The sequence below is a fragment of the Paenibacillus lentus genome, assembly GCF_042714055.1.
Taxonomy (GTDB): domain Bacteria; phylum Bacillota; class Bacilli; order Paenibacillales; family Paenibacillaceae; genus Fontibacillus; species Fontibacillus lentus_A.
Window position 1 is genome coordinate 170,908 of sequence record NZ_JBHGVC010000007.1, and the last position, 110,911, is coordinate 281,818.

90 protein-coding genes are annotated in these 110,911 nt (G+C 47.5%); 65 read left to right on the top strand and 25 right to left on the bottom strand.

From position 1 onward, the window contains the following. Nucleotides 1-98: 98 nt before the first annotated feature. From ACE3MQ_RS17495 to ACE3MQ_RS17515, 5 genes are all read left to right on the top strand, one after another. Nucleotides 99-866, top strand: coding sequence for a YwaF family protein (locus tag ACE3MQ_RS17495; protein ID WP_379394926.1), 768 nt, complete (start codon nt 99-101; stop codon nt 864-866). A 191-nt stretch (nt 867-1,057) separates the two neighbouring features. After that, nucleotides 1,058-1,606, top strand: coding sequence for a mismatch-specific DNA-glycosylase (locus tag ACE3MQ_RS17500; RefSeq protein WP_379394928.1), 549 nt, complete (start codon nt 1,058-1,060; stop codon nt 1,604-1,606). Between the two features lie 299 nt (nt 1,607-1,905). Further along, nucleotides 1,906-2,682, top strand: coding sequence for an amino acid ABC transporter substrate-binding protein (locus tag ACE3MQ_RS17505; protein WP_379394930.1), 777 nt, complete (start codon nt 1,906-1,908; stop codon nt 2,680-2,682). A 118-nt stretch (nt 2,683-2,800) separates the two neighbouring features. Continuing rightward, on the top strand, nt 2,801-3,460 hold the full coding sequence (locus ACE3MQ_RS17510; RefSeq protein ID WP_379394932.1) for an amino acid ABC transporter permease: 660 nt from the start codon (nt 2,801-2,803) through the stop codon (nt 3,458-3,460). Between the two features lie 15 nt (nt 3,461-3,475). Continuing rightward, nucleotides 3,476-4,222, top strand: a complete 747-nt coding sequence (locus tag ACE3MQ_RS17515; protein ID WP_379394934.1) for an amino acid ABC transporter ATP-binding protein — start codon at nt 3,476-3,478, stop codon at nt 4,220-4,222. A 531-nt stretch (nt 4,223-4,753) separates the two neighbouring features. On the opposite strand, the gene ACE3MQ_RS17520 is transcribed toward ACE3MQ_RS17515, so the two are convergent. Both ACE3MQ_RS17520 and ACE3MQ_RS17525 read right to left on the bottom strand, forming a co-directional pair. Beyond that, nucleotides 4,754-6,385 (bottom strand): response regulator transcription factor, encoded by a 1,632-nt coding sequence (locus ACE3MQ_RS17520; protein WP_379394936.1) that lies wholly within the window; start codon nt 6,383-6,385, stop codon nt 4,754-4,756. A gap of 6 nt (nt 6,386-6,391) precedes the next feature. Then, nucleotides 6,392-8,194, bottom strand: a complete 1,803-nt coding sequence (locus ACE3MQ_RS17525) for a sensor histidine kinase (RefSeq protein WP_379394938.1) — start codon at nt 8,192-8,194, stop codon at nt 6,392-6,394. Between the two features lie 122 nt (nt 8,195-8,316). Here ACE3MQ_RS17525 and ACE3MQ_RS17530 point away from each other — a divergent pair, with 122 nt between their 5' ends. The 6 genes from ACE3MQ_RS17530 (at nt 8,317) to ACE3MQ_RS17555 (ending at nt 17,154) form a co-directional block, all read left to right on the top strand. Then, a complete protein-coding gene (locus ACE3MQ_RS17530) occupies nt 8,317-9,198 on the top strand; it encodes a carbohydrate ABC transporter permease (RefSeq protein WP_379394940.1) in 882 nt (293 codons plus the stop codon). Then, nucleotides 9,198-10,028 carry a carbohydrate ABC transporter permease gene (locus tag ACE3MQ_RS17535; protein ID WP_379394942.1) on the top strand — a complete coding sequence of 277 codons (831 nt, stop codon included), beginning with the start codon at nt 9,198-9,200 and terminating at the stop codon, nt 10,026-10,028. The genes ACE3MQ_RS17530 and ACE3MQ_RS17535 overlap by 1 nt, the downstream gene beginning before the upstream one ends. A gap of 58 nt (nt 10,029-10,086) precedes the next feature. After that, entirely contained in the window at nt 10,087-11,394 is a 1,308-nt protein-coding gene (locus tag ACE3MQ_RS17540) for an ABC transporter substrate-binding protein (protein WP_379394944.1), read from the top strand. A 147-nt stretch (nt 11,395-11,541) separates the two neighbouring features. Further along, a complete protein-coding gene (locus tag ACE3MQ_RS17545; protein ID WP_379394946.1) occupies nt 11,542-13,539 on the top strand; it encodes a beta-galactosidase in 1,998 nt (665 codons plus the stop codon). 117 nt (nt 13,540-13,656) lie between these two features. Continuing rightward, entirely contained in the window at nt 13,657-15,006 is a 1,350-nt protein-coding gene (locus ACE3MQ_RS17550; protein WP_379394949.1) for a GH1 family beta-glucosidase, read from the top strand. A 207-nt stretch (nt 15,007-15,213) separates the two neighbouring features. Further along, nucleotides 15,214-17,154 (top strand): DUF2207 domain-containing protein, encoded by a 1,941-nt coding sequence (locus tag ACE3MQ_RS17555; protein ID WP_379394951.1) that lies wholly within the window; start codon nt 15,214-15,216, stop codon nt 17,152-17,154. Between the two features lie 70 nt (nt 17,155-17,224). Here ACE3MQ_RS17555 and ACE3MQ_RS17560 read toward each other — a convergent pair whose 3' ends face one another. The 3 genes from ACE3MQ_RS17560 to ACE3MQ_RS17570 form a co-directional block, all read right to left on the bottom strand. Continuing rightward, nucleotides 17,225-17,950, bottom strand: a complete 726-nt coding sequence (locus ACE3MQ_RS17560; protein ID WP_379394953.1) for an HAD family hydrolase — start codon at nt 17,948-17,950, stop codon at nt 17,225-17,227. A gap of 76 nt (nt 17,951-18,026) precedes the next feature. Then, nucleotides 18,027-18,839 carry a TPM domain-containing protein gene (locus ACE3MQ_RS17565; RefSeq protein ID WP_379394955.1) on the bottom strand — a complete coding sequence of 271 codons (813 nt, stop codon included), beginning with the start codon at nt 18,837-18,839 and terminating at the stop codon, nt 18,027-18,029. After that, the gene (locus ACE3MQ_RS17570) at nt 18,836-19,495 is read right to left on the bottom strand and encodes a LemA family protein (protein WP_379394957.1); all 660 of its coding nucleotides are present in this window, start codon (nt 19,493-19,495) and stop codon (nt 18,836-18,838) included. Before ACE3MQ_RS17570 ends, ACE3MQ_RS17565 begins: the two co-directional genes overlap by 4 nt. A 336-nt stretch (nt 19,496-19,831) precedes the next feature. Between ACE3MQ_RS17570 and ACE3MQ_RS17575 the strand changes: the two genes are divergently transcribed. After that, entirely contained in the window at nt 19,832-20,005 is a 174-nt protein-coding gene (locus ACE3MQ_RS17575) for a hypothetical protein (RefSeq protein ID WP_379394959.1), read from the top strand. Nucleotides 20,006-20,107: 102 nt separating this feature from the next. Here the strand turns inward: ACE3MQ_RS17575 and ACE3MQ_RS17580 are convergent, their stop codons facing one another. The 3 genes from ACE3MQ_RS17580 to ACE3MQ_RS17590 all read right to left on the bottom strand — a co-directional run bounded on the left by ACE3MQ_RS17580 (nt 20,108) and on the right by ACE3MQ_RS17590 (nt 22,056). Next, nucleotides 20,108-20,578 carry a threonine/serine exporter family protein gene (locus ACE3MQ_RS17580; RefSeq protein ID WP_379394961.1) on the bottom strand — a complete coding sequence of 157 codons (471 nt, stop codon included), beginning with the start codon at nt 20,576-20,578 and terminating at the stop codon, nt 20,108-20,110. 25 nt (nt 20,579-20,603) lie between these two features. After that, nucleotides 20,604-21,362, bottom strand: a complete 759-nt coding sequence (locus ACE3MQ_RS17585) for a threonine/serine exporter family protein (protein WP_379395118.1) — start codon at nt 21,360-21,362, stop codon at nt 20,604-20,606. A 355-nt stretch (nt 21,363-21,717) separates the two neighbouring features. After that, a complete protein-coding gene (locus ACE3MQ_RS17590) occupies nt 21,718-22,056 on the bottom strand; it encodes a L,D-transpeptidase (RefSeq protein ID WP_379394963.1) in 339 nt (112 codons plus the stop codon). 242 nt (nt 22,057-22,298) lie between these two features. Between ACE3MQ_RS17590 and ACE3MQ_RS17595 the strand changes: the two genes are divergently transcribed. From ACE3MQ_RS17595 to ACE3MQ_RS17610, 4 genes are all read left to right on the top strand, one after another. Beyond that, nucleotides 22,299-23,375, top strand: coding sequence for a diguanylate cyclase (locus ACE3MQ_RS17595; protein WP_379394965.1), 1,077 nt, complete (start codon nt 22,299-22,301; stop codon nt 23,373-23,375). A gap of 97 nt (nt 23,376-23,472) precedes the next feature. Further along, nucleotides 23,473-24,825 carry a spore germination protein gene (locus ACE3MQ_RS17600; protein WP_379394967.1) on the top strand — a complete coding sequence of 451 codons (1,353 nt, stop codon included), beginning with the start codon at nt 23,473-23,475 and terminating at the stop codon, nt 24,823-24,825. Further along, entirely contained in the window at nt 24,818-25,915 is a 1,098-nt protein-coding gene (locus ACE3MQ_RS17605) for a hypothetical protein (protein ID WP_379394969.1), read from the top strand. Before ACE3MQ_RS17600 ends, ACE3MQ_RS17605 begins: the two co-directional genes overlap by 8 nt. Then, nucleotides 25,912-27,066 carry a Ger(x)C family spore germination protein gene (locus ACE3MQ_RS17610; protein ID WP_379394971.1) on the top strand — a complete coding sequence of 385 codons (1,155 nt, stop codon included), beginning with the start codon at nt 25,912-25,914 and terminating at the stop codon, nt 27,064-27,066. Before ACE3MQ_RS17605 ends, ACE3MQ_RS17610 begins: the two co-directional genes overlap by 4 nt. A gap of 75 nt (nt 27,067-27,141) precedes the next feature. Here ACE3MQ_RS17610 and ACE3MQ_RS17615 read toward each other — a convergent pair whose 3' ends face one another. Next, a complete protein-coding gene (locus ACE3MQ_RS17615; protein ID WP_379394973.1) occupies nt 27,142-27,474 on the bottom strand; it encodes a hypothetical protein in 333 nt (110 codons plus the stop codon). A gap of 271 nt (nt 27,475-27,745) precedes the next feature. On the opposite strand from ACE3MQ_RS17615, the gene ACE3MQ_RS17620 reads away from it, so the two are divergent. Further along, a complete protein-coding gene (locus ACE3MQ_RS17620) occupies nt 27,746-32,386 on the top strand; it encodes a carbohydrate binding domain-containing protein (RefSeq protein WP_379394975.1) in 4,641 nt (1,546 codons plus the stop codon). A 78-nt stretch (nt 32,387-32,464) separates the two neighbouring features. Here ACE3MQ_RS17620 and ACE3MQ_RS17625 read toward each other — a convergent pair whose 3' ends face one another. Next, the gene (locus tag ACE3MQ_RS17625; protein WP_379394977.1) at nt 32,465-32,641 is read right to left on the bottom strand and encodes a hypothetical protein; all 177 of its coding nucleotides are present in this window, start codon (nt 32,639-32,641) and stop codon (nt 32,465-32,467) included. Nucleotides 32,642-32,839: 198 nt separating this feature from the next. Between ACE3MQ_RS17625 and ACE3MQ_RS17630 the strand changes: the two genes are divergently transcribed. From ACE3MQ_RS17630 to nagE, 8 genes are all read left to right on the top strand, one after another. Next, entirely contained in the window at nt 32,840-33,844 is a 1,005-nt protein-coding gene (locus tag ACE3MQ_RS17630; RefSeq protein ID WP_379394979.1) for a LacI family DNA-binding transcriptional regulator, read from the top strand. A gap of 123 nt (nt 33,845-33,967) precedes the next feature. Then, on the top strand, nt 33,968-37,195 hold the full coding sequence (locus tag ACE3MQ_RS17635) for a cellobiose phosphorylase (protein WP_379394981.1): 3,228 nt from the start codon (nt 33,968-33,970) through the stop codon (nt 37,193-37,195). A 523-nt stretch (nt 37,196-37,718) separates the two neighbouring features. Next, on the top strand, nt 37,719-38,435 hold the full coding sequence (locus ACE3MQ_RS17640) for a glycosyltransferase family 2 protein (protein WP_379394982.1): 717 nt from the start codon (nt 37,719-37,721) through the stop codon (nt 38,433-38,435). 15 nt (nt 38,436-38,450) lie between these two features. Next, entirely contained in the window at nt 38,451-39,407 is a 957-nt protein-coding gene (locus tag ACE3MQ_RS17645; protein WP_379394983.1) for a DUF1848 domain-containing protein, read from the top strand. Further along, on the top strand, nt 39,404-40,684 hold the full coding sequence (locus ACE3MQ_RS17650; RefSeq protein ID WP_379394985.1) for an MFS transporter: 1,281 nt from the start codon (nt 39,404-39,406) through the stop codon (nt 40,682-40,684). Before ACE3MQ_RS17645 ends, ACE3MQ_RS17650 begins: the two co-directional genes overlap by 4 nt. A gap of 198 nt (nt 40,685-40,882) precedes the next feature. Continuing rightward, nucleotides 40,883-41,773, top strand: a complete 891-nt coding sequence (locus ACE3MQ_RS17655; protein ID WP_379394987.1) for a PRD domain-containing protein — start codon at nt 40,883-40,885, stop codon at nt 41,771-41,773. Next, nucleotides 41,774-42,271, top strand: coding sequence for a PTS sugar transporter subunit IIA (locus ACE3MQ_RS17660; protein ID WP_379394989.1), 498 nt, complete (start codon nt 41,774-41,776; stop codon nt 42,269-42,271). Between the two features lie 358 nt (nt 42,272-42,629). Next, a complete protein-coding gene (gene nagE / locus ACE3MQ_RS17665) occupies nt 42,630-44,102 on the top strand; it encodes an N-acetylglucosamine-specific PTS transporter subunit IIBC (RefSeq protein WP_379394991.1) in 1,473 nt (490 codons plus the stop codon). 149 nt (nt 44,103-44,251) lie between these two features. Here nagE and nagA read toward each other — a convergent pair whose 3' ends face one another. Next, nucleotides 44,252-45,403 carry an N-acetylglucosamine-6-phosphate deacetylase gene (nagA, locus tag ACE3MQ_RS17670; protein ID WP_379394993.1) on the bottom strand — a complete coding sequence of 384 codons (1,152 nt, stop codon included), beginning with the start codon at nt 45,401-45,403 and terminating at the stop codon, nt 44,252-44,254. 285 nt (nt 45,404-45,688) lie between these two features. Between nagA and ACE3MQ_RS17675 the strand changes: the two genes are divergently transcribed. Beyond that, nucleotides 45,689-46,345, top strand: coding sequence for a YitT family protein (locus ACE3MQ_RS17675; RefSeq protein WP_379394995.1), 657 nt, complete (start codon nt 45,689-45,691; stop codon nt 46,343-46,345). A gap of 107 nt (nt 46,346-46,452) precedes the next feature. On the opposite strand, the gene ACE3MQ_RS17680 is transcribed toward ACE3MQ_RS17675, so the two are convergent. Further along, nucleotides 46,453-47,151, bottom strand: a complete 699-nt coding sequence (locus ACE3MQ_RS17680) for a 2-phosphosulfolactate phosphatase (RefSeq protein ID WP_379394997.1) — start codon at nt 47,149-47,151, stop codon at nt 46,453-46,455. Between the two features lie 187 nt (nt 47,152-47,338). Between ACE3MQ_RS17680 and ACE3MQ_RS17685 the strand changes: the two genes are divergently transcribed. Together ACE3MQ_RS17685 and comA are read left to right on the top strand one after the other, a co-directional pair. Continuing rightward, complete coding sequence (locus tag ACE3MQ_RS17685) at nt 47,339-48,634, top strand: MFS transporter (protein WP_379394999.1); 1,296 nt, start codon at nt 47,339-47,341, stop codon at nt 48,632-48,634. 110 nt (nt 48,635-48,744) lie between these two features. Further along, nucleotides 48,745-49,614, top strand: a complete 870-nt coding sequence (comA, locus tag ACE3MQ_RS17690; RefSeq protein ID WP_379395001.1) for a phosphosulfolactate synthase — start codon at nt 48,745-48,747, stop codon at nt 49,612-49,614. Nucleotides 49,615-49,730: 116 nt separating this feature from the next. On the opposite strand, the gene ACE3MQ_RS17695 is transcribed toward comA, so the two are convergent. After that, nucleotides 49,731-50,330, bottom strand: coding sequence for a class I SAM-dependent methyltransferase (locus ACE3MQ_RS17695; protein ID WP_379395003.1), 600 nt, complete (start codon nt 50,328-50,330; stop codon nt 49,731-49,733). Between the two features lie 104 nt (nt 50,331-50,434). Then, on the bottom strand, nt 50,435-51,838 hold the full coding sequence (cls, locus tag ACE3MQ_RS17700) for a cardiolipin synthase (RefSeq protein WP_379395005.1): 1,404 nt from the start codon (nt 51,836-51,838) through the stop codon (nt 50,435-50,437). Nucleotides 51,839-51,981: 143 nt separating this feature from the next. On the opposite strand from cls, the gene ACE3MQ_RS17705 reads away from it, so the two are divergent. From ACE3MQ_RS17705 to ACE3MQ_RS17715, 3 genes are all read left to right on the top strand, one after another. Continuing rightward, on the top strand, nt 51,982-55,392 hold the full coding sequence (locus ACE3MQ_RS17705; RefSeq protein ID WP_379395120.1) for a BadF/BadG/BcrA/BcrD ATPase family protein: 3,411 nt from the start codon (nt 51,982-51,984) through the stop codon (nt 55,390-55,392). Nucleotides 55,393-55,425: 33 nt separating this feature from the next. Then, a complete protein-coding gene (locus ACE3MQ_RS17710; protein ID WP_379395007.1) occupies nt 55,426-57,069 on the top strand; it encodes a 2-hydroxyglutaryl-CoA dehydratase in 1,644 nt (547 codons plus the stop codon). Between the two features lie 545 nt (nt 57,070-57,614). Then, complete coding sequence (locus tag ACE3MQ_RS17715; protein WP_379395010.1) at nt 57,615-59,516, top strand: ATP-binding protein; 1,902 nt, start codon at nt 57,615-57,617, stop codon at nt 59,514-59,516. A gap of 38 nt (nt 59,517-59,554) precedes the next feature. Here the strand turns inward: ACE3MQ_RS17715 and ACE3MQ_RS17720 are convergent, their stop codons facing one another. From ACE3MQ_RS17720 to ytaF, 6 genes are all read right to left on the bottom strand, one after another. Continuing rightward, complete coding sequence (locus tag ACE3MQ_RS17720; RefSeq protein WP_379395012.1) at nt 59,555-59,803, bottom strand: NHLP leader peptide family RiPP precursor; 249 nt, start codon at nt 59,801-59,803, stop codon at nt 59,555-59,557. Between the two features lie 70 nt (nt 59,804-59,873). Beyond that, entirely contained in the window at nt 59,874-60,824 is a 951-nt protein-coding gene (locus ACE3MQ_RS17725; protein ID WP_379395014.1) for a hypothetical protein, read from the bottom strand. 210 nt (nt 60,825-61,034) lie between these two features. Then, nucleotides 61,035-61,334, bottom strand: coding sequence for a spore coat protein (locus tag ACE3MQ_RS17730; protein WP_379395016.1), 300 nt, complete (start codon nt 61,332-61,334; stop codon nt 61,035-61,037). Nucleotides 61,335-61,351: 17 nt separating this feature from the next. Further along, the gene (locus ACE3MQ_RS17735) at nt 61,352-61,543 is read right to left on the bottom strand and encodes a hypothetical protein (protein ID WP_379395018.1); all 192 of its coding nucleotides are present in this window, start codon (nt 61,541-61,543) and stop codon (nt 61,352-61,354) included. A gap of 49 nt (nt 61,544-61,592) precedes the next feature. After that, the gene (locus tag ACE3MQ_RS17740) at nt 61,593-62,363 is read right to left on the bottom strand and encodes a class I SAM-dependent methyltransferase (RefSeq protein WP_379395020.1); all 771 of its coding nucleotides are present in this window, start codon (nt 62,361-62,363) and stop codon (nt 61,593-61,595) included. Between the two features lie 138 nt (nt 62,364-62,501). Beyond that, nucleotides 62,502-63,113, bottom strand: a complete 612-nt coding sequence (gene ytaF, locus ACE3MQ_RS17745) for a sporulation membrane protein YtaF (RefSeq protein WP_379395024.1) — start codon at nt 63,111-63,113, stop codon at nt 62,502-62,504. A gap of 156 nt (nt 63,114-63,269) precedes the next feature. Between ytaF and tatA the strand changes: the two genes are divergently transcribed. The 7 genes from tatA to ACE3MQ_RS17780 all read left to right on the top strand — a co-directional run bounded on the left by tatA (nt 63,270) and on the right by ACE3MQ_RS17780 (nt 74,069). Continuing rightward, the gene (gene tatA, locus ACE3MQ_RS17750; RefSeq protein WP_379395026.1) at nt 63,270-63,476 is read left to right on the top strand and encodes a twin-arginine translocase TatA/TatE family subunit; all 207 of its coding nucleotides are present in this window, start codon (nt 63,270-63,272) and stop codon (nt 63,474-63,476) included. A gap of 644 nt (nt 63,477-64,120) precedes the next feature. After that, on the top strand, nt 64,121-65,878 hold the full coding sequence (locus ACE3MQ_RS17755) for an ABC transporter ATP-binding protein (RefSeq protein ID WP_379395028.1): 1,758 nt from the start codon (nt 64,121-64,123) through the stop codon (nt 65,876-65,878). A gap of 15 nt (nt 65,879-65,893) precedes the next feature. Beyond that, complete coding sequence (gene lanKC / locus ACE3MQ_RS17760; RefSeq protein WP_379395030.1) at nt 65,894-68,506, top strand: class III lanthionine synthetase LanKC; 2,613 nt, start codon at nt 65,894-65,896, stop codon at nt 68,504-68,506. A 34-nt stretch (nt 68,507-68,540) separates the two neighbouring features. Beyond that, nucleotides 68,541-68,669, top strand: coding sequence for a class III lanthipeptide (locus ACE3MQ_RS17765; protein WP_379395032.1), 129 nt, complete (start codon nt 68,541-68,543; stop codon nt 68,667-68,669). A 399-nt stretch (nt 68,670-69,068) separates the two neighbouring features. Further along, on the top strand, nt 69,069-70,787 hold the full coding sequence (locus tag ACE3MQ_RS17770; RefSeq protein ID WP_379395034.1) for an ABC transporter ATP-binding protein: 1,719 nt from the start codon (nt 69,069-69,071) through the stop codon (nt 70,785-70,787). 1,005 nt (nt 70,788-71,792) lie between these two features. Next, nucleotides 71,793-72,362: a VanZ family protein gene (locus tag ACE3MQ_RS17775; protein WP_379395036.1), complete on the top strand. Its 570-nt coding sequence runs from the start codon at nt 71,793-71,795 to the stop codon at nt 72,360-72,362. Between the two features lie 729 nt (nt 72,363-73,091). Continuing rightward, nucleotides 73,092-74,069 (top strand): VanZ family protein, encoded by a 978-nt coding sequence (locus ACE3MQ_RS17780; protein ID WP_379395038.1) that lies wholly within the window; start codon nt 73,092-73,094, stop codon nt 74,067-74,069. Between the two features lie 326 nt (nt 74,070-74,395). On the opposite strand, the gene norA is transcribed toward ACE3MQ_RS17780, so the two are convergent. Next, nucleotides 74,396-75,580, bottom strand: coding sequence for a multidrug efflux MFS transporter NorA (gene norA, locus ACE3MQ_RS17785; protein WP_379395040.1), 1,185 nt, complete (start codon nt 75,578-75,580; stop codon nt 74,396-74,398). A 181-nt stretch (nt 75,581-75,761) separates the two neighbouring features. Then, complete coding sequence (locus ACE3MQ_RS17790; RefSeq protein WP_379395042.1) at nt 75,762-77,768, bottom strand: beta-galactosidase; 2,007 nt, start codon at nt 77,766-77,768, stop codon at nt 75,762-75,764. A gap of 265 nt (nt 77,769-78,033) precedes the next feature. Here ACE3MQ_RS17790 and ACE3MQ_RS17795 point away from each other — a divergent pair, with 265 nt between their 5' ends. From ACE3MQ_RS17795 to ACE3MQ_RS17850, 12 genes are all read left to right on the top strand, one after another. Then, complete coding sequence (locus ACE3MQ_RS17795) at nt 78,034-78,966, top strand: ABC transporter permease (RefSeq protein ID WP_379395122.1); 933 nt, start codon at nt 78,034-78,036, stop codon at nt 78,964-78,966. 29 nt (nt 78,967-78,995) lie between these two features. Then, a complete protein-coding gene (locus ACE3MQ_RS17800) occupies nt 78,996-79,877 on the top strand; it encodes a carbohydrate ABC transporter permease (protein WP_379395044.1) in 882 nt (293 codons plus the stop codon). 90 nt (nt 79,878-79,967) lie between these two features. Further along, entirely contained in the window at nt 79,968-81,569 is a 1,602-nt protein-coding gene (locus ACE3MQ_RS17805; protein WP_379395046.1) for a hypothetical protein, read from the top strand. Between the two features lie 200 nt (nt 81,570-81,769). Beyond that, complete coding sequence (locus tag ACE3MQ_RS17810) at nt 81,770-84,115, top strand: helix-turn-helix domain-containing protein (protein WP_379395048.1); 2,346 nt, start codon at nt 81,770-81,772, stop codon at nt 84,113-84,115. Nucleotides 84,116-84,365: 250 nt separating this feature from the next. Further along, a complete protein-coding gene (locus ACE3MQ_RS17815; RefSeq protein WP_379395050.1) occupies nt 84,366-87,062 on the top strand; it encodes an exo-rhamnogalacturonan lyase family protein in 2,697 nt (898 codons plus the stop codon). A gap of 13 nt (nt 87,063-87,075) precedes the next feature. Beyond that, nucleotides 87,076-87,774 carry a DUF1961 family protein gene (locus ACE3MQ_RS17820; RefSeq protein ID WP_379395052.1) on the top strand — a complete coding sequence of 233 codons (699 nt, stop codon included), beginning with the start codon at nt 87,076-87,078 and terminating at the stop codon, nt 87,772-87,774. A gap of 25 nt (nt 87,775-87,799) precedes the next feature. Beyond that, nucleotides 87,800-88,603, top strand: a complete 804-nt coding sequence (locus tag ACE3MQ_RS17825; RefSeq protein ID WP_379395124.1) for a polysaccharide deacetylase family protein — start codon at nt 87,800-87,802, stop codon at nt 88,601-88,603. Between the two features lie 245 nt (nt 88,604-88,848). Further along, nucleotides 88,849-90,063: a hypothetical protein gene (locus ACE3MQ_RS17830; RefSeq protein WP_379395126.1), complete on the top strand. Its 1,215-nt coding sequence runs from the start codon at nt 88,849-88,851 to the stop codon at nt 90,061-90,063. After that, nucleotides 90,038-92,278 (top strand): glycoside hydrolase family 88/105 protein, encoded by a 2,241-nt coding sequence (locus ACE3MQ_RS17835; RefSeq protein WP_379395054.1) that lies wholly within the window; start codon nt 90,038-90,040, stop codon nt 92,276-92,278. The genes ACE3MQ_RS17830 and ACE3MQ_RS17835 overlap by 26 nt, the downstream gene beginning before the upstream one ends. A gap of 90 nt (nt 92,279-92,368) precedes the next feature. After that, on the top strand, nt 92,369-92,758 hold the full coding sequence (locus ACE3MQ_RS17840; protein WP_379395056.1) for a DivIVA domain-containing protein: 390 nt from the start codon (nt 92,369-92,371) through the stop codon (nt 92,756-92,758). Nucleotides 92,759-92,992: 234 nt separating this feature from the next. Beyond that, nucleotides 92,993-93,457, top strand: coding sequence for a Dps family protein (locus ACE3MQ_RS17845; RefSeq protein WP_379395058.1), 465 nt, complete (start codon nt 92,993-92,995; stop codon nt 93,455-93,457). A gap of 117 nt (nt 93,458-93,574) precedes the next feature. Then, a complete protein-coding gene (locus ACE3MQ_RS17850; protein WP_379395060.1) occupies nt 93,575-93,925 on the top strand; it encodes a DUF488 domain-containing protein in 351 nt (116 codons plus the stop codon). 51 nt (nt 93,926-93,976) lie between these two features. Here the strand turns inward: ACE3MQ_RS17850 and ACE3MQ_RS17855 are convergent, their stop codons facing one another. Continuing rightward, nucleotides 93,977-94,312, bottom strand: coding sequence for an iron-sulfur cluster biosynthesis family protein (locus tag ACE3MQ_RS17855; RefSeq protein WP_379395062.1), 336 nt, complete (start codon nt 94,310-94,312; stop codon nt 93,977-93,979). A gap of 163 nt (nt 94,313-94,475) precedes the next feature. Between ACE3MQ_RS17855 and ACE3MQ_RS17860 the strand changes: the two genes are divergently transcribed. From ACE3MQ_RS17860 to ACE3MQ_RS17870, 3 genes are all read left to right on the top strand, one after another. Beyond that, nucleotides 94,476-95,006 carry a nitroreductase family protein gene (locus ACE3MQ_RS17860; RefSeq protein ID WP_379395064.1) on the top strand — a complete coding sequence of 177 codons (531 nt, stop codon included), beginning with the start codon at nt 94,476-94,478 and terminating at the stop codon, nt 95,004-95,006. 160 nt (nt 95,007-95,166) lie between these two features. Next, entirely contained in the window at nt 95,167-95,631 is a 465-nt protein-coding gene (locus ACE3MQ_RS17865) for a V4R domain-containing protein (RefSeq protein ID WP_379395066.1), read from the top strand. A 42-nt stretch (nt 95,632-95,673) separates the two neighbouring features. After that, the gene (locus ACE3MQ_RS17870; RefSeq protein WP_379395068.1) at nt 95,674-96,015 is read left to right on the top strand and encodes a cupin domain-containing protein; all 342 of its coding nucleotides are present in this window, start codon (nt 95,674-95,676) and stop codon (nt 96,013-96,015) included. Between the two features lie 73 nt (nt 96,016-96,088). Here ACE3MQ_RS17870 and modB read toward each other — a convergent pair whose 3' ends face one another. Both modB and modA read right to left on the bottom strand, forming a co-directional pair. Continuing rightward, entirely contained in the window at nt 96,089-96,769 is a 681-nt protein-coding gene (gene modB, locus ACE3MQ_RS17875) for a molybdate ABC transporter permease subunit (RefSeq protein ID WP_379395070.1), read from the bottom strand. Then, nucleotides 96,766-97,569, bottom strand: coding sequence for a molybdate ABC transporter substrate-binding protein (gene modA, locus ACE3MQ_RS17880; protein WP_379395072.1), 804 nt, complete (start codon nt 97,567-97,569; stop codon nt 96,766-96,768). The genes modB and modA overlap by 4 nt, the downstream gene beginning before the upstream one ends. Before the next feature lie 531 nt (nt 97,570-98,100). Between modA and ACE3MQ_RS17885 the strand changes: the two genes are divergently transcribed. The 12 genes from ACE3MQ_RS17885 to ACE3MQ_RS17940 all read left to right on the top strand — a co-directional run bounded on the left by ACE3MQ_RS17885 (nt 98,101) and on the right by ACE3MQ_RS17940 (nt 110,864). After that, on the top strand, nt 98,101-101,775 hold the full coding sequence (locus tag ACE3MQ_RS17885; RefSeq protein ID WP_379395074.1) for a nitrate reductase subunit alpha: 3,675 nt from the start codon (nt 98,101-98,103) through the stop codon (nt 101,773-101,775). Continuing rightward, nucleotides 101,765-103,297 (top strand): nitrate reductase subunit beta, encoded by a 1,533-nt coding sequence (gene narH, locus ACE3MQ_RS17890; RefSeq protein WP_379395076.1) that lies wholly within the window; start codon nt 101,765-101,767, stop codon nt 103,295-103,297. Before ACE3MQ_RS17885 ends, narH begins: the two co-directional genes overlap by 11 nt. Further along, nucleotides 103,290-103,853, top strand: a complete 564-nt coding sequence (gene narJ, locus ACE3MQ_RS17895; protein WP_379395078.1) for a nitrate reductase molybdenum cofactor assembly chaperone — start codon at nt 103,290-103,292, stop codon at nt 103,851-103,853. Before narH ends, narJ begins: the two co-directional genes overlap by 8 nt. Continuing rightward, nucleotides 103,850-104,542: a respiratory nitrate reductase subunit gamma gene (gene narI / locus ACE3MQ_RS17900; protein WP_379395080.1), complete on the top strand. Its 693-nt coding sequence runs from the start codon at nt 103,850-103,852 to the stop codon at nt 104,540-104,542. Before narJ ends, narI begins: the two co-directional genes overlap by 4 nt. 51 nt (nt 104,543-104,593) lie before the next feature. Then, nucleotides 104,594-105,064 (top strand): GAF domain-containing protein, encoded by a 471-nt coding sequence (locus tag ACE3MQ_RS17905; RefSeq protein ID WP_379395082.1) that lies wholly within the window; start codon nt 104,594-104,596, stop codon nt 105,062-105,064. A 45-nt stretch (nt 105,065-105,109) separates the two neighbouring features. Continuing rightward, entirely contained in the window at nt 105,110-106,141 is a 1,032-nt protein-coding gene (locus ACE3MQ_RS17910; protein WP_379395128.1) for a sensor histidine kinase, read from the top strand. Further along, nucleotides 106,138-106,785 carry a response regulator transcription factor gene (locus ACE3MQ_RS17915; protein WP_379395084.1) on the top strand — a complete coding sequence of 216 codons (648 nt, stop codon included), beginning with the start codon at nt 106,138-106,140 and terminating at the stop codon, nt 106,783-106,785. Before ACE3MQ_RS17910 ends, ACE3MQ_RS17915 begins: the two co-directional genes overlap by 4 nt. A gap of 144 nt (nt 106,786-106,929) precedes the next feature. Further along, complete coding sequence (locus ACE3MQ_RS17920; protein WP_379395086.1) at nt 106,930-108,414, top strand: nitrate/nitrite transporter; 1,485 nt, start codon at nt 106,930-106,932, stop codon at nt 108,412-108,414. A 22-nt stretch (nt 108,415-108,436) separates the two neighbouring features. Continuing rightward, a complete protein-coding gene (moaA, locus tag ACE3MQ_RS17925) occupies nt 108,437-109,453 on the top strand; it encodes a GTP 3',8-cyclase MoaA (protein WP_379395088.1) in 1,017 nt (338 codons plus the stop codon). 32 nt (nt 109,454-109,485) lie between these two features. Then, entirely contained in the window at nt 109,486-110,211 is a 726-nt protein-coding gene (locus ACE3MQ_RS17930; RefSeq protein ID WP_379395090.1) for a YwiC-like family protein, read from the top strand. Nucleotides 110,212-110,295: 84 nt separating this feature from the next. Beyond that, nucleotides 110,296-110,445 carry a hypothetical protein gene (locus ACE3MQ_RS17935; protein ID WP_379395092.1) on the top strand — a complete coding sequence of 50 codons (150 nt, stop codon included), beginning with the start codon at nt 110,296-110,298 and terminating at the stop codon, nt 110,443-110,445. A gap of 80 nt (nt 110,446-110,525) precedes the next feature. Then, the gene (locus ACE3MQ_RS17940; RefSeq protein ID WP_379395094.1) at nt 110,526-110,864 is read left to right on the top strand and encodes a KGG domain-containing protein; all 339 of its coding nucleotides are present in this window, start codon (nt 110,526-110,528) and stop codon (nt 110,862-110,864) included. Nucleotides 110,865-110,911 lie beyond the last annotated feature (47 nt).

Below are 110,911 nucleotides of genomic sequence, written 5' to 3' on the forward strand. Positions count from 1 at the left end.
CCGTCAAGCAAACAAGCGCTTGACCTGTTCTATTGTTACAGTCCATATTATAAACATCAACAAAGATCGCCGGAAATGAGAAGGAAAGGAAAAGGCTGATGAACATGTCTAGTTTTTTTCGGGTAGAGGATGCCCCTGATTTTGGACTGTATTCCGCATCGCATCTTGTAGGGATGGGGCTGTTCCTGCTGCTAATTGCAGCGCTATTTGTGGGGAGAAGGCATATTCGTTCCAGCGTGCTAGTCACGAAGGTGATTCGCTATGGGTTGCTTGGCGTGCTGTTGTTATCTGAAATTGCTCTAAATTCTTGGTATGTGCTTGAGGGACAATGGGATATCACGGATACTCTGCCGCTGGAGCTGTGCAGTGTATCGTTGCTGCTGTCCATTATAATGCTGGTGACGAAAAACCGGCTGTTGTACCAGGTTTTATTTTTTGCCGGGATCGGCGGGGCGCTGCAGGCATGGCTGACGCCTAGTCTGGATTTTGGGTATCCGCATTTTCGTTTTTTTCACTTTTTCATCGCTCATGGAGCAATCATTCTCGCTTCGCTCTATATGACCTGGATCGAACGCTATAGGCCGACATGGAGATCCATTGCGTGGGCCATGCTGTTTCTGAATGTACTGGCCTTAGCTGTCGGCGCGCTGAATTATGCGATTGGCGCTAATTACATGTTCCTTCGGAATAAGCCGAGTACACCCTCCATATTGGATATGTTTGGACCGTATCCATATTATTTGTTGGCGGAGGAGATTATCGCGCTCACGATGTTTATAATTATGTATGCGTTGTTCTTCTGGATTCCTGATTTGAGGAGAGGAGCGGCCAGACAGCCGGACAACAAGAAGGAGCTTACTAGATAGACGTAGCTGTGAAATATGTTGCTATAAACAGCGGCAGCGGCTAAGGGGCCCGTGTACTTGAGCATACATGAGAGTGAAGCTTCTACGGGAACTTGATTTAATGAAAGAGCTAGACTGCATATCAAAATGTAAGAAACAGCTCATATTAGAATGTGTGTAAAAATTTCTATATCAAAGGAGGAAGCCAGGATATGCGCGAAGCAGATGAATCTATGGAGTTGACGGAGATTGCGGATCATTTGGACTATGGACTAAGCATCGTGTTCATCGGCTTTAATCCAAGCATTCGTTCCGGGCAGGTCGGTCATCATTACGCCAATCCCCGCAACAATTTTTGGCGCATATTACATAGCTCCGGCCTAACGCCAAGATTGTACCATGCCTCAGAAGACGCGGAGTTGCTGAAGCTGGGATATGGCTTTACGAATATCGTTGCTCGACCGACGAGGGGCGCAGAGGATATTACCCGGGAAGAGTATGCGGAGGGCCGTGAAATTTTGCGGGCGAAGCTGGAAAAATATCGTCCGAAGGTGGCATGCTTTGTCGGTAAAGGCGTCTATACGGAATATAGCCGCAAAGCGCGAGCAGATTGGGGATTTCAGGAGAATCCTGTCGTGGAAGGGATTCATGAATTCGTAGCCCCTTCGTCCAGCGGTCTGGTGCGAATGCCGATGTCTGAGATCGTGGAAATTTATACGAAGTTAAATGAGTTTATAACGGAAGTGTCTGCTTTAGAATAAGGGCCAATAAGGGCCTTTTTTAAGTTTTCAACGGAGCTGAAACCATTCTATAATCGCAAGAATCGCAAGAACAAACTACCGTTAAAATGTGGTCTGTCTATATAGAAAGTCCGTCAATAGATGTTTTAAGAAAGCTTATCCTGCTAGGCCAAAAAACGAATAAAACCACTTATTGGCAGCTCGATTCAATCTATCATCTCTCTCGACTCTTTCAAGGTGATATGCTATGATATAACCTTGATAACGTATTAACGAACTAAAGCGATTGAGTTATATGGACGAGACGGGGGAGAACCAATATGAAGAGAAATAGACTAGTTGTACTAGGGTTAATTGTAGCAGTAATGATGGCTGCGTTAGTAGGATGCTCTGGTGGAGCAAAGGATGACGGCAAGCTGGTCATCGGAGTTGACGATAAATTCGCGCCGATGGGATTCCGGGATGAGAAGAATGAACTGGTTGGCTTCGATATTGATTTTGCGAAGGCCGTTGGCGAAGAAATGGGCATGGAAGTGACCTTCCAGCCGATTGACTGGAAAGCGAAGGAATCCGAGCTGAACAGTGGACGAATCGATCTCATTTGGAACGGATATACGATTACGGAAGAACGTAAGGGCAAAGTCCTGTTTACGAAGCCTTACTTAGAAAATAGTCAGATCATCATTACACTGGCTGATTCTGATATATATTCTATAAAGGATCTGGCCGGAAAAGATGTGGGTCTGCAATCCTTGTCTTCGGCGGCGGACGCGCTTGACGCTAATCCGATCAAGTCCGAAGTGAAGAACGTCACCGAGTTCGCGGATAACGTGCTGGCACTTACTGATTTGAAGACGAAGCGCCTGGATGCGGTCATTATTGACGAGGTCGTGGCCAGATACTATATGTCCAAGGATGAAGGAACATTTAGACTGGTTGAGGAAACCCTTGCTCCTGAGGAGTATGGAATTGGCGTCAAAAAGGGCAACGAGGCATTGCTGGAGAAGCTGCAAAAAGCAATAGACACACTGAACGCGAGCGGAAAAGCCGCTGAAATTTCAGTGAAATGGTTTGGCGAAGACAAAATTTTGAAGTAAACAGTTGATGGTTATAAATCAATTTAAATCAATTTTATAGATATGAATTAAGAAAAAGTCATCATACGATAACCGGATCGCTTATTATCCGGTTTTTGTTTTTGGGGAGACGAAATATATGAGTATAAGTTACCTATGGGACATCACTATACCGATGCTGCAGGGCGCCAGAACGACGCTTCTACTGTTTCTGCTTGTCATCATTATATCGATTCCGCTGGGCTTCCTCGTTACGTTAATGGTGAACAGCCGTGTGAAGCCGGTTAGCTGGCTGGCTAACGGTTATGTGTACGTGATGCGTGGAACGCCGCTGCTGCTGCAGCTGCTGTTCTTCTGCTTCGGTCTGCCGATGCTGCCCTTCATTGGAGAATATCTTGTATTGGACAGATTTGCAGCCGCCAGCCTCGCATTTATTCTGAATTATGCCGCCTATTTCGCAGAGATTTTTCGCGGAGGCCTGCTGGCTGTCGATAAAGGCCAGTATGAAGCTGCGAAGGTTCTGGGATTGAACCGCTGGCAGACATTAACGCGGATTATTATGCCGCAAATGTTCCGAGTTGCGCTGCCCGCGGTATCCAATGAATCAATTACGCTTGTCAAAGATACGGCCTTGCTATATGCGGTATCCGTTCCCGAATTGCTCCACTTTGCTTATACGGCTGTAAATCGTGATTTTACCATTGTCCCGTTCGTCGTGGCAGGAGTAAATTACCTGCTGATGATTTTAGTACTAACCGTGCTGTTCAAGGCGCTTGAACGAAAGTTCAAATTCGAATAAAAGGACTGTCTAGCTATGGCAATCATTGAAGTTAACGATCTGAAAAAAATGTTTGGCCAGCTTGAGGTGTTAAAGAGCATCTCCTTCAGCGTGAATCCGAGCGAAGTAGTAGCTGTGATCGGCCCTTCTGGTTCGGGGAAATCGACGATGCTTCGCAGTCTCGTCCATTTAGAAGAGGCTAACGGCGGCAACGTCAAAGTTGGGGATAAGTATCTCGTTAAAGACGGCGTTTACTCTGGTCACCAGCAGATCAAGACGATTACCTCCCGCATGGGGATGGTGTTCCAGCATTTCAACCTGTTTCCGCATTTGACGGTCAAAGGCAATCTGGAGCTGTCACCGAAGCTGGTTAAGGGAATACCCTCCGCCGATGTGTCCAGGATGAGCCTAGAGCTGCTCGATAAAGTAGGCTTGTCTGACAAGGCGAACGTGTATCCTTCCAGTTTATCTGGAGGACAGAAGCAGCGGGTAGCCATTGCTCGCGCTCTGATGATGAACCCGGAAATTCTGCTGTTTGACGAACCGACCTCGGCCCTCGATCCCGAGCTGACGGGGGAAGTGCTGCAGGTCATGAAGCGCTTGGCCGAGGAGCAGATGACGATGATCGTGGTGACGCATGAGATGGGCTTTGCCCGGGAAGTCGCCGATCGCGTCCTATTCATGGCAGATGGCGAAATCATCGAGTCCGGCACGCCGGAGCAAATCTTCGGGAATCCGCGGCATGAGCGGACGCGTGCGTTCCTGACCCGGGTACTGGCTTAATTAATAGACAAATGCTTTCCATATCATATTACAGGGCTATTCCTAAGTCATGGTTGCATGACCCGGGAACAGCCCTGTTTATATGCGTACAGCAAAGCCTATAATCATTTTGACTCATACTGGTAAAGGCACTTCATATTAATATCCTCACTAAGATGCAAATACTGAGATGCGTACACTAAATGGAGTTCATGTATCTAAAACTGCTCTAAACGAATGTTTCAAATAAATAGATGGATTTTATGCACCTAAAATCAAGAATCCAGGTCATGATTGGGAATTTCCCTTCTACTAACGACATGAAATCCATTTAAATCTACTTTCTTCTATTTGTCGCAGAAACTAACTACTATAAATCCATCTATATAAGTTGTTCCTGATCACTGTTGCTCTTAGATTTTTTGGATGATAAATTTTCCCCAATGTTTCATTACTTCCCCCAAAAATTGATGTAAAAAAATATAAGCAAATCCTAGAAGAAGCGGGTTTACTGTAGGGTTCTGGATTCATTATTGAACGTACTGGCTCACCTTAGACTTCAAGCTTGCTCCGATAGGCCTTTGGAGACAAGCCTTCTTGTTTCTTGAACACTTTGCTGAAGTATTTGACGTCGCGAAAGCCGACCATCTCAGCAATTTGTGCAATTTTCAAATGAGGATTCTGCATAAGCTGCTTGGCTTTGTCGATCCGGTAAGTAGCAAGATAATCGGAGAAATTAATGCCGAATTCCTGCTTGAACTTACGAGAAATATATTCCCGGCTGACGAAAAAAGCGCTGGCGATGTCAAGCAAGGACAAGTCGTCCATATAGTTCTGCTCAACATATTTGATAATATCGTTAATCGTCCGTTTGTCTCTCGCTTGCCGTTCGTTAATTACCCGGGCCAGCTCGCTCATGAAGCCGTAAGACCAATCCCGCCAGGCGAATAGCGTAAAGGCATAGCTGTTCACAAAAGGAGGCTGATTCTGCCGATCACTTTGCTCCAGTGCAGCCTCTGCATTCCCGGCGGTATCGCCAAGCGTCTCTCGCAGCAGTTGAGTGCGAAAGAGCATGACGGCGGATGTCCAGTGATGAAGCTGCTCCGGCGTCACGATACCAGCCCTTCCGAGCTCGCCGACCCATTTTTCCGCAGCCGCGGATATTTGCACATCGCTGCCGCTGAGGACAGCCATCTTCCATTCCTCTCTCGCGGAGCTGAAGGCCAACTGGCTATGTCTTTCAGCGATATCCTCGCTCTCCGCTCCAAGCAGATGTGCATAGCTGTCGCTTCGCAGCAGATTGCGGCGCGACAGCGCCAACTTGGCTTCGGCATATTGGGCAGGAAGACTGTGCGGGAGCTGGCCGGCAGAGCCGATTCCAAAATGCATTCTTCGCTGCAGGGTATGGAATAGTCCCTCGTTGATGCGGAAGATCAGCTCTTGAACATCAAAGGAGGGGTTCCAGATCAGTATGACGATTTCCCACGGAGCTCCCCAATATTTAAAGGCGATGCCGGAGTGATTGCTGGCTAGAAATTCATTGCAAATATTGATGATGGCAAAATGCATCAGTTCGCTATCATGGCCAAATCGCTTCAGCAGCAATGCATCGCTGGCATCCAGCTGAAGCAGCAATAGCTGCACGGTATCGGCCTGCATCGGAACAACGCCTTCATTACGCAGCCTGCGTATGGAGGCTTCAGCAGCGTTCTCATCATCGATGAGGGAGGAGAACAGCTTCTCCCCGTAGATCGGTTTGAACTCATTCAACTGGATATTTTGCCGCTGTATGTCGATCCGTTCCCGTTCCTCTTCGCGTGATTGGACGACTGCTTTATGAACCGCAGAATTGATAGCATCCGCATCAATCGGCTTAAGGATATAGTCGATCCCTCCATGGCGAACGGTGTTGCGGACGAAATCAAAATCGTTATGCCCGCTGACCACGATGAATTTAACGGTATCTGCAAACTCGCTGATCCATTCCATCAGCTCCATGCCGTGTCCCGATGCCATCATCATATCCATGATGACAAGCCCAGGCTTGGACTGGCGTATAAGCTCCATCGCTTCATTGCCGCTTCCCGCCTCCAGGATCTCATCAATGCCATGGGCGTCCCAATCGACGAGAAGACGGACAGCCTTACGGACTCGGGCTTCATCGTCTACAATAAGTGCTCTCATTTCTATTCACGCTCCGCTTCTGTCTTGATCAGGAATGATTAGGGTAATTCGTACCCCAACCGGATCCAAATTGCTGATGGTTAGGGCAGCGTTATCTCGGCTGACAAGCTGCAGCCGCGCTAGAACATTAGCAAGACCGATCGAAGGCCGACTTTCCTCATCCCCGTCATCCAGCGGATGGTTGATCCTGACGCTGGATAAATCGCTCAGCTCCTGCTGCAGCTGTTTCAGTCTAATTTCAGGGATCTGTACCCCATTGTTCTGTACGACGATCTCCACCTGACCCTCCCGCAGCCTCTTAGCGAATAGCATTAGTTCGCCATCCGAAGCTGAACGATCCAATCCGTGTTTAAAATAGTTTTCGACGATCGGCTGCAAAATCATTTTGGGCATGGGCAGGTCAAGCAGTGAATCATCCACATCATAATGAAACTGGAAACGATTTTCAAATCGTTCCTTCTGCAGCTCGATATATGCTTTCACGTGTTCTAGCTCGTCCCGCAAGGTGACGTTCTTATCCTCATAATGCATGCTGTAGTGCATCATTTTCGCCAAAGCCGACAGCAGCGCATAGATTCGCGGCATCTTCAGCTCCAGCGCCAGTGTGCCTATAATTTGCAGCGTATTGTTCAGAAAGTGAGGATTAATTTGTGCCTGCATGGCTCGCAATTGATTCGTCTTATTGGCCAGCTCCAGCTTGTATTCGCGCAAAATCAGATTATTGATCGTATCCATCATACTGCGGAAGCGCAGCATGACCGCGCCGATCTCATCATTGCTTGCCGGCTGGATATCGACATTCAAATTGCCGGATTGGATTTGATTCATATATTTGCCGAGCTGCTTGATCGGGGCGGTGATCCGCACCGAAATGAGGATCGTTGCAGCGGCAATGACGATTAACGAAACAGCGAGCAAGAGCAGGTTAATCCCGGCGGCATGATTCGCTTCACGGACTAAGTAAGACATGGGGATTTGTTTGACGATCGTCCAGTTCAGTCCTTTCCCCGCCATCCGGTTATAGATGAACAAACTGCCGTCCTGCTCGAAATTTCCGCTCGTTTGACCCGAGGCGGAGATCACCTCCGAATACCAGCTCCCCTGCAGCGGCTCGCCGAGCATGCTTTGCTCATCGGTATATATTAAATCCCCGTTTTCATCCACGATGAAGATCTTCTCACGTTCTTTGTTATACAGCTGGTCGACGATGTCGGTCAATGCCGTCAAGCTGACATCGATCGATAAATACCCGATGACCTCGCTTGAGGGTACGTTCTCGATTCTCCGATGGAGCGTAAATACCGGCCGCGAAGGATAGCGCGGCTGCAAAGCTTTGAGTCCGTAAGTATGGCTCATGTGGCTTTTTTGCACCCATACCGTAGGACGGTCTTCGGTCAGCACATCGGCGTAAACGTCGGTGTTGTAATTGCGCTGCGGGGTGTTGAGCGTCACCAGCGTTGCTTTGCGATTGCCGTTCTCATATAGATACACCTGGAAAATATCCGGTACAGAGGTCGCAATATTGGATAAAACGGCGTAAACGCGGGAGTCGCTCTGCACATCCTCGTATCCGGCCTTCAGTTGATTGGAGATCGAGAATACATTGGAGGAACTGCGGTTCAAATCCTCCACCAAATTGACGATATGCCTTCCGCCTTGGTACAGCAGTTTGGTATCCTCTTCAGCGACCCTCGTTCTGAGCGAATGGGCCGTATAGGAATAAGTAACGAACATCGTGGTCACGATCGGTATGACGGTAGCCAGGAGTAGAAAAATGATTAGTTTAGCGCGTATGCTATTCCACTTCAATATTTTATCCCCCGATCAATAAATTGCACCTGAGAGTTCAACTCTGTCGGTGTTTATCGTAGCCAATTCAAGTCATAATGACAATACACTAGTTATTCGGTATAAAGAAAGGGGGCTGCGCCATGAGTAAGAGAAGATTGTCGGGATGGGGGCTGCAGTTGTTTTTTGTAGGACCGGTTCTGCTGTTCTTCACAGTCATCATGGTTATTCCATTCTTCCTCGGCATGTATTATTCGCTGACGGACTGGAACGGCGTGGCGGGCACAGTCAATTGGGTAGGCTTGGCCAATTTCAAAACGATATTTACGAATGATCCCGATTTCTGGTCATCGTTCTGGTTTACGACAAGATTCACACTGGTCGGTATAGTTTTGACCAATGTTGTCGGATTTTTCCTCGCTTATTTTTTGACAAAAGCGTTGAAGCTGCGCAATATTTTGCGGACGATATTTTTCATGCCTAACGTCATCGGCGGCTTGCTGCTCGGATTTATTTGGCAGTTTATTTTTATCAAAGGCTTTAGCACAATGTATGATGTTACGGGCTGGTCGTTCTTCGGCCTTCCGTGGCTGGGAGATTCCGTTACCGGCTTTTGGGGCATTACGATTGTGTTCGTTTGGCAAACCGCGGGTTACCTCATGGTCGTCTATATTTCCTCGCTGACGAATGTGCCGACCGAGATTATGGAGGCGGCGGAAATCGATGGCGCGAATCGCTGGCAGATGCTGCGCAGCATCATTGTTCCGCTCATCATGCCTGCCGTTACGATTTGTTTATTCCTGGCGATTTCCTGGGCATTTAAAATGTTCGACCTTAACCTCTCGCTTACGAAAGGCGGACCATTTAAATCTACGGAGTCGGTCGCCATGAACGTTTATGCGGAAGCCTTCCAGAATAACCGGTACGGTCTGGGTACGGCGAAGGCCATGCTGTTCTTCGTCATCGTCGCGATCATTACGATCGTCCAAGTGGCGCTGACGAAGAAGAAGGAGGTCGAGGCATAATGCAGAAAAGATATTCCGGTCGCCTGTTCGCAACGGAAATCATTATGGTTATCGTTGCCCTGCTCTTTTTGTCGCCGTTCTATTTCCTGCTCGTCAACTCCGTCAAGACATTCGGCGAGATTATGTCGAACTCGGCCAGCTGGCCGACGGCGTTCCAATGGAGCAACTTTACGAAAGCATGGGAGCTGACGAGGTTTCCCCAAGCGTTTACGAATTCATTGGTCATTACCGTGATCAGCGTAATCATTCTAGCCTTGTTAAGCGCCATGGGCGCTTACCGCATGGTTCGGGCCAACACCTTGTTCAATCGCGTGCTCTTCTTCTTGTTCATCGCTGCGATGGTTATCCCGTTCCAATCGATCATGATTCCGCTTATGAGAATCGTGAATGAATTGGGCGTCAATAATAGCAAGCTGGGTCTGATCATCACATATCTTGGGCTTGGAGCCCCAATGTCGCTATTCCTGTTCCATGGTTTCGTCAAATCGATTCCGCTGGAAATCGAGGAGGCTGCGACGGTAGACGGCTGTACCTCCATCGGCGTATTTTTCCGGATGGTGCTGCCAATGCTGCGGCCAATGATTATGACGGTCGTCGTCCTGAACTGCTTGTGGATCTGGAACGACTATCTCCTTCCGTCGCTTATCCTGCAGCGTCCGCACATGCGGACCATCCCGCTGGCTACCTTCTCCTTCTTTGGGGAATATACCAAGCAATGGGATATCGCGCTGCCAGCGCTCGTGCTGGGGATTACGCCGATTATCGCTTTCTTCTTAATGCTCCAGCGCTACATCGTTGAGGGAATAGCAGCGGGATCCGTCAAAGGCTAGATGACGGGTTCTCTGTTCCAAATATTTATTAAGCATAGATCAAAGGGGGAACATGGCAATGAAGATGAAAAAATACGTTGTCCTACTATCCGCGCTTATGATTTTGTCCGTCATTCTGTCGGCTTGCGGCGGAAGCAGCAGCAATCCTGCTAACAATGGCAATGGCGGTGCCAGCAGTGAAGGCAGCGGCAAGCAGGAGCAAAAGACGGTTACCATTTTCCAATTCAAAACGGAAATCGTAGAAGGACTCAATGAGCTGAAGGTAGAATTTGAAAAAGAATACCCGAACATCAAGCTGGACATCCAGACGGTTGGCGGCGGCGCTGACTATGATGCAGCCCTGAAGACGAAATTCGCTTCCGGCGACGCTCCGGACATTTTCTCCAACAACGGTTACTCGAAACTGGATATGTGGCAGGACAAGGTTGAGGATTTGTCCGACCAGCCATGGGTACAGGATCTGGTTCCGCTGGCAGCCGAGCCGATTACGAAGGATGGCAAAGTTTACGGCATGCCGCTGGCTCTCGAAGGCTTTGGATTTATCTATAACAAGGATTTGTTCCAACAAGTAGGGATTACCGTTCCGCCAAGAACGTATACCGAGCTTGAGGATGCAGCCAAGAAATTGAAAGCGGCGGGCATTACACCGTTTGCCAATGCTTATCAGGAATGGTGGCTCGTTGGCAGCCAGGGCATCAGCGTGGCCTTCGCGAACCAGGACGATATCGACGGCTTCATCAATGGACTTAACGAAGGCACAGCTTCTATCGTAGGCAATGAGAAGTTCGAGAACTGGGCGCGCCTGATGCAGCTTACGGTGGACTACGGCAACAAGAACCCGCTGACTACGGACTATAATACACAAGTCACCATGTTCGCCAACGGCGAAGCCGCGATGATGCAAGAAGGCAACTGGGCGCAAACGATGATCGACGGAATTACGCCGAACATGAACATTGGCGTTCTGCCGATGCCGGTGAGCGATAACGCGGAGCAAACGGGCAAAGTAACGATCGGGGTGCCTGTGAACCTGGTGGTCAACAAGGATTCTGATGCCAAAGAAGAAGCAAAAATTTTCTTGAACTGGCTCGTGACCTCTGACATCGGCAAAGAATATATCGTGAAGAAGTTTAAATTTATCCCGACGATGAAGAGTATCCAGTCGACGCCAGAGGATATGGGCGCGATCGCGGCAGATCTGTGGAACTATATCGAAGAAGATAAAATCATTCTGCATCAGGCCGGCAAATATCCGGATGGCGTAGCCCAAGAGTTCGGCAGCGTAATCCAGCAATTCATCGCCGGGAAAAGCGATGTAAATGCTTGGGCGGAGAACATGCAAGCGGCTTGGGATAAATTGAAATAACTAAGGTAGCCTGAGAATCAGGCCGGACTAGAGGAAAGTGAAATAGGCTGCTTCTGAGACTTATCGAAAGGATGAGCGAAGGAGCAGCCTTTTCGCTTAGGCCCCGATCAGATTAGGGTTAAATGAGGTTGAAAAGGAGTCATTGCCATGAACAAGTATGCGAATCAGGTACAAGTCGGCGTCGTTTATTACCCGGAGCATTGGGATCCATCCCTATGGGAAGAGGATGTTCAACTGATGAAGGTTACGGGCGTGCGGGTCGTCCGGCTGGCGGAGTTTGCCTGGAGCCGGATGGAGAGCAGCTCGGGAGGATATCATTTCGAGTGGCTTGATCAGGCGATCGACCTGTTCCATAAATATGATATTCGCGTCGTCCTTTGTACGCCGACCAATACACCGCCACGCTGGCTGACCGAGCTGAGGCCCGATGTTCTGCCGAGAAATGCGGATGGCAGTATTACTTATCCGGGCGTGCGGGGCCACCGCTGTTACAATAGCAAATCGCTGCGGGTCTACGGCTCGCGGATCATCGAAGAGATGACGCAGCGTTATGGCCGTCATCCGGCGGTTATCGGCTGGCAGACGGATAACGAGTACTGGATGATCGATTGCCACTGCGAGATGTGCAGCGAGAAGTTCCGGGAATGGGTCAAGCAGAAATACGTGACGCTCGAAGCCGTTAATCGCGAGTGGGGTACGGTCGTTTGGAGCGGAGAATATAGCGAATGGTCGCAGATCGGCGTGCCATACGGCGGCTCGAAACATCAAAACCCGTCCTACCTGCTTGATTTTGCCCGATTTCAGTGGGACTCTATCGCGGAATTCCAACGCAGCCAGATTGACATTATTCGCAGGAATTGTCCGAATCACTTTATTACACACAATTTCCACACGTATCCGCAGAGACTGAATTTGTACCAGACAGGAGCCGACTTGGATTTCGCCTCCTTCGATTATTATCCGAATACCGCGCCGGACAAGCAATCGACCGGACCGTACAGCGGAGCGCTGTCCCTCGATGTCACCCGCGGGATCAAGCGGCGGAATTTCTGGATTATGGAGCAGCTTAGCGGTTCACCAGGCTGCTGGTTTCCGACATGGCGAGCGCCGTACCCGGGATTTATCCGCGCCTTCTCATGGCAAGCCATTGCCAAAGGAGCTGACACGGTCGTGCATTTCAGGTGGCGTACGGCGACGGTGGGGGCTGAGCAGTTCTGGCATGGCCTGATAGATCCGAGCAATGTTCCCGGCCGCAGATTCTCCGAATTTGCCGAGCTTTGCGGAGAGGTCAACGCCTTGTCGGGCAAGCTGCAGGGTACTGCGCCAAAGCATGAAGCAGCGATACTGCTGTCTCATGAGCAGCTTGAAGCGCTTCGCATTCAGCCTCAGGTAGAGGGCATGGACTACTATGAAAATGTGAAGGATTACCACCGCGCACTGACGAAGCTGGGGATCGGCTGCGATGTTATCGAATGGACGCAGCCTTTGGACGGCTATAAAATCGTCGTTGCTCCAAGCTTCTATCTGCTGAGCGAGGAGGCAGCCGCCTCGCTGGAGCGTTTTGCCGCCGCGGGGGGAACGGTGATCATTACAAGCCGCTCGGGTGTGAAGCATATGAACAATCAGGCGGTTATGCTGTCGCTGCCGGGATTGCTTGCGAAATGCACGGGAATCAGAGTGGAGGAATATGATCCAATCGGAGCGGACAAGCATCGTGTTGTTGATGGTGCAGGACGCACATTTGCAGGCTCGCAGTGGTGCGATATTATAAGTCTCCAAGGCGCGGAAGCGCTAGCTTGGTATGACGAGGATTTCTATAGCGGCGTACCGGCAGTGACGGTAAATCCATTCGGGGAGGGGAAAGTATACTACCTTGGCACTCATCTGGATGAAGCTTATTTGCAGAATTTATTCGTAAAGGAGGCCAAGGCGCATGGAATGCTGATGTTCCCGGATTTGCCGGAGGGCGTACAAATCGTGGTGCGCAGCGGGGAATCCTCGGCATATCTGTTCGTGCTCAATCTGAGCCGACAATTCAACCAAGTGACATTGCCCGGTTCCTACCACAGCGTGCTATATGGCAAGAAGCGAGAGCGAACGCTGAATTTAGCGCCTTACGGTGTGGATATTCTGGAAATGTCTTAATAGAATCATACTCGAATCTTGAATAACTCACTATATGAAGATAAGAGCTTTATACAAAATAAGAACAGCATGGATCGTACCCGATCAAATCTATTATTTTGGCAGGAGGAATTCAAAGTGACCATTATACAATTTCCGGAAAACTTCGTCTGGGGCGTGTCGACCTCAGCTTATCAAATCGAAGGCTCCTTGGATAAGGATGGACGCGGCCCGAGCATTTGGGACGTAATGGCGGCAACGCCCGGCAAAATCTTTCAAGGCGACGACGCAAGCATTGCCTGCGACAGTTATAATCGTTACGAAGAAGATATCGAGCTGATGAAAGAGCTTGGCGTTAAAGCCTACCGCTTCTCGGTATCCTGGCCGCGAATTTACCCGCAGGGCTTTGGCGAGGTCAATCGCCAAGGAATCGAGCATTATAAACGCATGGTGAATAAGCTGCTTGAGAATGGGATTGAGCCCTTCTGCACGTTGTACCATTGGGAGCTGCCGCAGGCGCTGCAGGAAAAGGGCGGCTGGGAGAACAGAGAGACGATCGATGCCTTTGTCATGTTTGCCGAAACGATGTTCCGCGAATTTGATGGCTTGATCAAGCATTGGATGACGTTCAATGAGCCGTGGTGTACCGCGATTAACGGCCATTTGCTGGGCAGACATGCACCGGGGATCATGAGCTGGCAGTCAGCCATTCAAGTAGGGCACCACTTGCTGGTAGCGCATGGCAAGACGGTAGCGAAGTTCCGCGAGCTCGGGACAGCGGGCGAGATTGGCTATGCGCCGGATATTTATTGGTATGAGCCGTTCTCCCGCAAACAGGAGGATATCGATGCGGCTTATCGGGCATTTTCCATTTACACCTGGTTTGTGACCCCAGTATTTACAGGCAAATACCCGGAGGAAATGGCCGCCTGGATCAAGACGAAGGGTGCCGAGCCCGTCATTGAGCCGGGGGACATGGAGATCATTTCGCAGAAGATCGATTTCCTAGGCTTGAACTTCTACGGCGGTAATATTGTACGCCATAAGGAAGGCAACAACTATCTGGATCTGGAGCATGTCGACCTCGGCTACGACAAATCGGATAAGGGCTGGTTTATTTTCCCGGAAGGCCTATATTTGACCTTAAGCTGGCTGACCGAGCAGTTCGGGCCAATTCCGATTTATATTACCGAGAACGGCGCCTGCTACAATGACGAAGTGGTAGATGGAAAAGTAAACGATGTGCGCCGCATCAAATTTCTAGAGAGCCATGTTGCCGAACTGGGCAGAGCGATCGAGTCCGGCGTGAATTTGAAAGGTTATCTCACCTGGTCGCTGATGGACAACTTTGAATGGGCGTTCGGATACTCCTGCCGCTTCGGCTTAATCTATGTGGATTACAGAACTCAGGTGCGCACACCGAAAGAGAGCTATTACTGGTATCAGAAGCTGATTCGCAAAAACTGGATGGAACTGGAAAGTCGTTGATTTGAACCGACCCGACCACCTTTACGCGGAACAGTAGTACGGACTCGAAACTGAGGACGATTTGAAATTATACGCAAATTTTCATAGATTGCTGAAGCAAGCCCGCCCTTAGCATAAGGACGGGCTTGCTGCATTTTCATCGCTTTAGTTTCTTTTAATTTAAATTCGTTTATAATAGTTTGAAGATTTTACGACTGAGGTGACAGGATGAGGAGATGGTTGTGGATCCCATTTGCCCTAATAATTGTTATGCTGGCGGGCTGCGGGGGAAACAAGAAGTTTACGATGGAGCAGGTGGATGTGTCGGCGAGAATCATGCCGGATGGCGATCTTTTTGTACAGGAGTTATTCACCTATCGCTTTGAAGGAAGCTGGAAAGGAATGACGCGGTATGTCGATCCAAAGGGGCATGAGGGGATTCAGTTTTTTGAAGCGTATATTCCGCCGGATGGAAAGCGTTTTGAAGACTTTACATACGACAATTTGCAGCGTCTCGCTGTTGATTTTAATAAAGAGAATGATACTTACTATATACATATGCCATCCTCGGATGAGACGAAGCGAGTCTATTACCGCTACCGGATCAAGGGGGCTGCCGTCCGCTATGCGGACACGGGCGAATTGGCGTGGAGCTTTTTTAAAAATAATAATGATGATATCCATCATGTAACGATAGACTTACAGCTACAAGAGCCTTATGACGAGAATAAAATCCATTATTTTCTCCATGACCGTTCCGGCGGCCAGGTTGCGGCAAAGACCGGAGGAGACGGGGGAGCTTACATCCATTATTACAATAAGCTGCTCGATCAGGATGGTACGGCGCGCTTAAGATTGTTGTTTCCGGCGAATTGGTTAAGTGAAACAACTGCACGTTCGGAGTCGCTACCATTGGAACAGGCTTTGGCCGAGGAGCGGGAACGGGAGCAGCGGCTCCTTAAGCGGCTGGATCATTTATCGATTGCCGATTCCGTGCTGAAGATACTGTCCTATGGAGCCTTGCTGCTCCTACTGCTTCAAATATTGCCGTTTAAAAGAATCGCAGGGTGGTTGCTCCGCAGTAGCCTGCCGTACGAGAAGCTGGATCAGATTGATCCGCTGCTTGCGGTATATATTTACCGTAAGGGGCGGCTTAAGAAGCGGGATATTTTTGCAGGGGTGTTCTCTATGCGGCATAAAGGGCTCGTGACGATGGAAGAGAAGACGGCACCCAAACGGTTCTTGACCGATAGCAAGGCTCCGGACATTATGCCGGAGTTCTTGTTTACGGGAAGGCGTTCCTCACTGAGCGAAGCGGAGAATTTTTTCCTGAATAAGTTCTTTTACGGCAAGAAGCTGGAGACGGATCGATTTGCAGGGCCTACGCGAAAGGAGAAGAAGGATACTTACGACCAGGGACGTTATCGTCGTCTTTTCGAACGAATTCATACCGATTTCAAACAATGGCGCGAATGGCTTGACCGTACGGAGGAATATAATGAGTACGTGTACCCTAACCGTTTTCGCCGGATTTTAAGGCCTGCTCTGATTATCATGCATTTCATCATTATACTTACGCTCTTCTACGCTGATGTCTCATCGACAGCGGAAATGGGCTGGGGCTTTCTGATTCTTGGAACGGCAGCCGGATTTGCCCTTGCCTTTCCTAAGCGAAGATGGCTTACGGGACTATATTATCTTGCCTGCTTTGGAGCTGCCGGTTTTCTTTATGACAGCTCTGCTGCAGTTACCTATGCTTTGCTAGTCGTGGTGACTTTTCTGCTTGCTATTATTCTTCGGCCTTATACGTTGACATTAAAAGGATGGAAGTATCATGCAGCGCTTCGTTATTGGCGCAGAAGGCTTAAGCGGGGAAAAGCTTATTCCCGCTCTGGATGTTATGATCCTGAGTCAAGCCTCAGGCTGGCCGAGTTTGCTCTCGTGCTGGATGCAGGCCCGCAGCTTCTGAAGGCGATGAAACGCCGGTCGGATGACGAGGCCTTGCAGTCCATTGTTTCGCGCATAAGCCAATCGGCTATTGAGGGGCTTGTCTATTCCCAGAGGTCGATCTCCTACATGCCTCCGGATCCCTCTTCCGGCAGCGGTGGCGGCTTCTCCGGCGGAGGCGGAGGCGGAGGAGGGGACGGCGGAGGAACCGGAGCATTCTAGCTGCGTGCTGCAGCATAAAGAACCTGACATGCAAGTTGTCAGGTTCTTTATTTTTGGAATGATAATAACATTACATTCTTTGCAGGAGCACCTTCGCAATTTCTGGATATGCGTTCACTAGGTGATGCGGCTGGTGATCCGATTCCGGCTCGACGCTGCGGTGATTGAACCACAGCACCTTCCAGCCCGCATCAAGTGCGCCGACGACATCGTTGCGCCAAGAGTCGCCGATATAGCAGCAGTTCTCGGGAGCCAGTCCGAGCTGGTCGGTCACGTGCCGAAACAGGCGTTCATCCGGCTTGGTAAACCCGACGGCTCCTGAGATATAAATTAATTCTTCCGGAATGAGCCTGGTTAGAGACAGGGCCTGAATTTTGTTCAGTTGGTGGTCGGGCGGCCCGTTCGTAATTACGCCGATTACGAAGCTTCTGGCTTTAAGCTCCGTGATCAGCTCCTTCACGCCGTCGAACAACTCAATGGCATATTGCAAGCTGAGATACTCATCCTGTATGGCCTGTGCTTGCTCCGGCGTAAGCTGCAGGTTAAATTCGGCCAATGCCAGCTGGAAGCGGCGTCTCCGCATTTGATGGAGTTCTTCGCCGTGAGTCGGCGTGCCCCCAAGTTCGGCGGACAGAGCGTCGCTGTAGTAACGCATCCGGTGATAGGCCTGTTCATAGGGAAATTCTTCTTTCGTCGCCAGTATATTTGTCAGTGCGGCGCGAAAAGGAATGAGATGATCGTACAGCGTGTCGTCGAGATCGAAGAACACGGCTCGTTGCTGCGATGAAGATGTCATGAACACAGTTCTCTCCCTTGTGGTTGATAGTTCGTATTACTCCCTATTATACCGCCTACCGGATGAGAACTGGGGACTAAAATCTGCGGCTCGCTCCGCCGCCGCCGGATGAACCTCCACCCCCGCCGCGAAAGCCGCCTCCACCCCCACCGCCGCGGAAGCCGCCTCCGCCCCGGCCGAGAATGGACAGGAGGAGCAGGGTGAACGTTCCACGAAAAAATACGATGTCGATGATGAGGAAAGCCCCGATGATGATGACCCAGAGTAAGGACATGCCGCCGCCTTCTCCCGAAGCGGCGGAGCTCGGCAGGGTTACTTCCTGAGGGCTCAACTCTCCCTCTACGCCATATTCCTTCGCAACCTCGTTGTACAGGACTTTGTATGTTTCGACAATGCCTTGTCCAGGCTCCTGATTAACGATGTAAGGTATGGTGACCTGGTCGAGAATCCGTCCTGTCTTGCCGTCGGGCAGCGCACCTTCCAAGCCGTAGCCGACCTCGATGCGAACCTGGCGGTTCCCGGGCTGGTTGTCGCCTAAGGAGACTAACAGCAGTACGCCGTTATTCAGCTTGGCATCGCCCAGCCGGTAAGTCCGCAGAGCTTGAAGCGCATATTCCTCGATGGGCTCATCCCCCAAGGAGGGCACGGTTAACACGGCAATCTGGGCTTTCGTGCGATCTTCAAGCGCTCGGCCGAGTGAAAGGATATATTGCGACTGCTCCGCAGACAGAATATGCTCGAAATCCTGAACATAGATATCCCCTTGGGGATCGGGGATCTTCGGTGCAGCCGCGGCGCCCGGCCCAAAGCTCGTGAATACAAGCAGGCTCAGAGCGAGGAGCCGGAGCAATCCCCGAATCGATTGTTTTCGGCTGATTGTAGGGCTCATGCCCATTCACCTTCCGGCGTTAGACGAGTAGGCTGAAGACGGGAACTTGGCCGCATCGGAATCCACGAAGTATCATCGGTTCCGAAATCAACCTCCGGATTCGTCCTTGACTCCGCTGTAGTCTCAAAGTATTGCTTTTCATTGAAACCCATCATCCGCGCGATAAACACCCCGGGGAAACGCCGAATCAGCTTGTTGTACTCTGCGACCGCATTGTTGTAGTCGCTGCGGGCGACTGCGATGCGGTTCTCCGTTCCGGCCAGCTCATCCATGAGCTGTGTGAACTGGGCATCTGCCTTCAGCGTAGGGTAGTTTTCCACGATCACCAGCAAACGGCTGAGCGCGCCCTGGAGCTGCTGGTCAGCCGCAGCGAGCTCATCGGGTGTACGTGCTCCGCCCAGCGCTGCCCGTGCATCGGAAACTTCTTTAATCACTTCTTTTTCATGCTTGGCATATCCCTTGACCGTGTTGACCAGATTTGGAATGAGATCGTATCTCCGCTGCAATTGTACGTCAATTTTGCTCCACTCCTGGTTTACCGTTTCCTCGGAGGTCATGAACTTATTGTAATTTCCTGCGAATAATGCAATGCCGATAATGATTACCGCGGCAACGATTACGATCGGAACCAGGCAGCCTTTCCCTTTTAAATTCATCTGTTGTTCCTCCTGTTCATGTAAATAGCATGTGTGACTTTTCGTTGTTATTTATCTTTATACCCTTTGCTTTATTTCTAAAAACTAAACAAAATTTTGCACTTGATCCAAGCTGGTTAGCTCTCATTTAATACGCTGTTTACATGAAATGGGAGGAATATGGACGATATGTGAGCATTTGTGCGGATATTTACGAGTACTAGGTGCAGAGAGCGTGAGTATTAAGGTGACACCGTCTCAGCTATGAGGATGCAGTCATGCTGCGTTTTCACTAAGAGCCGCAACACTTTATAATTAGAGATGTTTTTCAAATAATACTGAGGAGTTGACTTGAACTTGGCTTATGATGAAGTGTTGGAGCGCCGTAATGAGCTATTGAGAAGACAGGTAGGTGAGATGCTCGTCAAGGAGAACCAATATGGATTGAAAGATCAAGAGAGTCATTTCCTCCGACGGATGATTAAAGAGCTGCATCAGACGGAATTTGAGTTAAGCGGCAAATCATTGTAGATATCGACCACAACATGATCATGGGGAAGTTATGACGACAATAGAGGATATGCACTCGCTGCATATCCTCTATTGTTTTGGAATTTTGTGATGGTATTCGAGTCACTTTCTGGAATTTGCGGGGCGGCGCAGCGTTAGCTTGATAATCATCTGGTTAATTACTTCGGACAATACGAGTCCGATGGCTATGGAGCCTGAGATTAAGAATGCCTTAGCCGCCAGCTGGACGGCGAGGTTATATTCGCTCTCTACAAATTGCCGCATGGCATCATAGGCAAGTCCCCCCGGAACGAGGGGAATGATTCCCGAGACGCTGAACAGAATGACTGGTTTTTTGTATAATCTGGCGAGCAATTGGCTGGCGACCCCCACGATAAATGTAGCCATAACCGTGGCGAAGACAGCGTCAAGCTGCGGGGCGAGCAGGACATAGGCGACCCAGCCGAGCATTCCGGCCAGCCCGCATTGCAGTAGCATCCTTCTGGGGGCATTAAACAGAATGCCGAAGGCAGCAGAAGCAATGAAGCTGGTGATAAGATGCAGGGTAAGCGATATAAGGGACGGTGATATCATCTTGTGGATTCAACCTTCTTTCCAGCTAGAAAAATGTGACGACTACGGCAATGCCCGCGCCGATGGCAAAGGCGGTCAGGAAAGCTTCCGCTCCCCGCGATAAGCCTGAGACCAAATGTCCTGCCATCAAATCCCTTACGGCGTTCGTAATCAGTAATCCGGGAACGAGCGGCATGACGGAACCGATAATAATCTTATCCAGCTCTTGTCCGATTCCTAGTGCAACGAATATTACAGCCAAGAGTCCGATCACGAACGAGGCGGAGAACTCCGCAAAAAATTTAACCTTAATCAATCGGTGCAGCGCGAGAAACATGGCGAATCCCGCCCCGCCGCATAAAATGCCGGGCAGGATGTCAGACATGCCTCCCTTAAACATATAAGTAAAGCAGCCGCTGGCAATCGCGGCAATGACAATTTGCAGCAGTAACGGGTATTCGTGTCCGGCTCGATCAATGTCCAGCAGCCGGGCATGTGCATTGGAAGGCGTAATATCCCTGTTTCCCAGCTTACGTGATACATCGTTCACAGCGGCTACCTTCTGTAAGTCGGTCGTCCGTTCGACGATGCGAATCAGCTTGGCCGACTGTGCTCCGCTGGATTGGAACATGATTCCGGTAGGGGTAACATAACTATGGGAGCTTTCAAGACCCATGGCTACAGCCATGCGGGTCATTGTATCCTCGACGCGATAGGTTTCGGCTCCGCTTTGCAGCATGATTTTTCCCGCCAGGAGACAAAGCTCGGCAGGTTCGATAAAATTCTGCTCGGCCGGATATTCGATTGCATGATCGACTGCATTTACGGCGGCAGGCTCCGTTGTATGTTCGATCCGATGATCGATCGCATTTCCGGTTGCATGATCTCGGTCTTCTGTTATTTCCTGGCCGATAATTTCGTGATGTGCATCGCTCGCGGAGCCCGTTCGCCTCCTATCCTCAGGCAAGGAATTCCTGCCTGCTGTCCTCTGTTCTGCACTCCCATCATCGTTTGTCATCAACAGTTCACCCCTGGCTTATACTGCGTTCATTATATCATGATTACCAATATAAGGCGGTGATTCGTCTTACTGCTTCCGAAGAAAAGAACCCAGAAATGACTTAGACGCCCATGGTTATACATCCTGCCATGCACAGCTATTATGCGCGAATCGTTACTCGGGTTCCTACGGGCACAAGCGACGAAAGGGTCAAAACGTCCGCGTTATACATACGTATGCAGCCATGGGACACTTCGTGGCCGATTGACGAAGGATCGTTCGTGCCGTGGATGCCATAGTGGGGTTTGGACAACCCCATCCAGAACGCTCCGAACGGGCCGCCCGGGTTCGCCTGCTTGTTGATGATGGCATATTCCCCGGTTGGGGTCTGAGTGACCATCTTACCAATACCAACGGGGAAAGCTCTCACGACGGTATCTCCATCCAGCAAATACAATTGCCGATCCGACAAATCTACGATAATTCGGTAATTGGGCATAGGGAACTCCTCCTGACTCAGTGATATGTTCAAAAGCAACAGCTCTTAACATAGGATATATATATTCCTGCGGAGGCCCAAACGTCCGACAATCCGTTAATATTCTATGCATACTACGCTTGTCCGGAAAATTTCAATTTTTAACGAACTTTAATAATTCATCCCTTGTTTATATGTTATGCTTACATCTGCGGTATCTCATCCTTTCGACCGATAATTACGTATGCAGCGAGGGACTTTCGATGTTTGAGAGCTTGGTCAATAATTTCACGACTCTAACTACTTTTTTGTTCTTTGGAAATATGTTTCGAACCAAACATTTGCTGAATAGCGGCTTGAAGGATAGAAGCAGGCGCATTGTACTGGGATTTGCTTTAGGCTTTTTTGGCGTTGTGCATATGTATTTCACTTTTCCAATTACGCACCATGTATTTGCGGATTTCCGCCAGCTTCCGATATTAATATCGGTATATCTCGGCGGGTTTACCTCGGGGTGGATCGCGACGCTGATCATCTCGATTTACCGTGTATTTTTTCTGCATGGAGTTAGTCCTATTTCCATCTTCGGAGGAGGTTTAAATGCGATATTTACACTGGTCATAGCCCTCCTCTTTATTCGTCCCCGCAAGCTCTCTTTCAAAAGGTGGCTCACCGCGCTAGCCTTATCTATTTTGACCTCTAACGTCGGCTTTTACCTTACGCTGGAGGGGAATGCACGTAGTGAAGCGATCCCCATGTTCAGTATCGTATTCGCCCTTGGCGGGATTTTTACTTATTCGATGCTGCAATATTTGCAGAAGTCGGGGGACTCCCTTCGCACGTTGAGGGAGGCAGCCCGCCGCGATTTTCTAACGGGATTGTATAATGCCAGGGCGTTTGAAGTGCTGCTGCAGCAAAAAATAGAGTCCTTCCACCGTTACCATGTTCCATTTACCCTGCTTATGGTCGATATCGACCACTTTAAAAAAGTGAACGATACTTACGGGCACGCAGCAGGCGATGCGGTATTATCCCAGCTTGCCAGCATTTTACGGGACACATTTCGCCCCGGAGATGAGATAGCCCGTAAAGGCGGCGAGGAATTTGTCATTATCCTAGATCATTGTGATAGAGATAAAATCGTTAATATCGCGGAGCGTTTGCGGAGCAATGTGGAGAATCAAACGTTTGTGCTGCCTCAAGGAATAGAAATTCATATTACCATTTCCGCAGGCAGTGCGACATACCCTGATATCGATGAAGAGCAGCTGCTCGATAAGGCGGATCAGGCATTATATAAGGCGAAGGAATCGGGAAGGAACCAGGTCTGGCGGGCTTAATGCGCTAGGCTTTTTTTATTGGATCCAGGTCAATGCATGATTTAACCGTTCCATTGGCAAAATAACCGGACTGAGTACAGGTGAAAGGATATTTAATATGCCAACGAAACGTGCCGAACAACGGGTAGACGAATGGTTGTCCGAGCAATTGTCCGGTCTAATGGACTTAGAGGAACGATCCTTGGGGGAATCCCAGGACATAAAAATTATATTTTTGAAAAGCTTAAGCAACGCGGATACGGTAAATCGTTTCATCGTCTTACCCAGCTATGAAATGGATTTGCTAGCGTATAAAAAATACATATCTGAATTTCCAGGCTGCGAAGCATCCGAGGATAAGAAGCTAGTATTGGAATTTGTTTTGAAGGGCTACGTTTATATTCAGATTGAAGGCAGCGGCTATTTGTTTGATGCGATGAAGATTAATTATAGCGGCATTTCTTCAAGTGTAACGGAGGCGATCGTTCAGGGCCCGAATGATGCTTTAACAGAAAATATCGAATGCAATATCAATTTGATTCGCCGTCGTTATCAGTCCAAGGAATTAAAGATCGAAGCGTTAACGATCGGTAATGTATCCAAAAATATGGTAGCTGTCATGTACGATGATTCCCGGGTAGACCGGGAGGTGCTGAATGAAATGATGAAGCGTCTGTCGCAAATATCAGTAGATCTTCTACAGTCTGCAGGGGAGCTGGAGAAATTCCTCAGCGAGCATAAGTACCGCTTATTTCCAACTACGATTGTAACGGAAAGGCCTGACCGGGTCATATTTAATCTGGCAGAAGGCAAGGTAGCTGTCCTAATGAATACGGTAGGCTACGCTATTATAGCTCCAAGCGTATTCAATGATTTCTTCACGGCAATGGATGATAAAATCCAGCTTCCGCTGGTCGGATGGTTCATGAAAATGATCCGTTATATTGGGCTGTTTATAACCGTCACACTTCCGGCCTTCTATGTGGCCTTTACCTCCTATAACCCGGAAATTTTAAAGGTGCAGATTACGCTTCTTATAGCGGGCAGCCGTGCCGCCGTACCTTATCCGTCTTTCGTAGAGGTTGTATTGATGCTGCTGATGATGGAATTCCTAATTGAGGCCAGTTTGCGTCTTCCGAAAGCAATCGGGCCGACTGCGACGACGGTTGGCGGCCTCATTCTAGGCCAAGCCGCAACAGAGGCTGGGCTGGTAAGTAACATTATGATCATTATCGTATCCGCTGTTGCTATTTCCAATTTTGTTATTCCACTGAATATGATGGCTTTTACTGTACGAGTGCTTAAATATTTTCTTATTTTTTTTGCGGCTACGTTCGGCTTAATCGGCATCGTAGTGAGTACGGTGGGGATCGTCATGTATTTATCCGGCATGCGAAGCTTCGGTAAGCCGTATTTGAAGATCTTTGCTATAGATGGCAAACGTGGCAAGGGAGATAAGCAGAATGGTTAAGGAAAAATATTTCTACTATTTGTTTTTGATCAATGCGTTAATCAACATTATTAACTTTGTTCCTAGAGTCTTGATCGACAATCGCTTCGAGGGAGCGCTAATGTCCATATTCCTTTCGGTCGTAATTGGGACAACGCTGTTGGTCAGTTTTACGAAGCTAATTGGCCATTTTCCCGGGGAGGGGCTGCCTGAAATTGTCCTTACCAGTCTCCCCAGGATGATTGGCATTCCTTTGCTCACTATTTTGGCGTTCCTATGGTATGAATCAGGCGCTATAACTTTAGTTTCTTTTGTGGACATTACGATTCGCTACATCAGTCCTGATGTTTCTCCCCTATTTGCAATCCTCGTATTTTTACTGTTGGTTACCCTGTCCAGTCGACTTAAAACGGATTCTATCCTGTATGCCCTTGAAATAACGATCATTATTAACGTTCCATTAGTAGTTTATATGCTGTTCAAGGCTTTGCTGAATCCTTATTTTAGTTGGGATGCCGTTATGCAAGTGATTACTCATCTTTGGAGCATGCCTAATTACAACACTATTGCAGGGGCGACGTTTATTTTTACGGGCTATGTCAACCTGGCTATTTTTAATCGTGCTTTTAAAAGCATGAAGCCTAGGCATTTATGGATGATTCCTGTATCCGGATTGTTGATTCTGCTCATCACCTTGCTTGTTCCCATAGGTTATCACGGAACGATCGGCGTGGAGGATCAGGTATATCCCTGGTTCTCGACAGCAGATTCTATTCGCAGTGAATTTTTCGTTGTTGAACGCGTGCTGTTTATGTTCTACTTCACCTATTTATCCCTATCGCTGGTTACCGCGGTCATTCATTGGCATATCGCGTTAGAAATAATAAAGGCATTTTCCTTCAAAAAGAAGAAGAATTTGAAAACCGCATACAATAAGGATTGGTGGATTCTTGTTCCGATGACCTTAGCTACGATCGGGATGGGTTTCTATTTTGATCAGGTGAAATTAACTCTATTTGGGCAGTTGTTTCTTAATGTTCGTTTGATTGGAGAGGTACTGCTTGTTTCAACGATATTTGTCGCGTACCGGAGGAGGAAGAAGAGGGCATGAGTAGATGGCTGTATATGTTGCTCGTTATGATGCTGTGTACCATGAGTATGCTTCTTGCAGGCTGCCAGTTGAAAGATGTGGATAAGCGTTCCTTCGTACTGGCTTTCGGGATTGATTCCGCTGCCGGAAATGAGGAGAGCGAAAACAGCGGGCAAGGCGGGGATAAAGAAAACTTAATCGAGGTAACCCTCAAGCTTGCTATTCCTGAAGGAGACCCGACAAAAAGAAATCAGGAAGCGGTTATCATCTCGCAAATTTCTGACAGCATTCCGGAGGCGATCCGTTTGTTGAAATCAAAGGTAGATAAAGAATTGGATTTTAGTCATTGCAAGACATTATTATTCGGAGAAGACTATGCCAAGAATAATATAACCCAGATGACCGACTGGATGGTCAGGCGTAGAGATATCCAGTTAGTAGCCTATAACGGAATAGCTAGGCCCAATGCGAAGGAAGTGCTGAACCTGCGCCCAAAAAGCGAACGAGTTCCCGCAAACGCCCTTATTTTAAGCTTAGGGAAGGAAGGAACGGAGTCTCCTTTTATCGTAAGTATATACTCATATAACTTTAGACGGCATCTGTCGGAGCGTGGATTAGATCCTATTTTGCCTCTGGTTGAAGTAAATGGGAAGGATAAGGATACGCTTCTCATTAATAAATCAGTACTGCTGGACAAACAGAAAGTACGTGCAGAGTTGACGCCTGACGAGTCACGGTTATACAACCTGCTTACGACTCGAAATTTACGCACCAGCTTTAATGTCGAAATGGAAGGCAGTATCTACAGCTATAATATGGAGACGACCCATTCTAAATTCAAGTTAATCATATCCAAAGAAGGCAAGACGGTTGTGCAGTATGATGTAGGAGGCAGAGCTATACTGGAGGATAGTACTCAAGGCCTGGAAACCAAGGATCAAATTCTTGAAGCGGTTTCCAAAGCAGCCAGCAAGCAATGGGAGAAGGATATCAAGCAGTTTCTCATAAAAATCCATGGAACCGGGTTGGATCCGCTGGGATGGGGATTAAGATATACGGCAATGAATTGGAATAATGCCACGGAAATAGAGGATTGGAAGAGGATATATCCTCAGCTCGAATTCAACGTTAAAGCCAAGATTAAGATCGATTATTCGGGCATGATCCGTTAAAATAAGCAGCCATAGCAAAACCTCTCCGTCGGGGTCTCTGGCGGAGAGGTTTTTTAGCTTAAAGCTCACTTGAAATTAGGAACGCGGAGAATCATCATCTTCCCCGCTGTAGCCATTCAGCACGTCAATACCGGGCATCCCGTTCGGATCGGGAGCTACCGGGTCAACCGGACTGTTTTCGGCTATATCATCGGCATCAGGCACATCAGGAAATTCATTATTTTCCCTCTCAACATCTTTACTATCGCGGGAATCATCCTCGCTAAGAGCCTGGGTAATACGAGTATCATGCGGAAGCAGGTCGTCGCTCGGAACATCATTCTCGGGACGATATTCTCTTAATACCTGATATCTCTCATACTCGTGATCAGCGGCTTCAGTCTTCGGATACTTAGAATTTTCGGTCAAGGGAATCCCTCCTTATTGAAGTTTACAGGCTTGAAGTTAAAGTCTTACTTGGAGTTTACCCCATATCGCCGTATTCAAACGTGAAGCGGGTATCGCAATACGAACTAACCTGCGAAAAAATAAAGATAAACGGTTCATTCATGAAAAAAATGAATTGACCTTGAACATGAACTGCCCTATGATATGTTTTGAAAGCGCTTCATAAAATATTCCGAAAGTCGAGGGGAGAATTTTGAGGCAAAGGACAGTTTCATTGTGGTTGGCGGTATGGATGACAGTTTCTACTGCTTTTTCAGGCTCGGCAGCTTTTGCAACCAAGAAATCGAAACCGGTTTCGAAAATTTCGGTTTATGATCATTGGTCGGCCGAGGCATTGCAAAATTGGAGTGCAGCCGGAGTTATACAAGGGTACATGGATGGTTCGCTGCGCCCTGATCAGCCCGTGACGAGGGCCGAATATGCGGCAATCGTTAATCGGATTTTTGGAATCAAGGGGGATCCGAATCGGTTGGCAGAAATCCCGGAGAATGCATGGTATGCCCAACATCTATCTGCGGCGATTCAGTCGGGGTACTTGCCGGGGGCAGATCAGCTTCAGCCATATGCGGGTGGCAGGCTGACGCGGGCAGAGGCTGCCCACAGCCTAGCTGTGCTGTTTGGTTTTACGAGGGAAGCAGCCGTGCAGAAAACACCGGAAACTCAGGAGGCGCAGGAACAGGTTAAGTATAAGGATATTGAAGCATTGGATTTACAGACACGTCAGGCTATTCAAGCATTGTCGGCAGCATCATATATTTACGGTTATGAGGATGGCACGTTCCAGCCTGAGCGGCCCGTTACCCGCGGAGAGCTTATGTCTATTCTGGATAGGCTGGTTAGCACCTTTATTTATCAAAAAGGTGAGGCAACGCTCGGTCAGTTGCAGGGAAATGTGGTCATTAATCAGCCGGGTGCGAGGATCAAAGACGGAAAGGTATCGGGCAATATTTATTTCGCTGAGGGAATTGGGGAAGGTGACTCCCGGATGGATCAAGTCGATGTTCAGAACACGGTCTATGTTCAAGGTGGCGGGGAGAACAGCATCGTCATACATGACTCGAACGTTCAGCAATTGGATATTGATCGAAGAGACGGGAAGGTACGGGTGCTGATCAGCGGTGCAACACATGTTGAGGGTGTTCGCATTAATCGCCATGCGAGGCTGGAACAAGCCGGCAACGACGGGACAACTATCGGCCTGGTTGAGCTGGCCCCGGGGGCAGGGCAGGTAGAGCTGTTGGGAAGTTATCCGCAGGTGGAGGTGGTTCCAGGCACAGGTTCCAAAAACGGGCTTGGCGCTGATACGGCTGCAGTTCCAACGCTGTCCTTAACCGGAAATGTGCAGACGCTGCGCTTGAAGCGTGCAGCACATATTATCCTGAACAAGGGGGCTGTGATCGATAAGCTTATTGTGGATCAAGGAATTGGGGCATCTTCGGTTACCGGCGTTGGAAGCATTGGGGAGCTGGACAATGAAGCCAACGGGTTTACGGTGAACGGGAAGGCCTTATCCCGCGGCAAGCATGCTCAAGTGAAGCTTGGAGAAGCTTCTTCAACGGTGACAGCGCCGGTCGGTCCATCGTCAGGAACGAGCAGCGGCGGCTCCGGGAGCTCGGGCGGCTCCGGCGGCGGCAATGGAGGCGGGGAGATTCCGGTGCCGCTATGGACCTTGGTTTGGAACGATGAATTCGCAGGCACATCGATCGACCGCAGCAAATGGACGTTTGATCTGACGAACGGGGAATCGGTCGGAAACCCGGGATGGGGCAACCGGGAGCTGCAATATTACACAGACCGTCCTGAAAATGTGAGGGTGGAAGACGGTAAGCTGGTCATTACCGCCATTAAGGAACCTAACAAATACCAGGGCTACGATTACACTTCAACCCGAATCAAGACCAAGGGATTATTCAGCAAGAAGTACGGAAAGTTTGAAATTCGTGCTAAGCTGCCTGGCGGGAAAGGCTTATGGCCGGCAATCTGGATGCTCCCGGAGCATGACGTGTACGGAACCTGGGCTGCCTCAGGTGAAATCGACATTATGGAAGGCTGGGGCAGCGATACGGGCAGAGTGGGCGGAACGCTTCACTATGGCGGTCAGTGGCCGGATAATACGTATTCCGGGAAGGAGTATTATTTTAACGACGGTTCGACCACAGAAGACTATCATGTCTACGGCCTCGAATGGGAGCCGGGAGAACTGCGTTGGTATGTTGACGGAGAGTTGTACTCGACGCAAAATGACTGGTTCAGCAAGAGCAAGGGACAGCCGATCAACAATGCTTATCCTGCGCCATTCGACGAGCAGTTCCATCTCATCATGAACCTGGCGGTAGGCGGTAATTTTGACGGTAATCCAGAAGCGGATACGGTATTCCCTGCCGACATGCATATCGATTATGTGCGCGTTTATGAATTGACGGGCCGAGAGTATCGTCAACCGGTGCCTCCAGCTTTTCCGCAGGAGGATTATCCGGCAGGGTCGATTGCCCCGCTGGAAGACGGCAACCTGATGCGCAACGGAGATTTCATGAAGCACAATGAACAGCCGGGTATTCCGCAAATTGCCAGCGTGCCTTATACCGATTACTGGAATTTATTTACCGGAGAAGGCGGGGACGGCGAGCTCGCCCTTGAGCAAATCGGTTCCGGGAAATATGCCAAGGTCTCCATTCGCAGCGGCGGGAATCAGCCTTATTCCGTACAGCCGCTTGGCATCGTTTCTTTAGCGAAGGGACGCTACTATAAACTTAGCTTTGATGCCAAATCGGATGCGGCAAGAAGTATGAACGTGAAGCTGACTGGCGGGGCTGATCGCGGATTCACGGCCTATTCTCAGGCGCTGCAAGCCGATTTGGATCAAGAGATGAAGCGGTATGAAATGACGTTCCAAATGAAGCAGGATTCTGATGCGGCAGCACGGATCGAGTTCAACCTGGGACTGAGTACGCATCCCGTATGGTTCGGCAATGTCCGTTTGGAGGAAGTGAGCGGGCTGGAATTTGATCATGATGCAGCTAAAATTCCGCTTGGCGACGGCAATCACATTTACAACGGCACCTTCGATCAAGGCGAAGCGAATCGGCTCACTTACTGGCATGTACTCAAGAGCGACGGAGCCTCAGCCGTGGCGAGCGTTGATCCGGCAGAGCGCAAGTTCAATTTGGCTGTAGCGCAGGGCGGCAGCGGACTCCATAGTATTCAACTCGTCCAGCGTGGACTGCAATTGATTCAAGGGCTGGAATACGAGCTGTCCTTCGACGGGAAGGCAGCGGCTAATCGCCCGATCGAAGTGGAGCTGATGAGCAAGGACGGCATTTCCTACGGCAGGCAGCAGCTTACGTTGGATCCAGAGACACGCCGATTGACGGCTGGCTTCAAGATGGAGGGGGCTTCCGATGAAGCGGCGCAAATCGTATTCCATCTGGGAGGCGCTGCGGGAACGGTTCAGCTGGATAATATTCGCCTGGTTCGGACGAGTGAATATTTTGAGCCGGGAACCGTGTTCTATCCGCTGGTTAATGGCGATTTCAGCCAGGGATTAAGCCCGTGGCAGCTTGTAAACCCGGAAGGCGGGGGAGCTTCCCAAGCAGCTGTAGAGAACGGCCAAGCGAAGCTGCAAATTACCAATAGCGGAAGCATGCCGCATTCGGTGCTGTTTTTTCAAGACGGATTGTCTGTCTCCAAAGGACTGGCTTATGCGCTTGAATTTGATGCCAGCTCCACGGTGGAGCGAAAAATGAAGGTCACGGTGGAGAATTCCAGCTATACGGCTCATTTTGCGCAGACGATAGATCTGTCTCCCGAGACGAACCGTTATACTTATGAATTCCGTATTCCCGAGAATGAAATTGCAGCGCTTAAGTTTTTGCTAGGGGATGTGGGGGATGGAGTAATCGGAACGCCGCATGATGTTATCTTGGACAATGTGGTGCTAAAGGTGAAGAACGCCCCGGTATTGCCGGCTCCGGGATTGTTTGCGGACACGACGAACCGCCAGGTGGGGCAGGCGATTGAGATCAGCTTCCAGGATGACAGCGAATGGAGAAGCGCGGTAACGGCCATGAAAATAAACGGAGCTCCGGTAAGCGACTACAGGCTCGAACCCGGAAAGCTCCTTCTTCCGGCACATTTGTTTCCTGCTGGGGGAAATTATGAAATTGTTGTGCAGGCCGAAGGATATGCAGATGCAATAGTCAAGCAAACGATGCTGGAAAGTGACGGAAACCTGATCACGAACGGCTCGTTTCAGGAAGGTACGGCGGGATGGAATACCTGGTTCGGAGACGGAGGCGTGTTCGAATTCTCGGCTGAAGGTGGAGAAGCGGTGCTGGCCATTTCGGGACTCGGGCCAAATAACTGGAGCAATCAATGGTTCCAGAACGATATTCCGGTAATGGCCGGCAAAACCTATGAGCTGAGCTTCGCGGCTCGCTCCACGGTGAATCGGGATATCATCGTAGAGTTCACGGGCACCTCTGCAGGTCAGGCCAAGTTCAACGTAACGGGGGACAGCCAAGTATTTACGCACCACTTTACGGTGGACTCGGATCATCCACTGAAGCTCAATTATTTGATTGGCAAAGGGACAACCGACTTCACCGCACCGCATACCTTGTATATCGATGATATCGTCATCAGGGAAATAGAGGACGGAGAGGCTGCTCTGGAAACGGCTCCAGAGCCGGAAGAACATAGTTTGCTCAACAGGGATTTCTCAGCCGGAACAGACTCTTGGGATTTGTATTCGAGCGACGAATCGGACGCAGCCATATCTGCGGATCAGGGCGAGCTTGGGGTGGAATTCGTACCGGGTGAATCCTTCACTCCGCATGAGATTGTCATCGACGATGTTATTTTGACCGAGAAGTAGAAGTGCAGGCAGAAGAAACCGGGACGCTGAATAGTGTCCCGGTTAGTTTTTTCGCTTATGCGTATATATTCGGATCAATCAGAACTTAGGGAAAACGTATTTAACAAGGAAGTACAAAAAGCCGAAGAATATAATAATATACGCGGCATATTTAATGAAAGTCGAAGCAACCATACTTGGCTCGGATTTTTGCTGAATATCTCTTCTTTCTACGTCAACATTGCTCACTTCATTACGGTCACGAGGCTCATACATGAACATTACCTCCTTATTCTCTCAAAGTCGGAAAAAAGGGATCTAATGCTGCTTGTGTAATTTTTAAACGTCATGGCTTAGGTTGAAACAATTGAATTATCACATTTATAGTTGACTTGATGCGGTAGTGGCGACTACAATTTGCTTGACCCCGTATGAGACCTGCTCGGATGAATGTATCAGGAGATGAGGAACGATTTGACTACGATTTATGATATTGCCAAGTTAACGGGCTTTTCACCGACTACGGTGTCCAAGGTTTTTAATGGTTATTCAGATGTTAGCCAGAAGACGCGCCGCAAAATATTAGAGGCGGCACAGCAGCTGGGGTATGTCCCGAATGCCCATGCCCGGTCTCTGACGACCAAGCGTTCCTGGACGATCGGCGTATTATTCAATGAATCGTCGGGAGCCGGAATACTGCATCCTTATTTTGGCGGCGTTATTGAAGGATTCAAGAAGGTAGCTACCTCCAAGGGCTATGACCTGTTGTTCATTACGAAGGATATCGGAGGCAAGCCGAGCGGGTATTTGGAGCATTGTAAAATACGCGGCGTTGACGGAATTGTCGTGATTGTGCCGGATTATACGGACCCTTATTTCCACGAGCTGGTAGAAGCGAATATTCCCTGTGTTATATTGGACTCGGATTCGGAGCATGCAAGCACGATCTATTCCGATAACATTCTGGGCAGCGAGCTTGCCGTCGACTTTTTATATTCGCTCGGACATCGTTCCATCGCCCATATCGGCGGCGGACATTCCTTTGCCGGCGAGCAGCGGCTGCAAGGATTTACGGAAGCGATGCAGCGTCGGGGATTATCGGCCCGGCCCGAATTCATCGTCCAAGGGAGCTATGATTTTGCCGTGGAGAGCGGACGGAGGGCGATGGAGCAGCTGCTGCAATTGGCAGATAGACCTACAGCCGTATTTGCGGCAGGGGACAATCTGGCTGTCGGCGCGATGATTGCGATGAAAGAGCATGGCGTATCCGTTCCCGAAGACATCTCTGTTATAGGATTTGACGATATTGAAATGGCAAAATATTTAACGCCCGCCCTGACGACAATCCGCCAGAACACTTACGGACTTGGCAGCAGGGCCGCGAACATGTTAATCTATTCGATAGAAGGACATAAAGAATTACAGCGCGATATGCTTCCAGTCGAACTGGTCATCCGCGAATCATGCCGCCCATTGTAGCAGCCTGCTTTATGGGCCGGCTTGTTTTTCGAAATAAATCGAAACCGGTTTCGATCCTTTAATGAGGGAAAATATCTTTTTAATCTGACGCATGAGCACAAAATTTTTATTGGAGGTAACAGCATGTCTAACTATTCATTTGATCGAAGCGCCTTCGTCATCAAGCAGTTTGATAAGGCAAAGCCCTTCTCAAGCTTCCTCCCCGGCTTGGCAGGTCTAAAGGGGATACCGATGTGGACATTCTACGTCAATCGCGGGCAAGCGGTTTGCAGCTTCGGTATTCGTGATAAGAACAGCCCGATAATGGAGTTCTCTCCAGCGAGCATCACTTACCAATCGGTGTCATCCAAGGGCTTCAGAACCTTTATTAAACGGGAAGGTACTCAGGGAATTTATGAGCCTTTCCAGAGCGCGGCTCCAGATGCTGCGGCGGAGCGGAAAATGGTGATCCTGCCGAATGAAATCGGGATCGAGGAAGTGAATAAGGAGCAGGGAGTTGCAGTAAGGGTTACTTATTTTCAAGTGCCGAATGATGATTATGCTGCTTTGGTGCGGAAAGTGGAGATAACGAATATTTCGGGGCACCCGATGAAGCTGGAGCTGCTGGATGGTCTGCCGGAAATTCTTCCTTACGGGGTGGAGAACGCAGGGTACAAGGAAGTAGGGAATCTGCTGCGGAGCTGGATGGAAGTGTACAATTTGGACAATAGCATTCCTTATTATCGTGTACGTTCTAGTACGAGCGACAGCGCCGAGGTCAGCGAGGTCCAGAGCGGACACTTCTATCTTTCCTTTGGTCAGGACGGCGGGATTGTGAAGCCGATTGTCGACTTCCAGGTCATATTTGGCGATAACACGTCCCTGGCCTATCCAGACCGCTTTGCGGAATATTCCCTGGCTGAGCTGATGGCAGAGCCGGAGTATTGCACGAACAAGGTGCCTTGCGGTTTTACGGGAATAACCGCGCAATTGGCGCCTGGTGAGACGACCACGCTGCATACGATTATCGGTCATATTGATAGTGTGGAGCGCTTGAATGGGAAAGCTCCTGCGATTGCTTCTCCGACCTATATTGCCGCCAAGCAGGAGGAAGCCGGCCGACTGACGGAACAGCTGACCGAGGATATCGCCACGCGGACGTCGGCACCTCTATTTGATGCCTACTGCCGCCAGAGCTATTTGGATAACTTCCTGCGGGGCGGCTATCCTTTTCTATTCGAGAACGGCCGGGATGGGTTTGTCATCCACTTGTATTCCCGCAAGCACGGCGACCTGGAGCGAGATTACAATTTTTTCTCGATTGAGCCGGAATATTATTCCCAGGGGAACGGGAACTTTCGGGATGCGAATCAGAATCGCCGAAATGACATCTATTTCAACCCGCGGGTCGGTACATTTAACATCGTTACTTTCTTCAGCCTGATTCAGGCTGATGGCTACAATCCGCTAGGCGTTGAAGGAACGAGCTTTACCGTACCGGAGAAGCAGGCGACAGAATTGCAAGAGTGGGTAGAGTCTTCGGTATCGAATCCGCAGCTTGTGGAGAAATTGCTAGGCCTTTGCCTTGGCAAGTATACGCCGGGTAAAGTCATTTCCTTACTTGCAGACAGGGACGCAGGCTTGAAACGAAGCGAGGAAGAGATCCTGACAGGCATCCTGTCCCTATCGGAACAAAATATCGAGGCTGCTTTCCGCGAAGGATACTGGTCGGATCACTGGACATACAATATGGATCTGGTCGATGGATATCTGGATATTTTCCCGGATCGCAAGGAGGAATTGCTGTTCGGGGAAGAGGTATATACGTTCTTCGACAGCCCGGCCCGGGTGCTTCCGCGAAGCGAGAAATACGTCATCAATGGAGATAAAGTACGTCAATACGGAGCGCTGGAGCATGATGAGGAGAAGATGCAGAAGCTCGGTCTGTCCCTTAACGATACCAATTGGCTGAAGACGAAGCATGGAGAGGGCGAGGTATTTCGGACAAATTTATTCGTTAAGCTGATTTCGTTGTCATTGAACAAATTCGCGACGCTTGATCCTTACGGCATGGGCGTGGAAATGGAAGGCGACAAGCCGGGCTGGAACGATGCGATGAACGGTCTGCCGGGATTGTTCGGCTCAGGGATGAGCGAGACGTTCGAGCTGAAGCGAATCGTAAACCTGGTGATTGAGGCGAGCGAGGCGTACGGCGATCAGAAGGTTGGGCTTCCTTGTGAAATGCACCGGCTGTTTGCACAGGTGAGCCAGCTATTGCAGCGTAATTTGGATGGCCAGCTTGAACAGTTCGAATATTGGGATCAAGTGGCCTCGGCTCGAGAGCAGTATCGGGATGAGATCCGTTTTGGGATTAGTGGTGAGCTGGAGCAGATATCTCTCGGTGAGCTTGGGCAATTATATAAGCAAATGCTGGGCAAGATCGATCAAGGCATCAAGCGCGCTATTCAATTGGGCGAGGGTCTGACGCCGACATATTTCGTCTTTGATGCAGTGGAATACGAGTCGGTTACGGATGCACAGGGCAAGCCTGTCATTAGCGGCTACGGTCTGCCGAAGGTTATTGTGAAGAAGTTTGAAGCGAAGCCTTTGCCGCATTTCCTCGAAGGGCCTACACGTTGGCTGAAGACGATAGATGATAAAGACCAAGCGAAGGAAGTCTACGAGCTGATCCGGCAAAGCGATCTTTACGACAAGCAAATCCAAATGTACAAAACCTCGGTGAGCCTGGATGGCGAATCCCAGGAGATCGGCCGGATTCGAGCGTTTACGCCGGGCTGGCTGGAGCGGGAATCCGTGTTCCTCCACATGAGCTATAAATATTTGCTGGCGCTGCTGAAGAGCGGGCTTTACGAGCAGTTTTTTGCGGAAATAAAGACGTCCTTGATTCCGTTCCTTGATCCTGAGGTATATGGTCGGAGCACGCTGGAGAATTCGTCATTTATCGCTACAAGTGTCAACCCGGATCCCCATGTGCACGGACGCGGCTTTGTAGCCCGACTGAGCGGATCGACCGCGGAGTTTATTAGTATGTGGATTAAAATGATGATGGGAAGCAAGACGTTTAGCGTTAAGGACGGCCAACTCCAGCTTGCCTTCGAGCCGACATTGCCAGGCTGGCTGTTCGATGAACAAGGGGAAGTTACCTTCCAGTTCCTGGGCAGCACGAAGGTGACCTATCATAATTCACGAAAGGCGGATACGTTCGGCCCGGATAAGGCCGTTGTTGAACGAATGCAGCTGGTGAAGAAGAACGGCAGGGCAGCCGACATCACAGGCAGTGTCATTGGCGGTGAACTGGCGCATGAAGTCCGAAATGGGAAAGTAGAAGCTATCCGGATTTATTTGAAATAAATCGTAATAATCGCTTCGGCGGCATGTCTTTGTAATCGTTAGACGTGTACTGGAATCTTGAGCGTTAGGAACGTTCAGTCCGGTCACGTCTTTCTCAATTTCCTCAATTTTTATTCTTCTGCTATTCACTATTAAGTTAAGCTTATATCAAGTTCGAACAAAATTTACAAATTAGTGAAAATGATCACTTGAATATTGTGTTTAGAAACAAATATGGTAATGTATGTATTATATTGAATAACTTTTGATTAACTTACTTCTCTTGCTATATAAGGGCTTTGTTGTATCCTCGGGTAGTGGTATCTATATTAATTTAAATACTAGACATATTGCAGTGCAGAATTATATTCACACATTACCCTGTTAATTCTTTACACTCGAATGAAAGCGCTTCCCTTTCCTGCTATACTTGGTATTTTTTTGACATTCACTTCTGAAAGCACCTCGTAGTTTCGGCATATTAGGTCATTTCTCCTTAGTTATACTTACCTCTAGTTCTTCTACTTTCTGTCGAATACATGTTTTGACGAAACAAAGATGGCACTTTAAGGATGGTTTACATCTCATTTCAATTTATGAAGGAATTAATTACTTTCAAAAAACGGTTGATGAATTGAAACCTAGAATTAAAGACCAATATTATTTTTTTGACGAGCGTTTTTTTGAATATGCTATATTGGAGTATTTTTACTTTTATCATATTAACACAGTAGTAATCGATAAGAGTGTTATTGATCAGGTAGGAGGATTTGATGAGGACTTGATGGCTTGCGAGGATACAGACTTCTTGCTAAGAGTTTTTATTGACTTTAAAGTTTGTTTTATTAGAGATTATCATTTTATTTATCATCATGGCGATGACAATATCTATGCCTTCTTAGACCGTAAAAATATTAATGTAGATATGTTGTCAACAGATAGAAGCACATTGGATAAGATGACAAAGATCGAGCTTTGTAAAATAAAGGTCAGAACACAAGGCAGAGATATGTTTAACAAATTTAGAAGGGATAATAATCATACAGAAGTGGTAAGTTTAATTAATGAGTCAATTGCTGACAAATTGTTCACCCTTGGATATTTAAACAGAAAGCTATATAAGCAAGATGCTTTGGGTTATTATTTACGATCCATAAAACTGGATTTTACGTGGCCTAAGTTTGTCTATTTAGGGAGAATCATATTTCCAGGCTTATTCAATAAAATTAAAGTTAAGGATCCAAACTTAAATTTATGGTAACAAGGAGTAGTCATAATGATCATAAGTGCCAGCAGAAGAACAGATATACCGGCTTTTTTCGGAGATTGGTTTATGAAGCGAATAGAGGAAGGATACTTTTATAGAGTCAATCCGTTTAACCCGAATCAAGTCAGCGGATTTAGCCTGAAGTCCGAGGATATTGATGCCATTGTCTTCTGGACTAAAAATCCACAGCCATTTATAAAACACTTAAAAACCCTAGATGAGAAGGGTTATCACTATTACTTTCAATTTACATTAAACGATTATCCCAAAGCTCTGGAGCCTTACGTTCCATCCATTGAGAAGAGGATTGACATATTTCAAACATTAAGTCGTCAGATTGGAGCGGACAAGCTGGTTTGGCGCTATGACCCCATTCTGATTAGTAATATTACGCCGATTTCCTATCATATAGATAAATTGAACAGTTTAGCCAGTCAGTTCAAAGGATATACGCATAAGTTAGTGATCAGCTTCATGGATTTTTACAATAAAACCGAGAAAAAAATAGAAAAGCTTGAAAAGGATCACCAGATTATTGTTTCAGATATTACATTACCTGAATATAAAGAAGAACTGGAACATTTCGCAAATGTAATAAGTGAAATAGGTGCAAAAAATCAGATTCGGGTTGAAACTTGTGCCGAAGCCTTAGATCTTGATCATTGTGGCATTTCACATGGGAGTTGTATAGATGCAAATCTCATTTCGCGGCTTTTTAATTTGAACATAAACTATCGTAAAGATAAAAATCAACGCGGTGCCTGTCTATGTACGGAATCAGTGGATATGGGGGTCTACAATACTTGTAAGTTTAACTGTGTATACTGTTATGCGGTTCAAAGTGAGAACGCGGTTAACAAGACGTTAAAGAAACATAATCCAGATAGCGCTTCGTTGATTCATACGTATGAAGAGCAGTTGGGTATTAGAAAAGAGATAAGTCCAAAAAAAGGGAGCTTTAAATGAAAAAGTCTTTTTATTATTTATGGGGGAGTCAAACGTTATCCAATATCGCGGATTTATTATATACGCTAGCATTAACTATGTTGATATTAAAGGAAAGCGGTTCAATCATTGTTACAACGCTTATCCCTTTCTTTGTAGTTATATCACGTTTGATTAGTGGCTTTTTTGCTCCACTTATGATTGTAAGATTCCGACTGCCCTCACTAATCTTGTTATCTCAAATGAGCCAGTTTTTAATATTTATCCTTCTGTATGCTTATGTAACTGCCTCGAAGGAAAATCTTAATATATTTATCATTCTTGCATTTGTATTCACTTTAGCTTTTCTTGATGGATGGACAATGCCTTCAAGAAATGCTTTGATACCGAGATTAGTTGATAATAATGCTTTATTGAAGGCAAATGGAATTATTTCTATTACCGACCAAGTCGTTCAATTTGGGGGGTGGGCATTAGGGGGAATCATGCTCATGATCATTGGCCCTCATTATATGCTCGCGATTATTTCCCTTTGTTATGGTATTACCGCCTTTATTACTTTATTCATTGACGACCCTACTGAGCCTCCGAGAAAACACTTATGGGATTTACGAAGTTATAGTAAAGAAAAAAGTGAGCTTACAGACTCTCATTGGAAAGAAATGAAGGAGGGCTGGGTCGCCTTATGGAAATCTGCGCGTCTTCGCTCACTCCTGTTTATGGATGCAACAGAACAATTCGGGGGGGCCGTATGGGCTGGCCCATTTATTTTAATGTTTGTGTTAGAAGTATTAAATAAGGATGAACAGTGGTGGGGATATATCAACGCAAGTTATTTCGCAGGTGCAGTAATCGGGGGATTAATATTAATTTCACTTGTTAAGCAGATTGAAAAGAAAATCGTACTATGTATGCTTGGTGGAACGCTAGGGTATGTCATTGTTACAGTATTGTATGCTGTAAATTCCAATGCATTTCTTACATTGTGTATTGTATTATTTACGGGCCCTCTGACAGAACTGGCAAATATATGCCGAAGGACAATTATGCAGAGGAGTGTTGATAATAGCATATTGCCTAAAGTTTTTAGTGCCCAATATGTTGTTCTTAGTTTAATTTATGGTTTATCTCTTTTGATGATGAGTGTATTAGCTGATTCATTCGGGATAGCGACTGTCTATATCATTGCTGCTGCAATTAGCGGTCTCGCTGTCATTGTAGGCTGGGTGAACCGAAAATCCTTTTCTCAGACAAATCAGTCAGAACAGAATGCTGCGTCGGTAAATAGAAGTGTGTAATAGTGTCCCCAAATGTTGACGCTTATCTTCAATTGCTTTATCATATGCTTTATAAACCACTTCGTGGTGGCGTGTTACCGTTTCGGGCATGAGCCAAGAGGAAGCCTTTGTTTTTCGGAGGTTTCTTCTTGGCTTTTTATTTTTTTGCTAACCCTTTTGCCAAAAACAGTTTAAGCTTATAAGAAGGGGGGGATGTAGATGAATGGGGCGGAGACGTTTAAAGTCATTCGGGTCATCGGCAACAATGTGGTTATGGTTCACGGCGGCGGGAAAAAAGAGCTTGAATATGTAATACTTGGCAAAGGAATCGGCTTTGGAACGAAAGTAGCCGGAATAATCACAGCGGATGATCCCCGCATCGAGAAGCTGTTCAAGCTCGAGGATCGGGAGCAGTGGAACGAGTACCGTCTGCTGGAGGACTTTGATCCAAAGGTACTGGAAATAACCGATGAAATTCTGAATAGTATCACTAAAGAATTTCCGGGAAAGCTGAATGATAAAGTATACCTTGCGCTTCCGAGTCACATCCAATTTACGATTTATCGGATTCGAAAAGGCATGGACATCATTAATCCGTTTCTTGAGGAGACGAAGATCAGCTTTCCCAAGGAATATGAAATTGCATTGAAGGCAGCGGACATGATTGGTCAGGCGTTTGATATCGAAGTGCCTGATGATGAAGTGGGTTTTCTGACTTATCACGTTTATTCTGCCGTCAGCCATGTCCCAATAGGGCAATTGGTTAAGGCATCCAATATGGTAGGCCGGCTTGTCGAAATCATAGAGCGGGAACGCGGCATTGCTTTTGAAAACGGTAGTATGGATCACGTCCGGCTTTTGATGCATCTGCGTTTCTCGGTAGACCGGATCTTGAATCAATCCGTGAATGTAGATAACCCGTTCGCGGAACAGATTAAAAGCCAGTTCATACGAGAGTATCAGCTTGCGGGCCGACTGGCCGAGGAAATGGAGCAGGATTTGGGCAAGCTTGTGCCGGAGGCAGAGGTTTGTTTTCTCGCCATGCATCTATACCGTTTATTTCGAGGACGGACACAAAACAAGCAGCAGCGAACCAAGGAGGAATCATAAATGTTTGAACGCTTTAAAAAGAAATCCAAGAAAGAGGTTGAGGTTCAATCTCCCTTAACCGGTAAAGCGGTACCACTATCCGAGGTGCCGGATGAGGCATTTGCCGGAGGATACATGGGCCGGGGAGTCGCTATTGAACCGTCCGAAGGGCGGCTGGTCGCTCCTTTTGACGGTACGGTTGCCCATGTCATCAATACCAAACATGCCGTTATGATGGAGGACAACGCAACTGGTCTTCAGTACCTGTTTCATATCGGCATCAATACCGTAGGTTTAAAAGGAAAAGGCTTCACGAGCCATGTGGAAGTAGGGGATTCGGTTAAAGCCGGCCAAACGCTTATTGAATTCGATATCGAGGCCATTAAGGCAGCCGGCTACCCTATCGTCACGCCGATTATCGTAACCAATGCCGATGAGCTGGCCTCGGAGGTTGAAGGACATACCGGAAATGTTACTGCAGGTAGGGATTTCGTCCTGAGTATCAGTCTTAAATCCTAGAAAGTTATTTTTTGTTATTGACAATACGGTAGGTCTGAATTAAGATAACAACAACAAATGAATACGTTTTAAGGCGTGTTACCATGAAATGTGGGCATGAGCCAGGAAGATGCATAACTATGTTGCTGTAGTTGTCGTTCTTCTTGGCTTTTTTTTATGGACATCCTCAAAGGCACCCCCAAAACCATGCGCCTTTAAAACGATGAATAAGAGAAACTCGTAAGGAGGAGGATCGAAGGGGCTTTTCGTTACTGGGGAGTAGGGTAGAAAGCCGATGTTTACTCGGTACATATTGTAAACGTTTTCAGAATAATGCTAGAGTAATGCTAATTTTATTGAAATCGAAAGGATGATGGATATGCTGGCGAAATTGCAAAGGCTGGGTAAGTCTCTCATGCTGCCGGTCGCTACATTGCCTGCGGCAGGTATCTTGCAAGGGCTTGGATTGATCGACTATCAAAAAGATATACCATTAGGAGCTCTCGGAGGTTTCCTGAATCAATTTGTCACTCCGTTTATGACCTCCGGTGCCCTTGCTATTCTAGACAATCTGCCTTTTATCTTTGCAATCGGCGTTGCGATCGGTTTCGCTGGAGACGCTGTTGCGGCTTTATCAGCATTTATCGGATATATGGTGCTTACGAAAGTACTTGCGCAAGTTCCGCTGCAAATGCCGTTTATACCGGATGATGTGAAGCTGAATATGGGTGTACTGGGTGGTTTCTTTGTCGGCCTATGGTCAGCTTTCCTGTATAACAGGTACCACAATATCAAGCTTCCGGATTGGCTCGGTTTCTTTGCGGGCAAACGATTCGTGCCGATTATTACCGCTGCCTCCACGATGGTGCTTGCGGTTCTGATCGGTATGGTGTGGAGCCCGGTTCAAGATGCGATTGCCGCATTTGGTAACTGGGTTGTAGGGCTCGGAGGCATCGGATCCTTCGTATTCGGGACAGCCAACCGCCTTTTGATTCCTCTAGGTCTGCATCATGTGTTGAATTCTATCGCTTGGTTCCAGATCGGTGATTTCACTAACGCATCTGGGGAAGTCGTTCACGGTGACCTGTGGCGCTTCTTTGCAGGGGATCCGACGGCTGGAATGTTCATGTCCGGATTCTTCCCGATCATGATGTTTGCGATGCCTGCGGCGGCCCTGGCCATTATTCACACCGCAAAGCCATCCCAGCGTAAATTCGTTGGTTCAATCTTTATGGGTTCAGCCCTGGCTTCGTTTTTGACGGGGATTACCGAACCGCTTGAGTTCGCATTCATGTTCGTTGCCCCGGTATTATATGTGGTTCATGCGATTTTGACGGGTCTTTCTGGGCTCATCATGTACTTGCTGGATGTGCATTTAGGCTTCGCGTTCTCTGCTGGCTTGATTGACTACCTGGTGAATATGAAGCTGTCCACGAACGCATGGCTGCTCATTCCGGTTGGCTTGGCCTTCGGCGTACTTTACTACCTCCTCTTCCGGATTCTAATCGTGAAGTTGAACCTGAAAACTCCGGGACGCGAGGATGATGGGGAGGATGAGCTTTCTGCAGGTACGGATACGGACGCTGGCGCAGGTGCAGGCTCGGCAGAAGTCTCCAAAGAATCAAAAGCTGCGAAAGTGCTTGCGAACATTGGCGGAGCTGAGAACATCGTAAGCATCGACGCTTGTATAACCCGCCTTCGCCTGATCGTGAAGGATGAAAAAGTAGTGAAGGACTCCGAACTGAAAAAGCTTGGCGCATCCGGCGTAATGCGTCTTGGTCAAGGAGCGGTTCAGGTCGTCTTTGGACCGCAGGCGGAATCCATTAAGGATGAGATTAAAAAGATGATATAAGAAAGCAAAAATCGGGGGGACTGACCCCATAGCGTGAGACAAATTAAAACACCTCCAAGAGAATGCAGCCATGTCGTAAGATATGGAGACAACCTTGGAGGTGTTTTTGCTTTGGGAACAAGAGTTAGCTCAGTTGTCGTCACCCGAATTCAAGTGAACAATTGATGACCACTTATCATGGTCCATATTACATTATATTCAGAATCGACCAATACTAAATCGGCATCTGCTCCAGGTAATATTCTACCTTTATTTTCAAGTCCTAAAATATTTGCCGGTGCCGTAGAGGCCATATAAACCGCATCTCGCAGCGGAATTCCGCAATCCACAGTATTTCGTAATGCTTCATTCATCGTAACTGTACTCGATGCCAGTGTTCCATTGGCCAGCCTTGCTATACCATCGGACACGGTCACCTGATGACCGCCAAATTCATATTCACCATCACCCATATACATGGCCTGCAGCGCATCGGTAATCAAAACAACACCTTCAGCGCCCTTAATACGGTGCATGAGGCGAATAACAGCCGGATGCAAGTGAACATGGTCGACGATGGCTTGAAGACTTACATGAGGTTCCTCAAAAGCAGCTACAATCAGTCCGGGATCTCGGTGATGAATGGGACGCATACCGTTAAAACAATGAGTAATATGGCTCGCCCCTTTGGAAAATGCATTCTTTGCCTCCTCATACGTAGCATCGGAATGGGCAATAGAAACAATGATGCCTTTCTCTTTAAGAAATTCCACCATTTCAATTCCGCCCGGCAACTCAGGTGCGATTGTAACCATTTTGATTAGCGAACCGGCTTCTTTGAGGATGATTTCCATTTCCTCCATATTCGGATGTCGCAAGAAATTCTCATTTTGCATACCTTTTCGTTTTACATTTAAATATGGCCCTTCTAGATGAATACCCTCTATTTTAGCTCCGGGCTCATTGCCCATTACTTGTTTTACATTATGGATCATTTGAAGCAAATCTTCCATTGAAGAGGTAACAGATGTAACGAGGAAGGACGTACAGCCCGTTTTTGCGCAAGTTTTAGAAACTTCGAGGATGCTCTCTTCAGTCCCGTCCATCATATCAAAGCCATTCGCGCCGTGAATATGCACATCGATCATTCCGGGTATTAATAGCTGCCCCTTGGCATCAATAATTTGATAATCATCAGGTATCTTCGGATAATCCTGAGCCTCAATTTTTTGAATCTGTCCATCTTCAATCCAAATAGTTGACGGCAGAGTTAATTCTTTTGGTGTGATGACCTTGGCATTAAGTATGACTTTTTTCACCATATCTTCCCCTTTGCGTCTTGAGTATAATACAGTCCTGTATCTCCCCTATTCCGGGAGGACAATGATGTCGCTGCCTTGATCTGCTGCCTCTTGAATCATCCGACATAGCTCTGCACCTCATACTGATTGTGTCACAATATATTATGAGAAATTTGCCTCCCCAAGTCAATTTTCATAGCAGTATCCTTTCTAATGATATCTTGGTCTCCCCTTTCAGTGACAAGCATACAATAAGAAAGCAGGACTGGCTTGTCACTCCAATCTATGAAGGATGATTGATTCCATATGAACTTGCCGTTCATACCCAACCGAAACAAGACACTCTTCTATCGCCGTGTAATAAAGAAATTTTTCCTGATCACTGCCGGCTCCGTCATGCAGGGATTCGCCATGGCTGTTTTTCTGTTTCCTCATGCCATTCCCTCCGGAGGAGGGGCAGGAATCGCTGTCCTTTTGAATCATGCGTTCGGTTTGCCGATGGGCTTCGGGTTATGGTTTGCTAATACTATTTTTCTTGTGTTCACGGTCAATTATCTGGGCAGGATCAGCGCGTTTGGAACCGTGTTTGTCATCACGGTAACTTCCGTATCCGTCAATTTTTTCGAGGTGTTCGTTGATCCTCCTTTTTCGAACGTATGGATCGATTTGTTGTTCGGTTCGGTCATTCTCGGAACCGCCGTCGCGATCCTGATCAAGCAGCGGGTATCCAACGGAGGAATCGGTTATGTAGCTTTGGCGATCTACAAATACAAAAGAATCAATCCTGGCACTTCGTTGTTCTGGATGAACGGATTTATATTTGCCCTCACTGCATATGTCATTGACTGGAAAATTATTATTCTTGCCGTTGTTTGCCAGTGGCTGTCTACCCGGATTATCAACTGGTTCCATCAGTTCCCTGGTTTGAAGTCGATCTTCTATCCTGCTTGGCGCAAAAAGTGAGTCCTGTATGTACAAACAGAAAGGCGGAACAATAAAAACCAGCCTTCATAGCGGCTGGTTTTTTTGGCAATGGGTGCATTGATAGCTTAAAGCTAATAAATATTTAATTACTGCACCTGTAGCTTCTCAATAAGCGGAAGTTCGTCCTTATAATTCACTTTCATAACAAATTCAGCGGACAGCTCTCGGGTGCAAAACGCAATGTCCTCCTGTAAAAAGTCCGGTTTCGCGGGATCGTAAAATTTCTTGGCTACTTCAGACTTTCGAATTCGCTCGATCGTTTCATCAGCCGATATACGGTTTGAATTCTGTAAGATCTCTGATATATATTGCGCGCATGCCAGGTCATCATCCCCGGATGGGTGTGAAGCAATTAAATGAATAGATATGGCGGTGTCTTCTTTCAATAATTTATTCCGTATAAACTCCGCTGTCGTTCTTGCATTTGTGAAACCCGTAACAAATATATGGTCTGCATTTAATGAGTTTAAGGTTGCTTTTACTCCGTTGGTTGTCTTCTGAATCAGGAATTTCCCCCGAAGATCTGCATTTTGCAAACGTACGGGCGAATTGTCCAGATCAAACCCGGCAATCGGAAGACCTCGGATCTCTCCCGCTAACATAAACTCCGGGAATTGCTTTTTTAAACGAAAAGCTTCATCCAAAGTTCCTGCCAGAATGATTCCCTGTACCCCCTTAATAAAAGCATAATGCGCTACAGTAAAAGCCCGGATGACATCAATGATGACATTAATTTTTGAAGCTCCGAGTGTATGGTTGTGCCCCTGTATAATCTTTATAGTCATTTAACATCCCTTTCAGCCAGCATAATGCGATGTTTTATAACAGTATATTGGCCTTATTGAAAGAGGTGCTTCTCCCCGGTACATTAGAAATTCTTAAGCACATCCGTTCCTAAGCTAATAAAAAGAATACTTATTTTGTATTTTGCAAATAATAACCGAACATTTCAAGTCAGGGGAGCTATCACAAATGGAAAAAACAAAATCGCGAAAGCTGAATATTAGCTTCCAGAGCGATATAGAACTGACGGAACCTCCGAAATCAAAGGGAACTTCGACAAAATCAGGTAACGGCTCAAAAGGGCGCATCTGGGAGTTTATTGCTCTTGCCACGATCCCTATCGTGCTTGTCTTCGGCAATTCCATGCTGGTACCGGTTCTCCCCGTAATGCAAAGAGAGCTCGGAATCAGTAAATTCCAAAGCAGTTTGATCATATCCATTTTTTCTTTGGCTGCAGGAATTTTCATTCCGGTTATCGGCTATCTGTCCGATCGTTTTGGCCGAAAGGTCATTATTGTGCCCGCCCTGATCATTTATGGGGGAGCCGGAATCTTGGCCGGGTTTGGCGCCATATGGGACTCCTATTCGGTTATTATTGCTGCCAGAGCGATTCAGGGTATTGCTGCGGCAGGAACGGCACCGATTGCCATGGCGCTCGTAGGCGATTTATACAATGGCGGGACAGAGAGCAAGGCGCTTGGCTTAATCGAGGCATCGAATGGGACGGGAAAAGTTCTTAGTCCGATCATCGGTTCCCTGCTTGTTTTGATTGTCTGGTATGCCTCATTTTTCGCCTTTCCCGTATTTTGTGCTTTGTCCCTGTTAGCAGTGATCTTTCTAATAAAAGAACCGAAACAGAACGAAAAGAACGAATTATCAAAATACATTAAAAAAATTGGACAAATATTCAAGGAAAAAGGGAAATGGCTCATCACTTCCTTTTTCGCAGGTTCATTAGGACTTTTCATATTATTTGGAGTGCTTTTTTATCTATCCAACATTCTTGAGGAGGAGCCTTACAATATCGATGGAGTCATGAAAGGTTTGGTACTGGCCATTCCCTTATTAGGTATGGTCATTACTTCATATACAACGGGAAGCCTGATTAAAAAAAATGGAAAATTAATGCGCTGGCTTATGAATATCGGGTTGATTGCCATGACGCTTTCTCTCGCTGCTACCTTGTTCTTTTTAAAAAATATATATGTATTTATCGGGCTGCTAACGATAAGCAGCGTTGGAACCGGCCTGCTTCTCCCCTGCTTAAATACGATGATCACCGGTGCGATTCAGAAAAGTGAACGGGGTATGATCACGTCCCTATATAACAGCTTGCGATTTTTAGGTGTGGCGGCGGGCCCCCCATTATTCGGCTGGATGATGGATCAGTCCGATAGCCTGGTTTTTATAACGGTTTCCATACTGTCCCTTGGAACACTTTGTTTTGTATTTTTTTTAATCAAGCCTCCTCCTCAAATTGACTGAATAGCTTCTATAAATTTCAAAGCTATGGGCACATGACATGAAAACTCAGCATATGATGCCTATGTCATTGGAATGAAGCGACAAGTCAAAAAGAATTGAGGAGAATCCAGATGAAAAGTTCCTTACATGAAATTTGGCCAACAGAATTATGTGACCCGTGCGGATTTCGCAAACCCTCTGTGCTTGATAGCACGCGCGAAACACGCAATGTTACTAGTCGAGGGCATACGATGGTCATCGATAGGGGTCTTGGCAGAAACTCATTTATGGATCTGATGGAAACAGGTTCAAACTATATCGATTGTGTAAAATTTGGGTTTGGAACAGCCCCGCTCTATAATACTGAACTGCTGCTCTATAAGATCAACTTGGCCAAACTGCATGGGGTCACGGTTATGCCGGGCGGCACGTTATTAGAGACGGCTGTACAGCAAGACGTAGTTTCGGAATTTTTCAACACCATATGCAATCTCGGTTTTAATGGTGTTGAAGTATCTGATGGTACGATTGAACTCTCCCGCGATCAACGTACGGAATTGATCGGGGAAGGGAAGAAGCATGGCCTGAGGGTCTTTACGGAATACGGAAAAAAATTATCGGGGTCGCTTATAGATGCAGCTGTGCTGGCCGATACGCTTGAGGCTGATCTGAAGGCAGGGGCAGAGCTATTAACGATTGAGGCTCGTGAAACAGGCATGGGGGTCGGCGTCTTCGATGAACATGGCGAATGCCGGTTGAATCTACTGGACGATGTTCTGAAGTTTGTAACGGATACGGATAAATTAATATGGGAAGCGCCTTTAAAGAGTCAGCAGGTGCTGTTTCTGAACAAATTTGGCCCTAACGCCAATTTGGGCAATATTTTGCCAGGCGATATTTTTTCTCTTGAAACGCTGCGGCGAGGACTCCGTCAGGATACTTTTACCTTTGGGGTAAGAACGAAAAAAGAAAAGGAAAAGGAATATTTTTATGTGATTTGACCCTGGATATCCATTGTACAAAACCAGCGCGTACCGAGATTCAACCGGTACGCGCTATTCTTTAAATGCCTGCTAATTTGAATTCTTTCGTATATTGTTGAAATGTTTGGCCATAGTTATAACTCGGCGGAAAAAAAGATTTCATTGTACAGAAAGCATTTAGTGAACTTTTTCAATACTTGACACTTAAAGCGCCCAGCCTGAAATAAGTTCATGTAATCATCTTCGCTTCGTATATAATCACCGTCATCGTACCACTGCATAAATCGATTGTTAAAAATAGCCTTGTTACACAAATAAGGCTCCATGACAATGACTTGTCCTCCGGGTTTCAATATCCTTTCAAATTCCACAAGATAAGATGTGATCTGATCATCATGCAAATGATGAAGAACGGCGACAACAAAAATATAGTCAATCGATTGATCTTGAATCGGGATTTGTGTTCTGTCAAATTGCATAAAACTATGGTCTGGGTAAAGCCGCTTGGCTAAATTAACTCTCTGAATATCCGGCTCAAGACCAAGGTATAGTTCGGGCTGACAAACACAACAATTTGCGCCAGTGCCGGATCCAAAATCGAGAACACTTTTATCGTTCAATTGAAAGTAACTGTTGATGTGATCGTGAATATATTTTTTTGTGAACCATCGCGGACGGATAAACCAATGATACAATCGCGGAGAAAGAGGCATAAGGTCAGTGAACACCGCCATTTCTAATAAGTTTTGAAGTTAATATGACTCCCTCTTCTCGCTATTATTCATAGAAAAAAATCATACCCGTTTTTTGAATTTATCGCGGGGAAAGTAAATGAGGCTTAAAACAACGGAGACAGGAGTCGGGCGAAGACTTCTTTCATTTTTTGAATCCTGGGCCGCTCCATGAATTCGGACAACATGACCTCTTGGCTTACGCTAAGATCCTTATAAAAATCTTGAACCAGACGCTTTACAACCTCTTCATCAAAAAAGACCGCATTGATCTCAAATTGGTAGTAAAAGCTTCGCATATCCATATTAGCGCTGCCAGAACAAGCCAAGCCATCAGATATGAGCACTTTGGCATGGAGAAATCCTCTTTTATAGTAAAAAAAACGGACTCCCGCTTGCAGCAATTCCTGAACATAGGACAAAGACGCATTGTAAACAAGATTTTTATCGGGCAGGCCGGGGATGATGATACGTACATCGACCCCGCACTTGACTGCGGTTTTTATCGCAAACAGAACTCTGGGATCGGGAATGAAATAAGGCGTCTCGATATAAACCCGTTTTTTCGCTGAAAGGATCAAGGAGACCACAAGCTCCAGCATGGTCTCATCCGGATCAATTTTGACGATTTGAACGAATTCCTTTCCCTGTATGTCCTGAAAGGGGTAGTAGACTGGATCAGTTAATAATTGTTTTTTAACCATATACCAATCGGTCAGAAAAGCAAACTGGATCCATAGTACCGAATCGCCCTTTATGCGAAAATGAGTATCCCGCCAATAACCGAACTTTGAACTTTTCCCCACATATTCATCTCCAATATTCAGGCCGCCGAAAAAACCAACTTTGCCATCTACAACGACAATTTTGCGGTGATTTCGATAATTGATCCTCTTGTCGAGAAACGTTGTTTGTGGAGGGAAAAAGCATCCGGTCTCCACACCAGCATATTGTAGACGGTTTAAAAAAGCCTTGCCCAATCGGCGACTGCCGATCCCGTCGTATAACAGGCGGACTTGAATTCCTTCCAGCGCTTTTTGAATCAATAATCGCTCAAACCGGGTGCCGAGCTCATCGTCACGGATGATGTAAAACTCAATGTGGATATGATGCTTTGCCGCAGCAATGGACTTTAGCATCGCTTCAAACGCCTGTCCTCCATCTGCATAAACCGTTGTTTCATTGTAAGCAGTGAGGGGGGCGGAGGGAATGTTCTGGAGCAAGGCATTTTCTTGCCGAAGGATCTTCTCAAACCTATTTCTCGGTATATGCCGGTCCATTCGATCCAAGAGATTTGCCTTGAACGCTTCCCAATAGCTGTTTTCTTTTCTCCGGTGAAGGTGACAAGAATATGTTTTCGCTACAAAGCTATAGATCAGGAAACCAACCAGCGGCAGTATGAACATAATGACTAACCAAGTGACCGCTTTGTCCGGGCGGCGATATTCAACGATGATAACGATGATGATTTGAAGGATAAATAATAAGAGAGCCATAATGATCCAAAGCAAGATTTAATTCTCCCCTTTAATGAGTTCTGTCCCTGATTTACATGCTGTTTGTATAAGATACCTAATTTATACATAAATTATTTGGGATTGTTTTAGGAAAAAGAGATCAAGTGGAGGGAAGTGTGAAAACGTTGGATAGTTTAATGATCGGTATTGACGTTGGCTCGACGACCGTTAAAGCAACCGTTGTCGATTCGACATCGCATGAAATATTGTGGTCGGATTATCAACGCCACCATACGAAACAAGCGGAAAAGGTTTTGGAACTTCTGGTTGCGATCGGCAACGAATTTCCGGATATCGAGCAGGAAAATATTCGTGTGTTTATAACAGGATCCGGCAGCGGACCGATTGCCGAACATATCGGAGCGAAGTTTGTTCAGGAAGTAAATGCGGTTACAATGGCCGTCGAACAGCTTCATCCGGATGTGGGCAGTGTCATTGAACTTGGGGGGCAGGACGCTAAAATCATCATATTTAAAGTGAACGAGGAAACCGGGAATAAACAAGCGATGACATCCATGAACGATAAGTGTGCATCCGGAACCGGCGCTACCATTGACAAATGTATGATTAAAGTAGGACTGCTAATGGAAGAGGTGGGCAAGCTGCACTTCGACGATTCGAAATTGCATCATGTGGCGGCCAAATGTGGCGTTTTTGCCGAAACGGATATCGTCAATTTGGTGAAAAGCGGTATCCCCTCCGCTGAAATCATGTGTTCTTTGGCGGATGCGATCGTGATGCAGAATCTTTCCGTGCTGACCCGCGGAAATACGCTGCGGCACCGTGTTTTGCTTCTCGGTGGCCCCAATACATACTTGCCGTTCTTGCAGGAGTGCTGGCGAATGCGCATTCCGCAAACCTGGCAGGAACGAGGATATGATTATCCTAAAGATATTCCGCTCGACGAATTGATTTTCGTTCCGGAAAATTCTCAATACTACGCTGCCTATGGGGCAGTTATGTATGGCTTGCATGAACCGGCCGATGTAGGCGTTTATACAGGATTGGAAGGATTGAAGCAATTTATTGCACACGGCCGAAAAGCGAAGCTGGGTGAAAAAGCGGGCCCGCCGCTGGCCATCGGCGAAACGGAGCTGGAACAATTCCGCAGAACGTATACCATTCCGCATTTTACGCCGGCAACCTTTGAGCCCGGGCAGAAGGTGAGGGCGGTGATTGGCCTGGACGGCGGATCAACCTCGTCCAAAGCCGTTCTCGTCGATGAAGACGGGGAGATATTGCTTAAGGAATATCAGCTATCCAAGGGTAATCCGCTCGAAGATACGAAAGAAATGTTGAAGCGAATTCGCGACAAGGTGAAGGAACAAGGAGCCGAACTGGAGATTATCGGCTTCGGTGCCACCGGGTATGCGGCTGATGTGCTAGAGAAAACGTTAAAGGCCGACGTCAACATCGTCGAGACGGTCGCGCATATGATGAGTGCCGTTAATCAATTCGGAGATATCGACGTCATCTGTGATATCGGTGGACAGGATATTAAAGTACTGTTTTTGAAAAATGGGGATATCCGCAACTTCAGGCTATCCAATCAATGCTCCGCCGGAAACGGAATGCTGCTTCAGGCGATGGCCGATCAATTCGGCATTCCAGTTCAGGAGTATGCAGATACGGCGTTTGCAGCAGACCTTTCCCCAAAATTCTCATACGGCTGTGCCGTATTTCTTGATGCAGATCGGGTTAATTTTCAAAAGGAAGGGTATTCCAAGGAGGAATTGCTGGCCGGCTTAGCTCTCGTCTTGCCCAAGAATGTATGGCAATATGTCGTACAGATTCCTCGGATGGCGGAGCTTGGCCGCAAATTCGTCCTGCAGGGGGGAACACAATATAATTTGGCTGCTGTAAAGGCTCAGGTCGATTATATTAAACAACGGGTTCCTGATGCGGAAGTATATGTTCATCCTCACCCCGGAGAAGCGGGAGCGATCGGGGCGGCAACGGAAACGCTGCGTGTAGTGAAACGGCGCGGATATTCGACGTTTCTGGGCTTAGAGACGGCGATTCATCTAAGCTATGTGTCGCGCAATGACGAATCTACCCGCTGCAATTTCTGCCCCAACCATTGCAGCCGGACCTTTATCGATTCCACAACCCCCGACGGACAAACGGCCCGTTACATCTCCGGCTTCAGCTGCGAGAAGGGAACGGTTGAAGATCAGGCAGCTGTCGTAAAATTGACCAAGGAGCGGCTCGAATTAAAGAAACATTATCCAAATCTGGTGGAATATGAAGCGCAACGTATGTTCCAGCATTTTTACGATCCGGAGCCGCTGCCCGAATTCGGCGCGGAGGTAACGGACGTTCGGCTGCAGCGAAGCTGGTTTGGAATGCGTAAAACGTCATACAAACGGGGATTCGAACGTTCCTCCGTCGAAGCCGCGGAGCGGCGCAGTCGCATTCGCATCGGAATTCCGAAGGTACTGAACATTTGGTCGACGGCGCCTTTTTGGCGGACATATCTCGAGACGCTTGGCATCGGCATGAAGAACATCGTGTTCAGCGACAACACAAGCGAGGAAATGTGGCAGGAAGGCGGCAAATACGGATCGATCGATCCTTGCTATCCTTCAAAAGTCGCTCAGGCGCATATTCACAATTTATTGTTCAAGCATCATGAGAAAAAGCCGCTTGACTATATATTCTTTCCGTGCATTACCCATATACCGACCCATCTCCATAACGTAATGGATTCGGCCAGCTGTCCCATTGTAGCCGGCGCGCCTAATGTGATCAAGGCAGCGTTTACGAAGGAAGTCAACTTTTTCGAGACCAAAGGAGTTGTCTATCTCGACCCGGCCGTAACGTTCACGGAACCGAATTTGCTCAAGAAACAGTTGTTTGAGGCGTTCGGGGAACGTCTTGCGATCACGGAGGATGAGAGCGATTTTGCCGCCGAGCAAGGCTGGAGGGCGATGGAGCTGTTCGATAGCGAAATGCAGGAGAGGGGACGCCTCATTCTGGAGCAGTTGGAAGCGGACAACCGACTCGCCATTCTGCTGATCGGCCGTCCCTACCACTCCGATCCTGGCCTGAATCACGGGGTATTGGAGGAGTTTCAAGTATTGGGTTATCCCATTTTGTCGATGCGCTCGATCCCCAAAGACGAAGCATGGCTTCGAAGGTTTTTCCAGAGCGACCTGCAAAGCGGGCGGGTGGAATATGCGCTTGAAGTGACCGACGTTTGGCCTGAAAACTTCAGCTCCAACAGCGTACAAAAGGTGTGGGCAGCCAAATTCGCCGCGCGTCATCCTCATATCGCCGTGCTGGATCTGTCGAGCTTTAAGTGCGGGCATGACGCTCCTACCTACGGGATGATCGACTCGATCATCTCCACTGCGGGAACTCCGTATTCGGCATTGCATGATATCGATGCGAACAAGCCTGGCGGTTCGATTAAAATTCGGGTAAAGACGTATGCTCACAGTCTAAGCCTGCATGAAGAACGCTTACAGGATTTGGCCGCGAAAAAAGCGGAATTACAGCATCTTCTGGAGGAAAAACGTTCTGAACTTTTGAAAAAAACCATTTAAAAAACCTTTATGTACAAAGGAGTGAAGCATGTTATGGCTACTAAGAAAAGCACCGAGCCGTCGCAAAGTCATCCTAGGATTGAGGATGAATTTCCTCTGTTTCAAATCGTACAGGAAAAAGCGCTCGGATTGAATTCCCCGTCCAGGCATCAATGGTTTGATCCGGTACCCCGTCAATTTCTGGCCAAAGACAAAGCGACCACGACTATTCTGTTCGGCGGTCTGACGATGGCTCAGGATTATTTGGTGGAGGGCGCTTTGTCAGGATTGGGATACAAGGTGAAAAATATGGATTGTCCGGATAACGAGTCGCTGCGATACGGCAAAGAATTCGGGAACCGCGGACAATGCAATCCAACGTATTTCACGGTGGGCAATTTGATTAAATATTTGCACCATCTCCGCGATGTGGAAGGGAAATCGAAAGAAGAAATTATCGGTAACTATCTGTTCGTAACGAGCGGCTCCTGCGGTCCGTGTCGTTTCGGCACTTATGTCACGGAATACCGAAAAGCACTGCGGGATGCAGGTTTTGAAGGATTTCGCGTGCTCCTTTTTCAACAGACAGACGGCTTGAAGCAAGCGACCGGCGGCGAATCGGCGCTAAAATTAGATACTTCGTTTTTCGTCAGCTTTCTGAAGGCCGTTGTGCTAGGGGACATTCTCAATGCACTGGGGTATCGCATCCGTCCTTACGAAGTGGAGGAAGGTGCGACTGACGCTGCCTTGACACGCTGCAAACAGGTTCTATATGACGCTTTAAGTCAGAGAAAACAGCTGCTTCCGGCACTTCTCCGCTGCCGTAAAGAACTGCGGGCTGTTCGAGTAAACCGGACGCAGGTAAGACCGAAAGTAAGCATTATCGGAGAGTTCTGGGCCATGACGACGGAGGGGGACGGCAACTATCAACTGCAAAGGTTTCTGGAAGGCGAGGGAGCCGAGGTTGAAGTCCAATCGGTTACGGCTTGGATTCTGTTTCTTATCTGGTCAGGACGTTACGATACGAGGAAGCGCATGAATCTGCGGAAAGCAGACTCCGGTCGTCAAGGCCTGAAAGGAAAAAATCCTGTTCGAACACTGCGGATGCTCGCTCTTGCCGACATCGGCGTTCGAATCATTTTTCAGACGTATGCCCGGATTATCGGTCTGCATGGCTATCACTTGCCGGATATGGTGGAAATTGCCCGGGTTGCAGATGAACATTACAACAACCAGCTGCGAGGCGGAGAAGGCCATATGGAAGTGGGGAAGCTGATTCTCAACGTAGTTAAACGGAAAGTCAATATGACTATCTCCGTCAAGCCTTTCGGCTGCATGCCATCCTCCGGTGTATCTGACGGTGTTCAATCGTTGATCACCGAAAAATACCCTGATGCCATCTTTCTTCCAATCGAAACGACGGGAGACGGGGCGATTAATGTATACAGCAGGGTACAAATGATGCTATTCAAGGCTAAACAGGCAGCCCAAAAAGAGTTCGAGGAAGCGATGTCGAAACAGGGGTATACGGCGGAGTCATTACCGGCGAGCTCAAAAGTTACTCATTCACTGCGGACAAGCCGTCATGTCGTGGCCTCTACAGCTGCAAATGCGGTTTACGGCATTCCTCGAAGATGGTTCAACTGGCGTTCCTTCTTACCTAAAAAGAGGGAATTGAAAAACGTAAAGTGGTCATAGCCCCGTCAAGTAGACAGTAAAAAAGAGTATTTTAAGCGGCGATCGATTTCCGGTATTCTACTGGGGAGCGGTCGCCAAGTTGTTTTCTGAAGGTGCAAAGCCTTGATCGGGGTTCAGAATGGCTTCGGGAGCTTTTATTTGCTGTATGTATCCTGAATGGATATGGATTCTGTACAGACCTCTCCTACGTCTATCCCAGGACGTAAAGTCATGGTATATTAACACTTTGGGGCAATTTTATCCTTCGATCGTACCGGACTATAGAAAGCTATACGACGGTACTACGTCAGAGGAGCTATACGGACAGCTTCAAAGATGGCAGCAGAGCTTCAGCAGCATATTGGACTGAAATGTGCGATACAATTATCGCTGGAGGAAATGAGAAGGGGTAGTTATAAACACTTCAAATTATTTTCTTGCAGATGACAATATATGATAGAAAAATTTAAATTTTTTCCAGAATATTGAAGGTTTAAGAGGGATTATATCGAATATTACAATGAGGGATTGTAAAATGTCCTTATTTTATTGGCAGGGGTGCTGAAATGAAAAGGTTGTTCAAAGTCGTAGCTATCCTTTTTGGAGTATTATTAGTAGCTTATTGCGCTTATTTACTAGAGGGCTCTAGTAATAATGAATCAAATGATAATATTATAACTCAGTGGGAGATAGCATGGACTGATAACAGCCATTTGAACCGGACTGAACAAGAGTTGGCAAAGGTAGAAGAATGGAATCATTTTAATGCGTTAACTCAGATTCCTACTAAAACTAATGGATATGATACACAATGGATCAGAATGAGGATCCCTGAAGTTAACTTTGATTCTCCTGCAATGTTATTAGATAAAGTCTATGGTCATAACATCTTGATGATGGTCAATGATCAGGTTATTTATGAATCAAACCGAGAGTATAATTATGAGATTAATACGATACTTGTTCCTTTAAAACAAGAGTTTAAGGATAGCTACTTATATATAGGAATCAATTCGAGTAATAGGATCGGAGTCCAAGATATAATACGTATTGGGGACTTTTCTACACTGCAAATTGAATACATAAAAAGTAATATTTCTGATTTCATTTTAGGCAGCGCTCTTGTTTTTATTGCAGCCGTTATGTTGTTTTGCTTATTCTTTTTAAACTCTGAAAATGTTTCCACCTGGTTGGCGTTGTGTGCTGTAATTTTATCCTGTGGAGTTATTGTAATTACTTATTCGTCTTTTTTATATTCTTTGCTAGGCAACTATGGGGACTTCTATGTTACTTTATTTGACCTATCCTTATTTTTATTATTGCCTTCCTTTACGTTCTTCTTCGAGAAAATATTTGGATCTGGTTATTATTCAATCATTACAAAGTTTAGAAAGTTTCAAGTATATTACTCATTGTTTTGTTTATTGGCAATGATTATTAACAACTTGTCCGGGTACCAGTATCATGATGTATATAGTTTTATTTCTGCTACTGTATTAGGGCTTGTTATGATTATCCAATTTGTTATATTAGTAAGCACCTCAACCGTGTACGCAATTAGAGGTAATAAAGAAGCTATTATTTTTTCTTCTGGTTTCGCAATATTTGCTGTGCTAGGAATTGGAGAATTGGGTTGGTTTTATTTTAAATCGGCTTATTATGACTTGTTTCTGTGGAAATGGGGCGTGGTTAGCTTCCTCATCTCCTTGATTATTATATTGGGCAGAAGATTTGCAGAAAATCACAAACAGGTTGTAGAATACTCCAGACAGTTAGAAATGTTCAACAATGAGCTGCAGCGTGCAGAAAAAATGGAGATTATCAGTGAAATGGCCGCTTCTGTTGCCCATGAGGTTCGTAATCCGTTACAAGTCACCAGAGGCTTTTTACAACTGCTTGCAGAAAAGCAACATAATTCTGATAAAGTGTATCTGAATATGGCGTTGGATGAACTGGATCGTGCTTCGAACATCATTACTGATTTCCTAACGTTTGCTAAGCCTGAAGTTGGCAAGGTTACTACTCTAAATTTGTTAAATGAATTTATACATATAGAGGGGATATTAGTACCTATGGTAAATTTGCAAGGAGGTAGAATTTCTGTTCATATCCCTAACGATTTATATATAAGAGGGAATTCTTCAAAGTTTAAGCAAGCTTTTATTAATATGATTAAAAATAGTATCGAGGCACTTCATGGGGACGGGGATATTCAAATATGGGCGCATGAAGAAAAGGGAAAGGTAGCAGTTCATATCAAAGATAATGGGGAAGGAATGGACGCAGAGGTACTAGCCAGATTGGGCGAACCGTATTTCTCCACGAAAACCAAAGGAACAGGTTTAGGATTAATGGTTACTTTTAGAATAATAGAAGCTATGCAAGGAGAAGTTCAGTTTACAAGTGAAGAAGGGGTAGGAACGGAAGCAATTATCCGTTTCCCTCAAGTTAACAAACCTGAAGGGTAGCAAGATGCTTGCGTTCATGTCCCACCCATTTTTATTATTTAATTACCCCACACAGCATTTGGCTTGATGTCGCTTTTAACTACTTCCGACGGATTAGGGGGAAGAACAAGATAAAATTCGTCGGAATTTTCCTCAATTGTCTTTACTTTAATATGATCTGGAATTGTTACTCCAAGCACCTCCTGAATAGCAGCCTTAGGGTCCGCTAGCAGTTTGGCTTTGAAACTAGGGTCTTGCCAGGCTTTCTGAATAATTTGCGTCTGAAGGAGAGCTCCTGATGTTGTCATAAGATCACCCTTTCTCAGAAAAAATGGTTATAAGTACCTCACATATTATAACATTAGTCACAGTTTTAATCTAGGAATTGCCCGTTTTTTTCGACAACCAGTACTCTAATCCGCCCTTTTCCAACAATCTTTTATCTGTTTCAATTTGTTCAGCACCTTGTTGAACATTTTGGAGGAGGAATTCATGGAACTCATAGAGGTGGCGAGCGTGAGAGCGAACGTTTACTAGCGAGCTGTGATGAGTTTCCGCCTGCCGTGCATACTCAAGCAAAATACCTTCCGTAAAGATAGCCTGTTTAATCTCTTCCGGCGTAGGCAACTGATTCTCCGGCAGCCTCTTGTTGCTTTGAATAAGAGCGATGAGGCAATTATAACTGCCTTCCTGGAGATCCTTCTCCCAATCCATCCAATCATCCAGCATTTGCAGTGTAATCAGAACGGTATCCACGCTATCTTCGAGTAAAGGAATCTTATGCTCCTGGTTAGAAAGCAAGCAAATCGCGGCTACCGACAGCTTGACAGGCGCAGCCTTATGAGCAACTCGAACGGGCTGCTCCAGAAAGAAATTATTGTTGTTCTCGTACGTGACGGCTTCCGCCCATTCGATGACATATTTCCGGAAATATGACCAGAACGGAGAACCGATGGGAAAGTATTCTCTGTAGATGCTCATAAACTCGAAGTGGATTAGGTCGCTCAGAGGAAGCTGATGCTTGAATCTTGCTTCAGGATTATCCATGAGTTCATCGATCAGGTGATAGTACATCATCCCGAATATGTTTGCAACCGCTATTTTGCGGCAAACTGCGACGGATACTTCTGACTTCTCCTGCAGCCAGAACGGGAGAAGATAGCATATGTAATTTTTTGAGCGATTCTCCTTCATGACATGGAACTTGTCGAGGAAGTCAAGGGCTGGTTGGCTAAAAGAGGGGGGGAGTGCAGATAATAACTTGTTCGCAGTAGCGAACGCTTGCTGCAAATCTTCTTCATAATTGTAAAGCCAGAGCAAATTAAACACCTCTCATCATAATAAAAGCCCCGGTATACCAATAACATTATCGTTAGGCAAAGAAGACGAGAGTAATCCGGTTATTTAATTATAGCCTAAATGAAAAGTTCTAAAAATACAAACTTGTGACTTTTGATCTACATTTAATAGACCTTGCTTTATTTAATCTAAAAACGCCGCCATGAGAGTCATGGCGGCGTTTTGGCTCATTTACATTAACTACGCATTCGGCGAATTCAATACCTTATCAGCGTTTTGAATATCCATCTGAATTTGCTGATCCGGGTCGTAAGCATTATAATATCCGTTGTCCTTCATGTAATTGAAAATTTGCTCGTGAAGGTTTACAGCCTTGTTTAGTTGATCGCGCAGCGCATTTCTAACCTCTGGGGTTGCCGCTTCCGTGAGGGCTGCTGCATAGTTTTTGATTCCGCTTTTTGAGGCAATCAGTAAATCCGAGGCAATCACCTGATCGGTCATTGCATTCATTCCTGTCATATTATTTACAATTGTGTTCATGATCCTGCCCTCCTTTTCTATACGAGTAAGTTTCTTAATTGTTGAATATCTTCGATCCCGCCGTTAACGTCGCTCTGTAAAATAGTCTTCAGATTTGGATCAATAACCATAGGGATCATCGTTTGGCTTTTAGTAAGGCAAGTTGTCTTAAAGGTAAGAAGCTCGTGCAATTCCAATTTTTCATGCACACCCAGATTTGACTTAGGCATAGGTAATCCCTCCTTTCCTAAGGGTTGTTATTTCCCAAGCCAGGTGAAATTATGCTTTAACAGCAACAATTCGAATTCGCTTATAATCCGCAATCCAAACGTTGTCTTTAAATAGCAGGGGTCTGGCTGTATCACAGATATGGTGAAAAGCTTCTATTTTACCGCTCTCCGAAAAATCTCGAAAGAAGTCATCCGCCGCTAAACCGCTGAGCCAATGAAACAGGCCATTCTCTCCATCCTCTAGGGGAGTAGGTCGATCAAAATGAATGGCATAGGTGACTCGAAAGCCTTGCGCCTCCAACATAGAGCTGTATTGGCCTATACTGGGAAAGAACCACGGATTCCGGGGCTCCCCTTCAATTCCGTAGTGTTCAGAAAGCACCTTGTAGATACTTTGGACAATCGTATCCACATTACCCTTGCCGCCAAACTCAGCAACAAATCGGCCCCCTTCCCGAAGGGCACGCCATACGCAAGAAATGACATCCTCGGCGCTCTTGATCCAGTGCAGAGCTGCATTGGAGAATACCGCATCCATAGGCCGATCCAAGGAGAAATCGGCAGCATTGCCGACTATAAAGTCAGAGTGAGGGTATTTTTGCTTTGCCTGCTCAATCATGGAGGACGAGTAGTCCATGCCAAGAACATGAGCTCCGGCCTTCTGAATTTCAAAGCTCAAATCACCTGTACCGCAGCCTAGATCAAGAATTTCCTCTCCCGGCTGCGCCTGGAGCAGGCTGACGACATCCTTTCCGTAAGCAGAGACAAATCCAAGCTTTCCGTCATACAGCTCCGGCTTCCAATCGTGAATAGATCCCATAATCATCCTCCTAAACGGTAAATGCGAATCCTGCTATTTTTCCATTTCTTGTTGCTATCATTACATAAATTTCTCCATTGGTTAAATATATAAATGTAATATGATTGATAGCTAATACCTATTAGGAGGTTGCTCCATTCAAAACATTTGCCGAAAACCGATGAAGATCAGCAGCAGGCCTGAAATCACCGTCGCCCGATTACCCAATTTCTCGGCAGCAAATTTCTCCCCGAACCCGGCGCAAAGAGCTAGGAGAATAAAGCTGAAAATACCGACAGACAGCGAGGTATACCATATGTTTAATTGGGTAATCCCTGCATTGAAGCCTCCCGCCAGAGCATTCATCGCCAAAGCGATTCCCAGCAGGATCGACTCGGGTAAACTAATGGATTTTGAGCTATCCATATCCGCTTCCTCCGGATTTTGGAGAAGTCTGGTGAATGAATTTGTCCGCGTCTCCTTGGGGACAGGTTTTTTCTCTACATAAGGCTGAAGCAGCACCCACACACCGACACCAATAATGACGATCGTTCCGATCAACTGACCAATCCAAGGGGATATCCATGTAGATATTAAATTTCCAAACAAACCGGAGATCAAGGTAGCCATAAAAGATATAAGAGCAATAGCCAGGTTGGAATACCAAGGAATGCGGATTTTTCGAACGCCGTAGGCAATTCCGACCCCCGCGTTATCCAGATTGGACGCCAAACCGATCGCTATGATCGCTAACAGACTGTAGGAACTCAAAAAGCTCACCCCTTTGCATCGCTTTGAGACAGCATATGCCTAGGGATCTGTTTTGGTTTCTCCCACAATAATTTGCTGAAAATGAAGAGAAAAACTCCCTTTCTACCGTATAAAGTAGTATAATTTACAATAAGATATATCTGAGGAGTGATAAATGTGCTTGAAAACTTGTTGCGGCCAACACATCTGCTGTTGCTGGTCATTGCCGCGCTCCTGTTGTTCGGTCCCAGCAAACTGCCGGAACTTGGACGCAGTTTTGGCACGATGTTAAGGGAATTCAAGAAAGGCGCCCGCGGAGACTTCAAAGAAGAGGAAGAAAAGCCGCAGGAGATCAAGACGATAGAAGAGACAAGCAAACCATAAGATAGAGATGAGGCGCCGGGAAGGTGCCTTTTTTGTAATCACAAGAGCGAATATTTTTAAGATATAAAAAGATTTCCTGGGCGGGCAATGTCATTAAGTTAAGCTCAAAGAAAGACAAGGAATAGAAGTAGAATATGAAACGGCATGGGGAAAATCCTGTGCCGTTGTTTTTCTATGCCCCATTGCATGTGAAACGAACAACCCGAAAGGAAATCGGGTAAAACAAGTTCTCCTTCAAATCCAAAAAATCAAAAGTAGACGTCAAATGCAGAAGGTTGTTGTCTAATAGTTATAAGAAAAGGCTCTTGGGTTCAAGAATAGGAGAATGTTGTGAAAATTTGAAAAATGGATTATTATTACTAATATTGGATTTTAAATGTTGAAATTTACAATTATGCATGTTAAAGTAAAAGAAAATAATTGTTAAATTTATGATACTAAGGTTTTAAATGGTCTTATGTTTTTAAGAACTCATTTGATAGTAATATCACAAAATTCTGCGTTTTTAGATTGTACACCTCCATAACTTACCTCATAAACACGTTAAAACACGTCAAAATTGTATCTTGACCAACTTCCAATTAATCAGAGTTATACCATCTCTATTGAACTTAAAGCCAATAAAAAAAAGAAAAGGTGAACAGATGGCTAAAGAAGAGAGAAGTCAATATTCGTGGGGAAGTTTCTTCGAGCTAATTCGTAAAACGAAACCTCATGTTGGACTCTTTACTGTGGCTTGTATCATAAGCTCTGCTAGCGCCATACTTTCCACATTTATCCCTAATGTCTTAAAAATTATTATCGACTCCTATTCCTTATCAGGTAGCTTGAATCGAGGCATTTTAATTGGTTTAGTAGCCATTTTTGTTTGTGTAACGATTACAGGTGTTCTATCAAGCTATTTATTAAGTAAGGTTGGCTTAACGGTTGTAGCTAATCTAAGGGGAATGACTTGGACGAAAATCGTTAAATTACCAACAGCGTTTTTTGATAAAAACCAATCAGGCGATATAGCTAGTAGGTTAGTTAGTGACACTACCGTGATATACAACTTGGTCACTCATTCATTTTCTACATTTATCAATGCTGTATTAACCATATTATTTTGTGGATTTTGGCTGTTTTATTATAGCTGGGAATTATCCTTAGTTATTGTAGCTGCGATTCCAATATTCCTGTTATTTTTTATTCCTTTAGGCAGAGCGTTATCCGATCTTTCTAAAAAAACGCAAAAGTCAACAGGAAGATTGAATGTTAGTGCGATCGAAATGATTTCCGAAAATAAGTTGGTTAAGTCTTTTACTGCTGAAAACTATCAAATAAATAAAGGATTAAAAAATATTAACGATTTAATGCAGCTAGGTTTGAAGCAAGCCAAATGGTCAGCTACGGTAAATCCATTCCTGAATATGATCATGTTAATTATTATTATGATCATTATTGGCTATGGTGGCGTGCAGCTAGCAAATGGTCGTTTAACAGTAGGAACTTTCATCGCATTTTTAACCTTGATTTTTTATATTATCAATCCTATTTCTAACTTTGGTTTTTTCTTCTCTCAATTGCAAAAAACCAAGGGTGCAACAGAACGAATTTTACAGCTGCTATCCGAGGAAGAAGAGAATATAAATGAGGGCAAGAGTCTAGATCTAAGCTGCAAAGATATTGAAATTAGCAATTTGAGCTTTAAGTATAACACTCAGGAAAATTTATCTTTTTCTTTAGAGAACATTACTTTGAATATTAGGAGCGGTAATACTTATGCATTAGTTGGCCCAAGCGGCAGCGGAAAAACGACGTTTGTTTCCTTATTAGAGCGATTTTACAAACCAACCAGCGGAAGTATTTATATAGATGGTGAAAGTATAGAAAATTACTCATTGCATTCCTGGCGTTCTCAAATCGGTTATGTATCTCAGGAGCACAGTCTAATTACCGGGACTATAAGGGAGAATCTAATCTTTGGATTAGAACCGCAAGATGAGGCGAAAATTATTCAAGCCTGCGAAATGGCGTATGCATGGGAATTCATAAGTCAGCTGCCTCATGGATTGGACACGCATATTGGTGAGCGAGGACTCCATTTATCCGGCGGACAAAGACAAAGAATTGCTATCGCAAGAATGTTCCTTAAAGATCCAAAAATCATTTTGTTAGATGAGGCAACATCAAATTTGGATAGCCAGTCTGAGGAAAAAGTGCAGTCTGCGATGAAGAAAATTATTGAGGGTAGAACCGCGATTGTAATAGCTCATAGATTATCTACGATTATGGACTCCGAATATATTATTTTTGTGGAAGATGGCAAGGTAACAGGCCAAGGAACCCACTATGAATTACAAAGAACTCATAAATTGTATCAGCAATTTTGTGAATTACAATTTAGCGCACAATTTCAATGAGGGAGGAGCAGCCATATGGATAAAAACCATCTTTATTTTAAGTACGTAAATAATAATTCAAAATATTTTGAGAAGCTGCAGGCTGGCAACAAAATAGCTGCATACACGGTAAACCATTTGTCTGAAGATTGTTTGATTAGAACAGAGGAGAATTCTCCTTGGATCATTTATAGTTTTGCCAATAAGAAAATTAAGGATCAGGGCTGGAAGATTCATGTTAGTGCGACTATGGAAAATGCACAGCAAATTCTAGCGGACATAAGCCAAGTTTTAATCGAACGTAAAATTACCTTTAAACATCTTCTTAATAAAACCTACTTACATAGTATTAACTCCAAAAATGGGAATAGAATAAGCTCCGGAAAATTCATAACGATATATCCTCCAACCGATGAAGAATTTTATCAATTACTTCATATTTTATATGACAAGGTTAAAGATCAAGAAAATGGGCCTTATATTCTAAGTGATAAATGCTGGAAGAATAGCAATATATACTATAGATATGGGGGATTTGTAAAAATTTCCAACGAGAAAGGCGAATTTTGCATTAAAGATCCCACAGGGCAACTGATTCCGGATAATCGTACCCCTTATTATCAGGCGCCTGAATTTGTTAAAGATTTTGATCAATTTTTAGAATTGAACAACCATTTTTCTGATCCTGATAAAAATAATCCTAAGTTTAAACAATATAAATTCCAAAATGCGCTGCGATTTACAAATGGCGGCGGGATTTATATCGCTGAAAGAAATGAGGATAAACGGAAGGTAGTTATTAAAGAAGCAAGGCCAAAGGTAGGGCTGGACGGACAAAATAAAGATGCGATCGACAGGCTGCAAAAGGAATACGAAGCATTATCGAAGCTTGCGGATGTGAAAGGTGTAGTGAAGGCTGTTGATTATTTTAAATCCTGGAAGCATTTATTTCTAGTAGAAGAATATGTGGAAGGGATTGATATGAAAACGTGGATAGCTGCAAAATACCCCTTTCATCGCGGTAAAGATAAAGAACCGTATATAAGTGAAGTGAAACAAATAATCCTTCGTTTATTAGATATTGTTACCGAGATGCATCGTAAAAATGTTGGCATGGGAGATTTACAGCCAGCCAATATTATGATCACGAAGGATATGGATGTGACACTTATTGATTTTGAGTCTGCCGATCACAAAGATCGTGAAGATAAGGCGGCAATTCATACGATGGGATTTTCAGATAATCAAAATATAAACCGCAAGGAACGAGACTGGTATGCCGTAAAAAAAATACTAAGATATTGTGTGTTGCCTATAGGTCCGATAAGCAATATTGAGGATAACATAACATCTTATCACAATGAGTGGATTAAACAAGAATTTGGTAGTGAGTTCTACTTATTTCTCCGAGAAATCGAAAACAGATGTGACACCCATTTATCAGCGACAAAAGAGAAACAATATAACCCCATAGATTATGCTCAAAAAAGGTTGTCAGATGAAATAGACTCGTTGATAGAAGGTCTAAGAGCAGGGATGTTGGCAAATCTAGTGCCAGATCAAGGTTTGATTCATGGTGATATTAGACAATATGAAATTGCTGGTGGAACAACGAATGTGCTTACTGGAGGAACTGGTGCGGCGCTAGCTTTGTCTAGAACAGGAAATGTGGATAAACAAGTGATCCATTGGATTGAACAACATTTTATTCATAACATTCATTCTGAACAATTAGAATTACAGGGACAAGGATTGTTTACTGGTAAAGCTGGTATTGCTGCAACACTGTATGAATTAGGTTATAAAGACGAAGCTTTAAAATTATTTAACAATTTAACTTACAATTACGATGATATTTCATTAAGATCAGGCTTGGCTGGAATAGGACTTGCTTTAATCAGTTTATATTTTGAAGAAAACAATGATCAATATTTAAAGCAAGCTGAATCGATCGCAAGTCATATTAACCATTTTTTAAGAAATAATAGAAGTTTAACCGTTTCCGACTGGGCTGCTGATCCTGTTGGGCTGATCGATGGATGGTCAGGTGTATCTTTGTTTTTTACAGCGATGTATGCGATTACGAGAAATACAACCTTTTATGCGGTGGCACAAGAGCTAGTAGAGCTTGATTTAAAAAACACCCACATTGACGAGGACTTGCATGTTCTGCAAACGATGAATGATCGAAAATTGTTGATTCCTTATTTATCAGGTGGATCTATAGGAATTGGAATAGCGATTTGGTATCTGAATCATGTAAGTGGCCAGAAGCATTATCAGGACGAATTCAAATTAATAGTTAATTTGAATCATATAAGATGTACTTTCACTGGGGGGTTATTTGATGGGGCGGGCGGTTTTTTACTGATACCACCTCTACTGGATGACACTTATGAAATGATTGACCAGCACAAACACCAATCGGTTGATCGATTAAACTTGTTTCTTATTCACAAAGAAAATCATTGTTTATTCCCGGGAAATTTCTGTTACCGCCTATCAGATGACTTATATTCTGGAAGCGCAGGGATCCTATTAGGATTACAAGGAATTTTAGAATCAAATCCTTTATATTGGCTGCCGATCATCAATATCAACCAATTTGTAACGAAGACAAGGTATATGAATACTCCATTAGTTACATAGACCGTATACCTATTCATGAAAGGAGGTGAAAACAATGAATGATGTGTTAGCGCTACAACAATTAGCTGCAGCACCAGAGGAGCAAGAGCTTTTTCCGATCACAATTACATGGACTGTAACGACTACAGTAGCAACTTGGTCGACAGCAAGCAATCATTGTTAATAACTAAACATTTTATTAATTAACTTGCATAAACAAGGCTGTTGAGATTTGCTCGACAGCCTTGTTTATGTTTATTTATAACTAGCTGGGCTATCGTCCCTTGTTTAACAGATGTATAATCATGGAAGAAGCTCGAGTCGACGAATGCCCCAAACCTGAGATTAGAGCAATCAAAGGAGGGGCGCAGATAGGAGGAGTTATGATTAAAAAGTTCCCCTTTTTTTCTGACGGCAATAGCCCTTTTTATTATCGTAAAATAAATTTAAAATGGGTGATTCGATACTATGTTTCAGTTTATCGAACCGGGCACTCAGGCAGGTTCCTCCATTGTTCCTACTAGCAAGTGTCACGTATGAAACGAGGTAAAGTCAACTAATGCAAAGAGGAGACATAATAGCAATGTGGCGTCGTTTTTTTTCGTATTACCGGCCTTATAAAGGCCTATTCATTCTGGATTTCAGTTGCGCGGTCATCGCGGGTGTTCTGGAACTTGGGTTCCCGCTAGCCGTCAGCAAGTTTATTGACGATCTGCTGCCGGGAGGAAACTGGAGCATGATCGTGTTTGCAAGTGTTGGGTTGTTATGCGTTTACGCGCTGAATACTGTATTGAACTATATCGTCACCTATTGGGGACATATGCTAGGCGTCAATATCGAGACGGAAATGCGGCGGAAAATGTTTGAGCACATTCAGAAGCTGTCGTTCCGGTTTTTCGACAATCACAAAACGGGGCATCTGGTCGGCAGGGTGACGAATGATCTGAACGAAATCGGAGAGCTTGCGCATCACGGCCCGGAAGATGTATTTATTGCTGTCATGACCCTTGCGGGTTCTTTCTCGCTGATGGCTTACATAAATCTCGAGCTTGCACTCCTCACCTTCATCATCATCCCGATTATGGCCTGGTTGATTATCGTGTTTGGAGGTAAGATGACCAAGACTTACCGCCGGTTGTTCGCCAATGTCGGCAATTTCAACGCCCGGATTGAGGAAAATGTCGGCGGCATTCGCGTTGTGCAATCGTTCGCGAACGAAGAGCATGAGAAAAAGCTGTTTGCGGTTGACAACCGGAATTACCGCGATACGATGCTGACGGCTTACAAGACGATGGCCAAGAGCATCTCGGTCAGCTATATGCTGATGAGATTGATCACTATTTTTGTCATGGTGTGCGGGGCCTGGTTTTATATCCAAGGCAAGATCGAGCTGGGTGAATTTATGGCCTTTATATTGTTATCGAATATCTTCTTCCGTCCGATCGAGAAAATCAACGCCGTAATCGAGAGTTATCCTAAGGGCATCGCCGGTTTCAAAAGGTACATAGAGATTCTAGATACCGAACCGGATATTGCGGATAGGAAAGATGCAGTCGCGGTCGACACGCTGCGGGGCGATATTCGCTTCGAAAATGTAACGTTCGGTTATGAGTCAGATCGCAACATTCTGGACGGAATCAACCTGTCGATTCGCGCGGGAGAAACGGTGGCGTTCGTCGGTCCCTCAGGTGCTGGAAAAACGACGATTTGCAGCCTCTTACCGAGATTTTACGATGTGAATGGAGGACGGATTACGGTGGATGGCATGGATATCCGAGACATGACGCTGCAGTCGCTGCGTAGAAATATCGGCATCGTTCAACAAGACGTGTTCCTCTTCGCGGGAACGATTCGGGAGAACATCATGTACGGAAATCTGAAGGCTACCGAAGAGCAAATCTGGGAAGCGGCGAGACGGGCATCTCTGGAAGAGATGATAAGCCAATTGCCTGATGGGATGGATACGGTCATTGGCGAACGGGGCGTCAAACTGTCTGGAGGGCAGAAGCAGCGGCTTGCCATCGCCAGAATGTTCCTGAAAAATCCGCCGATCCTCATTCTTGACGAGGCGACATCGGCGCTTGATACGGAGACGGAAGCGGCGATTCAACAATCGCTGTCCGAGCTGGCGATCGGACGGACGACGCTGGTCATCGCTCATCGCCTGGCAACAATCAAGAATGCCGACCGGATCATTGTCATCGCCGAGAGCGGCATCGCCGAGCAAGGCGGGCACGCTGAGCTGATTGCTGCTGGGGGAATTTACAGCAGACTGCATCAAGCGCAATATCAACATGCATAAGCTATCATAAAGATTAGAGCGAGGCTCGTGGTAAGAATTCCTACAGAGACTCGCTCTTTTTTAGATGATGATAAGTCCAAAAAACAAATAGCAAGTATAGGAGGGAAATAATATGACTGCCATCTGGATCCGGTGGCTGGCGAATTGTATGATGGTCAATTACTAGAGTTACTTAGCTCTATCGACGTAAATAAATTTGAAGATTTGTCTCGGCTTAGACTTCTGCTACAGAAGATTAATAGCAGCGTTTCAAATTTAGAATGGTCTAATGAGGAAGATCAGAAAGAGTATTTTGAATTATTAACTAATTTTATAAAAAAGATTAATCTGTAGTCTCAATAAATATTTGGTTTACAGGCTCCAGAAAAAGATCATACAATACAAACCACAAACTAAACGAACAAACACTTGATAAACTTTCAAAAGTTCATTCCCACTTGCACCATGAGTAGGAATGAGCTTTTTTTGCATGCCCGAAATCAAAGTATTGTAAGTCCAGAAGCAATTAGAGGCATGCCGGGAATATAGAAGGCAATATGAGGGAACACCTCACGTACGGTCTGATGAGGAGGGGCTGAAATCTCAGCCCTTTATTCTAGAGAGGACTGCACTGCCGCTAAATAAAAAGCGGCCCCTCCACTTTTGAAGGAGCGCTTTTGGCGAATATTTTTAATACGCTTTAATTAAATTATATGTCGTTGTTCCCGCAAAGGTAGAGGAGCTTTGGAACATCCAGCCAGAGGGCATGTTTTAGTAGAGGTGACTGTGATTGTGTTTCCGTAAGCTGCGTAAGCTAAGCTGTACGAATTAAGAAAAACGAGGTAGATGTAACTAAATATTCAATATAAACGTATTTCCATAGAAATAAACTAAGGAAAGGTGGCCATTGTAAGATGGAACCCAAATTAAACAGAAGATCGGGAGATGACCGGGAAAGTAAAAATGATTTTTTCACTCAGTGAAGTTAATTTATAAACTGAACGTCAGAGAATAAGCAGGGATGAAATGAAAAATGGAGGTATTATGAATCAACGAGAGCGAATTAAAACAGTCTTTTTATATGGTATTTTCATTTGTTATATATTTTTGTTAATTAAGATATTGTTCTTATCAAGAGTTTCGCTTTTGGAGCTGTTTAATGGTCAAAGGACTTTATTTAGGTCAATCAATCTCATTCCTTTTTATAGTATAAGGGAATATATATCTGGCAGCTCTGCGATTTTAAAAGCATTCGCTTTTAGTAATGTGGTTGGCAATATAGTTATTTTTATTCCCCTTGGTATATATTTGCCATTATTCAAAAATGATAAAAGAGTAATAACCAATCTGTTGTTTATATTTATAGTGAGTTTATTTGTTGAAATCATTCAATGGCTTTTTGGCATCGGAGTATTAGACATTGATGACATAATTTTAAATTGTTTGGGTGGATGGGTTGGTATTTTAGGGTATAAGTTTTCATTGTTTATATTACGAGATGAGAAAAAAGTACGTACTGCAATCACAATACTATCTGCTATCGTAGGACTACCTGTTATATTATATTTATTATTCATGGTGAGATTGAGGCTCTGAATATCTTTATTGCATATACAAGAAGATACCCTTCACAAAAGGAACGTAGAAATTAAGCATAACCCCATTCACAGTCTGATAAATCGAATCAACGTAATTAGAAATATTAGCTACAAAGGCAACCAACTCAAACGGTTGTCTTTTTAACTGACACAAAGAATGGAGGGAGCATGTGAAGGAAGTCTACGATCAACCCCTCAAGCTCTACAGCAGTCCGAAGATCACTAGCAAGCTCCGTCAGTAGGGTGCTGTAAAACCAGTTCTGAAGAGCCCGGTGCGGGAAATCAGCACTTCTGTGAGGTTTTGGGCCATCAGTTGGGTGGCCCATCTACTCGGAGGGGCTGAATTCTCAGCCCTTTACTCTAGAATAGACTGCCGTTACCGCTAAATAAAAAGCGCTCCTCCACTTTGGAAGGGGCGCTTTTGGCGAATATTATTAATACGCTTAAATTAAATTATATGTCGTTGTTCCCGCAAAGGTAGAAGAGCTTTGGATCATCCAGCCAGACGGCATGTTTTAATAGAGGTGACTGTGATTGTGTTTCCGTAGGCTGCGTAAGCTAAGCTTTACGAATTAAGAAAAACGAGTAAAACGGAGAATTGCTCTATCCTTACAAATATTATTTAAAAAGAAGTAAAACAAGGTAGATGTAACTAAATATTCAAGATAAACGTATTTCCATATGATGGGACATAAGGAATAAACTAAGGAAAGGTGGCCATTGTAAAATGGAACCCAAATTAAACAGCAGATCGGGAGATGACCGGGAAAAAAACGGAGCCAGCAAATTGTTGATTGTTATATTTTACTTAATATTTATCGTCTATGCTTTCATTACCATTAAAATTATTTTGTTTAAGACAATTCCCTTTTCAGCATTATTCCATTCCAGAATAATGTCATTAAGAAGCATCAATATGATTCCTTTTAATACGATCATAGAATTTTTTACAAGTGAGAGTATTGACATGGGAAGGGCTTTGGCAAATATCGGAGGGAATATTGCGATATTTGTTCCTTTGGGGATTTTTGTGGCTTATGCCGCATACAACAAGCCTCTTCGCATATCATTTCTTTGCCTGCTGCTGATCTCATTTGGACTTGAAGTTATTCAGTATGTGTTTGCTTTGGGCAGCAGCGACATCGATGATATTTTATTGAATTTCGCTGGCGGGGCTATAGGTGTCGGTGTATATAAATGGTTCCGTAAAACAACGTCCTCGCGGAATCAGTTCCTGATATCTCTTATTGGTTTCTTCTTGGCAGCGGGACTTTTAGGGGGCGCCGCCATTAGGATGATTGCTCCTGATTTGCTGCCTTTCTCAACTGCTAAGGTCGAATATATTTATGAAAATGATGAGGTAATGGCGGGATGGGATGAAGCAAAGGCAGACTTGGTTGGAGATTTGGCTGCTGTTGAAACAAATAAAATAACAGTATATATGAATCCAAAATACATGCAAATGACAGGGGAAAAAGAAACGGATGACGAGTATGCTCATATACAAATTAATGCCTCAACTCAAGTATTCATCAGGCATATCAGCACCGATAAGAATACCGTCATCAGCAAGTATGAGGAGGTAACAAGTTCAGATATAGCCTCCTTGTTAGAAACTAGGGATATCGCTCCTACGGTTAGGGTTTGGTTATCAAACGAAGATATGCAAGTTGCTGAGGCAATTCTCATTAGTATCATAAATTAATAACTTATTGATGCTTGCTCTTTTAATTAGCTTAGTGGTTGGAACAATTACAAACTTAATTTTTAAGAAAATGGGCTGACACTAAACTGTGAAAGCGTATCGACGAAAGTACCTGTTGGAGACAGGGCGAGCAACCTGCAGGCAGCCCTTTACTCTAGAATAGACTGCCGTTATCGCTAAATAAAAAGCGCCCCTCCACTTTGGAAGGGGCGCTTTTGGCGAATATTTTTAATACGCTTTAATTAAATTATATGTCGTTGTTCCCGCAAAGGTAGAGGAGCTTTGGATCATCCAGCCGGTAAATTATACCCTTCACAATGTGCATTTTAAATTTTACTGGCATCACTAGAAATATTTTCAATTTCCGGCTTCTTCCAGAACAAAGCAATAATCGTACCGATTACCAAGACTAGAGTGGCAAAGTAGTACGGATAGTTTAAATTGATGTCGAATAGCACACCGCCAATGATCGGGCCGAAAATGTTGCCTATACTCGTGAAAGTAGAGTTCATGCCGCCGACAAAGCCTTGTTCATTCCCAGCAATCTTCGATAAATACGATGTGATGGCTGGACGCATTAAATCAAATCCGGTAAATAGAACAAAGGTCGTTAGCAAAATAGAGAAATATGAGCTTACAAACGTCATCAGGAGCACAAGAATCGCTGATATTCCTAAGCAATAGCGAATCAAATTAATTTCGCCCATACGCCTTGCCAAGCGGTCAAACAGCAAAACTTGAGCCACTGCCCCAACAAGCGCGCTGCCTGTAATGACGATGGCGATATCTTTTGGCGTGAAGCCGAATTTATGGTCGACGAACAAGCTAAAGAGCGACTCAAACGCAGCAAGTCCAAACGACAATACGAAAATTAATATGAACGCGATGAAATACATCGGAATGAAGATCCGACGAAATCCTGTTTTTTGGCCTGGTTTCGACTCTTCTTCCTTCGCACGTTCTGGTTCCTTCAACAGCACAAAGGAAAGGATAGCAGCAAGCACACCCAGGAAACCCGCAGAGTAAAACGGGAGTCGCGTGCCGATTTCCGCCAGAAGCCCGCCAAATCCAGGGCCGATAATAAATCCCGTACTAATGGCGGCTGACATATAACCAAGTGCCTTTGGTCTAGTATCGTTTGTTGTAATATCCGCAATAAAGGCTGTTACCGCTGGCATAATAAACGCCGCGCTAACCCCGCCAAGCATCCGGGAGATAAATAATACTTCAACCGTTTTCCCGAATCCGAACAAAAATTCCGAGAAACCGAAGACGAGCAGGCCAAGCACGATCATGACTTTACGCCCGTATTTGTCAACCCAGCGGCCGGCAAATGGCGAAATGATGAGCTGTGTTATCGCAAAGGCCGCCACCATATACCCGACGACTTTCCCGCTAATATTCAGCTCATTCATAATGGTGGGCAGTACCGGAATAACGAGTCCGATCCCCAGAAAGGCGATAAATAAATTTGTTAACAGAATGGCTAATGTGACTCTTGGGTTCTTCATGCGTAAAACTCCTCTAATTCATGCTGTAAAATAAGCAAAACTGGGGATAGCCTGTAAATAAGGTTAATCCATAGACCTAATATTATACAGCAAAGAAGCCTAAAGAAGCTATAGAGTTCATTATATCCACATAACAGAGCCGTCACTGATGATATTCGCTCGATATTTGATAATACTGAGCTTAAGAACGTCTATGATCAAAACGGATCGCCCTATACCCGAAAGCATCCACCGTCAGCTTGCCTGACGGAATCTCTTTACCAGTCAAGGCATCCGCACCCGAAACAGGCAGCGTTACGCCTCCTCCTTGCCCATCCATATTGACGATGATCCACGCGATTTGACCGTCGGGTCCACAGCGAGGTGCAACGATGGTGCCGGGTGTGACATCGCTTTGCACCGTAACCTTCGCTTCGTCGGCATAATGCTTGATCAATTGCCGAAGGAGCCTATCCCCTTCTTCACCGCTTGGCATTGAGCCAAGCATGACGATTTTCCCCTGCCCGTACTGGTGCTCGGTCACGAACGCCAACCCGGGCGTCAGTCCCTCGCGTATCTCGCCTACAACGGCAGCGCCGCCCTCCAAGGGCTGGAATACCGCGCTCCATAACGAGAGCGGAGCCGAAATGCCAAAGACGCGCCCGATTGTTTCCGTACCGTCCATGGGATACGTATACACTGTTTTCACGCCAGCCAACTTTTCCAGCTTGCCTAGGCCCGCATCCATATGAATCGCATGCTCTTCCGTACGACCGCCGGTTAGCGGCCCGACGACCCAGATACCTCCTTCGGCAGTAAAATCGAGCGCCCGCTGCAAATATTGGGGGGATACGTAGGGGAGAAAAGGAGTGAATAACAGCTTGTACCCGCTAAGATCGGCTCCCTCAGGAATAATATCGCGATGGATGCCGAGCGAAAGTATTCGATGATAGAAATCATTCACCAGCCCCCGGTGATTCAGCTTGCGATGCAGCTCTGTCTTTATGTAGGCCTTCGCCGCATCCGAATACGTCATCGCCACTTCAGCCTGCATCGGCCTCGTCTCTAGCAGAAGCTCTTCAAGCTCCTGCCTTGCCGTTTCCACCTCCAGCACCTGGCGATGGCCGATCGTCGGCTCGCCCCAGGCGCTAACGACAGAGCCGTGCGGCTGTTCGCTGCCCGTGCGCTGCTGCCGCCACAGCCAATAGCAAAAAGCCCCGGCACCTAAGGCATAGGCCGCTACGGCTTCTGCCTTCACATACCCGCTCGGATGCGGCGTGGCATAGCTCTCCAACGAAGCCGCATGGGAGGGGCTTGTCTCCATGATCCAGAAATCCTTGCCCGGCTTGAGGTTGCGCCACAAATCACAATTGAACAAGTATGCATGGGCATTCTCCTTGGATGCATAGGTATCGAACGAAGCGAAATCGAGATTCTTGAACAATCGTTCGTTGTCGACGTGAAAGGCGATGCTGCTGTTATGCGTAATCGGCGCTAAGGAATAACGCCGGATGATGGCCGCTTGTTCATCTGCGAACTCCGCGATCTTCTCCATGGAGAAGCGCTGGTACATCGTCCGCAGCGACGAATTGTGCAGGAAGGGGGCCGGGCCCGGCTGCGGCACCTGGTCAAACCGCTGGTAAGTCTGGCTCCAGACGTTCGTGCCCCAGGCTTCATTCAGTCTCTCAACTGTACCGTATCGCTCCTCCAGCCAGCGATGCCACAAGCCTTTGCACGTACTGCACATGCACTCCGCCACATGGGCTTTGAACTCATTGTCGAGCTGCCAGGCAATGACCCCCGGCAAGGGTCCCACAGCCTGGGCGATATGCTCGGTAATGATCGCAGTCCGCTCCCGAAAATAGGGATGATTGGTACAGGCATGCTGACGTGCGCCGTGATTCATCACGGTGCCGTGCTCATTCACGTACATCCGTTCCGGGTGGCCATGGCTCAGCCAGATCGGCGGCGTAGGTGTCGGGGTGCACATGACCGTATCGATGCCATGCTCGTGCAGCAGCTCGATCACCTCGACAAACGAGCTGATATCGATGCGTCCCTCCTCCGGTTCAAAGACAGACCAGGCGAATTCCCCGATCCGTACGACATTGATCCCCGTCTGCTTCATTAAGTCGATATCCTGCTGGAGCACTTCCCGGCTCCACAGCTCCGGGTACAGGCAGGCGCCATGATAAAGCTTCGTGTTCAATCCATTTCCACCTCTCTATAGATGTTTATCCTACTCTCCACCAGTCTGTCTTAGCGGTTTTCTCCCGGCAATAGCAATGTTTTGCCGCGTTTGCACTTTTTTGTGCGAAGGGCATGGCTTCGTTGTTGTGAAGGCCTTCAAGAAAGTCTAATTGCTGGAAAATAAACGCTGCCCCATAATGAGGCTACATCGTTTGCAAGCTGCCGACTTCACGATGAATTTGGAGGTGAACAGGGTGAAACCAACGGCTGCGCCGGACATCCTTATGACGAAACAAGCCTTGCGAGGCAAGCGTGAGACTCGCTGGAAGCGCCTGAAGCGCGATAAGTGGCTTTATATTTTGCTGCTGCCGGGTCTGCTGTATTTTCTGATTTTCAAATATGTGCCTATGTGGGGAATATTGCTCGCCTTTAAAGACTACCAGCCCTTTATCGGATTTTGGAAAAGCGAGTGGGTAGGCGTCGAGCATTTCAAGGTTTTTTTCCAAAACCCTGATTTCTTCATGCTGCTGCGCAATACGCTGGTGCTGTCTCTGTACAACTTGATTTTCTTCTTCCCGGCACCGATCATATTGGCTTTGCTTCTCAATGAAATTCGCTTGGCCTTGTTCAAAAGAACGATTCAAACGCTGATTTATGTGCCTCATTTTATATCGATGGTCATCGTAGCGAGCTTGACCTACGTATTTCTGACGACCGAAGGCGGCATGGTCAACGAGTTTTTGTATGCGTTTACAGGCAGGAAGATCGACTTCCTGGCTAGTCCGGACTGGTTTAGGCCGCTAATCATCCTGCAGACCATCTGGAAGGAATGCGGCTGGGGAACGATTATTTTCCTGGCGGCGCTGGCCGGCGTTGATGTAGAGCAATATGAGGCGGCCATCGTTGATGGAGCCAGCCGCTGGAGGCAATTGTGGCATATTACCCTGCCGTCCATTCGCAGCACAATCGTCATTCTGCTGATTTTACGAATGGGCTCGATTCTGGATAACGGGTTTGAGCAAATTTATTTGATGATGAATGCTTTGAATCGTGAGGTCGCCGAGGTGTTCGATACTTATGTGTACGCGTTGGGGATCACGCAAGGGGCATTCAGCTATAGTACGGCTGTTGGATTGTTCAAAACGGTCATCGGTGTAATACTTGTGCTGGGCTCCAACTGGCTGGCTAAAAAATCCGGGGAAGCAGGACTTTATTGACCTTCAACCCGGGGAGAGGAGAAAATGCTGTGGCTAAACAATACAAAAGCGCAGGCGAGAAAGTATTCGACGTGTTTAACTATGCGTTCCTCGCTATTTTTGGCCTAATGGCGGTTCTGCCCTTCATATTTGTCATCTCGGGCTCCTTCGCCACGGATGCCGAAATAACGAAACGCGCCGTATTTCTGATACCGACGACTTTCTCTCTGGATGCCTATAAATTCATTTTTTCCACGGACACCATCATGCGCAGTATCGGAGTTTCGATTTATGTGACTGTTATCGGCACGATCGTCAATCTATTCTTTACGGTGACGATGGCTTACCCGATGGCCCGGCGCAACCTGATGGGCCGCAATATGATTTTAAACCTCGTTATTTTCACGATGCTGTTTGGCGGGGGCATGATTCCGACGTACCTGGTCATTCGCGAGCTGCATCTGCTGGATACCTTGAATTCATTGATTTTGCCTGGCGCCATTAGCGCATTTAATTTGATCATCGTTAAAAATTTCTTTCAGGAGCTGCCCCCAGGATTGGAGGAGGCGGCCAAAATCGACGGCTGCAACGAGCTAAGCCTCCTCTGGCGGATCGTACTCCCGCTCTCGAAGCCTGTTCTTGCAACCTTCACGCTGTTTTACGCCGTCGGCCACTGGAATAACTTCTTCTCGGCCTTGCTCTACATCAATGATCCCAGTAAATGGCCGCTGCAGGTGATGTTACGGCAAATCGTTATGCTCTCGCAGTCAGCCGGGGATCTCAGCTCCATGGATCCGACCTTTGTGCAGCCGCCAGAGCAATCGATCAAGATGGCCGTGATCGTGGTTGGGACGATTCCGATTCTGTGCGTATACCCGTTCCTGCAGAAGCATTTTGCCAAAGGAGTGCTCCTAGGCTCGATCAAGGGTTAAATTCATCGGCTCCTCCCGTCTGAGGAGTCTGATGATTTTACCATATAGAACAAGTAAAGCTTACGAAACTTTAAGGGAGGTTATAAGTGAATGAGCAGGCAAACAAGGATGGGAAGTATGAAGCGCTGGTTATCTTTATGGCTGGCCGTTGCCATGGTGATGGTCATTGCCGGCTGCGGCGGCGGGAATTCGAGCGAACCGGAGGCCGATCCGGCTTCCGCCGGCAAAGGCAACGGGAATGAGAATGGAGAGCAAGCGGAGCAATCCCCACTTAACCTGACGATCATGCTGCCGATTTTCAAGACGAATTATCCGAAGGACGATGGGCCGGTCGTAGAGGAAATTGAGAAAAGAACGAACAGCAGCATTCACTTTGAATGGGTGCCTAATGCCTCTTATGCGGATAAGTTTAATATTACTCTGGCTTCCGGCAAGCTGCCGAGCATCATTTATGTCGGGGATGTAAAGGCGCCGAGCTTTGTCAGTGCGGCCAAATCCGGTGCATTTTGGGAGGTTGGGCCCTATTTGCAGCAGTTTCCGAACCTGAGCGGCGCCAACCCCGTGATCATGGAGAACTCCTCGATTGAAGGGAAGAACTACGGGATTTACCGCGGTCGGGTCTTAGGCCGCAACGGGATTGCCTTCCGCAAGGATTGGCTGGATAACGTAGGGATGGAAACACCGCAGACCCTGGAGGATTTCTACAATATGCTGAAGGCGTTTAAGGAGCAGGATCCCGATCAGAACGGACAGGACGACACCTACGGCATGGTGCTCGTAAAATGGACGGGGCAGTGGGCCAGCGGCTTCGACACGATCAAGCTTTGGTTCGGCGCACCTAATAAATGGGGCATCGTGGATGGAAAGCTGGTGCCTGAGCATGAATACCCGGAGTATGTGGAAGCGCTTAAATTTATGAAAAAATTGTACGACGAGAAATTGATCAACTCCGATTTTGCCGTTATGGATAGCGCAAAATGGGTGGATCCCATCGTCAATAATAAAGCTGGCGTCATCGTTGATGTGGTCGACGTCGGTGCGCGGATCGATGATAAAATACATGCTGCTCTCGCCAAGGAAGGGAAGGACGAGCCGGATCGCCATTATATTGACGTCATCGGCGGAGTGACGGGAACGGACGGCAAGCTCCATACCCTGCCGACCTCTGGGTTCTCCGGCATATTGGCCATACCTAAACCGTCCGTGAAGAGCGAGGAGGAGCTGATGCGGGTTCTCGGCTTCCTGGATCAATTGAACGAGCCAGATATGCAGACGATGCTCGGCTTCGGTCTGGAAGGCGTGCATTACAATGCGGTTGGCGAGTTCGTTGAGCCGATTAAGGACACCGTGAAGCTGGAGTCTGAGGTGGAGGGCTTGAACCAAATGCTCGGTTTCATTCCGGAAGACCGTTCCAAGAAGGTCAAGCAGACGCCGCTTCGCATTAAGCAGGCCGAAGTACAGAAGGCCAACGAGGAATTTATTGTAACGAACCCTGCCGAAGCATTTATTTCCACGGTTTATTCGCAAAAAGGCCAGCAGCTTGACAACATCATCAATGATGCGCGCATCAAATTTATCGTGGGACAGATTGATGAAGCAGGTCTAAAGTCGGCGTTCGACGTATGGAAAAAAACCGGAGGCGATGATCTGGTCAAAGAAATGAACGACCTGTACAGTCAAGTGAAACCGTAGGGAGCTCCCAAGCTAAGCATTATCATGAGTACCTTCGCTCGATCGTTAGCTGCCGCGTAAAATCTCAAATTTGATTTTACGCGGGCAGCTTCTTTGCTTACAGAGCGATAAGCCGATTGCCCCAATTTTTTCAAGCTTACTTGTAATTTAATATGAATGCGTTTACATTTTGTATATACCTTGATTCGGTTGGTGAGGAGATGAATACGGGAATTTTAGCAAAATGGTGGTCGCGCGCAATAGGGCTCTCTGGCTGTAGAGGGAAATACTATCGGAACAATCTGATTATGATGCTTGTCGTTTCTGCGATTCCCGGCATTATTACCGGGGGGATCGTCTACTGGATGGTGGGCGGGCGCCTGGAGAGCGAGCTGCTGCAGATGCATCATCAGCAAATCGAGCAGCGAGCCCGGAATATCGATGATCAGCTGTCCAATCTGGAGCTGATGCTGTCGCATTGGGCGTTTGATCCCCAGTTTGACTACAGCTTGAATGGGCTGGATTTCAAGCGGGATTTCGAGCGGTCGCGGGATATTACGAAGACGCTGGTCGTAATGCAAGGTTCGAATACGATGGTGAAGCAGGTCGAGCTTTATTTGGCAGGGCAAGAGCCGGAGCCGCTGTTGTTCAATCCCGAGTATGGAGAGATCCACTCGCAAGCGGTATCCGAATTATATGACAAGCTCATTGAAGCGAAGCGGAGCGCGTATTGGACGGAATGGGCCTTTGATCCAAACAGGCCGGAGGTCAAGGAGCTCACGCTGGTGCATCATATCCCGGGCGGCAGCCAACAGCCCTTTGGGGCATTGCTCATTCGGATGGATACTCAGAAGGTAGCCAATATGCTGAAGACGATGACTCCTTATAATGTAGGAGAGACGTTCCTTGTGCAGAATACAGGGGATTTGTTTGCCTCGGCGGGAGGCAGCAGCTCGAATTCCCCCTTTGTAACGGAACTGCGCGCGAAGATTAAGGAACGGGGGCCGGCTCAGAAATCCTCCTTCTTCTTCGAGTGGGACGGTGCGACTTATACGGTGACATACGGGGAATTTTCGCGGATTTCCACCGAGTGGACTTATGTGTCCGCATCGCCGATTACAAGCATTACCTCTCCGGTGATGTTTATTTCCAAGCTGATCCTGGTCGTCAGCTTCAGCGCATTGCTGCTGGCCGCATTGTTATCCTGGATCGCCTCCAGGCGGATGTATTCTCCGATCAAGCGGCTGTTCAAGACGCTGTTGTCGGAGGATATCAAGACGGAGGGCAAGGAAGATGAGTTCACGCTCATTGAACGTCAGTGGCAGAATCTGCATTGGGAAAGCCATGATCTGCAGCGCAAGCTGGCAGAACAGCTGCCTCATGTGAAGGAGAGCTTTCTGAACCAGCTGCTGCAAGGGCATTTATATGCTTATTCCGAGCAGGATCTGCGCCGCAGGATGGAGCGGTTCAGATGGGAGGTCGAGAATAAGCGCTTCATTGTATTTTATGTCCAGCTAATGGGGATTACGAGTCTTGAAGGAAAATTCAGAAGCGGGGATGAGGGGCTCGTTTCCTATGCGGCAGCCAACATTATCGGCGAGCTGGCGATGCAGCGCTTCAGCCAGTCCGATACGATCCATTTTCACGATTTAACGGCGGGGATTCTGCTGGTCGTTCCAGAGGATCGCTCTGCCGATGCGGAGGTGCACAGCTTTAGCGAAGAGCTGACAAGAACGATTAATGTCATTTTAAAAATGCGGGTAACGGTCGCCTTCAGCGCTCCCATATCCAGCATTTCCGACATTCCGCTCGCTTTCGAAGAGGTGAAGCAGGCGGCCAGCTACCGTCCATTCAGCAATGAGAACCAGATTATTGATATAGAGCGGTTGGATCAGGAGGGAACGGATGAGGCGGAGCCGACCTATTCCTTCACGCTGGAACGGGAGCTGATCCAGGCCATGCGCACAGGCCAGGAGGAGGAAGCGTACCGTCTTCTGGCGGATTTCCTGGAAGCGTTGAAAGCCAAGGGAGCAAAGACGATTGATGTGCAGCAGGGAATGCTGCATTTGCTCGGCCATGTGCAGCATGCGATCATGCAGTCAGGGATCGATCCAAAGCGGCTGTTTATGGGCGTGAATCTGTACGAGGCGCTGTCGCAAATCCGCGAGCCGGAGCTTATTTTGATCTGGTTCAAGGAGAAGGTCGTGGCTCCTTATTTGAAGGAGCTCTCTCAACGCTCCAACGCCGAAGTGAAGATCATGATCGAGCAGGCGATGATTTATTTACAGCAGAATTATGCAAGGGATGTTTCTCTGGATAGCTGTGCGGATGAAATCGGTACAAATTCATTTTTTCTGAGCAAATCGTTCAAGCAGGTGACAGGGAGTAACTTCATCGATTATTTGACGGAGCTTCGCATGGATCGAGCAAAGGAATTACTGCGTGAAACCAAGCTGAGGATTAGTGAGGTCGCTGAGCAGGTAGGGTATCAGCATAGCTACTTCAATCGCATCTTTAAGAAGCTGGAGGGAATGACGCCGACGCACTATCGGGAGCTGGGCAAGTGATTGTGATGGTTCTGATGAACGGTATGCTGGGGGAGCGCCTCATAATATAGAAAGGATCAGTCTCTTTGGGGATTGATTCTTTTTTTTAGTTTTTTGGAAAAAACTTAAGTCTGCAATAAAGTCCAAATCGGTCGAAAATATGCAATTTGCCTGTTGCGCCGCGCTTTATCCCGATCAAGAAAGTCTCATTGCTTGCAAATGACCGCCTGCCTACAATGGGAGTACATTGAGGAGAAGGAGATGGTGGCCTGTGGGTTTACGGACATCGGTCGGGTTACGGTGGTTGAACCAATCATCCATCCCTGTCGGAGTGACCTGGGGAATTCCATGGACGAAGGGTAGGCTGAGCCGGGAGGAGGTGCCTGAGCTTTGCTTGGTTAGCGGAGGCGATGGATCGGCGCTGCAAGTGCAGCGAGATGAAGCTGCCGAGGTTACGGACGGTAGGCATATTGGAAATAGCGCTGCCAACAACACTAACGACGCCAACAACATCAACAACATCAACAGGAACCTCCCTATGCAAAGCTGGGCAACCGCTTATTGGCCGGATGGGAGCGTAAAATGGACGGCCCATGCCGCAGTTTCGCTTCCGGAGGGAGAAGGAACTGAATCAGATACCGGGATTGTCGTGACAGAAACGGAGGATGCCTTCATTGTCGATACGGGCGCTATCGTCTGTACGGTGAACAAGCAGGGACGAGGAATTCTTCGCAGCATCATCCAGTCGGGATCGGGTGCCATGGTATGCAGCGGCGGGAATTTAATATGCATTCGCGAGGAGATAAGCTCGGTATCCGGCTTGCGTACCTTGAAGGAAGAGAGGTTTACCGGCAGCACGCTGCGGGCTGAGGTGGAGCAGCACGGGCCGGTTCGCGCAGTAGTCAGATTGGACGGCAGGCATCAGTCCGCTGCGGGAGGCCAGAAGCAATGGCTGCCCTATACGCTCCGTTTGTACTTTTACGCCGGATTATCGTCGATCCGGGTCATGCATACGTTTTATTATGACGGAAACCCGCAACAGGACTTTGTGAAAGGGCTGGGGATTTCCTTTGCCGTACCGCTGCGCGGGGCATTGTACAATCGGCATGCTCGATTTGCCGGAGACGCTGGAATGTTCAGTGAATCGCCGAAGACCCTCCATACCCGCCGGACAAAGGGACGCTATCAGGAGCTGTACAAGGCGCAGACCGAAGGGAGTACGGTTCAATTTGACCCGGAACAGGACGCATACTTTCTTGGCCTGCTGGATGATTCGGCAACCTGGGACAGCTACAAGCTCGTACAGGACAGCTCCGAGCATTACCGAATTTCCAAGCGGACGACGGAAGGCTGCAGTTGGGTTAAGGCAGCCGATGGAAGAAGAGCCCGAGGGCTCGGTTATATTGGGGGCGAAGGCGGAGGGCTTGCCGCTGGACTGAAAGACTTTTGGCAGAAGTCGCCCTCGGGCATGGAAATCCATGCCGCGACCGAGAAAGAGGGCAAGCTTGTCGTATGGTTCTGGTCGCCCGACGCGCCAGCCATGGATCTTAGGCATTACGACACGAAGACGCATGTGGAGTCGTCCTATGAAGGAGCCGAGGAGCTGCGGGCCACGCCATACGGCATCGCGAACACGAGCGAGCTAACGATTTGGTGCACAGAGGAGACGCCTTGCCTGGCAGAGCTTGAACGTATGGCGGAGGAACTGGCGGCCCCCGCGCGGCTCGTCTGCGAACCGGCCTATTATCATAAGGCGGGCGCATTCGGAATTTGGAGCTTGCCCGATCGGAGTACGCCTGCCAAAGCTGATCTGGAGGAGCGGCTGGATGGCATTATCGCCTTTTATCAGGCCGAGGTGGAGCAGCGGAAGTGGTACGGCTTTTGGGACTACGGCGATTTTATGCATAGCTATGATCCCGTAAGACATGTATGGAACTATGATTTAGGCGGGTGTGCTTGGCAAAATACGGAGCTGGCTCCGAATATGTGGCTCTGGCTGATGTTTCTTCGTTCAGGACAGGCCGATGTGTTCCGCATGGCTGAGGCAATGACTCGGCATACAAGTGAGGTTGACGTCTATCATTTCGGCGAGTACGCGGGACTCGGCTCACGGCATAACGTGATGCATTGGGGCTGCGGCTGCAAGGAAGCGCGGATCGCGATGGCTGGCCTGCACCGCTATTACTATTATTTGACCGCTGACGAGCGGATCGGGGACATCCTCGACGAGGTGAAGGATGCCGATTATTCCACAGTCACGCTGGATCCGATGCGGGCATACTTTCCAAAGGATGAGCATCCGACGCATATCCGGGTCGGCCCGGATTGGGCGGCGTTCAGCTCGAACTGGATGACCCGCTGGGAACGCTTCGAGGATACGGCTTACCGGGATAAAATCCTGACGGGCATCGCCAGCATCAAAGCGGCCAATTTCCGGCTCATCTCGGGTCCAACCTACGGATACGATCCGAAGACCGGGGTTCTTACGGGCATGGGCGATGACAACTGGGGACGGCATTTAGCCATATGCATGGGCGGGCCGCAAATTTGGTTCGAGCTGGCGGGCATGCTTGAAGATTTAGAGTGGCAGGATATGCTCGCCGAGTTCGGCGTGTTCTACAATTTGCCGGATGAGGAGAAGCGGGCTCTGACGGGCGGAGCGATCGGCAGCCATAAGCTGAGGTTCGAGCATCCAGTGCTTAGCGTGGCGATTGCGGCATATGGCGCATATTACCGCCGGGATGCCGCTGTGGCTGCGCAGTGCTGGGAGATTTTGCTGAGCAACAGCTTTGCACGCGTTAATTTGCAGGAGGAGGCTGTATCTGTAACCTATGTAGATGGATTGCTGGAGATCGGTTGGATGAATACGAATGAAGCTTCGCAATGGTCGATCAATACGATCATGAGCCTGGAGCTGATCCCAAATGAATTGCCGGAAAGCGTCAACGAATCCAAACAGTTCAGCTAAGGAGGCGGCGAAGGTGAGTAATACTCGAAGCGGCTTGATCCCGCAGCAATGGAAGCGGCTGTATTCCAATCCGCTGCAGTCGGCAGAGGACGTGGCGGATTTTCGAATGGAAGGGGCGGGCGCGGTTACTTTTCCGAGAAGATGGATGCGGCTGGAGAGCACCCGCAGCGCAGCGGAGGGACAGAAGGCCAACCTGGTATTTTGGTGCCCCGAGGAGCTTCCTGCGGATGTCGCGATCTCGTGGCGTTTTCGGCCGATTCGGGAACCAGGGCTAGCCATTTTATTCTTTAGCGCGAGGGGAGCGGAAGGTAAGGATTTATTCGATCCGAGCCTGCCGCGCCGCACGGGGGAGTACGAACAGTATCATCATGGCAGGATGAACGCTTTCCATATTTCTTATTTTCGCCGGATGTGGGCGGAGGAGCGGCAATTCCATACCTGTAATTTGCGGAAAAGCTACGGCTTTCATATGGTGGCCCAAGGCGCCGACCCGCTGCCGGGGGTTCTTGATGCAGCCGATTTTTATAACATGCTGGTTCTTAAAAAGGGTTCAGCGATCACGTTCGCTATCAATGACTTGCAAATTCTGTCCTGGGAGGATGACGGTACGGCCTATGGCCTGCCGCTCGCCGGAGGGAAGCTTGGGTTCCGGCAGATGGCGCCGCTGATAGCGGAATATGCAGAGCTCAGTGTATATGGACCTCAGCAATAAATTAGGAGGGGAGTAGATAATGACGTTGCCGAATATTTATTTTTGCTTTCCGCAAGGGAAGCACAAGGCGCTCACGATGAGTTATGACGACGGGCGGAGAGCGGATGAGAGACTTGTCAGGATTTTTAACCGCTGCGGCGTGCGAGGGACGTTTCATATCAACTCCGGATTGTTGGGAGAGGAGGATCGCCTGACTGCGGAGGAGGCAGTCGGGTTGTATCAGGGACACGAGGCGTCTGTACATACTGCTTCGCATCCGACCCTGGCGCGTTGCCCGATGGAATTAGTTGTGAATGAAGTACTAGAGGATCGAAAAAACCTGGAGCATCTGTTTCGTGTACCCGTACGCGGCATGTCCTATCCCAACGGATCTTACAGTCAGCAGATTAAAGATCTGCTGCCGCATCTCGGCATCGAGTATGCGCGGACGGTGCAAACGACGAATGGCGGCTTCGGCTTGCCGGAGGATTGGCTGGAGTGGAAGGCGACCTGCCATCATAATGACCGTTTGCTGGAGCATGCCGAGACTTTTGTGGGACTGCACAAGAAGCAGTATCTCTATTTAATGTACGTTTGGGGTCATAGCTATGAGTTTGATCGCGACGACAATTGGGAGCTGATGGAGCGATTCTGCGAAATGGTGGGGGGACGCGAAGATATTTGGTATGCGACGAACATTGAAATCGTGGACTACATGAAGGCTTGCAAATGGCTAAAGCTTGCTGCCTCCCGGGAGTTTGCGCATAACCCGGGCGCGTCATCGATTTGGTTGGACGTGGATGGCAGGATCATTGAGGTACCTGGCGGCAGCCGGGTAGATTTGATTTGATGTGATGTGATGTGATGTGTCGGACTCGCCAAGGTTGGAAGATGAAGCTGTTCGCCATATGAAGGCAGATAGCAGTACATGTTGGGGGAGCGAAGGGAACAGAAGGGGAGGAGAACATGAAGAATAGTGTTAATACCGAGGGTACTCATCATGACGGAATCGAAAATGAAAGGGAAGTCGAGCAAAGCAAGCAGCCCTTTCAATTAGCCGGCATCGATATAAGCGCCGCTGGCCCGAGATGCAAAATGCTGCTCGGCGACCTGAACGGGGATGGCCGCGCCGAACTGCTGCTCGTTCAGCCGGATGATCGCCAGGACGTGCGTTACATCCCCCATCAGGTGCAGTGCCTCACAGCTTACGATTTAAATGGCAGCATGCTGTGGCAGCAAGGCGAGCCCAGTCTGGAAGCGGGAAGTCAGGGCTCCGATTATCCGGCGCAAATCTATGACATCGATGAAGACGGGCGTCTTGAGGTGCTATGTGTCATGAACGACCGTTTCCATATTCTCGATGGTGCGACCGGAGAGATCAAAGAGGTGCATGATTTGCCGGATCCGAATGCTCATGATTGTATCATTATCGCCAATTTGTCAGGCGGCGAGCATGCTTCGGATATTATTCTTAAGGATCGCTACCATCGGATGTGGGCGCTGAACCGGAGGTTTGAGCTGCTCTGGACGCATGAAGGGAATATCGGACATTACCCTTGGGCGAGCGATCTGAACGGTGATGGCTACGACGAAGTGATGGCAGGCTATGATCTTCTCGATCATCGGGGCAACGTGCTGTGGAACTGCCGCGATCTGGAAGACCATGCCGACTGCATATGGGTGGGAGATGTAGACGGCGACGGCGTGCCGGAGCTGGTCATCGGCGGCAGCGTTACCGTGATGTACGACAGGAATGGAAAAGAGCGCTGGAGGTACGAGGGCTCGATCGAATCGCAGCATATTGCGCTGGGCAGGTTCAGGCCGGAGCTGCCGGGTCTGCAAATCGCCGGACTGGATCGGATGGTTCGCGAGGATGATGGAAAAGGCCTGAAAGGAAAGGATGCGCTTTTCTTAGTGGATGGCGAAGGCAACGAGCTGTGGAAAGAGGAGCGGACGACGAGCGGCTGGTTGACTATCGCCGAAACGCTGAGCAACTGGCGCGTTGGGGCGCCGGATTATATCCTTGCTTATCGGCGGGGAGGGGGAGTGTATCCGGCGTTGTATGACGGTGACCAGAATATCGTTGCCGAGTTCCGCCACGAAGGCTATGCGGTTCATGGAGATTTGCTCGGCCTTGGAACCGAACAGGTTATCATTTACGACGACGAGCTGGCGGTAATCTATTCCAGCGAGAGCGCGGACTTATCCTTGCCGCCTTCCGGCGTACCGCTGCCTCATCCCAAGCGCTTGTACAATTCGACTTTATATCCGGGGGGAGAAGTGAATGCAGACTTATTTTTCGTCGTATGATTCGATTGCCAGACATGCTGCTGGCCAAACTGAGCGCGTATTGGCTGCCGTAGCCAGCCGGTACATCGGGGCGAATCCGCCAGAGCCTCCGATCTATCGGATTCATTCTAGGTACGGCTTTCGCCGTTTGGAGGATTGCCGTTACGATATGAACCTGGCGGAGCGTTGGCCAAAGCTGTCCTCCGGACAGTTTGTTTATGTTTGGGGGATGCTGTGGCGGGAACAGGACGGGGAGACACCGTTCTCAGTCACCTGCTACAGTCCGGTTCGAATTTATATTAACGGAAGCCTGGCATTTCAATCGAATTTGAATGATGACGTGTTTCCGGACAGGAAAGCCTTTTTTCGCGCAAAAACAGTGAAAGGACGCAACGACATCGTCCTGGAATTCGTGGCGGTCGGTACGGGCTGCGGAGGAATCTTTGGCACGGGCAGCGTCAAGGGAGCACCTATGCATTTCTTGAATCCTGCCAGCGAAGGCCGCGGCTGCGAAGGCTGGGTATACAGCGAGCCGCAGCAGACGCGCTGGCCCGCCATGCCGGGTCGAAGGGACTGCATAGCTGAGAGTGGCGACCAAGGAGATGATCTTGATCACTTCAATGAATGCGGAGAATACACCCCTTGGTATCCGCAGGAGCAATGGACGCCCGAGCAGCTGGGGAGCGGTTGTTTCTCTCGTCTGTTCGGTGCCAAGCCGGAAGCAAGGGCATTCGCCTGGAGCAAGCTGCAGCTTCGGGGAGCTGCGCGTGCCGACCTGCGTCTTGAAGGCCGATACTCGGGAGACATCGTTGTTTATGTTGACGGGAATCCAGTTTTTCAAGGAACAGAGAGGAGCGGAAGCATCGATATTCGGCTGCAGGATATCCGATTCGGGAAGCATGATCTCGTTATAGAGTCGATTTGTCGCGGACATCACTGGGGATTCCAATTTAACGAGCCCCAAATCACTTCTCCTTCTTCTTCTTCTTCGGGAGCCGCGCTTCGGTTCGTGCAGCCTTGCCCTATAGAGGGAATGAAGGATAACTGGTTATACCTCGGCGCGTTTTCGGCAGCAAATGCGCCCCAGGCTGCGGAGATTCCGGTGATGGACAGATTATTCGGGCAGGGGGAAGCAGCGACCTATTGGCGGGTGGATCGGCCGGAGTGCTGGGTTAGGCCTTATTTGGAAAGTCCGCTGTACGGCAGATGGAACTATCCCCTGGGAGTGACACTCTATGGCCTGCTGAGAACGGGAGTGGCTTTGTCGGCACCGCATTATACAGAGTATGCCGCAGAGCATATCGAGCAGTGCAGTAAGTGGCATGATTATGCCCAGTGGGATCGTGATCGTTACGGGGCGCCGGGAATCAATCATCAGCTTAGCTTAATCGATTCCCTGGACGATTGCGGTTCCTTTGGCGCCGCGATGCTGACGGCGAATAAGCTGCGGCCTTTGCGGGGAGTGGAGAGTGCAGCCGCTCATATAGCCCATTACATCACGGAAGTACAGGATCGCCTGCCGAATGGAGCGTTCTATCGGACTCGCGGGACGGTCGATTTTATGCAGGATACGATGTGGTGTGATGATTTGTATATGAGCACCCCTTTTCTATGCAAGTATTATGAGCTTACCGGGGACGAGCGTTATCTGGACGATGCTGCCGCGCAGTTTTTAGGATATAAGGAGCGTTTATTCATCCCTGAGCTTGGAATTATGCATCATGTGTTTGATGATAAATTCGGCAAGCCCAACGGCGTGCCTTGGGGACGCGGAAACGGCTGGGTCATCTTCTCGCTCACCGAGCTGCTGACGGTCATGCCGCCGCATCACCAGCTTCGGCCGGAGCTGCTGCAGTTCTACCGCGAGCTTAGCGAGGGCTACCGTAAACTGCAGGGAGCAAACGGGATGTGGCATCAGGTGCTGACGGACTGCGAGTCCTATGCGGAGGCTTCCTGCACAGCGATGTTCATATATGCTTTTGCTCATGGGATTAAGCATGGGTGGCTGGAAGAGCCGGACTTATATCTGGAGGCGGCTGTAAGGGGCTGGGAGGGATTAATCGAGACTTGCATCGATAAGCAGGGCAATGTATATGGCGTGTGCCGGGGCTCGGGGTATTCGTTCAATAAGCTGTATTATAAGGATGAGCTCGATTGGCAGCTTAATGATACGCATGGCATCGGTATTGTGCTGCTGGCGGGAATAGAGATTCTTCAGTTGGAGTCCAGCCTATAGACATAATGATAATTGCTTGCAAATATGGTACCATATTTATTGGCTATTTATTTACACATGCTCAAGCCTGTAGGTGTGGAGGGATCATTTATGCAAGACGAATATACGCGCAAGCTGGAGGATCAGAAAGGCTTATTTAAGCAGCTCGGCATTAAGCTGGACGCCCTGACCATTCACGAGAAAGATTTTGATGTAAAGATGCGTGGATATGAAAAAGAAGAAGTAGACCGTTTTCTGGATGAAATTATCGTTGACTATGAAAGATTTTACGATATCATCACGGATTTGTTGGATAAATATAAGGAGATCCAGCGCCGTCAGGCTTATTTGGAAGAAGAGAAAAAGGCCCTGTCGATCCGCAAGGTAAAGACCGAGTCCGGCAACGTCATCGAGCGCCAGCTCGTAGAAGACGGCATTCGGCAAATGGAGCGCAGCTTGGAGCAATTCAAATTGCATATTCGCAAGGAATTTGATGTATAGTGGGACTGGTGCTTGGCGCGCCGGTTCTTTTTTTGCATAAAAACAGTTCGTTTCGCGCAAAATTTCACTAAAGAGTCGTTCTCTTCATATGAATTTCATGCTTTGTTCATTGCATAGAACGGGAGAACATGGTATTATATATTTAAGATTTAGATCTAGTCTAAATTTAAAATAACTTAAGAGATGATGACTCTTAGGCCGATGAGTATTCTATTTTGAATGGAGGAATAATGAATGTCAAACCATGTGCTGACTGAAACCAATCAAACTCTTCATCAACAATTAAACCTGCAAATCGCCAACTGGACGGTGCTGTATACGAAGCTGCATCATTTCCATTGGTATGTGAAAGGCCCGCAGTTTTTTACGCTACATGAGAAGTTCGAGGAGCTGTACAATGAAGCGGCTGGATATGTAGACGAGATTGCTGAGCGGCTGCTGGCGATTGGCGGCGAACCGATTAGCACCCTTAAGGATGCCCTGGCCCAGACGACGATTTCCGAAGCGGCAGGCAAGCAAACGGCAGAAGAGATGGTAGCGGCTGTAGTTGCGGATTTCGAAACGATCAGCCAAGAGCTGAAGCATGGAATGGAAGCAGCGGAGCAAGCCGAGGATGAAGCGACAGGGGATTTGCTGCTCGGCATGCTGTCGTCACTAGACAAGCACAGATGGATGCTGAACGCTTATTTGGGTAAATAATTTTATAGGTACGTCCATGGAACCTGTTCGATTAGGATGATCTCCTAGCCGGACAGGTTTCTTAGAGTGTTTTGCAGCATGGATGCTTGCAGCGGATCAGTAGGGAGGAGAAATACCGTGATAAAAATAAAAAGAATTTATGAGATCCCCGCCAGTGAAGATGGCAAGCGTATTCTAGTAGACAGAATATGGCCCCGCGGCGTCAGCAAAGCCGAAGCTCAGCTGTCCTTATGGATGAAGGAAATCGCCCCGAATACCGAGCTTCGCAAATGGTTTGATCATAAGCCCGAACGTTTTGCCGAATTTGCGGAACGTTATGAGAAAGAACTGGCTTCAAAAGAGGTTATTGGGCATTTGGAGCAATTACGCTCCTGGAGCGAGAAAGAAACCGTCACTTTACTGTTCGCTGCAAAGGATCAGAAGCACAACCATGCCCTTGTTCTGAAGGAAATTCTTGAATGCGAATGATTGGCAGAGGCCGCCTTTAAGCTCGAACGGTCTTAGATATGACCCGCAGGGCTATTGGTGGTTCGTTTGCCGCATGTCCCGAAGCTGGACATTTGAGCTGTACGTGGATGATTTGCTGCTCAATTTGAAGGCAGGATAGTTCTCCTCCGCATCAAGCCACAGCATCTCCTCATAGAAAATCTGATGCTGCTGATCGACGACAAAGGACAAGCTTCCAGCCTCGATCGGAATGTCGTATTTGCCCCTCTCGCTTTGGATTAGCAGTGTACTGATTCCATCACAGCCGCATCCTTCCGTATCGTAATACAGCTTGATGACCCCCGGCTGTTCACCTAAATTCTCCTGAAGTCTGCGTTCGGCTAATGGCGATACTTCCAACTTTATCATGGTTAAAGCCCCTTCCTATTCGGATTGAATTTACTTGTATTCGATTATAGGTATTATTTTTTATTCGATCAAATTTCCAACCATAAATTTTTGGATTATAATAGTAAGCAGATTGGTTTTATCGGTCTATTATAACAAAACTATGGATTGGATGGTGATTAAAATGGACGTGTTGGCGGCAATTCAGAAACGGAGAGAGATTACAGCGTTTAAGGAGCTTCCCATTTCAGAAACGGATTTAGGTAAGCTTACTATGGCCTTGTATCAATCTCCCACTGGAAACAATCTGCCTTCAAGGGAATTTATTGTGGTCACGAATAAGCCGCTTCTGGCCCAGTTGAGCAAGACGACGCCTTATATGCGTTGGCTGGAGCAGGCTGCTATAGGGGTGGTCATTATAGGCAACGAGGAGCTAAGCAAGTATTGGCTGCAGGACGCTTCCATCGCTGGAGGGTACTTGTGGCTGGCTGCGACATCGCTTGGACTCGGGGCGGCATGGGGGGCAGTCTATCATTCCGAGGATCATAACGAATCTTCGCAGCGTGAAAACTACGTACGGGATTTATTGAATATTCCTGCTAAGCTTCGTGTAGTTGCTATTTTGGGTCTGGGTTATCCGGCCAGCGACCCGCCGCCGAAAAAAATGTATGCCGAGGACACGGTGTTCCACCGGAACAGCTTCGGTTTACGGTAATTATAGGTCATTGAATGTAAGCTTTTCTCGGAGTGAGATGGATGAGAGGCTTACATTTTTTTAATTCTTTATATTGTGACGAAAATCACAAGGAAGGAATATGAATCTAATACAATGATATTAAGAATTTGTTTATTATGAAGAAACGAGGTGGTTGGGGATGAGCGGCGTGGATACTTTGAAGGAATTTTCTTTTGACGATATGAAGAAGATATCAAGAACAACATTAGGAGATGCGGTGCCGATAGAGCTTTATAGAGCGATTCGCCTCATTGGCATGTATCAAGGGCTGCCGATGAAAGGAAGGGGAACGACAATTACGGTTGGCCGAAAAATCGGGGAAAGTCTGCCCGTCCATTCTGTGCAGGAGCTGCTCGATTTGTTCCGGGAATTGCAGGTAGGTGATCCACAAATTGTTCTCGAGGAGGCCAACAAGCTTCATATCGCGGTGAAAGACTGTTTTTGCGTAGGGCTGCCTGAGATCGAGGGAAGTCTGGTTTGCGATCTGGAAGGGGCAATCATGGAGGGAGCGCTTAGCAAAATGATGGATAAAAGGGTGTTCGTCCGGGAAATCAAATGCAATGTCAATGGAGACGAATGCTGCGAGTATGAAGTGCGATTTTAATTGTCTGCTAAAGCTATTCAAATTATAAGGAGGATGATTACAATGGAAAAAGTTAATCTTTCCCAGTATCAAGAATATCAGGACAACAAATTTACCAAGCGTATTGTTTTTAAGGAAGAGGATAATGTTATTTTTGTATTGAACTTTACTCCGGGAGCGGAGCTGCCAACGCATAAACATCCCGGTGCTAATGTGTATATTTTAGTCCTTGAAGGAGCTGGTTCAGTCACTTGCAATGGCCAGGAATCCGCTGTTACCAAGGGAGATATTGTTCACGTCGTCGGTGACGAAGACTTTTCTTATCGAAGCGGGGAGGATTCTAACTCCAGCTTGTATGTTGTGTTAACGAAGATCCCCAACGAAAACTACGCTAAAAATCTATAGAACTTATATGGATAGAGGTGGTTCAATAAGTCGGGGTAAAAATAAAAATGGTGAGGCAAGCTCGGCGCTTGCTTCACCATTTTTTGTTGTTTCGCTGCGTGATCAACAGCATGACGAAGGAGATCAGGATGATCGTAATCGTCCAAAGCCAGGCGAGCTCCGTATGTCCAGTATCTACGGCGACATAGATGGCGGTGGGGAGGGTCTGCGTTTTGCCCGGAATATTGCCCGCGAACATAATCGTAGCTCCGAATTCTCCCAGCCCCCGGGCAAAGCCAAGAATATAGGCCGTTATCAGGGATTGGCTGCTCAGGGGCAGCGTGATATAACGAAATACTTGCCATTCGCTGGCCCCGCTGGATCGCCCCGCATCCTCCAGCTCGCGATCGATTGAGGCGAAGCCGGATTTCATCGTCTGATAGACGAGCGGGAAGGAGACGACGATGGAAGCGATAACCGCCGCCCACCAAGTGAATACGATTGGCGAGGAGAATAACCACTCAATCGCTTGACCCGCCCCGCTTCTTCTTCCCAAGAGGACTAACAGCAAAAAACCGACAACGGTGGGAGGCAGCACAAGCGGCAGCATTAGCACAGTCTCCAACAAGGTTTTGCCTCTAAACTGCCGTGCGGATACCCATCGGGCTATCGCCGTACCGAAAATCGTCACTAAGACACTGGATAGCAATGCAACCTGCAAGGATAAGCGGATAGGCTGCCAGAATTCCTGCCAAGGGATTTGCATCTGGATCATAAGGGCAGCGGTGCAGAGAAGCCGTATTTTTTGAAGACCTCCAGCGCCTCCTCGGACTGAAGATAATCATATAGCTCTACTGCTTCCTTCATATGCTTGGTCGATTTGAGAATGCCGATCGGATATTCGACGGGAGTGTAGCTGGAGGTGTCCACCGAAAATGCGATGGCAATATTCTGTGAAGTCATCGCATCAGACTGATATACGAAGCCGGCATCGGCGTTACCCGTCTCTACATATTGCAGAACCTGCCGGACATCCTTGGCCTGTATCATCTTTGGCTGGAGCTTGTCCCATAATTGGGCATGCGTTAAAGTCTCCCGGGCATAGCTTCCCGCCGGAACACTCTCGGGAATGCCAATCGCTACTAACTGGATCTCCTCCTTTGTTAAATCCTGCAGTTCTCGAACTTCGACCTGGCTGCCGCCAGAGCTAGAGGTGATGACGACGAGCTCATTCTTTAACACAATTTGGTGCTGGCTGGCTTCGATGAGCCCCTGGTCGACCAAGGCATTCATATTTTGGGTTGCCGCAGAAAGAAATAAGTCTACGGGCGCGCCCTGCTCGATTTGCTTCTGCAGAGCACCGGAGCCTCCGAAATTGAAATGGAGCTTCACGGCAGGGTGCTCATCCTCATAGGAGGATTGTATTTCCTTCATGGCATCCGTGAGGCTGGCGGCTGCTGAAATCGTAAGCTCCACCTTTTCTTTGGAGGCATCCCCCGTACTGGAAGCTGCGTTGCAGCCCGCCAATAGAGAAGCTAACAGGAACAGGGCGAGGAATGATCCTAATTTCCTCATATATATAAACTCCCTTCAGGATTAAGATAACAGGTCGTATCCATGGTTCGCGTTTCATTATACTGGGTCGGCTCATTGCAAGTAAACCCACTATAGCACGCAAACCGCCGCCTTATGCTAGAAAGAGGGAATTCTCCGCAGGGATATAGGGATTTCCCCTTATAGGAAAAAGAGGTGCTCCCTCTCATAATAGATGTATAAGTACGAGTTCAAAAAATCAGGCTTTCAGCACCGAGAAGGTTGAATGAAGCTAGGGACTGAGGAGCACAGCTACACGTTTTCGTAGAAAGCGACTACGGAAGCATACGCTAGGCAAAACCTACGTGAGCACCTAAAATGTTTCCGAAGGAAACATACTTCGAAAGCATAGGCTAGGCCCGGATGAATTCAAGATTCGATGCCGAATGGACTTCTTGTGTTGCTACGTGATCAAAGATTGATTTTTTGAACAACCTCTATAAGAATAGACAATCTATTGATTCCCATCATATCATTGTCGTTCTGCAGAGGGAGTGAGGATGTCCAATGAAAATGAAACGGAAATTTGGACTGAAGTTTTTTAAACCGACAGAAAGCTATTCCGGAAACTGGTCGATTCTCGAGGAGAAGGATCGGACTTGGGAGAACATGTATCGCGGTCGCTGGTCGCATGACAAAGTGGTACGCACGACGCATGGCGTCAATTGCACGGGCTCCTGCAGCTGGAAGGTATTTGTGAAGAATGGAATTATAACATGGGAAAATCAGCAAATCGACTATCCGTCATGCGGCCCGGATATGCCTGAATTCGAACCGCGCGGCTGCCCGCGCGGCGCTTCATTTTCGTGGTATGAATATAGCCCGTTGCGAGTGAAATACCCGTATATGCGGGGGCGGTTATGGCGCATGTGGAAGCAAGCCCTGCAGGAAGCCTCCGATCCAGTCGCGGCGTGGTCAAGCATTGTGGAGGATCCAGAGAAGGCAAGAGCTTATAAACAAGCTCGTGGAAAGGGCGGCCACGTCCGCGTTACCTGGGAGGAAGCCACCCGGCTAATCGCTGCGCAGCTCATCTATACGATTCGCAAGTATGGGCCGGATCGTATTGCCGGCTTCACGCCTATTCCAGCGATGTCGATGATTAGCTACGCTTCAGGCGCACGATTCATTTCACTGCTCGGAGGGGAAATGCTTAGCTTCTATGATTGGTATGCCGATCTTCCGCCGGCATCGCCCCAAATTTGGGGGGAGCAGACGGATGTGCCGGAGTCAAGCGACTGGTACAATTCCGGCTACCTGATGATGTGGGGCTCTAACGTACCGCTGACACGCACGCCGGATGCTCATTTCATGACAGAGGTTCGCTACAAAGGAACGAAGGTAGTATCAATCGCCCCGGATTATGCCGAAAACGTGAAATTCGCCGATAACTGGCTTGCACCGAACCCGGGTACGGATGCCGCTCTTGCGCAGGCGATGACGCATGTCATTTTAAATGAATTTTATGAGGAGCGCCAGGAGCCGGTGTTCCTGGATTATGCGAAGCAATATACAGACATGCCTTTCCTGATTCTCCTGGAACCGCATGAAGGCAGCTATAAAGCAGGCCGTTTCTTGCGAGCCAGCGATTTGGGAGACGCTTCGCCGCATGCCGAATGGAAACCGGTTATTTGGGATGAAGCAGCAAATGAAATTACGATTCCTAACGGAACGATGGGCCAGCGCTGGGAGAAGGACAAGAAATGGAACCTCATTCTGGAGCGGGAAGACGGCACAAGGATCTTGCCCTCGTTGTCCATTGAAGCACATGGCGGCGAATGGAAAGAAATTGTCTTTCCATTCTTTGATAATACCGGAAATGGAACCTTCAAGCGTACGATTCCAGCCCGACCGATTCAGCTTGCCGATGGAACACAGCGGCTGGTCGCTACGGTATATGACTTAATGCTAAGTCAATATGGCGTGCGTCGTACCGGCGGCAAAGACCATGCGAACGGATATGATGATGCCTTATCCCGCTATACTCCTGCATGGCAGGAGCAAATTACGGGGGTCAAGTCTTCGATTGTCGTTCAAATTGCCCGCGAATTCGCCCAGAATTCCCTGGATACCGGAGGACGCTCCATGATTATTATGGGAGCCGGCATCAATCACTGGTTTAACAGCGATACGATCTACCGATCTATCCTGAACCTTGTCATTCTGACTGCCTCGCAGGGCGTAAACGGCGGGGGCTGGGCGCATTACGTAGGACAGGAGAAATGCCGCCCGATCGAAGGCTGGTCAACGATTTCCTTCGCGAAGGACTGGCAGGGAGCTGCCCGTCAGCAAAATGCGACCTCGTTCTTCTATTTTGCCACCGATCAGTGGAAGTACGAGGAGACGGGCACGGAATCGCTGAAATCGCCGACTGGCGGAGAGATTCGCTATCAGCATCCGGCCGATTATAATGTACTCGCGGCGCGCCTGGGCTGGCTCCCATCCTATCCGCAGTTCAATAAGAGCAGCCTGGCGTTTGCCGAGGAAGCTGCTTCGAGCGGAGCAGCGGATAACGATAGCATTATCCAGCATGCGCAGGATCAAATTGTCTCGGGAAAAACGAGATTTGCCATTGAAGACCCTGATGCTCCTGAGAACTACCCGCGAACCTTGTTCGTCTGGCGTTCCAATCTGATCTCAAGCTCGGCGAAGGGGCAGGAGTACTTCATGAAGCACTTGCTCGGCACCGCCGATGGGCTGCTCTCTGTGCCGAACGAGGAGGATAAACCGCAGGAGATGGTTTGGCGGGACGAGGTGGAAGGAAAACTGGATCTGCTGGTCGCGCTGGATTTCCGCATGACCTCTACGCCGATGTACGCGGATATCGTCTTGCCTGCGGCCACATGGTATGAGAAGACGGATCTGTCTTCCACCGATATGCATCCATTTGTACACCCGTTTAACCCTGCGGTCGATCCGCTATGGGAATCCCGTTCAGATTGGGATATTTATCGGACGATTGCAAAGGATTTTTCGGAAATGGCGAAGGAATATTTGCCAGGCGTATACAAGGATCTTGTCGCCTCGCCGCTTGCGCATGATTCTGTGAACGAGATCGCCCAGCCTTATGGCGAAATCAAGGATTGGCGCAAGGGAGAAGTTGAACCGATTCCCGGCAAAACGATGCCGAATTTAAGCATCATCGAACGCGATTATACGAAAATTTACGATAAATATGTAACGCTCGGGCCGAATCTGGCCACTGGCAAGGTGGGAGCTCACGGTGTCAGCTTCTCGGTTGCCGAGGAATATGAGGAATTAAAACGCATGAATGGCACATATCACGACGACACGATCAAAAATGGGCTGCCGAAGCTCCGTACCGCTCGTCATGCGGCCGACGCGATTCTCAATTTATCCTCGGCGACGAACGGAAGGGTATCCCAACGGGCCTGGGAGTCGGCCGAGCAGGATACGGGAGTCGAGTTGAAGGATATTTCCGCAGATCGCGCAGCCGAGCGCATCACGTTCCAGAGCATCACGGTACAGCCGCGTGAAGTGATCCCTACGCCGGTATTTAGCGGCTCGAACAAGATGGGCCGGCGATATTCGCCGTTCACGACGAATATCGAACGTCTGGTTCCTTTTCGGACATTGACGGGAAGACAGCACTTTTATATCGATCATGAGCTCTTCCTGCAATTCGGCGAGGCCCTGCCGGTGTATAAGCCGACGCTGCCGCCCATGGTTTTCGGGCCTAGGGACAAACAGATTACCGGGGGCATGGATACGCTCGTGCTTCGCTATTTGACCCCGCATGGCAAATGGAATATCCACAGCACGTACCAGGATAATTTGCATATGCTGACCTTATTCCGCGGCGGGCCGACGGTTTGGATCAATGACGAGGATGCAGCGGCGCATCGGATCGAGGATAATGATTGGCTTGAGGTGTACAACCGCAACGGCGTCGTTACCGCACGGGCCGTCGTCAGCCACCGCATGCCGAAGGGCACATTGTTCATGTATCACGCACAGGATAAGCATATTAATGTGCCGGGCTCCGAAATTACGAAGGAGCGCGGGGGAAGCCATAACGCGCCGACGAGAATTCATGTCAAGCCTACGCAAATGGTAGGCGGCTACGCTCAGCTCAGTTACGGCTTCAACTATTACGGGCCGATAGGGAATCAGCGGGATGTCTATGTGGCTGTCCGTAAAATGAAGGAGGTCAACTGGCTTGAAGATTAAAGCGCAAATCGCCATGGTCATGAATTTGGATAAGTGCATCGGGTGCCATACCTGCAGCGTGACCTGCAAGAGCACATGGACGAATCGTCCGGGTGCTGAATACATGTGGTTCAACAATGTGGAAACGAAGCCCGGCATCGGTTATCCGAAGCGGTGGGAGGATCAAGAGCAGTACAAGGGCGGCTGGACGCTGAAGAACGGCAAGCTTGAATTGAAATCGGGAAACAAGCTGTCCAAAATCGCCCTCGGCAAAATCTTTCATAACCCTGACATGCCGGAGATGAAGGATTACTATGAGCCGTGGAATTACAACTATGAACACCTCACGAATGCAGGAGAGAAAAAGCATCAGCCCGTAGCGCGTCCGAAGTCGGCGATTACGGGCGACAATATGGATCTGGACTGGGGGCCCAACTGGGAGGATGATCTGGCCGGAGCCCATGTAACGGGCCCTAAAGACCCGAATATCGAGAAGATCGAAGAGGAGATCAAGTTTAACTTCGAGCAGGCCTTCATGATGTATCTCCCTCGACTGTGCGAGCACTGCCTGAACCCGAGCTGCGTAGCCTCCTGCCCGTCCGGGGCGATGTACAAACGCGACGAGGACGGCATTGTCCTCGTCGACCAGGAGGCCTGCCGCGGCTGGCGTTACTGCATGACCGGCTGTCCGTACAAGAAGGTGTACTTCAACTGGCAGACGAATAAGGCGGAGAAATGCACCTTCTGCTTTCCGCGGATTGAAGCCGGGCTTCCGACGGTATGCTCAGAAACATGTACAGGGCGCATACGTTACCTCGGCGTGCTGCTGTACGATGCCGACCGCGTGCAGGAGGCGGCTTCTATGCCGGAGGAGAAGGATTTGTACCAGGCGCAGTGCGATTTGTTTCTGGATCCGAATGATCCGGCGATCATTGCACAGGCCCGGGCAGACGGCATAACCGAGGAGTGGATTGAAGCGGCCCAGCAATCTCCGATTTATAAGCTGGCAATCGAATACAAGCTCGCGTTTCCGCTGCACCCTGAATACCGGACACTGCCGATGGTCTGGTATGTGCCGCCGCTCAGCCCGATCATGAATTATTTTGAGGGCAAGGATTCGATTCAGAACCCGGATATGATTTTCCCGGCAATTGAGGAAATGAGAACGCCTATTCAGTACCTGGCTAACATGCTGACCGCGGGCGATCCCGAGCCGGTAAAGGAATCTCTGCAGCGTCTGGCGATGATGAGATCTTATATGAGATCCCTGCAAACCGGCCAGCCTTTTGAGGAGCAGCGGCTGCATCGCCTTGGATTGGACGCGCACCAAACGGAACAAATCTATCGCCTGCTGGCCATTGCCAAATACGAGGATCGTTTCGTCATTCCGACGTCCCATAAGGAAACGTATCTGGACACTTATCATGCACAGGGCTCTGAGGGGTTCGGGATGGATTGCGGCGGCTGTGGATTTGCTGGAGCGCCGGGGAACAAAAATGCAAAAGAGGAAGAGAATTTCTATGGGGGAATTTGGCGTGATTAATCTTGAGAAGCTATATGAAAACAAGCCGTTATTCGGTTTTTTCGCCCAGCAGCTCACGTACCCCGAGAAGCTCGACTTTCATCCATCTTTGATGGAAGAAATACTAGATCCAGCCGATCCGGCTTACGAGCATGTCGAGCGATTCTGGGAGCTGATGCACGGCTACAGCCTGGAGCAAATTGAAGAGATGTATGTGCAGACCTTCGATTTTCAAAAGGATTCGACCTTGTACATGACCTATTTTAAATTCGAGGATTCGAAGGAGCGCGGGCAAATGCTGGCCAAGCTGAAAATCCTGTACCAGATGTTCGGGCTGGATATGCCGGATCATGAATTGTCGGATTACTTGCCGCTGATGTGCGAGTTTATCTACGCCGCCGAATGGCGGGGATACCCGCAGGCCGAGAGGGATTTCAGCGTCTTGGCGGGCGTGATCGAGGACGGAACCTATCATTTGCTGAAATCGTTGGAGAAGAACAGCAGCCCCTATTTTCATCTGATTAAAGCTTTGCGGGAAACCTTGAAATCCTGTATCAGACAGGAGGAGATACGATGAGCTTGCTGGATCAATTTCTATGGGTCATTTTCCCTTATGCTTGTATCGTCGTATTCGTGGTCGGCCATATATACCGTTATCGCCATGACCAGTTCAACTGGACGGCCAAATCGAGTGAATTTATTGAGAAGAAGCATCTCAAGGCAGGCAGCCTGATGTTCCATCTCGGCATTATTCCGGTCATTGGCGGACATATCGCCGGATTGGGCATCCCTAAAGAATGGATGGAATCACTGGGCATTAGCGATCATCTTTACCATCTCGGAGCGGTATATATCGGCAGTATATTCGGATTTCTTACGCTGGGAGGAATGCTCCTTCTGACGGCGCGCCGATTAACGATCAAAAATGTTCGCAAATTAAGCTCCGCCTCCGATATCATCGTAAACCTGCTGCTTCTGTTTATCGTGATCATGGGGATGTACAGCACGATCGTGACCAATGCCGTCCAGCCCGAGTTCGATTATCGATCCAGCGTATCGATTTGGTTCCGCGATCTTTTCGTGCTCCGCCCGGATGCCAGCTTCATGGCCGATGTGCCGCTTTCGTTCAAGATTCATATTTTGGCCGGATTCTTTATATTTGCTCTGTGGCCGTTCACTAGGCTGGTTCACGTCTGGAGCGTTCCGTTGAATTATGTGGGGAGAAGTTATATCCTATACAGGAAGAACCGTAAACATGGATTGTAGAGAGAAGGCGCAGCGCCTTCTTTCTTTTCAATAAGCAAGGGAGCAAATAGGATGAAGGATGAACCGAATTTTGATTTTGATTATCAACTGGCGATCGATACCCTTCGGGAACGATTTGACTTTGATTTCGTCTCGATTGCACTGGTGCAATCGGCGGCGAACCAATTCGTGCTGACATGGCAATATGCATCGGGCAATTTAAATCAGCGTTATAAGCGAATTGTATTGCATTCGGGCAAAGGGATTGCCGGGATCGTGTTCAAGACGGGAAAACCGATGCTTATTCAAAATATAGAGGCGGAGCTCGATCCGGGCGATTTATTTAATTACCCGATCATCGTGGCCGAGCAGCTCAAAACAGTATGTGCGATTCCTTTATGGAAGGATAGCCGCGTTACGGGGGTATTGCTCGTGGGCTTCCGCGAAGAAAACCGATTGACATCGTCGCTGTTAGACGATTTCAGGCAGCATTTAGACCCTTCGTTCGGCCCATTTTTCACCAGAGAGCTGGTAGAGGAGTGACCTCGCTTGAAGGATACCAAACTATCTCATGATCTGTTAAAAAAAATGTATGATAACAGCATGGAGGCGATCTTCTTCATCAGCAATGAAGGGGAAATTCTGCATATGAACCCGGCTGCGGAGAGCATCCTTGATCTGGATGTCATCGAGCAGCTGCACAGAGGCGAGAAGATTTCGATCTGCCAGTCCTGTGCCGGCTATACGAATGAGGAAGCGATGATATCATGCATAAATTGCTTTCTAAGCAACAGAGGGGAAGACTTCTCCTCCTTTCAAGTCTATCTAAACACGCGGGGCAAAGGGCTTGTGCCTTATGCGGCAAGCTTTCATCGAATTGATGAAGCGGAGGACATTCGCGTCTTCATGCTGCTTAACTTGACGAAGCAGTATCGAACTCAGGAAATGCTCCACCAGACGAATATGACCAAATACGTCATCAAAGCGCAGGAAGACGAGCGAAAGCGGATTTCCCGGGAGCTGCACGACAGCGTCGCCCAGGAGCTGCTCAGCTCGCTCGTCGATCTGCGTGTTCTAAAATATATGGATACGGATCAGGTTGTCCTGAACAAGCTGCAGCAGACTGAAGCCTCGTTGACCCGGCTGCTGGAGGATATTCGGCGCTTAGCCGTTGAATTGCGTCCAGCCTCTCTGGACGATTTCGGGCTGGAGGCGGCTTTTCGCTCTCATTTCAAATGGATCGAGAAAAATTACGGCTTGCTTGTGGACTTTAAAACAGAACTGTCCGCCGCACGTTACAGCAACGAAATCGAAACGGTCGTCTACCGAATATGTCAGGAAGCCGTATTGAACGCGCTTAAATATGCCAATACGGATGAAATATCAGTTAGACTGTTCGAGGAGGAGGGAGAGCTTCAGCTTATCGTTCAGGACGAGGGCTCCGGCTTCCATTTGAACGCCAGGGATGCAAGGGGAACGGGGCTCGGCCTGTTCGGCATGCGGGAACGGGCGGAGCTGGTACAAGGCCAGTTAACGATTTTATCTGAGGTGGGTGCAGGAACCAAGGTTCACCTTCGCATACCTTTATCACCATTTATTCAGGGAGGGGATCGGGAGTGAAGATTGTCATCGCCGATGATCATGCCGTCGTGCGCAGCGGCTTTTCCATGATTCTGAATTATCAGCCGGATATGGAGGTCGTGGCCACGGCTGCGGACGGAATAGAGGCTTATCAAATGGTCGCCAAGCATAGCCCCGATGTCTTGCTGATGGATTTAAGCATGCCTCCTGGTGAAAGCGGGTTAATCGCGACAGGGAAAATCAGCAGCGATTATCCGGATACGAAAATATTGATTCTCACGATGTACGATGATGAGGAGTATTTATTTCATGTCCTGAAAAACGGCGCGGCGGGTTATGTGCTGAAAAATGCGCCCGACGAGGAGCTTTTGCTGGCGATCCGCACCGTTCATCAAGGCGGAACGTATATCCACTCCAAAATGGCGACCTCTTTGGTGAGGGAATTCATTAAGAAGGATCAGGAATCCAGCGATTCCGATCCCTTCAATCAGCTGACCAAGCGGGAAATCGAAATATTGCCGCTCGTTGCCAAGGGTTACGGCAACAAGGAAATCGCTGAAAGGCTGTATATCTCTGTAAAAACCGTAGAAGTGCACAAGGCGAAAATCATGGAGAAGCTGGGCTTAAAAAGCCGGCCGGAGCTTGTTGAGTATGCGCTCAAGAAGAAGCTTCTCGATTTTTGAAGCATCGAAAAAAACAACTATAGTTTAGGGATTTCCTTGGCAGGATCAGGGGAAATCCCTATTATTTTTTTCCCCAGGTCACCCTTACAATAGATATTGGGAATCAATACATTGTCATTCAGTACGTAGGAATTAGGTGATCTGATGATAAGAAAAATACAATTGCCCTTGCAAACGATGAATCTTGTGCTAGGTTTTATGGTTTGGGTAATTATTTCGTCGCTTCTTCCATTTATTAAAGAGGACATTTCAATTCCGCCCGAACAGCTGGCGATCGTAACGGCCATTCCTGTGGTGCTGGGCTCGATCCTGCGCATCCCCTTTGGTTATTATGCGAATGTCCTTGGTGCTCGCTTTGTATTTTCTGTGAGTTTCATCTTGTTGCTTTTCCCGGTATTCTATATTAGTAAGGCTTCTACGTTTGCCGATTTGGTTATCGGCGGCTTGTTCCTGGGGATTGGCGGAGCCGTATTCTCGGTTGGGGTCACGTCCTTGCCGAAATACTATCCGAAGGAAAGACACGGGCTAGTCAATGGAGTTTATGGGATCGGCAATTTGGGGACGGCCATTACGACCTTTGCGGCACCGGTTGTCGCGTCTCAGGCAGGCTGGTCGTTTACGGTTAAACTGTATCTTGTGCTGCTATTGATTTTTATAGCTCTGAATGTCATCTTCGGTGATCGAAAAGAAACGAAGGTCAAGACACCGATTCTCGAGGAGATCAAGGGTGTTTATAAGAACGATAAGCTATGGCTGTTCTCGCTTTTTTATTTTATTACGTTTGGTTCGTTTGTAGCCTTTACGGTGTACCTGCCGAATTTTCTGGTATCTCATTTTGAACTGGATAAAGTCGATGCGGGCATGCGTACCGCCGGGTTTATCGCTTTGGCAACTTTTATGCGCCCGCTCGGCGGATGGCTGGGGGATAAGTTCAAGCCGCTCGTATTGCTCATGGGCGTGTTTCTGGGCCTGACTGTGTCAGCCATCCTTCTCGCCTTCTCTCCATCCATTGGGCTTTATACTGTAGGCAGCTTGACGATAGCGATTTGCGCAGGCATAGGAAATGGCGTTATCTTTAAGCTTGTCCCGCAGTATTTTAGCAAGCAGGCCGGGACGGTGAACGGAATCGTGTCGATGATGGGCGGGCTGGGAGGCTTTTTTCCTCCGCTGATGCTGTCGATGATTTATTCTATGACAGGTCAATATTCCATCGGCTTCATGGCTTTGTCTCAGGTCGCCCTAGCCAGTCTTATTCTCGTCGTATGGATGTATTACCATGATCGGCTGGTTGTATCGAACGAGGTGTTTCAGTCGACGGGGCAGGGGATTCTGGTTACGGATTCGAAAGGTGTGATTCGAAACGTTAATCCGGCGTTCACGAAGCTCACGGGTTATGAAGAGGCGGAGGTTGTCGGCAACAAGCCGAGTATTCTAAAATCAGGAAGACAGTCTGGAACATTTTACGAGGAAATGTGGAACAGCATCAGGCAAACAGGACAATGGCAAGGAGAAATTTGGAATCGTCGCAAAAGCGGGCAGGAATACTTGGAGTTCCTGACGATCAATGCGGTTAAAGATGAGTCGGGAGAAGTCGTTCATTACGTCGGCTTATTCAGTGATATTAGCTAGATAGAGAGAGGCGGCATGTAATATGACTATAGAACCTATACGTGATCAGCTGCGTCGGCCGATCCGCGATTTGCGGATTTCCGTCACGGATCGCTGCAATTTTCGCTGCATCTATTGCATGCCGAAGGAAATTTTCGGTGATGATTATAAATTTTTGCCGAAAAATGATCAACTGACTGTGGATGAGATTTGCACGGTGGCCCGGATATTCGCCTCACTCGGGGTCAAGAAAATTCGGATCACCGGCGGGGAGCCCTTGCTGCGGAGAGATTTGCCGGAAATTGTAGGGAGGCTGTCGAGGTTGGAGGGAATCGAAGATGTGGGGCTGACGACGAATGGCCTTCTTCTGAAGCAGTACGCTCAGCCGTTATTTGATCAAGGCTTGCGCCGGTTGAATATCAGTCTGGATGCGCTTGAACCCGAGCTGTTTGCTTATATGAACGGACGAGGCATTGAACCCGGCATCATTTTGGACAATATTATCTATGCAAGAGAAGTGGGCTTTCAGGTTAAAGTCAACATGGTTGTGCAAAAGGGCGTGAATGACCGCGAAATCCTTCCGATGGCCGCATATTTCAAGCAGCTCGGCATCACGCTGTGCTTTATCGAATTCATGGATGTCGGGAACGACAATGCCTGGAGCATAGAGCAGGTCGTGACCAAGCAAGAGATTTACGACAGGCTGTCCGCAGGGGACGAGCTGGAGCCCTTGGAGCCGCATTATTATGGAGAGGTAGCGCAGCGGTATCGGTACAAGGACGGAGCAGCGGAGATCGGATTCATTACCTCGGTGTCGGAATCCTTCTGCTCTACATGCACCCGGGCACGGTTGTCATCGGAGGGTAAATTTTATACCTGCCTGTTCGCATCACGCGGTTTTGACTTGCGGGAGCTGCTTCGCGGAGGAGCATCCGAAGAGGAAATCCTCTCCGCCATTCGCGGCGTTTGGGAGAAGCGGGAGGATCGCTATTCCGATGAACGAACACAGCAGCGGGCATCCCAGCGTACCAAGATAAATATGTCCTATATTGGCGGGTAAAAAGAAAGTAGTCAAGAGGAGAGTCAGAGCTTGTGAAAAAGCATGGGATTGTAATCCCTCATGAGCATGGGGGATGGGCCATGGTCTGTGTTCCCTTCGCGATCGGAATGATGGCGGGGAAGCCGCAGGGGACGCATTTGTTCCTATTTCTGGCATGGCTGTTTCTATATTTATCGTCTTATCCGCTCCTTCAATCTATCAAAAGACGCAGGGATCGCATGCATTTGGTTCAATGGGGAGCGATCTACGGCTCGATTGCGGTTCTATGCTTAATTCCGGTACTTCTCCGTCAGCCGCAGCTGCTGTATTTCGGGCCGATTTTACTCGTGCTGCTGATGGTCAACATTTGGTATGTTAAACAAAAATCCGAACGGTCATGGTTCAATGATCTGTGCGCCATTCTAATTTTCTCGCTGGGCGGGGCAGCTGCTTATTTGCTCGGCGGCGGCGGTTGGAACCGCATGATGCTTCTTATAATCGTATTCAATACGCTATATTTCATGGGCAGCGTGTTCTTTGTGAAGTCCGTATTTCGCGAACGGACAAATAAGCGATGGCTTGCCTGCGCGAAAGGCTATCACGTACTGCTCCTGATTATTCCTTGGCTGCTGGGCCTGCCCTTCATGATGATGGCCTATTTGTTCTCGGGGATCCGCACCTTTCTTTTTGCGGGAAAAGCATTGCGGCCTATGAAAGTAGGAATCATAGAAATTATCGGTTCTGTTCAATACCTGCTGATTGCTGTCTTTGTGTTGTAACCATGCTTGCTGTTTCGATGATCTCCAGACAGGTTAATTTTAACCGTCAATGCAAATCGTATAGATTTAAAAGGAGAGAACGATATGATGAACCAGAAGCAGCCAGCGAAAGAGCTGGATCATACATTGAAAAAAATCACGATTACCGTAAATGGAGAGTCGCTAGGCTATGATATCCTTCTTGACAAAGTCACTTATGTCCCGATAGCCAAGACCTATAATATCCGTCGCTGATGTTTTAATTTCCTTCGAGCGGGTAATACAATACCGTACCCGATAGAGTACCTTACAAATACGATAAGGAGTGAACCAACATGGCTAACAAAAATCGTGACGGTAAGATGAGCTTGGAGGAAGCAGGACGCAAAGGCGGCGAGGCGACCGCTAGAAATCATGACAAAGAGTTCTATCAGGAGATCGGACAGAAGGGCGGCGAAGCCACAGCCCGGAATCATGATAAGGATTTCTACCAGGAAATCGGGAAAAAAGGTGGCGAAGCCACTTCGCGTAACCACGATAAAGAGTTCTATCAGGAGATTGGACAAAAAGGCGGCGAAGCCCGCAGAGATTCCGATAATGATAACGGAAAGATGAGCCGTGAGGAGGCGGGACGCAAGGGCGGCGAAGCCCGTGCCCGTCAGCGGAGAAATTAATATAAAATATAGACGGCCTTAGGCCAAATAAGATGACCTCTGATCTT

What these genes read in the sequence shown, in the direction of transcription:
- ACE3MQ_RS17650 (WP_379394985.1), top strand. Translation starts at nt 39,404, where the DNA reads ATGAAAAAGTCTTTTTATTATTTATGGGGGAGTCAAACGTTATCCAAT.
- ACE3MQ_RS17660 (WP_379394989.1), top strand. Translation starts at nt 41,774, where the DNA reads ATGTTTGAACGCTTTAAAAAGAAATCCAAGAAAGAGGTTGAGGTTCAA.
- ACE3MQ_RS17775 (WP_379395036.1), top strand. Translation starts at nt 71,793, where the DNA reads ATGAAAAATGGAGGTATTATGAATCAACGAGAGCGAATTAAAACAGTC.
- ACE3MQ_RS17845 (WP_379395058.1), top strand. Translation starts at nt 92,993, where the DNA reads ATGTCAAACCATGTGCTGACTGAAACCAATCAAACTCTTCATCAACAA.
- ACE3MQ_RS17600 (WP_379394967.1), top strand. Translation starts at nt 23,473, where the DNA reads ATGCCAACGAAACGTGCCGAACAACGGGTAGACGAATGGTTGTCCGAG.
- lanKC (WP_379395030.1), top strand. Translation starts at nt 65,894, where the DNA reads ATGGATAAAAACCATCTTTATTTTAAGTACGTAAATAATAATTCAAAA.
- ACE3MQ_RS17500 (WP_379394928.1), top strand. Translation starts at nt 1,058, where the DNA reads ATGCGCGAAGCAGATGAATCTATGGAGTTGACGGAGATTGCGGATCAT.
- ACE3MQ_RS17885 (WP_379395074.1), top strand. Translation starts at nt 98,101, where the DNA reads ATGAAACGGAAATTTGGACTGAAGTTTTTTAAACCGACAGAAAGCTAT.
- nagA (WP_379394993.1), bottom strand. Translation starts at nt 45,403, where the DNA reads ATGGTGAAAAAAGTCATACTTAATGCCAAGGTCATCACACCAAAAGAA.
- ACE3MQ_RS17755 (WP_379395028.1), top strand. Translation starts at nt 64,121, where the DNA reads ATGGCTAAAGAAGAGAGAAGTCAATATTCGTGGGGAAGTTTCTTCGAG.
- ACE3MQ_RS17935 (WP_379395092.1), top strand. Translation starts at nt 110,296, where the DNA reads ATGATGAACCAGAAGCAGCCAGCGAAAGAGCTGGATCATACATTGAAA.
- ACE3MQ_RS17565 (WP_379394955.1), bottom strand. Translation starts at nt 18,839, where the DNA reads ATGAGCCCTACAATCAGCCGAAAACAATCGATTCGGGGATTGCTCCGG.
- ACE3MQ_RS17920 (WP_379395086.1), top strand. Translation starts at nt 106,930, where the DNA reads ATGATAAGAAAAATACAATTGCCCTTGCAAACGATGAATCTTGTGCTA.
- ACE3MQ_RS17810 (WP_379395048.1), top strand. Translation starts at nt 81,770, where the DNA reads ATGAATACGGGAATTTTAGCAAAATGGTGGTCGCGCGCAATAGGGCTC.
- ACE3MQ_RS17520 (WP_379394936.1), bottom strand. Translation starts at nt 6,385, where the DNA reads ATGAGAGCACTTATTGTAGACGATGAAGCCCGAGTCCGTAAGGCTGTC.
- ACE3MQ_RS17740 (WP_379395020.1), bottom strand. Translation starts at nt 62,363, where the DNA reads ATGGGATCTATTCACGATTGGAAGCCGGAGCTGTATGACGGAAAGCTT.
- ACE3MQ_RS17535 (WP_379394942.1), top strand. Translation starts at nt 9,198, where the DNA reads ATGCAGAAAAGATATTCCGGTCGCCTGTTCGCAACGGAAATCATTATG.
- ACE3MQ_RS17580 (WP_379394961.1), bottom strand. Translation starts at nt 20,578, where the DNA reads ATGATATCACCGTCCCTTATATCGCTTACCCTGCATCTTATCACCAGC.
- ACE3MQ_RS17545 (WP_379394946.1), top strand. Translation starts at nt 11,542, where the DNA reads ATGAACAAGTATGCGAATCAGGTACAAGTCGGCGTCGTTTATTACCCG.
- ACE3MQ_RS17620 (WP_379394975.1), top strand. Translation starts at nt 27,746, where the DNA reads ATGACAGTTTCTACTGCTTTTTCAGGCTCGGCAGCTTTTGCAACCAAG.
- ACE3MQ_RS17680 (WP_379394997.1), bottom strand. Translation starts at nt 47,151, where the DNA reads ATGACTATAAAGATTATACAGGGGCACAACCATACACTCGGAGCTTCA.
- ACE3MQ_RS17495 (WP_379394926.1), top strand. Translation starts at nt 99, where the DNA reads ATGAACATGTCTAGTTTTTTTCGGGTAGAGGATGCCCCTGATTTTGGA.
- ACE3MQ_RS17870 (WP_379395068.1), top strand. Translation starts at nt 95,674, where the DNA reads ATGGAAAAAGTTAATCTTTCCCAGTATCAAGAATATCAGGACAACAAA.
- ACE3MQ_RS17595 (WP_379394965.1), top strand. Translation starts at nt 22,299, where the DNA reads ATGTTTGAGAGCTTGGTCAATAATTTCACGACTCTAACTACTTTTTTG.
- ACE3MQ_RS17605 (WP_379394969.1), top strand. Translation starts at nt 24,818, where the DNA reads ATGGTTAAGGAAAAATATTTCTACTATTTGTTTTTGATCAATGCGTTA.
- ACE3MQ_RS17855 (WP_379395062.1), bottom strand. Translation starts at nt 94,312, where the DNA reads ATGATAAAGTTGGAAGTATCGCCATTAGCCGAACGCAGACTTCAGGAG.
- ACE3MQ_RS17685 (WP_379394999.1), top strand. Translation starts at nt 47,339, where the DNA reads ATGGAAAAAACAAAATCGCGAAAGCTGAATATTAGCTTCCAGAGCGAT.
- moaA (WP_379395088.1), top strand. Translation starts at nt 108,437, where the DNA reads ATGACTATAGAACCTATACGTGATCAGCTGCGTCGGCCGATCCGCGAT.
- ACE3MQ_RS17540 (WP_379394944.1), top strand. Translation starts at nt 10,087, where the DNA reads ATGAAGATGAAAAAATACGTTGTCCTACTATCCGCGCTTATGATTTTG.
- ACE3MQ_RS17560 (WP_379394953.1), bottom strand. Translation starts at nt 17,950, where the DNA reads ATGACATCTTCATCGCAGCAACGAGCCGTGTTCTTCGATCTCGACGAC.
- ACE3MQ_RS17780 (WP_379395038.1), top strand. Translation starts at nt 73,092, where the DNA reads ATGGAACCCAAATTAAACAGCAGATCGGGAGATGACCGGGAAAAAAAC.
- ACE3MQ_RS17610 (WP_379394971.1), top strand. Translation starts at nt 25,912, where the DNA reads ATGAGTAGATGGCTGTATATGTTGCTCGTTATGATGCTGTGTACCATG.
- ACE3MQ_RS17570 (WP_379394957.1), bottom strand. Translation starts at nt 19,495, where the DNA reads ATGAATTTAAAAGGGAAAGGCTGCCTGGTTCCGATCGTAATCGTTGCC.
- ACE3MQ_RS17840 (WP_379395056.1), top strand. Translation starts at nt 92,369, where the DNA reads ATGCAAGACGAATATACGCGCAAGCTGGAGGATCAGAAAGGCTTATTT.
- ACE3MQ_RS17505 (WP_379394930.1), top strand. Translation starts at nt 1,906, where the DNA reads ATGAAGAGAAATAGACTAGTTGTACTAGGGTTAATTGTAGCAGTAATG.
- ACE3MQ_RS17720 (WP_379395012.1), bottom strand. Translation starts at nt 59,803, where the DNA reads ATGACAACATCAGGAGCTCTCCTTCAGACGCAAATTATTCAGAAAGCC.
- ACE3MQ_RS17635 (WP_379394981.1), top strand. Translation starts at nt 33,968, where the DNA reads ATGTCTAACTATTCATTTGATCGAAGCGCCTTCGTCATCAAGCAGTTT.
- ACE3MQ_RS17715 (WP_379395010.1), top strand. Translation starts at nt 57,615, where the DNA reads ATGAAAAGGTTGTTCAAAGTCGTAGCTATCCTTTTTGGAGTATTATTA.
- narI (WP_379395080.1), top strand. Translation starts at nt 103,850, where the DNA reads ATGAGCTTGCTGGATCAATTTCTATGGGTCATTTTCCCTTATGCTTGT.
- ACE3MQ_RS17795 (WP_379395122.1), top strand. Translation starts at nt 78,034, where the DNA reads ATGACGAAACAAGCCTTGCGAGGCAAGCGTGAGACTCGCTGGAAGCGC.
- ACE3MQ_RS17770 (WP_379395034.1), top strand. Translation starts at nt 69,069, where the DNA reads ATGTGGCGTCGTTTTTTTTCGTATTACCGGCCTTATAAAGGCCTATTC.
- ACE3MQ_RS17805 (WP_379395046.1), top strand. Translation starts at nt 79,968, where the DNA reads ATGAGCAGGCAAACAAGGATGGGAAGTATGAAGCGCTGGTTATCTTTA.
- nagE (WP_379394991.1), top strand. Translation starts at nt 42,630, where the DNA reads ATGCTGGCGAAATTGCAAAGGCTGGGTAAGTCTCTCATGCTGCCGGTC.
- ACE3MQ_RS17730 (WP_379395016.1), bottom strand. Translation starts at nt 61,334, where the DNA reads ATGAACACAATTGTAAATAATATGACAGGAATGAATGCAATGACCGAT.
- ACE3MQ_RS17765 (WP_379395032.1), top strand. Translation starts at nt 68,541, where the DNA reads ATGAATGATGTGTTAGCGCTACAACAATTAGCTGCAGCACCAGAGGAG.
- ACE3MQ_RS17865 (WP_379395066.1), top strand. Translation starts at nt 95,167, where the DNA reads ATGAGCGGCGTGGATACTTTGAAGGAATTTTCTTTTGACGATATGAAG.
- modB (WP_379395070.1), bottom strand. Translation starts at nt 96,769, where the DNA reads ATGATCCAGATGCAAATCCCTTGGCAGGAATTCTGGCAGCCTATCCGC.
- ACE3MQ_RS17675 (WP_379394995.1), top strand. Translation starts at nt 45,689, where the DNA reads ATGAACTTGCCGTTCATACCCAACCGAAACAAGACACTCTTCTATCGC.
- ACE3MQ_RS17515 (WP_379394934.1), top strand. Translation starts at nt 3,476, where the DNA reads ATGGCAATCATTGAAGTTAACGATCTGAAAAAAATGTTTGGCCAGCTT.
- modA (WP_379395072.1), bottom strand. Translation starts at nt 97,569, where the DNA reads ATGAGGAAATTAGGATCATTCCTCGCCCTGTTCCTGTTAGCTTCTCTA.
- ACE3MQ_RS17735 (WP_379395018.1), bottom strand. Translation starts at nt 61,543, where the DNA reads ATGCCTAAGTCAAATCTGGGTGTGCATGAAAAATTGGAATTGCACGAG.
- norA (WP_379395040.1), bottom strand. Translation starts at nt 75,580, where the DNA reads ATGAAGAACCCAAGAGTCACATTAGCCATTCTGTTAACAAATTTATTT.
- ACE3MQ_RS17695 (WP_379395003.1), bottom strand. Translation starts at nt 50,330, where the DNA reads ATGGCGGTGTTCACTGACCTTATGCCTCTTTCTCCGCGATTGTATCAT.
- ACE3MQ_RS17835 (WP_379395054.1), top strand. Translation starts at nt 90,038, where the DNA reads ATGCAGACTTATTTTTCGTCGTATGATTCGATTGCCAGACATGCTGCT.
- comA (WP_379395001.1), top strand. Translation starts at nt 48,745, where the DNA reads ATGAAAAGTTCCTTACATGAAATTTGGCCAACAGAATTATGTGACCCG.
- ACE3MQ_RS17590 (WP_379394963.1), bottom strand. Translation starts at nt 22,056, where the DNA reads ATGCCCAATTACCGAATTATCGTAGATTTGTCGGATCGGCAATTGTAT.
- ACE3MQ_RS17510 (WP_379394932.1), top strand. Translation starts at nt 2,801, where the DNA reads ATGAGTATAAGTTACCTATGGGACATCACTATACCGATGCTGCAGGGC.
- ACE3MQ_RS17830 (WP_379395126.1), top strand. Translation starts at nt 88,849, where the DNA reads ATGCTGCTCGGCGACCTGAACGGGGATGGCCGCGCCGAACTGCTGCTC.
- ACE3MQ_RS17530 (WP_379394940.1), top strand. Translation starts at nt 8,317, where the DNA reads ATGAGTAAGAGAAGATTGTCGGGATGGGGGCTGCAGTTGTTTTTTGTA.
- ACE3MQ_RS17910 (WP_379395128.1), top strand. Translation starts at nt 105,110, where the DNA reads ATGTATGATAACAGCATGGAGGCGATCTTCTTCATCAGCAATGAAGGG.
- ACE3MQ_RS17705 (WP_379395120.1), top strand. Translation starts at nt 51,982, where the DNA reads ATGATCGGTATTGACGTTGGCTCGACGACCGTTAAAGCAACCGTTGTC.
- ACE3MQ_RS17625 (WP_379394977.1), bottom strand. Translation starts at nt 32,641, where the DNA reads ATGTATGAGCCTCGTGACCGTAATGAAGTGAGCAATGTTGACGTAGAA.
- ACE3MQ_RS17860 (WP_379395064.1), top strand. Translation starts at nt 94,476, where the DNA reads ATGGACGTGTTGGCGGCAATTCAGAAACGGAGAGAGATTACAGCGTTT.
- ACE3MQ_RS17645 (WP_379394983.1), top strand. Translation starts at nt 38,451, where the DNA reads ATGATCATAAGTGCCAGCAGAAGAACAGATATACCGGCTTTTTTCGGA.
- ACE3MQ_RS17710 (WP_379395007.1), top strand. Translation starts at nt 55,426, where the DNA reads ATGGCTACTAAGAAAAGCACCGAGCCGTCGCAAAGTCATCCTAGGATT.
- ACE3MQ_RS17655 (WP_379394987.1), top strand. Translation starts at nt 40,883, where the DNA reads ATGAATGGGGCGGAGACGTTTAAAGTCATTCGGGTCATCGGCAACAAT.
- ACE3MQ_RS17905 (WP_379395082.1), top strand. Translation starts at nt 104,594, where the DNA reads ATGAAGGATGAACCGAATTTTGATTTTGATTATCAACTGGCGATCGAT.
- ACE3MQ_RS17940 (WP_379395094.1), top strand. Translation starts at nt 110,526, where the DNA reads ATGGCTAACAAAAATCGTGACGGTAAGATGAGCTTGGAGGAAGCAGGA.
- ACE3MQ_RS17555 (WP_379394951.1), top strand. Translation starts at nt 15,214, where the DNA reads ATGAGGAGATGGTTGTGGATCCCATTTGCCCTAATAATTGTTATGCTG.